Here is a 110911-nt window from a genome sequence, read left to right as displayed (position 1 = left end):
GCGGATCACCAGCTGGCCACGCGCCACCGCGGCGCGTGCACAGGGCTCGGGCAGGAAACCGAAGCCCACGCCTTCGCACTGCAGCTTCAATTTACTGGCCATGTCCGGCACCGTCAGCATCTCCTGCCCCATCAACAGGCCCACCGTGCGCGGCAGCAGCCTGCGCGCGGAATCGGAAACGGCGATCGCACAGTGCTCGGCCAGCTGTTCGCGACCGAGCACGCCGGGCACCGCGGCCAACGGATGCTCGGGTGCCACCGCGAACACGAACGCCACCGTGCCCAGCGGCTCCACCACGTAACCGCCGCCACTGGGTCCCTCGCCCGGCGCACCGACCAGCAGGTCGGCACGCCGGTCCAGCAGGGCCTCCCAGGTGCCGGACAGCGCCTCGCCGATCAGTCGCAACCGGGTCGGCGCCTCGGCTCGTCGAAATGCGGCGATATCCGGCCCAAGCAGCCAGGTCGGGAACACCGAATCCACCGCCAGGGTCAGTTCGGTCTCCCAACCCGACGCCACCCGGCGCACCCGCAGCTCCAGCTCGCGGGCCGCGCGCAGCAGGTGCCGGCCTTCGTCCAGCAGCGCGCGCCCGGCCTCGGTCGGCTCGGCGCGCGGGCCAACGCGGTCGAACAGCTGGACGCCCAGATCCTCCTCCAGCTTGGCCACGGTATAGGAAATCGTCGAGGGCACCTTGTGCAGGGCCTTGCCGGCGCCGGCAAAGGAGCCACGGCGGTCGATGGCATCCAGGATCTGCAGGGCATCGAGGCTGAGCTTTAGCATTCGAATTTTTCGATGATGACTGTCAAAACTATCCGTTTTTCAAACCCCGGGCGCAAGCGGATACTTCTCTCCAACGGGGAAACACAGCGGTAACCGACCACCCCGCCCCATCGAAACCATCGAACAAGGAGATTCCATCATGCTGCAGATCCGCAAGAGCGCTACCCGTGGCCTGGCCGAGCATGGCTGGCTGTCCTCGCGCCATACCTTCTCCTTCGCCAACTACTACGACCCCCGTTACGTCAGCTTCGGCCCGTTGCGGGTGATCAACGAAGACAAGGTGATCGGCGGCCAGGGCTTCGGCACCCACGGCCACAGCAACATGGAAATCATCTCCTACGTGCTGGGCGGTGCACTGGAACACAAGGACTCGATGGGCACCGGTTCGGTGCTGCGCTACGGCGACGTGCAGCGCATGAGCGCCGGCAGCGGCGTCACCCACAGCGAGTTCAACCACTCCGCCGACGAGACCGTGCATTTCCTGCAGATCTGGATCTTCCCGGACAGCGAGAACATCACCCCGTCGTACGAGGAGACCCACTTCTCGCCGGACAGCAAGCGTGGACAACTGCGACTGATCGCTTCGCCTGACGGTGCCGACGGCTCGCTGCGCATCCACCAGGACGCGCGCATCTTCGCCACCATCCTCGATGGCGGCCAGAAGCTGCACCATTCGCTCGGCAACGGGCGTGGCGCCTATGTGCAGGTGGCGCGTGGCCAGCTGCAGGTCAACGGCATCACCCTGGAAGCCGGTGATGCGCTGCAGGTCAGCGACGAAGCCCAGCTGACCCTGGAAAACGGCAACGACGCTGAAGTGCTGGTGTTCGACCTGCCGCTGTAAACACGCCCTGTCCTGAAGACGTGGCCCGGCGATGCGGAAAGGCATCGCCGGGCCCGCTGCGCATGGGCCGCAATCGTATTCGGCCTTCGGTGACCCGAATGCCCCTTGCCCGACACGACTGGAAACGCTTTCATGGCAGCGTTTATCCGGACCCGCCCTCGCATGACGCCTTCATCCCCGCGTGCCCAGCAGCACGCCACCCGTGCCGCCTTCTTCATTCCTGGATTCGCTACCGCCGCGTGGGCGCCGATGGTGCCTTACGCCAAGGCCAAGGCCGGGCTGTCCGGCGCCAGCCTCGGCGCCGTGCTGCTGTGCCTCGGGCTCGGCTCGCTGCTGGCGATGCCGCTGGCAGGTGCACTGACGGGGCGGCTGGGTTGCCGCCGGGTGATGGTGATCACCTGCGCGATGATGCTGTGCGCCCTGCCCTTGCTGGTGCTTGCACCCTCGCCGGTGTCGCTGGGCGCGGCGCTGTTCGTGTTCGGTGCCGGCGTCGGTGCACTGGATTGTGCGATGAACATGCAGGCGGTGGCGGTCGAGCGCGATGCCGGGCGCGCGATGATGTCCGGCTTCCACGCCTTCTACAGCATCGGTGGATTCGTCGGTGCTGGCTGCATGACCGGGCTGCTGATCCTCGGCACGCCGCTGTGGCTGGCCGCGCTGCTTTCGGTGGTGGCACTGCTGCTGGTTGCGGTGCTGTCGGCGCCGCACTGGCGTCCGCAACGCATCCTGCACGAAGGACCTCTGCTGGCGCTGCCGCACGGCGTGGTGCTGTTCATCGGCGTACTGGCCTTCGTGGTGTTCCTCGCCGAGGGCTCGATGCTGGACTGGAGCGCCGTGTTCCTGGCCGAAGTGCGGCAGGTGCCGCGTGACCAGGCCGGGGCCGGCTTCGCGTTGTTCACCCTGGCGATGACGGCAATGCGCCTGTTCGGTGACGGCATCGTCGAGCACCTCGGCCGCACCTGCACCTTGGTCTTCGGCGGTATCACGGCCGCGGCGGGCTTCACCCTGGCCACGCTGGTGCCCTCGTTTCCGGTGGCGCTGGCCGGCTACGTACTGGTCGGGCTGGGCTGCGCCAACATCGTGCCGGCGCTGTTCTCGATGGCAGGCCAGCAGCGGGTGATGCCGGAAAGCATCGCCATCACTGCAGTGACCACACTGGGTTATGCCGGCATCCTCGCTGGCCCGGCGGCGATCGGCGCAGTGGCACATGCGACCAGCCTCGGCTTTGCCTTCCTGTGCGTCGCCATACTGCTGCTGGGGGTAGCCGCCTCCGCCCGCTCACTGGCACGACGCGTGACCTGACAGAAAAAGGGGACGGAGGGGATTAAGTCGCATCTGCCCCGAGTGTGCTGCAAACGACTTAATCCCCTCCGTCCCCTTTTTTCAGCCGTGTGCCAGCCATTCGGCCTGGGCCGGCAGCTGTGGGGCTGGGCACGCGCTCTGCGGGTGGTGCTCGTCGCGCGCCATCCAGTCATCGACCACGCCGGCCAGCAGGTCCAGCCGCAGCGGCAGGGTAATGTGGTCTTCGCCGCGCATCTCGATGTAGTGCGCGCGCGGGTTGGCCAGGGCGAGCTGCCGGCCCTGGCTGACCGGAATATGCTGGTCACCCTGCCCGTGCAGCAGCAGCACGCAGGCGCGGGTATCGGCCAGCGCACGCGCGACGTCGACGCGGTCCAGATCGACGTCGATGCGGCGGCTGGCGGCGGCGATCACCTGGTTGATGTCCTGGCCCCCATAGCGCCAGCGTGCGTACGACGCCATCGCCTGCGCCTTCAGGCCCTCCGGCTGCAGTCCCATCAGGTGCGGGATCATCGTGCGGATCGCCGCACCGGCATTGGCGAACGATTCCATCGCCACCACGCCGGCCACCTGGTCACCCAGCTTGTCGGCGGTGAACACCGCCGTGGCCGCACCATAGGACACACCGAACAGGTACAGCGGGCCGGTCACTTCGCCGCGCGCGCGCAGCTCGCCGATGACATCGACGACGTCATCCGATTCATAGGTGCCATAGCCGGACGGACCTGCACCGGACTGGCCATGGTTGCGCAGGTCGAGCGTGACCACGCGGTAGCCGGACTCGGCCAGCTGCAGCGACCATGGCAGCATCGAATCACCGTTCATCATCCACCCATGCAGCAGCACCACGGTGCCGCGTGGCGCCTGCGCGCGGAACGGCTGCGGCACGGCCAGACTCAGGCCGGTATCAAGAGGAAGGCCGTTCTCATGACGCTGCGGAAGGTAGTGGTACCGCGCGCCGTAGTCGCCGGGGTCGAACACGCGCCAGAAGATCGGCACGCCATCGCGACCCGCTGCGAAGCCATGGCGGTTGGGCAGCCCGGCAATGGCCGCGGCGATGCGCGGGCGATCGAGCAGGGTCGACACGCCGCCCGGTGCGATCAGCCGGTCGGCAAGCGAGGTGGACGAGGCGTTGATCGAGGATGAGCATGCAGCCAGCCACAGGCCGGCGCACGCCAGCAACAACAGCAGCAGGCGCTTCATGGGCAATCGGGAAAGGATGCGACAGCGTGGCAGGTTAACGACGCGGGCGTGGGCCATCTATCGCGCGTGGATGACGGCTTGATGACAATGCGGGATCGATTCAGGTTGTCACAATGGCGCGATCGACCTCGACATTGATCCGGATCAATGAATACGCCGGCATGCTTGCCCACAGTGCCCCCATGCGCACCTCGTTCAAGCTCGCCATTGCCCTGGCCGCCACGCTGGCCGCCGCCTATGGCATCGCCCGCAGCACGCCCTACTGGTTCGCACCTCGGCAGGCCGCGCAGGTCGACATCCACGACCCGGCGCTGATCGCACAGGGGCAGTACCTGTCGCGCGCCGCCGACTGTGCGGCCTGCCACACTGCGCCGGGCGGCAAGCCGTTCGCCGGTGGCCTCGGCATGCAGACGCCGATGGGAACGATCTACTCGACCAACATCACCCCCGATCCGGAAACCGGCATCGGCGCCTACGACTACGCCGACTTTGAACGCGCGGTACGTCGCGGCATCCGTCACGATGGCCAGCCGTTGTACCCGGCAATGCCGTACGCCTCCTATGTGATTGCCCGCGACGCCGAGATCAAGGCGCTGTACGCCTATTTCATGGGCTCGGTGCAGCCGGTGAAGCAGGACAACGCCGACAGCACGATTCCATGGCCAGCCAACATGCGCTGGCCTCTGGCATGGTGGCAACTGCTGTTCGCACGCCCACGCAGCTTCAGCCCTGATCCGTCGCTGGACGCCGGCCAGCAGCGTGGTGCCGAACTGGTGGAAGGCCTGGCGCATTGCGGTGCCTGCCACACGCCACGCGGGCTGGCGTTCCAGGAAAAGGCGATGGCCGATGATGGCAGCCGCCAGTTCCTGTCCGGTTCGGTGCTGGAAGGCTGGTACGCGAAGAACCTGCGCAGCGAATCGACCGGCCTGGCCAGCTGGCGCGAGGGTGAGATCGTGGACTTCCTGCGCACCGGGCGCACCGATCGATCGGCGGCCTTCGGTGGCATGGCCGACGTGGTCGAGCACAGCACGCAGTACCTGTCCGACGCGGACCTGCTGGCGATGGCCCGCTACCTGAAGCAGCTGCCCGCCCGCGAAGGACGCAGCGCACAGTGGTCGCCCGGTACCGACACCACCACCGCCGCACTGCGCAGCGGTGACTACCGCGTGGCCGGTTCGCTGGCCTATGCCGAGCACTGCCAGGCCTGCCACCGCGCCGACGGCCGCGGCATGCCGCGCGTCTATCCGGCCCTGGCCGGCAACTCGATCGTGTTCGCCGACGATCCCAGCTCGCTGGTGCAGGTGACCCTGATCGGCGGCCGCACACCACATACCCCGCACGACCGCATGGCCTTCACCATGCCAGGCTTCGAGCAGCTGCCGAACGCGCAGCTGGCACAGATCCTGACCTTCATCCGCAGCAGCTGGGGCAATCAGGCCAGCGCAGTGAGCGAGGTCGACGTGGCGCGCATGCGCCGGGTGGTGCGCGACAAGCCGGTGCACTACGTTCCGCAGGAGGCCGCACAATGAAGCGTTCGCGCACGCGTTCCCGCCTGCTGATCGGCAGTGCGATCACCCTGGTGCTGCTGGCCGGCGCCGGTACCCTCGCTTACCGTCATCTGTACCCGGATCTGGATGCCGCCGTGACCGGCACGATCGATATCCTCGATGCACAGGTCAAGGTGGTCGGCGCCTACCATGCGCCCAGCGCCGAAGAAATCGCCGGGCTCGGCAATGCCGAGTCGGTGATGCTCGGCCGCCGCCTCCTCAACGAAACCGCACGACTGCTGCCGGACAACGTCGGCAACGATCTGAACTGCAATTCGTGCCACATGGCCGAGGGCAAGCGTCCCTTCGGCAACCACTACTTCAACACCGGTGGCGGCGCCTATCCGCGTTACATGCCGCGGCCTGGCAAGGTGATCGGCCTGACCGAACGCATCAATGGCTGCCTGCAGCGTTCGATGAACGGCAGGCCGCTGCCGAAAGATTCGCCGCAGATGCGCGCGATGCTCGACTACATGGCGTGGCTGAGCAGCCCTGTGCCAGCGGGTGCAAAGGTGGCTGCCCCCAGTGAGGGGCCCATCGACAGCACGCTGACCCCGGATCCGAACCGTGGCCAGGCACTGTACGCCGTACAGTGTGCCGCCTGCCACGGCGACAACGGCGAAGGCCGGCGCGACGCCAGTGGTGACATCGCCTTCCCGCCGCTGTGGGGCGACCACAGTTTCAACATCGGCGCCGGCATGGCGCGCCTGTACAAGGCGGCCGGTTTCGTCAAGCACAACATGCCACCGGCAGTGACCCGTGAACCGCCACTGGGCCAGCAGGTGATGCCCGACCAGGATGCGGTGGACATCGCCAGCTATTTCATCAACCAGCCACGGCCGGACTTCGCCAACAAGGGCAAGGACTGGCCGCGCGATCCGAAACCCAAGGACGCGCGTTACTGATGCAGGCGGCAGCTGCCGGCCGTCGCACAACACGATTCCTGCATCGCCGCGTCATGCCGATGTCATTGGCGCTACCGACACTCCGGGACTTCCCTCTTCTGAAGGTCCGGTCTCGATGCGAACGTCTGCGCGCTTTCCCCGTATCTCGCTGCTTGCCCTGCTGATCGCTCCCGCACTGGACGCCCTGGCCGAAGCACCGCAGGGCGGGACGGCCGAAGCGCGCAGCAGCGATGCCCGCACCCTCGACCAGGTGCAGGTGATCGGCCAGGCCACCAGCTACGCCAAGACGTCGGTGCGCGCGGAAACGCTGAACCGGCAGACCGTGATGAGCAGCGTCAACGATGCACTCAACGAGGTGCCCGGCGTGGTGGTCAGCGAAGCCGATGCCACCGGCTCGTCGGTGTGGGGAACGCAGATCAGCATGCGTGGCTTCGTCACCAACCGCGACACACAGCAGATCGGCACTACCATCGACGGCCTGCCCAACGGCGGTTCGGGTTACGGCGGCGGCTCGCTGGCCAACCGCTACATCGACACCCTCGACCTGGAAACGGTGGAAGTCAGCCAGGGCACCGCCGATATCTCCTCGCGCTCGAACGAGGCCCTGGGCGGCACCCTCAACTTCCTCACCAGCGATCCGCTGCAGGACAGCCGCCTGCGCTTCGTGGTCGGCGCCGGTGACAACGAGGCGCGCAAGTACTACGTGCGCTATGACACCGGCCTGCTCGGCGGCCACACCCGCGCCTGGGTCAGTGCCTCGTCGGCGCGCGTGCATGACTGGATCGATGGCAGCGGCAAGACCAGCAATGACCACATCGCCGGCAAGTTCATCACCGAACTGGATCGCTGGACCCTGACCGGCTACCTGTCCTACAACGATGCGGACGAGCCGGAATACACCAGCGTCTCACCGAAGGGCTTCGCGACCAATCCGGATCGCGACAACCTGGTCGGTACCCTCACCGGCATTCCCTACCTGGACCAGAACTACCGTTCCGGCTCGCGTGCGCTGCGCGAGAACACCTTCGGCTACCTGCGCGCCGCCTTCGATGGCGGCAACGGTTTCAAGGCCTCGATGGCCGCCTACGGGCACCGCATGCAGGGCCGCGGTGACTGGCTGCCGCCGTACCTGGCGCAGGTCAGCGATGACGGAGCCGGTCGCCCGGAGTCGGAATACACCGGCGGCAAGACGGTGTACGGCGGCAGCAACCGCGGCCAGATCTTCTTCGTCAATCCCGATGGCAGTGCCGCCCAGCGCCTGGCCAGCTGCACTCCGCGTCTGGGCTTCACCGCCGAGTACGATCCAAACTGCTACGCCGGCAACGTGCTGGGCGCGCAGTCGTATCGCCACACCCACTACGACAACGACCGCATGGGCGTGACGGCCGACGTCGAGTGGCGCCGGACCTTCGGCGCAGTCGACAACACCATCCGTGGCGGCCTGTGGGTGGAGAAGCTGGACCGTTCGGCACGCCGCGACTGGCACCGCCTGCTCAACGTCGGCCAGGACATCGCCTTCGACCACCAGCCGTACTGGGTGCAGTTCGAGGACAAGTACAAGGTCGACGAACAGATGTACTACGTCGAGGACGTGGCGCGGTTCGGGCCGTTCAGCGCACGCCTGGGCGTGAAGCAGTTCTTCGTCGACCAGTCGCGCCGCCGCGTGATCGGTGCCAGCGAGCACGTCACATCCGATTCCAGGTCCGACCCGCTGCTGTCCACCGGCTTGACCTGGGCGCCGGGCGTGCAAGGCATGGAGCTGTTCGCCGGCTTCTCGCAGAACTTCGCCGCGATTCCTTCCGGCGTGCTCGGCGAGACCGACCCGCAGCGCTTCCGCAATGTCGAGCCGGAGACCGCCGACAACATTGAAGTGGGCATGCGCATCAGCCGCTGGCCGCTGACCGCCTCGGTCACGCTGTACAACATCAAGTTCGACAACCGCATCGTCTACCTGCCGGCCGGCTTCGTCAGCGGCATTGACTACCTGGGCGAGACCGACGGTGTGTACGAGAACTTCGGCGGCGTGGAAAGCAACGGCCTGGAAGCGGCGTTCGGCTATGGCTGGGACAACGGCTGGCGCCTCAACGCCGCCTATACCTACAACCGCTCCAAGTACCTGGGCAGTGGCGATGCCGCGCGTGATACCCAGCTGGGCATCGTCGACGGCGCCAAGGTGATCGGCCAACCCGAACAGACCCTCGTCCTGTCGGCGGACTGGCAGGGCGAGAACTGGAACTTCGGCCTGTCGGGCCGTTACCTGGGCACGCGCTATCTCGACGCCGCCAACGTCAACAAGCTGCCGTCGGCCACCGTGTTCAACGCCAACATCGGCTTCGACCTGCAGGGGCTGTCGCCGCGCCTGAAGGGCATGGGTGCCAACCTGGTGGTGAGCAACCTCACCGATAAGCGGTATCTTGCAGGGGTGGACGGGCGCGACAACGCCTTCATCGGCGCTCCGCGCACCGTCGGCATCTCTTTCCGCGTGGACCTGTGAGTGAGCCCGTGACCGATATCGGCCGACGCCGGTTGTTGCAGGCCGGCGTTGCCGGCGGCCTTTCTCCGCTGCTGCCCAGCATCGCCCGGGCCGCAGCGATCGCCCCCGCCGCGCAGGCGCGCAGCCTGGAAGACCTGCAGCACATCGTGGTGTTCATGCAGGAGAACCGTTCGTTCGACCACTACTTCGGCACGCTGCCGGGCGTACGTGGCTTCGGTGATCGGTTCGTCGCCCCGGCCGCCGCGCTGCAAGCAGGTGGCCGCGTCCGCAGCCTGTGGCTGCAGCCCGATGCCAGCGGCAAGCGCGCGATCGCGCCGTTCCCGCTGGATACCGCCGCGCACTTCGGCTACATGCGCGTGGAAGGCACGCCGCATACCTGGCCCGATGCGCAGCGCGCCTGGGACCAGGGTCGCATGGGGCAATGGCCGAAGGCCAAGCAGAACCACTCGATGGGCTACTTCCAGCGCAGCGACCTGCCGTTCCAGTTCGCGCTGGCCGATGCCTTCACGATCTGCGATGCCTACCACTGCGCAATGCAGGCCGGGACCAACCCGAACCGGGTGTTCCTGTGGACCGGCCACAATGATGCGCATGCGCGCGCCGGCGGCCCGGTGATCGCCAACTCGCACGACAATTTTCCTGAACAGGGTGGGCACCCGGTGTCGTACCGCTGGACCAGCTATGTCGAGCGTCTGCACAGGGCCGGTGTTTCCTGGCAGATCTACCAGGACATGGCCGACAACTTCACCGACAACCCGCTGGCGGGCTTCGAGGCCTTCCGCCAGGCCCACCGCGCGGCGCCAGGGCATGACCCGCAGCTGCGCGCGCGCGGCGTCAGCACGCGGGGCCTGGCGCAGCTGCGCCAGGACGTCATTGACGGGCGCCTGCCGCAGGTCAGCTTCATCATCGCCGACGCGGCCGGCAGCGAACATCCTGGTCCTTCCAGCCCGGCACAGGGCGCGGCCTATACCGCACGCGTGCTGGATGCGCTGACCGCCGATCCGGAAGTGTGGAGCCGCACCGCCCTGCTGCTGATGTTCGATGAGAACGATGGCTTCTTCGACCACATGCCGCCACCTGCCCCGCCTTCGCCGGTTGACGGTGGCTGGGCAGGTGCGTCCTCGGTCAGCACCGAAGGCGAGTACCACCGTCACCCGGCACCGGGTGACGAGAAGTACGATCTCGCCGAACTGCGTGGTCGCCCGTACGGTCTGGGACCGCGCGTGCCCCTGTACGTGATCTCGCCGTGGAGTCGCGGTGGCTGGGTCGATTCGCAGGTGTACGACCACACCTCGGTCATTCGGCTGATCGAACGCCGCTTTGGTGTGCCCGCACCGGACATCTCGCCGTGGCGCCGCGCAGTCTGCGGCGACCTCAGCAATGCGTTCGACTTTGCCCAGCGCGATACCCGCCCGTTCGTCCGTGGCCTGCCCGACGTGAGCGCGGTTGCCGCACGCGCCGCTGCCTTGCCGGGGCGCACCGTGCCCACGCTGCCAGAGGGGCTGAAGCCAGCGAAACAGGAAAGCGGTGTACGCCCGGCGCGCGCCCTACCCTATCGACCGCACGCATCGATTGCCGCAGTCGATGCCACGGGTGTGGATCTCACGCTGTCCTGCGAAGGCGCGGCGGCAGTGCTGCATGTCTACGATCGGCTGCGCCTGGATGCGGTACCACGCCGCTACACGCTGCTGCCAGGTGCGCCGCTGCGCGCGCGCTGGCCGCTGGACGCCCAGGGCCGCTATGACCTGTGGCTGCTTGGCCCGAACGGCTTCCACCGCCACTTCCAGGGTGCGGCCAAGGCTCCCGCCGTGCAGGCTTCGATCGAGCGCGCGGACGGCCAGCTGCGGCTGCACCTGCGCAATCTGGGTGACAGTGCACAGCAGGTGCGCGTGCATGGCGGCGCCTATGCAGGACACATGCCCGAACAGACATTGGCGCTGCCCGCGCATGCGCAGACTTCATTGGCGTGGGATGCAACGCCTACCGCCGGCTGGTATGACCTGCGCGCCAGCGCGGGTGGGAGTGTGCTGCGTTTGGCCGGCCGCGCCGAGGATGGTCGCCCCGGCACCAGTGACCCGGCGATGGGCACCGAGCCGCTTCGGTTCGAGCACGATTGAAGAATCCCTGTAGAGCCGAGCCCATGCTCGGCTGCTTTCGCCCCGGTCGCATTGCCCCGAAAAAAGCAGCCGAGCGTGGGCTCGGCTCTACAGCGCAGACCGGTAGACTCAGGCCTCCTGCAGCCCCGGCCGGCCATGCTCCACCGCATAGCGCTTCCAGCTCTGCAGCGCGCCATTGGGCTGCATCACGGTATCCAGCGTCTTCATGTCGCCGATCCACGCATCGCGGGTGACATCACACAGCACGTAGCCACGCTTGTCGGTAGTCGCCTTCAGATAGGGGCTGTGCGCAAGCTGGTTCCTGGCATACGCGTCCACGCCCTGGCCGTCAGCACCGGAAGTGATCGAGGTGGCGAGGAACTCGCTGGAGACCACGCCCGAGTCACGGTGGTCCTGCACCAGATCGCTGGCGTAGTGGCGATGCGCGTCGCCGCAGGCGGTCACCACGTTGCCGAAGCCCATCTTCTGGATGTGATCGAGCAGGCGCCGGCGGCTGTCCAGATAGCCCGACCACTGGTCGTCGGACGACTGCACTACCCCGTCCTTCTCGCGCATGTAATTGCCCAGCGCCACCTGGTGGGCGATGGTATGCCAGCGCGGCGCCGCATCGGCCAGGCCGTCGAACAGCCAGCGCTCCTGCTTCGCCCCCACAATGCTGCGCTCCGGCGATTCCACCTCCTCGCGCAGCGCCATGTTCACCTGCTTGCTGCGGTACTGGCGGGTGTCGAGCAGGTGCAGGTCCATCAGCGTGCCGTAGCGTGCGCGCCGGTACATCTGCATGCGGCCGTCGCGCGGGAACGCCGAACGGCGCAGCGGCATGTTCTCGTAGTAGGCCTGGAACGCCTGCGCGCGGCGCAGCAGGAACACTTCGCTGGGCGTATCGTCCTGGTCTTCGGCGCCGGCCCAGTTGTTGTCCACTTCGTGGTCATCGAAGGTGACGAACCACGGTGCCGACGCATGGGCGGCCTGCAGGTCGGCATCGCTCTTGTACTGGGCGTACCGGCGGCGGTAATCGTCCAGCGTATAGATCTGCGGGCCGACGTGGTTGCGCAGGTTGGTGAACGGCTGGCCGTTCATCTTCCGCAGGCCCGGCTGGCTTTCGCCTTCGTAGATGTAGTCACCGTAGTGGAAGACGAAATCGAGCGGTTCCTCGGCGATGCGTCGCCACGCGGTGTAGTGGCCTTCTTCGTAGTGCTGGCAACCGGCCACCACGAAGCGCACGCGATCCACCGCTGCCGTGGCTGCCGGCAGCGTGCGCGTACAACCCACTGCGCTGGCGTGGCCGCCTACGGTGAAGCGGTACCAGTAGGGCCGTCCGGGCGCCAGCCCGTCCAGCTCCACGTGCACCGCGTGGCCGAGTTCGGGATGCGCCATTGCCGAACCCTGGCGTACCACCCTGCGCATGCCTTCGTCTGCTGCCAGCTGCCACTCGACCACCATCGGCCGGGCCGGAATGCCACCGCCGAACACCAGCGGCTCGGTCGCCAGCCGTGTCCACAGCACCATGCCATCGGCCGAGGGATCACCCGAGGCCACGCCCAGGGTGAAGGGCGTGCTGGCAAAGCGCGGCGAGGCCAGCAGGTTGCGTGGGTTCAGTGCAGTGGCGTCGGACTGCGCGGCCAGTGCGCACGCCGTGCCCATCCAGGCGCCGGCAGCAGACAGGCCGGCCAAGGCCAGGAATCGCCTGCGATTGATCGTATCCACGGCGCTGCCCTCAGTTGTAGATGATGTGGAAGTAGAAGAAGCGGCCGTAGTCGTCGATCTCGGTTCGGAAACGCCCGTTCGGACCGGTGCTGTAGGTTGGCTGGGTGTTGAACAGGTTCTTGGCCTCGTACTTCAGGGTCACGTGCTTGCCGACCTTGTGGCTGAATGCCATGTTGAACGTCATGTATGGGTCGTAGTACGAATCCAGCCATTCGGTGTCACCGAAGTCGACCAGCATCCGGCTGCGGTAGGTTCCGGACAGGCGCAGCTGCGCGCTCCTCCACGGCATGCGCCAGATCACCGAACCATTGAGCGACCAGTCCGGCTGGTACAGCAGGCGATCCAGGCGGCGCGCGGTGCCATCGCTGATGCGGTAGTGGGTCTGGCCTTCCAGACGCGTCGCGTTGAAGTACATGTCGAAGCGCTGGCGGCCCCACTGCAGATTGCGATTGGCGACCGCGAACTCGATGCCACGCAGCGTGGACTCATCGGTGTTCATCGGCTGGGTGACCCGGTAGCGGGTGTCCCCCACGTTCTCGAACGTGGTCAGGGTGTAGATATCGTCCTTGATCACCTTGTCGAACAGCGCCACCGAGATCAGGCCGTTGTTGCCGCTGAAGTACAGGTCCCACGCCAGGTCGATGTTGGTGGAACGGCGCGGCTGCAGGTTGGCGTTGCCCTGCTTGATGGTGCAGAAGCCCCTGCCCTCCTCGTCATCGCCACAGCTGGTGCTGGTGGCCTGGGCGATGTTGCTCGGCGTCGGCCGGCCCAGCGTACGGCTGGCAGAGAAGCGCAGGCGCTGGTCCTCGCTCAGCTTGAACGTCGCATTCAACGAAGGCAGCAGGTTGTTGTAGCCGCCGCTCGTGTTGCGGAAGGCGGAGGTATACGTAGTGCCCCCATCATCGCTGAACGGGCTGTAGGCATCGAAGCGGGTGTGGTCGTAGCGCAGGCCACCGATCAGCAGCAGCCGGTCCCAGGCGTAGTGCGCGGATACATAGGCATTGGCGATGTTCTCCACGTACTTGTAGTCGCTGGTGAAGTTGGCATTCGGATACGCCGCATTGTTGTTGCCCAGCTTCGGCAGCAGTTCCTCGTTCCACTTGCGGTTGTCGATCAGCGGGAAGCCCGGCACGCTGCCCAGCAGCGTCGAACCCGGATACAGGTAATCGTTGAGCGTGGCACTACTCTTGAAGTAGTCGAAGTCGATGTCCTGCCAGATCTTCAGGTGGCGGTACTCGGCGCCGGTGGCCAGGCCGAAGCCACGCGCATCGGCGTCGATGTTGTAGCTGAAGTCCGCGCGCAGGTTGTCGATGCTCTCCTTGGCATCGCGCGGGGAGACATAGGCCTGCGCCGGATTGAGCTTGAACGCGGAGCTGGTCAGCAGGCTGGAATCAGAAACCGCTACCGCGTTTGGGAACCCGTGGCTGTCATTCTCGTAGTCGACGAACAGATTGCTTGGGTAGGCGCGCACTCCCCAGTAGACCTGGTTGTTGTGGAAGGTCTCTTCGGTGTGGCCACCACGCAGGGTCAGGCGCGAACGGTCGCCGATGTCCCAGTTGAAGCTGGCGATGGCGCCACGGTTGCTGCGGTCCCAGCGGTCGTGGCGGTTCTTGATGTAGATGCTGTTGATCTGGGTGGTACCGCTGTCCTCGGTCTGGTTGCGGATCGGAAACCTGGCGTTGCCATACAGATCCGTCTTGTTCATCGTCGAGTTCTCGTAGAACCGGTACGAGTACAGCAGCAGCGATGCGTAGAACGGATCATCCGAGGGCTTCCACTCAAGCTTGGCGGAGCCACCGAAGTTGGTGATGAAGTTGGTGTAGGTGCCGGTACTGAAGTTGCCAGGCGCACGCAGGCCGTTCCAGCCCTTGGCCTCGTCCGGACCCGTGGTGCCGTCGGTGAGGTATTTTCCAGCGTCGTTGTAGTAGTAGTTCGACTCCACCCAGCGCTTGACGCTGTTGCGTGAACGCTGCTCATAGCGTGCCACCGCAACGATGCCGAATCCCTGGTCGGCGCCGAACTGGTTGGAGAACACCATCTTGGCGCTCTTGCCGAAATGGCCCAGGGTCTCGTGGTTGCCGCCAGCGCTGCGCTCGACGTTGGTTTCGGCAGTGGAATAGATGCCTGCCACATCGGCAAAGACGTACTTGCCCGACCGGTCGAAGGCACTGCGGCTGATGATGTCGATCACACCGCCGATCGCATCCGGTGCCTGCTCCGCGCTGAAGCTCTTGTAGATGTCGGTGCGGGTGCCGATGTCGCTGGGAATCAGCTGCAGGTTGTTCATGCGCTCTCCGGAGCCACTGCCACCCACGCTGGCAATCGCGATGCCATCGATGGTGGTGTAGTTGAGGTTGGCCTGCACGCCGCGTACCGTCACATAGCGTGGCTCACCGGCATCCTCCACCGCACTCAGGCCTGGAGCGGCCATCAGGCTCTCGGCCAGGGTCTCGTCGCCGTAGCTGTCCATCTCGTCGTAGACCACCGAATCCTTGATCAGCGGCGACAACTTCTTCTGGTCAATGACCTCATGTGCGGCAATCACCTTCACCGTGCCCAGGGTCGGCGCCAGCACCGCCCCGGCCTCGCGCGGCATCGGCGCGGCTGGCTTCGGCGCATTGCGTGCGGGTGCCGGATCGATGGCGATGACATTGCCATCCACCACGGTGTAGCCCAGACCGGTACCCGCCAGCAGTGCATCCAGCGCCTGCTTGACGGTGGCGCCACGCGGCACAGCCCCGGCCATGTGCGCTTCACCGCTGCCCGAGTACAGGAACTGCACGCCGGAACCGCGCGACAACTGCTCAAGTGCACGTGCCAGCGGTTGCGCCGGGATCGCCGCCGACACGCGGGCTTCAAGGCCATCGGCAGCGGCCGCGGCCGCCATTGGCACGCTGCAGGGAGACAGGGCGAGGATGATCGACAGGTAGAGCGTGTTGCGCATCACGGGTCCTTGGAAGAGAAAAGGCTGCGGGGTCGCCGCGTGACTTGGCAGCGGCTTCTTCCAAGTAAGAGCCCGCTTCCACCGAAGTGGAGAACACGGATTCGATGAATTTTTTCTGACAGCCCACGACCACGCAGGCGTCAGCGACTGCCAACCCGCACTGTGTCGCCTTCGCGCCTCACCACGAAGCGTGGGTCGCGTTCGAGGAAGGCCTGCAGCGCACCGATGCGATGCGCATCCAGGCTGCCGGACAACCGTGCCGATGCCGCGCCTTCGTCCAGCACGCGCACCTGCACCAGGTTGTGCCGGTTGAACGCAGCTGCTACCTCGTCCAGCCGCTCATCGAGGAAGGACACCTTGCGCTGCTGCCAATCCAGCAGCATCGACAGCGGCATGTCCACTGCCTCGACGGCATGGCTTCGCGCATCGACCTGCACCACCCGGCCCTGCTCCAACTGGGCCAGGCGGCGGGCACCCGCTCCCTGGCTCCAGACCTCGACCTCGCCGGAGACCACGCCGATGCGCGTGCTCTGCAGCCGTCGCGATACATCGAATACCGTGCCGATATCCCGGATCTCCAGGCCGTTCACTTCCACCTCGAACGGACGGCGGTCGCGGGCGATGTCGAACGTGGCCTCCCCCTGCAGCAGTTCCACCCTCCGGCTGAACCAGCCCATGCGTACCCGCAGTCGGCTGTCCGCGTTGAGCCGCACCTGGGTCTGGTCGGGCAGCACCAGGTCGCGGAGTTCACCATGCCCGGCACTGTGGAGCTGCTGGGTGGGCATCACCTGCGAAACCAGGCCCACGCCGATCAGGGCAACACAGGCCGCGGCAGCGGCCGTCCACCAGCGCACGCGACCGGGACGCAACACAGCGCGGGGCGGCGCCTGCGCACGACCGAACAGCGGCACCACCTTGGCGGCAACCTGCCGCGGTGGCACCAGCGCCTCGTCAGCCAATGGCGATTGCAGCGCTTCGCCCACCTGCCGGTGCAACGCGAGCGCGCGCATGTAGGCGCGAACATGCTCGGGCGAGCGCTTCATCCAGTCCAGGAACGCGACACGCCCGGCCTTGTCCAGCACCCCCTCGCGATTGCACAGGAACCAGTGCTCCGCCTCACGTGCGACCTCGTCGTCAGGCCTGCGTGATGGATACCGGTTCATGTGAGCTCCCTGGCGCCCAGCGCCTTCCTGCAGGCGTCCAGCCCCTTGCCGATATGCTTGCGCACCATGTGCACCGATACCTGCAGCTGCTGGCTGATTCCCGGGCAGTCCAGCCCGTCGCGGTAGTGCAGCTCCATCACCCGGCGCGTGGTCGCCGGCAGTCGTGCGATGGTGCTGCGGATATCGTTCCAGCGCTGCGCACGCTCGAATTCACCTTCGATGTCTTCTTCGCTTTTCAGCACTTCGGCCAGCAGGTCGACGTCTTCCAGAGGCGGCAGCGACGACCGCGCGCGCGCATGCTCGCGCGCCAGGTTGGCCGCCACGGTGAACAGGTAGGCTTCGGGATTGTCGACCGCGTCGGCATCCTCGCCGGTGCTGCGCAGCAGCCGCAGGTAGACCTCCTGCGCCAGGTCTTCGGCATCTTCGCTGGCTGAACCGCGGCGCAGGAAGAAGCCACGCAGCAGCCGGCGCCGCAGTTCGTAGCTCTTCTCCCAGATCCTCACGCTGTTCACGGCCGGCCAACCACCCCGAGGCTGGAAAGCCCAGCAGGGTGACGGCCATTGATGACAGGGGCGTTGCAGCAGACGAACGTACCAGGCATTCCCCGCCCGGCACATCGGCGCATGATACGGCGTGCCACGCCAAGCCTTGCTTGCCAGAGACCCAAGCCGGGCCCGCCTATCGAAGGCGCGAGGCCGGACCTACGCTTGCCTCCTCGGTGGCCGCCACGGCCGCCCTTCGCGTCACGGCTTTGCCGTTGCGACCCCGCTCCAGTGCTGTGCGCCCTGCCGGTGTTGTCGCCCAGGCAGAGCCGGCGCCCTCTGGAGACAGTCATGAACCAATCCCTGATCCCCTTCGATACCGATCCGCTGGAAACCCAGGAGTGGCGTGAATCGCTGCAGGCGGTGACGCAGGCCGGTGGCCGGCCACGCGCGCACTACCTGATCGACCAGCTGAGCGAGCTGGACGCCCAGCAGCACGGCGACCTGCATACCCGCGCATGGACGGCCTACGTCAATACCATCCCGCCCGAACGCCAGCCGGCCTATCCGGGCGACCTGGCCATCGAGCGCCGCCTGAACGCGATGATCCGCTGGAACGCGATGGTGATGGTGCTGCGTGCCGGCAAGCACTCCAACGTCGGCGGCCACATCGCCACCTACCAGTCGGCAGCGGTGCTGTACGACGTGGGCTTCGACCACTTCTTCCGTGGCCGCACCGACACCTTCGACGGCGACATGATCTACATCCAGGGCCACTCCGCGCCGGGCATCTACGGCCGCGCCTACGTGGAGGGCCGCATCGATCAGGAACGGATGGACAACTTCCGCCGCGAAGCCGGTCGCGAAGGCCTGTCCTCGTATCCACACCCACGCCTGATGCCGGAGTTCTGGCAGTTCCCGACCGTGTCGATGGGGTTGGGCCCGCTGACCGCGGCCTACCAGGCGCGCTACATGCGTTACCTGGAATACCGTGGACTGAAAGAACACCAGGGCCGCAAGGTCTGGGCCTTCCTCGGCGACGGCGAGATGGACCAGCCCGAATCGCTGGCGGCGATTTCGCTGGCCGGCCGCGAACGGCTGGACAACATCGTGTTCGTGGTCAACTGCAACCTGCAGCGCCTGGACGGTCCGGTGCGCGGCAACGCCAAGGTCATCCAGGAACTGGAAGGCACCTTCCGCGCAGCCGGCTGGAACGTGATCAAGCTGATCTGGGGCAGTGGCTGGGACGACCTGCTGGCCCGCGACCACAGCGGCCTGCTGCGCCAGCGCATGATGGAATGCGTGGACGGCGACTACCAGACCTTCAAGTCGCAGAGCGGCGCCTACGTGCGCGAGCATTTCTTCGGCCGTTACCCCGAGCTGCTGGAGCTGGTCGCGCACATGAGCGACGACGAAATCTGGGCCCTGGCACGTGGTGGCCACGATCCGCAGAAGGTGTACGCCGCCTACCAGCAGGCGGTGAACACCCGCGGCCGGCCGACGGTGATCCTGGCCAAGACGGTCAAGGGCTTCGGCATGGGCGAAGCCGGTGAAGGCCAGAACATCAACCACCAGCTGAAGAAGATGAGCGCCGACGCGGTGCGCGCCTTCCGTGACCGCTTCAAGCTGCCGGTCAGCGACGAGCAGCTGGAGGAGATGCCCTATCTGCGCCCGGAACCGGGCAGCGCCGAGGCCGCCTACTTCGCCGAGCGCCGCCGCATCCAGGGTGGGCAGCTGCCGGCGCGCCTGGCCAAGGTCGATCCGCTGCCGCTGCCGCCGCTGTCGATCTTCAACACCCAGCTGCAGGGCAGCGGCGATCGCGGCCAGTCCACCACCATGGGCTTCGTACGCATCCTCACCAGCCTGCTGAAGGACCCGGAACTGGGCAAGCTGGTGATTCCGATCGTGCCCGATGAATCGCGCACCTTCGGCATGGAAGGCCTGTTCCGCCAGATCGGCATCCACTCCTACCTGGGCCAGCTGTACACCCCGCAGGACGCCGGCCAGCTGAGCTATTACAAGGAAGCCAAGGACGGCCAGATCCTGCAGGAAGGCATCAATGAATCCGGTGCGATCTGTTCGTGGATCGCCGCCGGCACCGCCTACAGCAACCACGGCCTGGCGACGATTCCGTTCTACATCTTCTATTCGATGTTCGGCCTGCAGCGCGTCGGTGACCTGGCCTGGGCCGCTGCCGATGCGCGGACCCGCGGCTTCCTGCTCGGTGCCACCTCCGGCCGCACCACGCTGATGGGCGAAGGCCTTCAGCACGATGACGGCCACAGCCACGTGCTGTCGTCGGTGATTCCGAGCTGCTTGTCCTACGACCCGACCTACAACTACGAGCTGGCGGTGATCATCCATGACGGCCTGCGCCGCATGTATGTCGACCAGGAAGACATCTACTACTACATCACCGTACTCAACGAGAACTACCCGCAGCCGGCACTGCCCGAAGGCGCCGAGGCCGGCATCCTGAAGGGCCTCTACCTGCTGCATCCGGCAGCCGCCGACAACGCCTTGCAGCCACGCGTGCAGCTGATGGGCAGCGGCTCGATCCTGCGCGAGGTGGAAGCCGCAGCAGAACTGCTGCAGCAGGACTTCGGCATCGCCAGCGATGTGTGGAGCGCGACCAGCCTGACCGAACTGCGCCGCGACGGGCTGTCCGCCGAGCGCTGGAACCTGCTGCATCCGGCCGAAAAACCGCGCGTGCCCTACGTGCAGCAGTGCCTGCAGGGCCATGAAGGCCCGGTGGTGGTGGCCACCGACTACATGAAGATCGTCGGCGACCAGATCCGTCCCTTCATCAACGACCGCCGCTTCATCGCACTCGGTACCGATGGCTTCGGCCGTTCCGACACGCGTGAGTCGCTGCGCACGTTCTTCGAAGTGGATCGCCACTTCATCGTACTGGCGGCCCTGAAGTCGCTGGCCGACGAAGGCCGCATCGAGCGCTCGCGGATGCAGGAGGCGATCGACAAGTACGGCATCGACACCGGCAAGCGCGATCCGGCCGCCGCCGTGTAAGGCCGTTGCATTCACCACGCCTGCCCTGCGGGCGTGGTGAATGCAGCATCGCTACGGCATGCGCTTGAACAGGTTGGTCTGCAGGATCGGCGTACCGTCATGACCGTAGAACGCCTTGGTCTCGGTCATCGTTGCCTGGTCATCGGCGACGGTGTAGATACGGGTGGAGGCCGGCGTGCCGTGGTCCACCAGCTGCATCACCAGCGTGTTCGGCGCCGGCAGTTTCAGGTTGGCCTTGTCCGCGCCATAGGTGCCGGACAAAGGGCCCGGCGTACCGTCCAGCGCCAGCGTGCCGTCGGATTTCATGGTCTTGCCGTCGTGCAGGACGATGTCCACGTGCGAGCTCCAGCGGCCACCACCGGCATCCTTGAACTCGAGCACCACGTGCTTCGGGCGCTGCGCTTCGGGTAGCGCAGACGTGGCGATATCCAGCGACCAGCGCCCCAGCAGTGGGGAAGGCGAAGTCTCCACTGCCAGCGCCGGAACGGCGGGGAGTGAAAGCGCAGACAACAACACAGCGGACAACAGCTTCATACGTTGCTCCGTTCCAGTGAAGAAGATTCTGCGTGACGCGTTGTGGGGCGCAGCGCCTCGGATCGTGCCCGGCATCGTCGCCCGGCACAAGCAGGGCGCTGAACACGCGGCAACCTCATTCGCGCCCCCCGCGATTTCGGTCTGGCGGCAAGGTCTCATCCGTCCTTGCCGATACAAATAGTTACGTTATAACATTTCACTCCGCCTTCACGAGTCCTGCCATGCGTCGCCACCTGCTTGCTGCTGCCATCCTGCTCGCCGTCCACACCGCCCAGGCCGCGGACGAGCCCACCCTCCCCACCCTCCAGGTCCAGGCCTCGCAACCCTCGCGCATCGACAGCCGGGTCACCGTCGACAATCCGCAGGCGCAGAACCGCACCCTCGGCGGCCTGCTCGAGCGCGTCTCCGGTGTGCAGAGCACCGCCTTCGGGCCGAACGCGGGCGCCCCGGTCATCCGCAGCCTCACCGGCAACCGCGTGCAGATCCTGCAGGACGGCCAGTCGATTCTGGGCATGAACGCGATCAGCGGCGACATCAACATCCCGTTCGATCCGCTGTTCGTGCGCAGCGTCACCGTCAACAAGTCCTCGGACACGGTGCGCTATGGCGGCAATGCGATCGGCGGCAGTGTTGAGATCGATTCGGGCCTGATCCCGCGCAGCATGGAAGACAAGGACCAGTCGATGGAACTGGTCCTGCGCAAGGGCTTCAATGCCGCCGACGCGCAGGGCTTCCGCATGAACTTCAACAACCGGCGCAACCTCTCGACCAACCTGCAGGTCTCCCGTCAGCGCATCTCGCACTACGACATCCCGGGCAACAGCAAGGCCGCCGTCTGCAACACCCGCCTGTTCCCGCCGACCGGCGGCGTCAACTCGGCGCTGGCCGACAGCTGCCAGAAGGAAGCACGCGTACAGCAGATCTACAACAAGGCCTCGCAGCCGTACATCGACCAGTTCATGACCGAAAATCCGGACTGGGCCGATGGTGACTTCTCGTTCTACACCAACCATCCGACCTCGGTCTGGCAGCGCCGCACCTACATCAATCCGGCCAACCCGGCCTACGTGCCCGGCACGCCGTCGTACGTGCAGAAGCAGATCAACAACGATGTCACGCCCGACTACCATCACCGGCTGGGCAACAGCTACGCACGCAACTCGCAGGTGGCCTTCGGGTCGACGCTGTTCTTCGACCGCGGCTACGTGGGTGTCAGTATCGATGCCAAGGACAGCGAATACGGCGTACCGGGCTTCTCGATGCAGAACCTGGCGTTCGGTTCCAATTATGCCGATGGCCTGCCGGTGGGCGTGGTGATCAAACAGGAACGCTACGCACTGGAAGCCCTGCTGCGCGATCCGCTGCCGTGGTTCCAGCGCGCGGAGCTGCGTGCATCGAAGCTGGACAACACTTCGGGCGAGCGCCTGGGCAGCACCCGGGCCAATGACTACGACTTCGAGAGCAGCCAGGCCGAGCTCCTGCTCAGTCACCTGCAGCTCGGGCCGCTCAGCGGCCTGCTCGGCTTCAGCCACCAGTCGCGGGAGGTCACCGGCAGCGGTTCACTGCGCTACCTGCCCGACGTCGACACTCGCAGCAACGCGGTGTTCCTGAAAGAGACACTGGACGTCGGCTGGGCCACCTTCGATGCGGGTGTGCGCCACGAGCGCGTCGACCACGAGCTGCAGCCCAGCCGCTTCAGGACCGCGCGCAATGCCGCCAACACGAAACTGGATGATCGCGACTACCGGCTCAACAGCTACAGCCTCGGATCGTATGTCGAGCTCGGTCCGTTGTTCGCCGCCAAGGTGCGCTACTCGTCCTCGCAGCGCGCACCGGAGATCAACGAGCTGTATGCCAGCAACGCACACTATTCGGTGATGACCCAGGAAGAAGGCAACCAGAACCTCAAGCCTGAGCACGCGAAGAACCTGGAGCTGACCGGCCTGTTCCACATCGGCGGTTTCGAGCTGTCGGCCACCGCTTACCGGATGAAGTACGAGAACTATCTGTACCTGGGTCACTCCGGCGTGCAGACGGCCAACCGCCTGCCGCTGAAGTACTGGAAGCAGACCGACACCACGGTGAAGGGCTTCGAGATCGATGCCTCGCAGGCATTGGACCTGGGCCGCTACGGCACGTTGAACGTGTCCGCCTTCGCCGACCTGGTGAAGAACAAGGCCGATAGCCCCGATTCATTGCGCGCCCACAACGATGGCGAGTACCTGCCGAACATGCCGACCAACCGCTACGGTGCCAGCCTGCAGTGGCAGCGCGAAGGCTGGAAGGCGCAGCTGTCGAGCACCTACTACGGCACGCAGAAGTACCTCGGCCGCAACGTCAGCGAGGAAATCCCGCTGGATGCGTTCAACCTGGTCGACCTGCAGGTCAGCCGCGAACTGCCGGTGCGCAACAGCTACATCGCCGGCATGGAAGTGTTCGTCAACGGCAGCAACCTGCTGAATCAAGAAGCGCGTCCACACAACTCGCCGCTGAAATACATCGCGCCGTTGCCGGGGCGTGGTTTCCAGGTGGGTGTGACGCTAAAGCTCTGAGGAGAGCCTGATTCGGTCGCCATCCAGCGATCAATGATCGCTGGATGGCACGCCGGGACCCTGCGTCCGCGCAAAGAAATACGCCTGCAGATCGAGGATCTGCACGCGCTTCTTTGTATCTGGCGGAGTGAGAGGGATTCGAACCCTCGATAGAGCTTTTGACCCTATACTCCCTTAGCAGGGGAGCCCCTTCGGCCACTCGGGCATCACTCCGGGGTGTTCTCCGCGTCTGGTGCGTTGCACCTCAGCGGGGCGTGAATCATAACGTTAATCGAGTGCGAAGGTAAAGCGTTATTCGGCAGAATTTTCGCTACCGGTGCCACCGGCTTCATCACCACGCTGGATGCGCTGATAGATCTCTTCGCGATGCACAGCGACGTCCTTCGGCGCAGTGATGCCGATACGCACCTGGTTACCCTTGACGCCAAGCACGGTGACGCTCACCGAGTCACCGATCATCAGGGTTTCGCCGACGCGGCGAGTCAGGATCAACATTTTTGTAAGTCTCCATGGAACCGTGTGGAAGGGTATCCCCCACCGGCTTGACGCTCCGTCAAGAAGCGCTACCACGACAAAGGGAAAAGATTCGCAATGGTACCGTCAGCCGTCCCGCTCCTACAAGGAGGGGGACGGCCAGGTTCATCACAGGCGGGGGCTGACCCATTCGACGACTGCAGCCAGCGCAGTGGCAAGGGCGGGCCCGTCCTCGCCACCACCCTGGGCGAGGTCCGGGCGTCCGCCGCCCTTGCCCCCGATCTGACCGGCGATATGGGACAACAGTTCCCCGGCCTTGACCTTGCCCATTGCGCTGCCGTTCACGCCTGCGACCAGGGCCGCCTTGCCATCCTGGGCGCCGGCCAGCACGATGACCGCGTCGCCCAGCTGCTGCTTCAGGCGGTCCACGGCGTCACGCAGGGCCTTGGCGTCGAAGCCCTCCAGGCGGGCAGCCAGTACCTTCACGCCAGCAACCTCGACGGCCTGGCCGGACAGGTCGGCCGTGGCACCGGCGGCGACCTTGGCCTTCACGGCTTCCAGTTCACGCTCCAGCTGCTTCTGGCGCTGGCCAAGGGCTCGGATCTTCTCGACCACGTCGGTGGCGCTGCCGCCGAGCAGTTCGGCGGCCTCGGCCAGGCGGGCCTCTTCGGCGTCCACGTAATCCAGGGCGCCCTGGCCGGTAACGGCCTCGATGCGGCGCACGCCCGCAGAGACGCCGCCCTCGGAGGTGATCTTGAACAGGCCGATGTCGCCGGTACGGTTGACGTGGGTACCACCGCACAGCTCGGTGGAGTAGTCCCCCATCTTCAGCACGCGCACGTGCTCGCCGTACTTCTCGCCGAACAGGGCCATCGCGCCGAAATCCAGCGCCTCCTGCATGCCCATGGTGTGCACTTCGGCGGCGTTGTTGGCCCGCACCTGCTGGTTGACCTTGCGCTCGATCACGGCAAGCTCTTCCGCGCTGATCGGCTGGAAGTGCGAGAAGTCGAAACGCAGGCGGTCCGGAGCGACCAGCGAGCCCTTCTGCTGCACGTGGGTGCCCAGCACTTCGCGCAGGGCGGCGTGCAGCAGGTGGGTGGCCGAGTGGTTGAGGATGGTGGCGCCACGGCGCTCGCCATCGACCTGGCCGGAGAGCACGTCGCCGACCTTCAGGCGGCCTTCGGACAGGGTGCCGACATGGCCATGGAACTGGCCGGCGAACTTCTGGGTGTCGTCCACCGCCAGGCGCACGCCGTTGCCGGTCAGCACGCCGGTATCACCGACCTGGCCGCCGGACTCGGCGTAGAACGGGGTCTGGTTGGTGATGACGATGACTGCGTCACCGGCATCGGCCGACTGCACCGGACGGCCGTCCTTGAGCAGGGCCAGCACGCTCAGGCCGTCAGCCTGCAGGCGGTCGTAGCCCAGGAACAGGGTCGGGCTCAGCGTTGCCACCAGCTCGGCAGGCAGGGTCACGCCGCCGCCGAACTTGCCGGCTGCCCGTGCGGTTTCGCGCTGCTGTTCCATCGCGGCATCGAAGCCGGCGATGTCGACGGTCAGGTCGCGCTCGCGGGCAATGTCCTGGGTCAGGTCGAGCGGGAAGCCATAAGTGTCGTACAGGCGGAACGCGTCAACGCCCGGGATCACGCCATTGCTGGCCTTGCCGGCCACGTCCTCGAAGATCTTCATGCCGGCGTCGAGGGTTTCGGCGAAACGCTCTTCCTCGGCCTGCAGCGCACGGGTGACGGTGTCCACCGCCGCCGGCAGTTCCGGATAGGCCTCGCCCATCTGCTCGACCAGCGTCGGCACCAGCTTGCTGAAGAACGGCTGGCGCACGCCCAGCATCCAGCCATGGCGCAGGGCGCGGCGGATGATACGGCGCAGCACGTAACCCCGGCCTTCGTTGGAGGGCAGCACGCCGTCGACGATCAGGAACGAGCAGGCGCGGATGTGGTCGGCAATCACGCGCAGTGACTTGTTCTCCAGGTCGGCGGTGCCGGTCAGCTCGGAGGCCTTGCGGATCAGCGCCTGGAACAGGTCAATCTCGTAGTTGGTGTGCACGTGCTGCAGGATCGCAGCCAGGCGCTCCAGGCCCATGCCGGTATCCACGCAAGGCGCCGGCAGCGGCACCAGGGTGCCGTCGGGCTGGCGGTCGAACTGCATGAACACCAGGTTCCAGATTTCGATGAAACGGTCGCCGTCTTCATCCGGCGAACCTGGGGGGCCACCGGCGATATGGTCACCGTGGTCGTAGAAGATCTCGGTGCACGGGCCGCACGGGCCGGTGTCGGCCATCTGCCAGAAGTTGTCCGAGGCGAACGGTGCGCCCTTGTTGTCGCCGATGCGCACGATGCGCTCTTCCGGCACGCCGACCATGTCGCGCCACAGCGCATAGGCTTCGTCGTCGGTCTGGTAGACGGTGACCAGCAGGCGTTCGGCCGGCAGCTTCCATACCTGGGTCAGCAGCTCCCAGGCCCAGGCAATCGCGTCCTTCTTGAAGTAGTCGCCGAACGACCAGTTGCCGAGCATTTCGAAGAAGGTGTGGTGGCGTGCGGTGTAGCCGACCTGGTCGAGATCGTTGTGCTTGCCGCCCGCGCGCAGGCAGCGCTGCACGTCGGCCGCGCGCACGTAGCTACGCTTCTCCGCGCCGAGGAACACGTCCTTGAACTGCACCATGCCGGAGTTGGTAAACAGCAGGGTCGGATCATTGCCCGGCACCAGCGGCGCCGAGGGCACGATGGTGTGGCCTTTGCCCTTGAAGAATTCAAGGAAGTCGCTGCGGATCTGGGATGTCGTGAATTTGGCGGATGCGTTCATTGGGGGCTGGCAGTCTGCGGGCCGGCGGACCCGGACCACCGGCCGTGTTGGCCAGGGTCGCGAGGGACCGCCGAAAACCTAAAGGGTATCAGGCCCGGCGCCGCCAGTCTCAGTCATCCGGGTCGTAGCGGGTCGCACGGCGGATGCTGTCGCCGTCGAAGCCCCGTCGGGCCAGCAGATCGGCGGCCTTGCGCCGCTGCGTCAGATCCTGCGGACCGGCCTCGCCAAAGCGCCGGCGGACCAGATCACGGGCATTTTCCTGCCAGTCGCCATCGTAACTGTCCATCGCCGCGGCAATCGCGGCACTGTCCAGGCCATGGGTGCCCAGCTCGGCACGGACATGGATCGGGCCATAACCCGTATTGGCGCGCATCCGCACCAGGTTCTCGGCAAAACGGGTGTCGTCCTGCCAGCCCGCCTCGGTCAGCCTGGCGACAGCGGCCTGCGCGGCTTCGTCTTCGATGCCACGGGCGGTCAGCTTGCGGGTGAGTTCCTTGCGCGAGTGTTCGCGGCGGACCAACAGGCCCAGCGCCCGTTGCACGGGGGTCTGCTCACGCGGCCGGCGCTTGCGGCCGGTCGGAATGTCTTCGGCGTCGGACATCGGTGCTCCAAGGGTGGCGCCGTCCTTGGCGCCCTGCCCATCCCTGGGCGATTCGAACCTGCGGGACAGGGCGACGTCACTGACGGCGCCGCCCTGCCCCACAGCAAGCCTTACTCGTCGTCGCCTTCGTCGTCGCCTTCCTCGCGGGCCGCTTCGGCCGGCTGGAATTTCTCACGCAGCTCGGCCTCGAGCTTGGCGGCGACGGTCGGGTTGTCGCGCAGGTAGCCACGGGCATTGTCCTTGCCCTGGCCAATGCGCTCATCACCGTAGCTGTACCAGGCGCCGGCCTTCTCGACCAGCTTGGCATCCACGCCCATGTCGATCAGTTCGCCCTCGCGGCTGATGCCTTCGCCGTACAGGATCTCGGTGATGACCTGCTTGAACGGAGGCGCCAGCTTGTTCTTGACGACCTTGATCTTGGTCTGGTTGCCGATGATCTCATCGCCCTTCTTGATCGCACCGATACGGCGGATGTCCAGCCGGACCGAGGCATAGAACTTGAGCGCGTTGCCGCCGGTGGTGGTTTCCGGGCTCTGGCCCGGCATCATCACGCCGATCTTCATGCGCAGCTGGTTGATGAAGATCACCAGGGTGTTGGAACGCTTGATGTTGCCGGTCAACTTGCGCAGCGCCTGGCTCATCAGGCGGGCCTGCAGACCCGGCAGCTGGTCACCCATTTCGCCTTCGATTTCGGCCTTCGGGGTCAGCGCGGCGACCGAGTCGACCACCAGGATGTCGACCGAGCCCGAACGGACCAGCATGTCGGCGATTTCCAGCGCCTGCTCACCGGTATCCGGCTGCGACAGCAGCAGGTCGTCCACGTTCACGCCCAGCTTGGCGGCGTAGATCGGGTCCAGCGCGTGCTCGGCATCGATGAAGGCCGCAGTGCCGCCCATCTTCTGGCATTCGGCGATGGCCTGCAGGGTCAGGGTGGTCTTGCCCGAGGATTCCGGCCCGTAGATCTCAACGACACGGCCCTTCGGCAGACCGCCAATGCCCAGTGCGATGTCGAGCATCAGCGAACCGGTCGGGATGGCTTCGACGGGCTCGACCACGCGGTCGCCCATGCGCATCACCGAGCCCTTGCCGAACTGCTTCTCGATCTGGCCCAGAGCAGCAGCCAAGGCGCGCTTCTTGTTCTCGTCCATCGTATTGGTCCTTGCAGAGGTCATGTCGTTGGGGGTGCTGTCTTTGGGGGTCTTCTTTGCCATGGGTTCACTTTAAGTCGGACGTATCGCACAGGCTGAGATTCTGCCTGGCGCTCTGAAAAGAATTATCGGACATCCGTACCAACCTCAGTGGAACCAGAGAATCGCCACAAAAGACCGCGGGGTAATGCGCTATGGAGCGGGTCAACGATTGGGCCGAAGCAGGCCGCAATAGAGGCCTTCGATCGCAAAATCCTGGTCCGGCAGCACCTCGATCGGCTTGTAATCGGGATTGCGCGGCAGCAGGCGGATGCGGTCCTTGGCGATCTTCAGCAGCTTGACGGTGATCTCGTCATCGATTCGGGCCACCACGATCTGCCCGGAATGTGCGTCGCGGGTGCGGTGTACGCCGATCAGGTCGCCGTCGAAGATGCCCTCGTCGATCATCGAGTCGCCCTGCACCTTCAGCAGGTAGTCCGGCGCTGGCGAGAAGAACACCCGGTCCAGCACCACGAAATCGTCAGAGCCGATGTCGGCACCGATCGGCAGGCCGGCGGCGACCCGGCCCAGCACCGGCAAGCGCAGCACGCTGTCCGGAAGGCCCGGCTCGGCCAGCTTTTCGACCGGCGGTGCCTGCACCAGGCGGATGCCGCGAGCCTGGCCCGGAATGCGACGGATCGCACCAGCCTGCTCCAGGGCTTCCAGGTGGTACTGGGCCGCGCGCACGCCCTTGAAGCCGAACGCACGTGCGATTTCAGTCTGCGAGGGCGGCGCGCCTTCACTCTCGATACGCTCGGCGATCAACTGCAGGATCGCCTGCTGGGTGTCGGTCAGGTCCATGGTTAGTAGTATTACTACTAACGCACACAACTGCAAGTGCCGGGTACGACAAACAGGTGATGGGGATCTGTAGTGCCGAGCCATGCTCGGCAGTTGGGCGAATGGCCGGGCGGCAACGGCAGAAGCAGCCGACCAGCGGTCGGCCCTACAGGAATCGCGCAGCGATTCCGCGGTTCCCGCGGGGAACCGCTGCTGCAAGCACGCTATGTGTGCTTGCCGCTCTTCCAGATCGAGAACAGGATCCACACGCCACAGAAGCCGGCGCCGATGAAACCGCACACCCCCAGCGCCAGCAGCCAGCGACTGGAGACCCCGCCAACGCTGTGCATGACGATCGAGGACCCGATGATCAGCGCGGCAGTGACGATACCCATCACCAGCCGGTTCGCTGCCCGATTCACCTGTTCGCCGAAGCCCTGCAGCGCAGTGGTTTCCACCTTCAGCTGGAGGCGGCCGCGGCGTGCGGCCTGGACCAGCTTGCGCAGGTCGCGCGGCAATTCCCCGGCGAAGTCGACCAGCCCCAGCAGGCTGCGCCGGCCACGCTTGAGCAGCGCCCTGGGCGCATAGCGCTGCAGCACCACACGCTCCAGGAACGGGCGTGCGGCACTGGCCATGTCGAAATCCGGGTCCAGCTGGCGGCCCATGCCTTCCAGGGTCAGGAAGGCCTTGATCATCAGCGCCAGATCGGCCGGCAGGGTCAGGCTGTAGCTGCGCAGCAGCTGGGTAATGTCACCCAGCATCAGGCCGATGCGCAGGTCCTTCAGCGGCACGCCGCGATACTGGTCGACGAACTGGCTGATGTCGTGCTGCAGGCGGTTCTCGTCCACTTCCACGCCGCCGGCCCAGTCCAGCAGCACATCGGCCACGCCCTGCGGGTCCTGCTCGACCAGCCCGTGCAGCAGCTGCGCGACCTGGAAGCGGCGCACTTCGGACAACGCGCCGACCATGCCGAAGTCAATCACGCCGATGCGGCCGTCACGCAGGTAGAGGATGTTGCCGGGGTGCGGGTCGGCGTGGAAGCAGCCGTCCTCCAGCACCATCTTGAGCACGATGTCGGCACCGCGCCGGGCCAGTTCACGCCGGTCCAGGCCCGCCGCATCGACGCCGGCCAGGTCACGCCCGGGAATGCCGTCGACGAAGTCCTGGACGTTCAGGCTTTCGCAGGTCCACTGCCAGTGCACGCTGGGGATCAGGATGTCGTCACGACCACTGAAGTTGCGCGCGATGCGCTCGGCGTTGCGGCATTCGGCGGCGAAATCCAGCTCGCGGCGCAGCGACACGGTGAACTGCTGCACGACCTCGGCTGGACGATAGCGGCGCAGGTCCGGCAGCCGCGCCTCGACGATTTCGGCCAGGCGCGCCAGCAACCGCAGGTCGGCCTCGACCACGTCGCGGATACCGGGGCGCCGCACCTTCAGCACCACCTCGCGGCCGTCATGCAGGCGCGCGCGATGGGCCTGCGCCAGCGAGGCGGCGGCCATCGGGATTTCATCGAGGAAGGCGAACACGTCTGCAGGCGAGGCGCCCAGGTCGGCCTCCAGCTGCCCGCGGATCTCGGCGTACGGCAGGGCCGGCACCGCGTTCTGCAGTTCGGACAGCTCGGCAATCCACTCCGGCGGCAACAGGTCGACGCGCGTTGCCAGCACCTGGCCAAGCTTGACGAAGGTCGGGCCGAGATCCTGCATCGCGCTGCGCACGCGCACCGGCGCGGTCATCCGCAGCAGTTCCTGGCGATCCTCGTTCCAGTGCAGGAGGCGCCCAGCGCGCTCCAGCGTGGTGGCCAGGCCGATGCGCCGCACCACGTCACCGAAACCATAGCGGATCAGGACAACCGCAATTTCCTGCAGTCGGCCCAGGTCACGGACCGTGCCCAGCGTTTCCCACATCATGCGTGCTCCGGACGATTACCGGAGCAGCATGTCACAGCTGGGCGTCGATGCCGCGCAATGCCGCCGCCACGGTTTGCCGGCGGATGGCTTCGCGGTCGCCCTCGAACTGGAACAGCTCGGCGCGGGCGTAGCCGCCACGCCGCTTCCAGCCGATCCAGACGCTGCCGACCGGCTTGCCGGGGCTGCCACCGCCCGGACCGGCGATGCCGGTCACTGCCACCGCGATGCCGGCACCCGAGTTGACCAGCGCGCCGGAAACCATTTCCAGCACGGTTTCGCGGCTGACTGCGCCAAACTGCTCCAGCGTCTGTGCGCGCACGCCGAGCAGGCGCTGCTTGGCTTCGTAGCTGTAGACCACCATGCCGCAGTCGAAGAATGCCGACGAACCTGCGATGTCGGTCATGCACTTTGCAATCCAGCCGCCACTGCAGCTTTCAGCGGTCACCAGCTGCAGCGAGGCCTGCTGCAGGCGCTGCCCGAGCGCGGCGGACTGGGCATTGAGATCGGCGTCGGTGGGGATGGACATCGGCATGACGGTGGGGTGAAGAACCCCGTTGTACCGCAGATGACAGGCGGATGTCGCGCCCCTCCGGCACGGTTGCGTTGCCGGCCAGCGGCCGGCACTACCCGGCATCGGCCGCTACCTCACCACTCCGGCAGTTTTTCCGGCAGCAGCGCGCGGATCGGGGCGCCATCGGCACTGGCGGCCAGCTTTTCGGCTTCGGCGATCGGCAGGTCGACCTGCAGCAGCCAACCGTCCTCATCGGCCTGCTCGCTACGGATCACTTCCAGCTGGTGCAGGCGCGCGCGCAGGCGGCCCGCATCCGGCGGCAGGCGCAGTTCGCCGGTGACGTGCTGCAGTCCCAGGCGCTTGCCCAGCACCGCCTGCAGCAGGTCCAAGCCCTGCCCGTCACGCGCGGAAATCCACACCCGCTCGCGACGCGACTCGTCCGGGATACCGTCCTGGCCATCGTGGCGCACGTCGGCGCCTTCAATGCGGTCGATCTTGTTGAACACCAGCAACTGCGGCAGATCACCGGCACCGACTGCGGTCAGCACCTCGTCGACCTGGGCGATGCGCTCCTCGCGGTGCGGATCGGCGGCGTCGACCACATGCAGCAGGAAGTCGGCCTCGCGCGCCTCGGACAGGGTCGAGCGGAACGCCGCGACCAGATCATGCGGCAGATCGCGGACGAAGCCGACGGTATCGGCCAGCACTACGTTGCCGCCCGGAACCGCGATGCGGCGCACGGTCGGATCCAGCGTTGCGAACAGCTGGTCGGCGGCATAGGCCTCAGCGCCGGTCATGGCGTTGAACAGGGTCGACTTGCCGGCGTTGGTGTAGCCCACCAGGGCCACGCGCGGCAGCTCACTGCGCACACGCGCACGGCGCATCTGGGTACGCTGCACTTCGACCTTTTCCAGGCGCTTCTGCAGCTGCTCCACCCGCTTCTGCAGCAGGCGGCGGTCGGTTTCCAGCTGGGTTTCACCCGGGCCGCGCAGGCCGATCGAACCGCCGCGCTGGCGCTCCAGGTGGGTCCATCCGCGCACCAGCCGCGTGGCCAGATGCCGCAGCTGTGCCAGTTCGACCTGCAGCTTGCCTTCGTGGCTGTGCGCACGCTGGGCGAAGATGTCCAGGATCAGGCCGGTGCGGTCGATCACCCGGCGCTCGAGGAAACGTTCCAGGTTGCGCTCCTGGCCCGGGCTCAACGCATGGTTGACCAGGATCAGGTCGGCACCGCTGGCGTCGGCCGCAGCCTTGATCTCGTCCAGCTTGCCGCTGCCGATCAGGGTCGACGGATTCGGACGGTGCAGGCGCGCAGTGATCGTCGCGGCGATGCTGGCCCCGGCCGAGCGGGCCAGATCACCGAATTCTTCCAGCACATCGTCTTCCAGCTTGCCGAAATGGGGCTGGATCAACAGGGCGTGTTCGCCCTTTTTCGAGCGGTCAAACATTCACCGCTCCGGTATTACTCGTCTGCTTCATCACCTGCCTGACCACCTTCACCCGACTGCACGTACCCACCGCCCGGACCCACCTTCACGTTGCGTGCCGGAACGACGGTGGAAATGGCGTGCTTGTAGACCATCTGACTGACCGTGTTGCGCAGCAGGACCACGAACTGGTCGAACGACTCGATCGTGCCCTGCAGCTTGATGCCGTTCACCAGGTACACCGAAACCGGCACGCGTTCGCGCCGCAGTGCGTTCAAGAAAGGATCCTGCAGCGATTGCCCCTTGGACATTGCACACTCCTGATTATTGTTCTTATTGGGTTGCCGACGGTTGCCGCGGCCCCCGAGCCGCCCGCCGACCGATGGATGTTACACGGCTGGCGGGGATTCAGCGTGCGACGAAGGTCGACACCGCGCCGGCCAGGCGCTCGTGGTCGATATGGGGGTCGAACCAGCGCGCATCAAGCTCGCCGCGCAGCCAGGTCAGTTGGCGCTTGGCCAGCTGCCGGGTGGCGAAGATCGCCTTGTCACGGAAACGGACGGCATCCCCCTCCCCGTCCAGATACTCCCAGGCCTGGCGATAGCCGACCGCGCGCACGGCCGGCAGGTCCAGGGGCGCCGCCACGGCGGCCATTTCCGGCATCGCGCGCAATGCTCGCACCTCGTCGAGAAAGCCCTGCCCCAGCATGGCATCGAAGCGCGCCTCGATGCGCTGGTGCAGAACCGCCCGGTCGCGTGGGGCCAGGATCAGCTTGAGGGTGCGCACCGGCAATGGCGCCACACCCGGCCGGCGCTGCCATTCAGTAATGGGGATACCGGTCAGGCGATAGACCTCCAGCGCCCGCTGGATGCGTTGCGGGTCGGTGGCATGGATGCGTGCGGCGGCGGCCGGGTCGACCTTGGCCAGCTCGGCGTGCAGTGCCGCCCAGCCACGCTCGGCCGCCTCGGCGCTGAGCGCTTCGCGCATTGCCGGCTCGGCCTCCGGCATCGGCGACAGGCCCTGCAGCAGCGCCCGGAAGTACAGGCCAGTGCCACCGGCGAGGATCGGCGTCCTGCCACGCGCCACGATGTCGGCCACGACCCGCCCGGCATCGGCGGCGAACTCGGCCGCCGAGTAGGTCTGCCAGGGATCGCGCAGGTCCAGCAGATGGTGCGGCGCCTGCGCGCGCTCCGTCGTATCGGGCTTGGCCGAACCGATGTCCAGGTGGCGGTATACCAGCGCCGAGTCGACGCTGACGATTTCCCCACCCAGCTGCCGTGCCAGGGCGATCGCAGTGGCGGTCTTGCCACTGGCGGTCGGCCCCATCACGGCGATCGCCAGTGGCCGCCGATCGATAGCCATCAGTCTTCGTCCGGCCAGCGGATCGTCGGCGCAGCGTCGGCGCGCGGCGTCGGTACGGCTTCCACCGCCTGCCAGATCTTCAGCGCATCAACGGTGGCCGCCACGTCATGCACGCGCACGATGCGCGCGCCACGCTGGACTGCGATCAGGTGCGCGGCCACCGAGGCCGCTACCCGCTCGGACGGCGTATCGCGACCGGTCAGTTCACCGAGACTGCGCTTGCGCGAGAGGCCGGCCAGCATCGGCACGCCCAGTTCCAGGAAGCGCTCCGAACGCGCCAGCAGGGTCATGTTGTGGCCGGTGGTCTTGCCGAAGCCGAAACCGAGGTCGATCAGCAGGTTCTTCTTCGCGATGCCTGCCATCTCGGCAGCGAACAGGCGCTGCACCAGGAAGCCGTGCACCTCGGCGACCACATCGTCGTAGTGCGGATCGGCCTGCATGTGGCCCGGTTCGCCCTGCATGTGCATCAGCACTACCGGCACGCCGGTTTCCGCGGCGGCGTCCAGCGCCCCCTCCTGACGCAGGCCGAAGATGTCGTTGATCATGCCGGCGCCAGCGGCCACGGCCGCACGCATCACTTCCGGCTTGAAGGTGTCGATACTGATCGGCACGTGGGTCCGGACCGCCAGCTGCTCGATCACCGGAATCACCCGGCCCAGCTCCTCCTCGACCGATACCGGCGTGGCGCCCGGGCGGGTCGATTCGCCGCCGATATCGAGAAGGTCCGCGCCCTCCTCGACCAGCTTCAGCCCATGAGCGACTGCGGCCTCGGTGGTGTCGTGCGCGCCACCATCGGAAAACGAGTCCGGGGTGACGTTGACGATGCCCATGACCCGGGCACGGTCGAGGCGCAGGATGCGGCCGGCGCAATCGAGCTGGGGCGAGGTATCGAACATGGGCAATCCTGCAGGGACAACGGCGGGTAGTTTAGTTCGGCAGGGCGGCGCCCTGCACCCGCAGAGGCCAGAGCTACAGCAACAGCCGGAGCAACAGCGGGTTCACTGAAGAATGGCGGGATGGGTCCGGTTGCGGGGGCCGCTGCAAGTACGTCCATGTAAGCTCGGTCGCCGCATCCATGCGGCTCACGCCCCCGCAACCGGACCCACCCCGCCTTCGACAGATTTCCGCGATCTGTTGGAACGAATATCGGGGTCAGATCCGTTTTCCGGAGGAAAACGGATCTGACCCCATATTGATTTCGATATCTGACAGAGATTCATCCACGCATGGCGTGAATCCACCGTGCCGACCAAGGTCGACACCTACCGACAGCGGCCGGAATCTGTCAGAGGTGGGGCGGTGTCGGACTGCGGGGTGTCAGCCGCATGGATGCGGCTGCCAAGCCTACAGGGACGTACTTGCGGCGTCCCCGCACTCCGACACCGCCCCGCCACCCCACGGAATGTTGCTGTTGCTGTTGCTGCTGAGGTTGCCGGCCAGCGGCCGGCACTGCCACGGGTGCAGGGCACAGCCCTGCCGATACCCCTCAACGGCGCCTGCGCCTGCGGTCCACGTACAGGGTCCTGGCGATGCTCAGCACGATGCCGACACCAATACCCACCACGCAGCCCAGCAGCAGATTGTCGGCTCCCAGGCCCACACCCACGCCGACCACGGTGGCGATGACCATTTCGGCGGTGTGGGAAATCGGTTCGGGCTTCGGGGCGGACATGCGGGCTCCAGCGTCAGATCGGTTCTTCGGAATGGGCCGGTAGCCCGGAAACGACGAAGCCGGGTTGCCCCGGCCTCGTCTGGTGTCACGCGCAGCGGGCCGTCAGTGCGATTCGGCCGGGCCTGCGATCGGCGGCAGCGGGCGGGCGTCGCCGCCCTTGTCGTTGCCGCCATCCTTGTTCGACTTGCTCCAGCCGGCCGGCGGCGGCGGATCGCGGCCTTCCATGATGGCGTCGATCTGCGGCGCGTCGATCGTCTCGTACTGCAGCAGCAACTGGGACATCGCGTGCAGCTTGTCCAGGTTGGCCGTCATCAACTCGGTGGTGCGCGCGTAGGCTTCGTCGAGGATCTTGCGCACTTCCTCATCGATGCGACGCGCGGTGTCGTTGGACACGCTCTTGTGCTGGGTGACCGAACGGCCCAGGAACACCTCGTCATCCTCTTCGCCATAGGCGATCGGGCCGAGCTGGTCGGACAGGCCCCACTTGGTGACCATGTTGCGGGCCATCTTGGTGGCGCGTTCGATGTCGTTGGAAGCGCCCGTGGTGACCTTGTCGGCACCGAAGATCAGCTCCTCGGCCACACGGCCACCGTACAGCGAGCACAGCTGCGACTTGATCGCCACGCGGTTCATCGAGTACTTGTCGCCTTCCGGCAGGTACATCGTCACGCCCAGCGCACGGCCGCGCGGGATGATCGTGACCTTGTAGACCGGGTCGTGCTCGGGCACCAGGCGGCCGACGATGGCGTGGCCGGCTTCGTGGTAGGCGGTCAGGGTCTTCTCTTCTTCGCTCATGGCCATCGAGCGGCGCTCGGCACCCATCAGGATCTTGTCGCGGGCACGGTCGAAGTGGTCCATGCGGACTTCCTTCTCGTTGCCACGCGCGGCGAACAGGGCCGCCTCGTTGCAGAGGTTGGCCAGGTCCGCACCGGAGAAGCCCGGGGTACCCCGCGCGATCACCATCGGCTCGACGTCGTCAGCCAGCGGCAGCTTGCGCATGTGGACCTTCAGGATGTGCTCGCGGCCCTTCACGTCCGGCAGGCCGACCACGACCTGGCGGTCGAAACGGCCCGGACGCAGCAGCGCAGGGTCCAGCACGTCGGGGCGGTTGGTCGCGGCGATCACGATCACGCCTTCGCCACCTTCGAAGCCATCCATTTCGACCAGCAGCTGGTTCAGGGTCTGCTCGCGCTCGTCATGACCGCCGCCCAGGCCGGCGCCACGGTGGCGACCGACGGCGTCGATTTCGTCGATGAAGATGATGCACGGGGCGTGCTTCTTGGCCTGCTCGAACATGTCACGCACGCGACTGGCGCCGACGCCGACGAACATTTCCACGAAGTCCGAACCGGAGATCGAGAAGAACGGCACCTTGGCTTCGCCGGCGATGGCCTTCGCCAGCAGCGTCTTGCCGGTACCCGGCGGGCCCACCATCAGCACACCGCGCGGAATCTTGCCACCGAGCTTGGTGAACTTGGACGGGTCGCGCAGGAAGTCGACCAGCTCGCCCACTTCTTCCTTGGCCTCGTCGCAGCCGGCGACGTCGGCGAAGGTGACCTTGATCTGGTCTTCGCCCTGCAGCTTGGCGCGCGACTTGCCGAAGGACATCGCGCCCTTGGCACCGCCGCCACCGCCCTGCATCTGGCGCATGATGAACAACCAGAAGCCGATGATCAGGATGACCGGCAGGAAATTCATCAGGATCGCGCCCAGGGAGATGCCGCTGGACGGCTCCTCCTGCACGATCTCCACGTTCTTGGTGCGCAGCACGTTGATCAGGTCGCGATCGAACGGTGCGGTGATGGTGGATGTCTGCCCGCCGCGGGTGGTGTAGGTCAGCTGGCTGGTGCCGCCGCGCATGTCGCCGCCGAAGGCGACCTTCTGCACGTTGCCGCTGTCCACCTGGTCCAGGAACTGCGAGTACGACGCACCCTGCGCGCCGGCTCCGGAGGACTTCGGCGAGAAGCTCTGGAAGACCACCATCAGCACGACGGCGACGACCACCCATAGCAGGAGGTTCTTGGTCAAGTCGTTCATCCTCATTGGCTCCGGTGTTCCTCTCAGTGCTGGCGTTGCGTGGGGGTCGAACTTGCGTACATTGCGAGCTTACTTCATGTGGGCGCGTTTTCCCTGACCCAAGGCATATACCTCGGGAGAGCGCTTTCGCGAGGCTTCCGGCTTGCGGATGGAGACCTTGTCGTACCGGCGGCGCATGTCGCGCACGTAGTCGTCAAAGCCCTCGCCCTGGAACAGCTTGATCAGGAACGCCCCACCGGTCTTCAGGTGGTTGTCGGCAAAATCCAGGGCCAGCTCCGCCAGGTGCATCATCCGCGGCTGGTCGACCGCGCCCACACCACTCTTATTGGGGGCCATGTCCGACAGCACAAGGTCTACCGGCTGATCCCCGAGCATGGCTTCAAACTGCGATAGGACGGCTTCTTCCCTGAAGTCACCATGAAGGAACTCCACGCCGGCCAGTGGCGGCATGTCCAGGATGTCCAGGGCCAGCACGCGGCCGGTGTCGCCGATCTGTCTCCGAACCTGCTGAGACCAGCCACCCGGCGCCGCGCCGAGGTCGACCACTACCATGTGGGGTTTCAGCAACCGGTCACGTTCCAGCAGCTCTTCGAGCTTGTAGGCGGCGCGCGAGCGCATGCCTTCGGCCTGCGCCTTCTTCACGAAGGGGTCGGAGAAGTGTTCCTTGAGCCAGCGCTGGCTGCTTTTGCTGCGGGTAGCCATTGAAAATAGGGGCTGATGGGGTCCTCATGATACCCTGATCGCCCCATTCAACCGTGTTTTCCTGCATGTCCATCGCCCTGACCGCTTCCCAGACCCGTTTCCTGCGCGGCCAAGCCCACGACCTGAAGGCCCTGCTGCAGACCGGCGGCAAGGGTGTGACCCCGGCCTTCATCGCTGAGCTGAACGAAGTGCTGGAGCGCCACGAACTGGTCAAGGTGAAGGTCGCTGCCGAGGATCGCGACGCCCGTGACGTGATGATCGGCGAGATCGTCGAAGCCACCGAAAGCGCGCTGGTGCAGCGTATCGGCCACGTCGCCGTGCTGTACCGCCCGAGCAGGGAACAGCGCCAGATCGTGCTGCCGCGCGGCTGATCGCCCTACCGTCATGCAGCTGAACCACGAACCGCCGGATTACGCCTATAGCCTCCGTGCCGCCGATGGCCGCTCGGCCAAGGTGAATGACCAGGCGCTGGGCAGCAGTTTCTTCCTGACCCCGGACCAGCTGGTCACGCAATGGCCGGTGGTGAGCGCCGCTGCGCTGCAGCTGGCTGACCTGGAGCCGATCCTGGCGCTGAACCCGGCGCTGATCGTGCTCGGCACGGGTGAACGTCAGGTGTTCCCGCCGGCGGTGGTGATGGCCGCCTGCCTGTCACGCGGCATCGGCCTGGAAGTGATGAACAATCCAGCGGCCGCACGCACCTTCAACATCCTGGCCGGCGAAGGCCGCAAGGTCGCGGCTGCTTTCATTCTGGAAGGCTGAGGTGGCGCCGCCGGGCATGGCCCGGGGCTCCCCTGGATCACACATATTCTGCAGCGCCCGAGCCCATGCTCGGGCGTCGTCGTTTGCCAGCGAAAAGCAGCCGAGCATGACTCGGCTCTACAGGTCAGGAACGCCAGGCATGGCCCGGCGCTCCCTGTTCCAACCGCGTCAACGTGCCGGCAGGTACTGCTGCGGATCGACCGGCTTGCCGTTGTAGCGAATCTCGAAGTGGACCATGTCGCGGTTCGCACCGGTGCGGCCCATTTCGGCGATCTGCTCGCCAGCCTTCACGCTCTGCCCTTCATTGACCAGGCGCTTGCGGTTGTGGCCATAGGCGGACAGCCACTGGTCGCTGTGCTTGATGATGATCAGTTCGCCGTAGCCGACCAGGCCGGCACCGGAGTACACCACCACACCGTTGGCGGTTGCCTTGACCGGCTGGCCGCTGGTGCCGGCGATGTCCACGCCCTGCTTGGTCGCGTCACCGGCCACGTAGCGGCCGACGATTGCGCCATCGGCCGGCCAGCGCCAGGCGATGTTGCTCTTCACCGGCCCGACCGGCGCCGGGGCCGGCGCGGTGCTGCCGCCACTGCTGCCAGCCGAACGCGGCGGGGTGACCACCGTGGTCGGCGCACGGCCGCTGGTGGCCCCCTGCGGATACAGGCGGATCACCTGGCCGGGATAGATGGTCGACGGGTTGTCCAGACGATTCCAGGCAATCAGGTCGGCCGGGGTGATGTCATGGATGCGGGCCAGCGCATAGATGGTGTCGCCCTTGCGCACCACCACGGTCTGCCCGGGCTTGGGTACCGAGGTCTTCGGCGTGGCCACGCCGCCGGCGTTGCCGCCGCCCGGGCGGACCACGGTGGCGGTACCGCAGGCGGCCAGTGTGGAAACCAGCAACGCCAGCGCGCCGATGCGCACTCCCTTGCTCAGACGATCAGGATTCATGCGAACTTCGACCTCCATACAAGCCAGGCGATCAGCACCACCACCAGCACGGTGGCGATCCAGCCCAGCGGTTCAATCCAGCGACGCAGCGCCGCTTCGGCACGCGCACCACCGATACGGATGACCGCGGCCAGCACGAACACGCGCTTGCCACGACCGATCAACATGCTCAACAGGTACTGCGGCATCGGTACGCCGACGATACCCGATGCCCACGTGAAGACCTTCATCGGGATCGGCATGAAGCCGCCCAGCACCAGGAAGGTGAACACCGCCCACGGCGATTCGGCCATCTTCGCCTGCACGGTGGTGATGCCCTGCTCAATCGCCGGAAGCATGCCCAGCGCCTCGAACACCGGCTTGATCGCCTCGAAAGCGTAATGACCCAGCGCGTAACCAACCAGCGCGCCGACCATCGAGCCAGCCAGGCTGAGGGTGGCGAACCACCAGCCACGCTTGGGCTGGGCCACGCACATCGGTGCCAGCATCACTTCCGGCATCACCGGGAAGATGATCGCTTCAAAGAAACTCAATACCGTCAGGTAGGTCGGCGCGCGTTCGTGCGCTGCCCACTTCATCGCCCGCTCGTACAGCGGCCCGAAAATCTTCATGCAACCCTGCTCCGTGGATTAGTCGAGCATGCCAGACAGCAGCGGCACGAACGTGACCGGCGCCAGCACGCGCTGTTCGATGCCGCCATCGGGCTTGCGGTCCAGCTGCACCAGCGACTGTCCGCCCGGGCCACCCACCGGCGCCACCAGGCGCCCTCCTTCAGCCAGCTGCCCGACCAGTTCATCGACCAGTGCAGGCGCGGCAGCGGTGACCACGATGGCATCGAACGGACCGTGCTCGGCCCATCCGGCACGACCGTCGTCATGCTTGGTGCGGATGTTCATGCCCAGTGCGCGGAAGCGCTTGCGTGCCTGCCGCAACAGGTCACCGATACGCTCCACGGTGTAGACCTCCAGGCCCAGCGCGCCCAGGATGGCGGCCTGGTAGCCCGAGCCGGTGCCGACTTCCAGCACGCGCTTCGGCGCGACCTGGAGCACTGCCTCGGTCATCCGGGCGACCACCCAGGGCTGCGAGATGGTCTGGCCATGGCCGATCGGCAGCGCGGTGTCCTCATAGGCACGCGAGGCCAGTGCTTCATCGATGAACAGATGCCGCGGCACTACCCGGATTGCGTTCAAGGTGGACTCGTCGACGATGCCCGCTTCGCGCAGGCGATCGACCAGACGGTCACGCACGCGCTGCGAGGTCATGCCGATGCCGACAGCTTCCGGCTGCAGTCGCAGGCGTGGACTCATGCCGGCCGGTCCAGCGCGGCGCTGAGGCCGCCCACCCAGCTGGCCACTTTCTCCAGCGCCTGGTAGCGGGTCAGGTCCACCTGGATCGGCGTGATCGAGATGTGGCCGGTGCGCACCGCGTGGAAGTCGGTGCCCGGGCCGGAGTCCTGCTCACGGCCGGCCGGGCCGATCCAGTACACGTCGTTGCCGCGCGGATCCTTCTGCGCGATGCAGCCTTCGGCACGATGGCGGTTGCCGAGGCGGGTGACCTCGAAGCCCTTGACCTCGCTCCACGGCAGATCCGGCACGTTGACGTTGAGGATGGTGTCGGCAGGCAGCGGATCGGCCTTGAGCCGGGCGACGATCTCCACCGCGGCCCGCGCGGCAGTGTCGAAGTGCTTCGGATCGTGGTTGCGGGTAACCAGCGAGACCGCCACGGCCGGCAGGCCGAGGAAGCGACCTTCCATTGCCGCCGAGACAGTGCCGGAATAGATCACGTCGTCACCGAGGTTGGCGGCGTTGTTGATGCCTGACACGACGATGTCCGGCTCGAATTCAAGCAGGCCGGTCAGCGCCAGGTGCACGCAGTCGGTCGGCGTGCCAGCCACCGAGACGGTGTAATGGTCGATGCGCTTGAGCCGGATCGGCAGGTCCAGGGTCAGCGAGTTGCTGGCACCGGAGCGATCGCGGTCAGGCGCGACCACCGTGACTTCGTGTCCGGCCTCGCGCAGGACCGAAGCAAGCATCCGGATGCCTGCGGCGTCGACACCATCGTCATTACTGACCAGGATTCGCATCTTCGATTTAACCGCTTGATTTTCCAAGAATTCGATTCCGTCACCGTGCAGTGTGGGCGGGACCGTCGTACTCCCCTGCGGAAGCCGTCGACCCTGCAAGGGCATCGTCTATTGTGCCGCATGCGAGCCGCCGGTCCTACCCTGCCGGCGGTCACGACCGACATCGAACCGTCATAGGCAGACCCGCGCCGGCGGTTTACCCTGTGCGCATGTCGCCCCCTGAAGACGAAGATCCCGCCGCACTGTTCCGTGCGGCCATCGGTGAAGTGACGCCGCTGCGCAAGGATGCCGAACCGGCGCCTGCTGCGCCCCGGCCGAAGCCGCGCGCACGCATGGCCGAACGCGACGAGGCCGACGCCGCGGGCGAGTTTGCGCGGCTGCTGCGCGACAGTACGCCGCTGGAAGCGGGCGACGTGGCCAGCTATCGCCGCGACAACCTGCCACCGCGCCTGTTCCAGCGCCTCAAGCGCGGCCAGTATTCGGTACAGGACGAGCTGGACCTGCACGGTGCCACCGCCGCGCAGGCCGAAGCCCTGCTGCGCCAGTTCCTGCTGGAAGCGCATGCCCATGAGTATGGGTGCGTGCGCATCATCCATGGGAAGGGACTGCAGTCCGACGGCGGCGCGCCGGTGCTGAAGAACCTGGTTGACCGCCTGCTGCGGCTGCGCAACGACGTGCTGGCGTTCCATTCGGCGCCGACCGGCCAAGGCGGGACCGGCGCGGTACTGGTGCTGCTGGCACGGCGCTGAAATAAGGGACGGAGGGAATTAAGTCGTTTGTGCCACAAACGACTTAATTCCCTCCGTCCCCTTTTTCTGTCAGGCCTGCGAGGCGTCTTCGAGGGGGCCGAGTTCGTGCAGCACGGCGGTGGCGTAGCAGCCTGGCGGCAACGCGAACGACAGTTCCAGCACGTCGTCGGCCAGCCACTGGTGCTGCAGCAGCGCGGGACGCAGGCGCAACGCGCGGCGCTCCTGCTTCAGGCGCGCGTCTTCCAGGCCAGCGCGCAGCGCCTTCGACTCCTCGTCGTCCAGCGCGGCCAGTTCCAGCTCGCGTGCCGCATCGGCGCTGCGCAGCTCGCCTTCACCCCACAGCGGTGCGCTGGGATGGATGTCGAACCGCGCGAGGCGCTCGGCCAGCACGTCGGTGTACGGCTCCGGGCCGAACACGCTGCGACTGCCGTCCAGCATCCACACCTCGCCGTCCAGTGGCTGATCCCAGTTACCCTGCTCCACGCGCGCGGCCAGCACGCGGTTGAACAGCGCCGAACGGGCTGCAGAGAGCAGCAGCGAACGCTGGTCCTTGCGCATGCGGCGGCCACCGAACATCGCCAATGCCGCAGGCACATTGCCGCCGTCGCGGCCGAAGCGCTGCTCGCCAAACCAGTTCGGCAGGCCGCGCCCGGCGATCTGCTGCAGGCGCTCGCTGATCGCCGCAGCGTCGCCCTGCACCTCGCGCAGCACCAGCCTGAAGCGGTTGCCGGCCAGTGCACCACGCTGCAGCTTGCGGTTGTGCCAGGTCGCTTCGAGCACTTCGATCTCGTCACTGGCCAGCTCGGCCAGGTCCGGCGCAATGCGCTTGGGCAGGTGCACGCTGAAACGCTGGGTGGTGACCGCGTGGCGGTCTTTCATGCCGGCGTAACTCACCGCCATTTCCGGCAGGCCCGCCCACTTGGCCAGCAGCTTGGCCACATGCACGGTGTTGGCGCCACGCTTGCGGATGTGCAGCAACAGGTGCTCGCCTTCACCGGTGGCCTCGAAGGCCGGCAGTTCATCCACCTGGAAATCGTCTGGCGTGGTGCGGATGCGCGCCGTCAACAGCGGCGCACCAAATGCCAACGGCAGCGGGATCATGCCGCCACCAGCAACACGACCGCCTGCGCGGCGATGCCTTCACCGCGGCCGGTGAAGCCCAGCTTCTCCGAGGTGGTGGCCTTGACGCTGACCGCGTCCAGCGGCAGCTGCAGCAACCCACCAATGCGCTCACGCATCGCCAGCGCATGCGGGCCAACCTTCGGCCGCTCGCAGATCACGGTGATGTCGGTGTTGCCAACGCGCCAGCCACGCTCGCGCAGCAGGCTGTCGCAATGGCGCACGAAATCGCTGCTGTCGGCGCCCTTCCAGCGATCATCGCTCGGCGGGAAATGCTGGCCGATATCGCCCAGCGCCAGCGCCCCGAGCATCGCATCGCACAAGGCGTGCAGGATCACGTCGCCGTCGCTGTGCGCCAGCACGCCGCAGCTGTGCGGCACGTTCACCCCGCCAAGCATGATGTGATCGCCTTCGCCGAAGGCATGGACGTCGTAGCCCTGGCCGATGCGGACGGGCGGGAACGGTGCGGTGCTCATGGATGCAACCCTTGCAACAGGGCCACGCGGACGGTCAGCCGGCGCGGCGGGAAAGTACGAATTCGAACCGGTCCAGATCGGCCGGGGTGGTGACCTTGAAGTTGTCCTCGCTGCCTTCCACCAGCAGCGGGCGCTGGCCCTGGCGCTCCATGGCCATGGCCTCGTCGGTGACTTCGACCCCGGCGGCAGCGGCGTCGGACAGCGCGCGGCTGAGCTGGTGGCGGCGGAACAGCTGCGGTGTCAGTGCACGCCACAGCCGCTCGCGCGGTTCAGTGCCATCGATGCCACCGTCGTCGCCCGCGCGCTTGAGGGTGTCGCGCACCGGTGCGGCCAGGATCGCCCCGACCGGATCGGTACGACCGACTTCAAGCAGGCGGCCGAGATCGGCCGGCGACAGGTTCGGCCGCGCGGCATCGTGGACCAGTACGAACTCATCAGCGCGCACCGTCTCCGGCAGCGCCTGCAGCCCGGCCAGCACCGAAGCGGCACGGGTCGCGCCACCGATGCAGGTCAGCACCGGCTTGCCCGCCCACTCGTTCCAGCCGGGCCAGTCGGCGTCGTCCTGGCCAATCACCACCATCGCCCCGGCCACGGCCGGGTGCGCCAGCAGCGCGTCCAGGGTATGGGCAAGCAGGATCTGTCCCCCTGCCTGCAAGTATTGCTTGGGCAACGGCGCGCCGAAGCGGGTGCCACGGCCCGCAGCCGGAACCACGACCCAGATGGCCGCACTCATGGCACGTCCGCCGGGTGGTCGCCAACCTGCGCACTGACACCTGCCGCAGGCTGCGCCGGGTGCACCGGCGCATCCTCGACCACACGATAGAACTTCTCGCCGGGCTTGATCATGCCCAGCTCGCTGCGTGCGCGCTCCTCGATGGCGGACTGGCCTTCCTTGAGGTCCTTCACTTCGGCAGCGAGCGCATCGTTGCGCTGCTGCAGACCCTCATTGTCCCGCTCCTGGTTGGCGACCTGGGCTTCGAGCATCATCACTTCGCCCGAATTGCCCGGACCGAACCAGAAGCGATACTGCAGCCAGCCCAGCAACAGGGCCAGCACCAGCAGCATCCAGCGCCAGTCGCGCATCGGCTCAGCGCTTCAGCGAAACGAACGCGTCACGACCGGCGTAACGCGCGCCGGCGCCGAGGGCTTCCTCGATGCGCAGCAGCTGGTTGTACTTGGCCACGCGATCGCTGCGGCACAGCGAGCCGGTCTTGATCTGGGTGGCGGTGGTGGCCACCGCGATATCGGCGATGGTGGTGTCTTCGGTTTCACCCGAGCGGTGCGAGACCACGGCGGCATAACCGGCGCGGTCGGCCATGGCGATCGCTTCCAGGGTTTCGCTGAGGGTGCCGATCTGGTTGACCTTGATCAGGATCGCGTTGGCGGTGCCCGAGTCGATGCCTTCCTGGAAGATCTTCGGGTTGGTCACGAACAGGTCGTCGCCGACCAGCTGCACCTTCTTGCCGATGCGGTCGGTCAGCAGCTTCCAACCCGCCCAGTCGTTCTCGGCCAGGCCGTCTTCAATCGTGATGATCGGGTACTGCGCGGCCCAGTCGGCGAGGAAGTCGACGAACTGCTCGGAGGTCAGGCGCTTGTTCTCGCCGACCAGGTTGTACTTGCCGTTCTCGAAGAACTCACTGGAGGCCACGTCCAGGCCCAGCAGCACGTCCTCACCGGCGGTGTAGCCAGCCTTGCCGATGGCTTCGAGGATGGTATCCAGCGCTTCGACGTTGCTGCGGAAGTCCGGCGCGAAGCCGCCTTCGTCGCCCACCGCCGTGCTCAGGCCATGGCCCTTCAGCACCGACTTCAGCGAATGGAAGATTTCGGTACCAGCGCGCAGTGCTTCGGAGAACGAGGTGAAGCCCACCGGCAGCACCATGAACTCCTGGAAGTCGACGTTGTTGTCGGCGTGCGCGCCGCCATTGATGATGTTCATCATCGGCACCGGCAGCGACGGCGCCACGCCGGTCTTGGCAGCCAGGTACTGCCACAGCGCCTGCTTGTTCGATGCGGCGGCGGCGTGCGCAGCGGCCATCGAAACACCCAGCAGCGCGTTGGCACCCAGGCGGCCCTTGTTCTCGGTGCCGTCAAGGTCGATCAGGCGACGGTCGAGGCCGGCCTGGTCGGTGGCCTCGAAGCCCTTCAGCGCGGCGGCAATCGTGGTGTTGACGTTGTCGACGGCCTTGCGCACGCCCTTGCCCAGGTAACGGGTCTTGTCGCCGTCACGCAGCTCGACCGCTTCCTTGGTGCCGGTCGAGGCACCGGAGGGAACCGCGGCGCGACCGAACGAACCGTCCTCCAGGATGACTTCGGCTTCCAGCGTGGGGTTGCCACGGCTGTCGAGGATTTCACGGGCGTGGATGCTGCGGATCGTACTCATGGTCGGGCCGGTTACCTGTCTGGAGAGGGGGCGACAAAACGAATGCCGCGTGATTATCCCCGGCTGCCCGCCACTTGCCAAATGGCGTGGCCAGCATCAGCCCCAGCTGGACCCGATCACGATAAGGACCAGCGAGACCAGCATCACCAGAGCCGGCGGTGAAGGCCAGCACGCCCACCACCAGGGCCATCCAGGTCAACGCGGACAGCGCCAGCGCGATCAGGCCCCAGGGCCAGCCGCGCGCCGATGGGGTCGCATTCATCAAAGCCATCCGTAGAACAGGGTGCCGATCCACAGAGAAAGCAGGATGATCGCCAGCCCTGCCGGCACCTTGCCACGGTTCAATCGCCAGGCCAGCACAGCCGAAGCGACGCATCCTGCACTGGCCAGCAGCTCTCCGACCACAAGCGCAATGAAATACGCCCGAAGATCGAGCGCGCTGCTGCCATCACCCGGTGGCCGCACCGACGCAGCACCGATCAGCACCAGCCCGAACATGCCCGCGGTGAACACCACGGACAGCCCCAGCGCGATCAGGCCCCACGGCCATTGTCTCCAGTGCCGGCGGTGACGCTGGGTTTCCAGCGCCACCCACGGGTCACGACTCACGCGAAGCGCGAAAAGCCGTGCTTCTTGGTCACCGCGTCGAGTTCCATCAGAGTCTCGAGCAGGGCCTCCATCTGGTCCAGCGGCCACGCATTGGGACCATCGGACAGGGCCTTTGACGGATCCGGATGGGTCTCGGCGAACAGGCCGGAGATGCCCACCGCCACCGCGGCACGGGCCAGCACCGGCACGTGCTCGCGCTGGCCGCCGGAGCTGGTGCCCTGCCCGCCCGGCAACTGCACCGAGTGGGTGGCGTCGAACACCACCGGGCAACCGGTCTCGCGCATCACCGCCAGCGAGCGCATGTCGCTGACCAGGTTGTTGTAGCCGAAGCTGGCACCGCGCTCGCAGACCATGATCTGCTCGTTGCCGGTGGCCTTGGCCTTCTCCACGACCGGCTTCATGTCCCACGGCGCCAGGAACTGGCCCTTCTTGATGTTGACCGGCTTGCCGGCCGAGCACACCTTGCGGATGAAGTCGGTCTGGCGGACCAGGAACGCCGGGGTCTGCAGCACATCCACCACCGAGGCCACTTCGTCCATCGGGGTGTACTCGTGGACGTCGGTCAGCACCGGCACGCCGATCTGCTTCCTGACCTCGGCCAGGACCTTCAGGCCCTCTTCCATGCCCGGGCCGCGGAAGGCGGTACCCGAGGTGCGGTTGGCCTTGTCGAAGCTGGACTTGAAGATGAAGTTGACGCCGAGCTTGTCGGTGATCTCCTTCAGCTTGCCGGCGGTATCGAGCTGCAGCTGCATCGACTCGATCACGCAGGGGCCGGCGATCAGGAACAGGGGCTGGTCCAGCCCGACCTCGAATCCACACAGTTTCATGGCGTTTCCTTGTTGTCCGCGGCACCGGCCGGGCCGGTGCGCTGGGGGTTGAAGCGTGCAAGATGGGGGCCGGCGGCCCCCATCACAAGTCAGGCGCGGGCTTCCTGCAGCAGCTTGCCACCGGCCTTGCGCTCGCGCGCGGCACGGATGAAACCGATGAACAGCGGATGGCCGTCGCGCGGGGTGGACAGGAATTCCGGGTGCGCCTGGCAGGCCAGGAACCACGGGTGGGCATCGCGCGGCAGCTCGACCACTTCCACCAGGGTGTCGTCCATCGACTTGCCGGCGATCACCAGGCCCGCATCTTCCAGCTGGGTGCGGTAGCGGTTGTTGAACTCGTAGCGGTGGCGGTGGCGCTCGGCGACCACGTCCTTGCCGTACAGCTCGCGGGCCAGCGTGCCCGGCTTCAGGCGCTGCTCCTGCAGGCCCAGGCGCATGGTGCCGCCGAGGTCGCTCTTGTCGTCACGCTTCTCGACATCACCGCTGGCGGTGCGCCATTCGGTGATCAGGCCGATCACCGGGTTCGGCGACTGGCGATCGTTCTCGGTGCTGTTGGCACCTTCCAGGCCGACCACGTTGCGCGCGTAATCGACCACTGCCGCCTGCATGCCGTAGCAGATGCCGAAGTACGGCACCTGCTGCTCGCGGGCGAACTTCGAGGTCAGCACCTTGCCTTCAAAGCCGCGGTCACCGAAGCCACCCGGTACCAGGATGCCGTCGACATCGGCCAGTGCAGCCATGTCGGTGCCTTCCAGGTCCTGTGCTTCCAGCCACTTCAGGTTGACCTTGGTGCGCTGGCGCAGGCCGCCGTGCTTCAGTGCTTCGCCGACCGACTTGTAGGCATCCTGGTGATCGACGTACTTGCCGACCACGGCGATGGTCACTTCATCCAGCGGGTGCAGGGTCGCGTCGACCGCGTCTTCCCACATCGAAAGATCGACCGGACCGGCCTTGTCGGCCAGCTTCAGCTGGTTGACCACGATTTCGTCCAGGCCCTGTGCATGCAGGCCCGACGGAATGCGGTACAGCACGTCGACGTCCGGCACGCTGATCACCGCGCGCTCGGAGACGTTGGTGAACTGGGCGATCTTGCGGCGCTCCGAATCCGGCACCGCCTGCTCGGAGCGGCACAGCAGCACGTCCGGCTGGATGCCGATCGAGCGCAGCTCCTTCACCGAGTGCTGGGTCGGCTTGGTCTTCAGCTCACCGGCGGCGCCGATGTACGGCACCAGGGTGAGGTGCATGAACAGCGCCTTCTCCGGGCCACGTTCGGTGCGCACCTGGCGGATCGCCTCCAGGAACGGCAGCGACTCGATGTCGCCGACGGTGCCGCCGATCTCGACCAGTGCCACGTCGTAGCCTTCGGTGGCTTCGTCGATGCAGCGACGGATCTCGTCGGTGATGTGCGGAATGACCTGCACGGTCGCGCCCAGGTAGTCGCCGCGGCGCTCCTTGCGGATCACGTTCTCGTAGATGCGGCCGGTGGTGACCGAGTTCTTGCGGCTGAGGCGGGTGCGCACGAAGCGCTCGTAGTGGCCCAGGTCGAGGTCGGTCTCCGCGCCGTCGTCGGTGACATAGACCTCACCGTGCTGGAACGGGCTCATGGTGCCCGGATCGACGTTGATGTACGGATCGAGCTTCATCATCGTGACCTTCAGGCCACGGGCTTCGAGAATGGCGGCCAGCGACGCAGCGGCAATGCCTTTGCCGAGCGAGGACACCACGCCGCCGGTTACGAAAATCAAGGGAGTCATGGCTGCAAGCATCCTGTCTGGAAATGGAAAACGGCAGCACCACGCGCACCCGGAGGGCGGGCATGGTGCTCAGAGGGGGTTTTCCGGTTCGCTGTGGCAGCGAGGGAGGTGCGGATCCGTGCGGCAGCAGGCGCCGGACGGGAACCATCGTGCGAGGTCGGGGCGACCGTGCCGGTCAAATCGACCGTCACCTGCGACCCGCCATGCTGGAAGCCACGCTTGGCCGCTCCAGCCCATTCGCAAAGGGTGGACACGCACTTACTCCCGGAAAGCCATAGTTTACAGATTGATGGCCGCCAACCCAAGGGGCAGACGCCACGTTCCTAAAAAGAAACGCCCCGCTGAGCGGGGCGTTCCGGAGCGCAACCCTTGTCGCAAGGGCGCCTGGCAGGCTGCGGGATCAGCGCTTCTTGCGCGCTTCCTCTTCCTCTTCCTGCTGCGGGGCCGGCTGGCCCTGCGCCTTCATCTGGGCATTGGCCTGGGCCCGACGCTTGGCCTTGGCATCGGCCTCGGCCTGCGCCTTGTCGGCCTGGTCACCCTGCTGCGGGGCCGGCTGGCCGGCGTTCTGCGCCACCACCAGCGGTACTGCAACGGCGGCAGCGGCCAGGATCGCAATGGTCAGCAACTTCTTCATGAGGTCCTCCTCGCGGTATGGCTTGGACGTTCAGACCCAACGGGGCCGCCGGCGTTCAGATTCCAGCGGCTGCCATTTTACCCCCTCTGCGTCGCCGAGACTGAACCGCAGGCGTGCAAAATCCCGTGCCAGACCCCACACTTGCCCGTCGCTCCAAGCTTTCGAAGACAGATGAACGCCCGCTATAACGCCGCCGATATTGAAGTCCTGTCCGGCCTTGACCCGGTCAAGCGCCGTCCCGGCATGTATACCGACACCGCGCGCCCGAATCACCTGGCGCAGGAAGTGATCGACAACTCGGTGGACGAGGCCCTCGCCGGCCACGCCCGTTCGATCGAGATCACCCTGTACAAGGACGGCAGCGTGGAGGTCAGCGATGACGGCCGCGGCATGCCAGTGGACATTCATCCGGAGGAGAAGATCCCGGGCGTCGAGCTGATCCTCACGCGGCTGCACGCAGGCGGCAAGTTCAGCAACAACAACTACACCTTCTCCGGCGGCCTGCACGGCGTCGGCGTCAGCGTGGTCAATGCGCTGTCGACCCTGGTGGAGGTGCACATCAAGCGCGACGGTGCCGAACACCGGATCACCTTCCGCAACGGCGACCGTGCCACGCCGCTGGAAGTGGTCGGCAGCGTCGGCAAGAAGAACACCGGTACCCGCGTGCGCTTCTGGCCGGACCCGAAGTACTTCGATACGCCGAAATTCGCGGTGCGCGCGCTGAAGCACCTGCTGCGCGCCAAGGCAGTGCTGTGCCCGGGCCTGACCGTGAAGCTGACCGATGAAGCCACCGGTGAAGTCGATACCTGGTACTACGAGGACGGCCTGCGCGATTACCTGAAGCTGGAGCTGGGCGATCGCGAGATGCTGCCGGCCGAGCTGTTCGTCGGCAGCCTGAAGAAAGACACCGAGATCGTGGACTGGGCCGTGGCCTGGCTGCCGGAAGGCGAGCTGGTGCAGGAAAGCTATGTCAACCTGATCCCCACCGCCCAGCACGGCACCCACGTCAACGGCCTGCGTACCGGCCTGACCGAGGCGCTGCGCGAGTTCTGCGACTTCCGCAACCTGCTGCCGCGTGGCGTCAAGCTGGCCCCGGAAGACGTGTGGGACCGCGTGTCGTTCGTGCTGTCGCTGAAGATGACCGACCCGCAGTTCAGCGGCCAGACCAAGGAACGCCTGTCCTCCCGCCAGGCCGCCGGCTTCATCGAAGGCGCCGCCCATGATGCCTTCAGCCTGCTGCTCAACCAGAACGTGGAGCTGGGCGAGAAGATCGCGCAGATCGCCATCGAGCGCGCCAGCGCGCGCCTGAAGACCGAAAAGCTGGTCGTCCGCAAGAAGGTCACCCAGGGCCCGGCCCTGCCCGGCAAGCTGGCCGACTGCATCAGCCAGGATCTGTCGCGTACCGAGCTGTTCCTGGTGGAAGGTGATTCGGCAGGCGGCAGCGCCAAGCAGGCCCGCGACAAGGATTTCCAGGCGATCATGCCGCTGCGCGGCAAGATCCTGAACACCTGGGAAGTCTCGTCCAACAGCGTGCTGGCCTCGGAGGAAGTACACAACCTGGCCATCGCCATCGGCTGCGATCCCGGCAAGGACGACATCAGCGGCCTGCGCTACGGCAAGGTGATCATCCTGGCCGACGCCGACTCCGACGGCCTGCACATCGCAACGCTGCTGACCGCGTTGTTCCTGAAGCACTTCCCGGCACTGGTCGATGCCGGCCATGTGTTCGTGGCGATGCCGCCGCTGTTCCGCATCGACGTGGGCAAGCAGGTGTTCTATGCCCTGGACGAGGAAGAAAAGCGCTCGATGCTGGACAAGATCGAGCGCGAGAAGATCAAGGGCGCCATCAACGTCACCCGCTTCAAGGGCCTGGGCGAGATGAACCCGCCGCAGCTGCGCGAGTCGACCATCCACCCGGATACGCGCCGCCTGGTCCAGCTGACCGTGGACGATGGCGAGCAGACCCGCTCGCTGATGGACATGCTGCTGGCCAAGAAGCGCGCGTCCGACCGCAAGGGCTGGCTGGAGTCGAAGGGCGACCTGGCTTCGCTGGAAGTCTGATCCCTCGCAGGGTCGGATCCGTTTCCCGCCGGGAAAGGGATCCGACCCATCCGCCCCGGGCATTCCGCCCCCATCGGCAAACCCGGCGGCGCCATAATGCGCGTCCATCCGCGTGGACCACCGTATTGGCCAGCCACTCGCTGCTGTTCCCCGACCTGCCGCTGCACAGTGCACGGCTGGTCCTGAGCCCGATCCGCCGTGACGACGCCGCCGCGCTGTTCACGCTGCAGTCCGATCCCGATGTGATGCGCTGGTGGAATCATCCGGCCTGGACGCGACAGGCCGAGGCGCGCGAGCAGATCGACGATGATCTCGCAGCCCATGCCATCGGTACCCAGCTGAAGCTGGCCGTGCGCGAATCACTGGAAGGTCCACTGCTGGGCATCTGCGTGGTGTTTGCAGTGGACCGCACTGCAGCCCGCGCCGAGATCGGCTACCTGCTGGCACCGGACCGCCAGGGCCAGGGCTACATGCACGAGGCCCTGCAGCAGGTACTGGCCTACCTGTTCGGCACCCTCCACCTGCATCGCGTGGAAGCCGAGATCGACCCGCGCAACGCACCCTCCGCGCATGTGCTCGAACGCCTGGGCTTCCGCCGCGAGGGAGTGCTGCGCCAGCGCTGGCGCATCCAGGGGGAACTGGCCGACTCGGCCGTCTACGGCCTGCTTGCCGATGACAAAGCGGCAACCGCCCTGTCCGCTTGACCCAAGCTGGCCAATAGCGGCCGCAACGCCCGGCCATGCCTTTGGACACATACGGCTTGGGCCGCCACCGGCCTAGCATCGGAATCCCCTTCCGCTGCCCACCCGGTGCCATGAAGTCCCTGTTGCACACTGCCGCGCTCTGCGTCGGCCTGCTCATCGCCCCAGCCAGCGTGCTGGCCGCGCCTGATGCCGACGCCAAGCCCGATCCGAAAGACGACAAGACCGAGGCACCTGCGTTGCCCGCAGACGCCTCGGCCCGCCAGAGCATGCGCCTGGCCGGCCGCACCCTGGACTACACCGCCACCGTCGGCACCCTGCCGGTACGCGATGCCAGGGGCAAGGTCATCGCCGACGTGGTGTTCACCGCCTACACGATGCCGGGCAAGGACCGGCCGGTGACCTTCGCGCTCAATGGCGGCCCCGGGGCATCGTCGGTCTACCTCAACATGGGCGCGATCGGGCCCAAGGTGGTGACCTTCGGCTCCGAGGGTGACAGCGCGTCGGCGCCGGCCACGCTGCACGACAACCCCGGCACCTGGCTGGACTTCACCGATCTGGTGTTCATCGATCCGGTCGGCACCGGCTTCAGCCGCGCTCGCATCGGCGACGATGAAGCGAAGAAAGCGCTGTACAACCCCAGCGCCGACATCGAATACCTGTCACGCTCGATCTACGACTGGCTGCTGCGCAACCAGCGCATGGCGTCGCGCAAGTACCTGACCGGCGAGAGCTACGGCGGCTACCGCGGCCCGCGCATCACCCACTACCTGCAGACCCGGCTGGGTGTTGCGATGAACGGCCTGGTGCTGGTCTCGCCGTACCTGAGCCCGACCCTGGAAGACAACGCCGATGTTTCGCCGATGGCGTGGATGCAGACCCTGCCGTCGATCGCCGCCGCGCACCTGGAGCGCCAGGGCAAGCTGACCGATGCAGCCATGCGCGAAGTAGTGGAATACACCCGTGGCGACTACGCCACCGCATTGATGAAGGGCCGCAGCGATCCGCAGGCGACCGAGGCGATGCTGCGCCGGGTGACCGAACTGACCGGACTGGACCCGCAGTTCGTGCGCCGTGCCGGTGGCCGGCTGGAAACCCAGGCCTACCTGCGGGAAGTGTTCCGCGACAAGGGCACGCTGGGCAGCCGTTACGATTCCAACGTGACCGCGTTCGATCCATTCCCGAACGATCCGGAGCAGCGCGCCAACGATCCGCTGCTGGACAGCATCATCGCGCCGACGACCACGGCGATGGTCGACTTCGTGACGCGCGTGGTCGGCTGGAAGGTGGACGCGCGGTACCAGGCGCTGAACTACGACGTGAACCGGCTGTGGGACCGCAATGGCGAGCTGCGCGATGGCGCGGTGACCCAGCTGCGCCAGGCCGTGGCGATCGACCCGCACCTGCAGGTGCTGATCGTGCATGGCTGGAACGACCTGTCGTGCCCGTTCATGGGTTCGATCCTGACCGTGGACCAGATGCCGACGATGGGCAGCAATCCGGACCGGGTGCAGGTGCGCAGTTATCCGGGCGGGCACATGTTCTACAGCCGGGCCGACAGCCAGGCGGCGTTCCGCAGGGATGTGCAGGCCCTGTTCCAACGGAATTGAGGGGTTCGGCCGGGCCTGCGGCCCGGCACCCGCTGACTGCAACGGCAAGATCAACGGCAAAAGCGGGCTTCCTGAGGGCTGGCGAGGTGGGGTGGATAGGCAGGACGCGCCGTAAACCCGTCCATGGGGGCTCGATGGCGCCATCCATGGCGCCAACGGTCCTGCCTATCCACCCCACCCCGCCTTCGACAGGTTCCTGCTGCTGTTGGTGGGTGTCGACCTTGGTCGACACACTGGATACAGAAGAATGATCTGCCATGGAAAAAAGCCCGCCGGAATCCGGCGGGCTTTTTCGATTGTCGGGGTCAGATCCCTTTCCTCAGGGGAAGGGCTCTGACCCCAGGGCTGCGGGCATCAGGTCCAGCCGAACAGCTCGAACAGCTTCAGGATCAGGTACGCACAGCCGCCTGCGGCCGGAATGGTCAGGATCCAGGCCCAGACGATGCGCTCGATCACGCCGAACTTCAGCGAACGCGGGTTCTTGGCGAAGCCGACGCCCATGATCGCGGTGGAGATGCTGTGCGTGGTCGAGACCGGCATGCCGAAGTGGGCCGCCAGGGTCAGGATGGTGGCCGAGCTGGTCTCCGCAGCGAAGCCGTGGATCGGGTGCAACTTGACCATCTTGTGGCCCAGGGTCTTGATGATCTTCCAGCCACCCGAAGCGGTACCGGCCGCCATCACCACCGCGCAGGTCAGCACGATCCACATGGCGATGCCGTCACCGGCGTGCGCGTCCGGGTGCATGAAGGCCAGCCAGGACGGCAGATCGTTCAGTGCGCCGGTGGCTTCGGCACCAATCAGGGTCATCGCGATGATGCCCATGGTCTTCTGCGCGTCGTTGTGGCCGTGGGCGAAGCCCATGTAGGCCGCCGAGGCGATCTGCGCCTTGCCGAAGAAGGCATTGACGATGCGCGGACGGGCCAGGCGGCCGATGGCGCCACCGACCTTGGCCAGGCCGGCGATCAGCGCCCACAGCAGCACCATCACCACGATGCCGAGCAGGAAGCCGGCGATCGGCGAGGTGATCATCGGCACGAACACCTTCCACAGCAGGCCCTTGTTCTGCGCCCAGCTGCCCAGGCGCTCCGACCAGATCAGCGCGTCCCAGTTGTTGTGGGCCGCGGCCAGGCCGGCACCGCAGAGACCACCGATCAGGGCGTGCGAGGACGAGGACGGCAGGCCCTTCCACCAGGTGATCAGGTTCCAGATGATGCCGCCCAGCAGGGCGCACAGGATCACCTGCGGAGTGACCTCGACCACGTTGGTGTTGAGCAGGCCCGAGGCGATGGTCAGCGCCACCGCAGTGCCGGTCAGCGCACCGATGAGGTTCATGAAGGCGGCCAGCATCACCGCCCAGCCGGGCGAGAGCACCTTGGTCGCCACTACGGTGGCAATGGAGTTGGCAGTGTCGTGGAAGCCGTTGATGAACTCGAAGACGAGCGCGGCCAGGATCACCACCAGGACAAGGGTCAACATGCGGCGGCGTCCGTCAGCTGTTCTTCAACACGATCTGGTACGCCACCACGCCGGCCTCGCGGCAACGGTCGATGGCCTTTTCCAGGATCTCGAAGAATTCCTTCAGCAGGAACATCTGCAGGTTGTCCAGGCGACCGGAGTAGATGTCGCGGTACAACTCGAGCATCAGGCGATCGGCCTCGTTCTCCAGCGAACGCAGCTTCTCGTTCAGCGCGGTCATCCGGTCCAGGTTCATGTGGCGCAGGTCGGCCACCATCTCCACCACTACGCCGGCGGCCTGTTCCAGCATCGCCGCGCGCGGCGCGAAGTCGATGTGCTCCAGGTGGGTCGTGGCCAGCGAATAGCGATCGGCGAACTTCTCGATCTGCTTCGGAATCTTGTACAGGGCCGAACCCAGCGCTTCGATGTCTTCGCGCTCGATCGGGGTCATGAAGCTGTCCACCAGCGCCTGGCTGATCTTGTCCGAGGCCGCGCGTTCGCGCAGGCGGGCCAGCTTGAAGGCGTCCAGCGCGGGCTGGCGGTCGGCCTCGCGCAGCATGGAATGCAGCGCCTTGGCGGCATCGGAAGCCGCGACGGCAGCCTCATCGAGCAGGGTGTAGAACTGTTTGCCGGAACCGAAAATGGTCTGCAGAGAGAACATTGAGAAACCTGTCAGCCGTCGCGGGAAGGACGGCACCAGAGCGAATTATGACGGCTAGATGACCATCACGGGTATCCCCGCACCCTTTCCGGGCTCTTGGAGCCCCAACCTGAACAGGCGGTTGCCACCCTGCCACGCCCCTTTGCTAAGATGCCAGCGCGCCTTCGGGCGCACCTTATGGACGACGACCCTAATCCCCCTGCGCCGCGCCGGACCCCGTTCCTGAGCGCCAGCCGCCATCGCAAGCACCCGCCCTCCCTGCCACCAACCGGGGACGACGCCCGTGTTTGAAATGATCCTGATTGTCTTCGCGCTTGTTCTGCTGAACGGCTTCTTCGCCATGTCCGAGATGTCGGTCATGACCTCGCGCAAGAGCCGCCTGAAGCAGATGGCCGCCACCTCCAAGCGCGCCGCCAAGGCGCTGGAGCTTTCGGAGAAGCCGGAGAGCTTCCTGTCCACCGTGCAGATCGGCATCACCGTGATCGGCGTGCTGACCGGCTACCTCGGTGGTGATGCGATCGGCGACGCGATCGCCGGCTGGCTGCAGGGCCTGATGCCCGGCTTTGCGTACGCGCGCGAGGTGGGCACCGCCCTGGCGGTCTCGCTGATCACCTTCATCACGCTGATCTTCGGCGAACTGGTGCCCAAGCGTCTGGCCTTGACCCGCTCCGAGGCCATTGCCGGCCTGGTCGCGATGCCGATGAGCTGGCTGGCCAGGCTGGCCCTGCCCTTCGTCTGGCTCCTGTCCAAGACCACCCAGCTGGTACTGAAGGTGCTGGGCCTGGGCAAGGACGAGGCCGCGCAGGTGACTGAAGAAGAGATCCGGATGCTGGTGGCCGAGAGCCACGAAGCTGGCGTGATCGACGCCCACGAGCGCGACATGATGAACCGCGTCATGCGCCTGGGCGACCGCACCGCCGACAGCCTGATGACCCCGCGCAACCGGATTGCCTGGCTCGACACCCAGGCCGGGCTGGAGCGCAATCTGGACATCATGGCCGAGCACGAGTTCTCGCGGTACCCGGTGTACCGCGATAACGACATGGACGTGGTCGGCGTGCTGGAGCTGAAATCGCTGGCCACGCGCATGGCGCGCGGCGACAACGCGCTGTTCCAGACCCTGCGCGAACCGCTGTACGTCTCCGAATCGACCCACGCGATGAAGCTGCTGGAGATCTTCCGCGAGGAACAGCAGTCGATGGCGCTGGTGGTGGACGAGTACGGCGAGATCCAGGGCCTGGTGACCATCAGCGACCTGATGGGCGCGGTGGTCGGCCGCCTGCAGGCAGTGGAAAATGCCGACGAGGATGCGCTGGTGGTGACCCGCGAGGACGGCTCGCTGCTGGTGGACGGCTCGCTGCCGATCGAAGACCTGCGCGAGCTGATCGGCAGCAACGAGCTGCCCGATGCCGAAGATGGCGACTACTACACGCTGGCCGGCATGTGCATCCACTACTTCGGCCGCATCCCGCACGCAGGCGAGTACTTCGACTGGGCCGGCTGGCGCTTCGAGGTGGTCGACCTGGACGGTGCGCGGGTGGACAAGCTGCTGCTGCGCACGTTGTCCGACGAGCAGGCCGATGAGCTCACCGCCTGAGGCCGGCCAGGGCCAGGGTGCGGAGCGCCCGACCTACCGCAACGAGGGCATCCGCACCCTGCTGGAGATGTTCGCCTCGGGCGATCCCGCCGAGCACATGCCACTCGGCCAGATCCTCAGCAACCTGCAGCAGAGCGCGTTCGGCGTGTTCCTGTTCGTGGCGATCCTGCCCTCGTTCATCCCGATCCCGGGCATGGGGGGGGCGGTCAGCGGCCCACTGGTGGTCCTGATCGGCCTGCAGATGCTGTGTTGCCTGCGCCGGCCCTGGCTACCCGGTTTCATTGCCCGACGCGGGCCGAAGCGCGGCACCATGCACCGCTTCCTGGACCGTATCGATCGCCCGTTGCGGCGGCTGGACAGGATGCTGAAGCCTCGCCTGCCGCAGTTGCTGACACCGCTGCCCGCGCACGCCTTCAGCGGCCTGCTGCTGGTGCTGCTGGGCATCCTGCTGTCGTTGCCGATTCCGTTCACCAACTTCCTGTTCGGCTTCCAGCTGCTGCTGTTCTCGCTGGCGCTGCTGGAGCGCGATGGTGCATTGATGCTGTTCAACTGGATCGCAGCACTGGTGGCGATCGCGTTCTTCGGCTTCAGTTCTGGGCAGCTGGTGGGCTATACAGTGGAGCTGTTCCAGCGCTGGTTCTGAAGCGGCATCCGGTAGAGCCGGCCGCTGGCCGGCTGCCACGCTTCCAGGGTTGCCGGCCAGCGGCCGGCACTACCCGCATCCGCTAGATCCACGCCACGCGTGGATGCGGCAATCACCGAAGGTCGACGAATCCGTTGTCCGCCAGCGGTGCCGGATCATCCTGCACCGCCGACAGCACGAAGCTCAACGCCTTGCCCAGCAAGGTGCCCGGGCCGTCCCAGTATTCGGCGCTATCGGCGCGCACATGGATCAGGCGAAGGTTGGGGTCCTCCTTGCCGGCGGGGAAGAACAGCTTCATCGCCGGCGACCACAGCTCTTCGATCTTCGCGCGATCATCGACAACCCGCGCCCGCCCCGCCACAGACACATAGGTGTTCTTCGATGGCGAGGCATAGGCCACATTGACGCGCGGGTCGAGCGCGATCTCGGCCACCTTCGGGCTGTCGGCGGTGATCACGAACCACAGGTCACCGTCGAAGGCGACCTGCTGGGTGGCCAACGGCCGGCTGTAGAGTCGCCCGTCGACGCCGGTAGTGGTGAACATCGCCACCTCCACGTCCTTGATCAGTTCAGCCAGCTGGGCAATGTGTTCGGCACGGGTCTCGGCCATGGTGGGAACTCCAGAAGTGGGAGCTCCCATCAGACGCGGATCGGCCGCAACGGGCCGTGACGCGATTGTTCAGCCCGCGTGGCGGCCATGCCAGGCGTTCATCGCCAGCTCGAAGGAACGCAGGCGCGCACGGTGGTCATACAGGTTGGCAGTGAGCATCAGCTCGTCAGGCTTGTGCCGCTCAACGAAAGCGGCGATGCCCTCGGCCACCTGCTGCGGATCGCCCAGTACGGTGCAGGCCAGGGCCCGTTCCACGCCGAGCTTTTCGTGCGGCTCCCAGAAGGACTCGATGTCGTCGATCGGCGGCGGGATTTTGCCGGGCCGGCCGCGGCGCAGGTTGACGAAACTCTGCTGTTGGCTGGTGAACAGGCGACGCGACTCGGCTTCGCTGTCGCTGGCAACAACGTTCAGGGCCAGCATCGCGTGCGGCTGCTTCAACGTGGCCGAGGGGCGGAATTCGCGGCGGTACACCGCCAGCGCTTCGTCCATCACGTCCGGCGCGAAGTGCGAGGCGAATGCATATGGCAGCCCCATCGAGGCAGCCATGCGTGCGCCGAACTGGCTCGAACCGAGGATCCAGGTCGGCACTCGCAGGCCGCCCCCCGGAACGGCCTGCACCGCCTGTCCAGGCTGGACCGGCTCGAAGTAGTGCAGCAGCTCGCGCACGTCCTGCGGGAACTGGTCGGCACTGTCGAAATAGCGGCGCAGTGCACGTGCGGTCGGCTGATCGGTACCCGGCGCACGGCCCAGGCCAAGGTCGATGCGGTCCGGATACAGCGAGGCCAGCGTTCCGAACTGCTCGGCCACCTGCAGCGGGGCATGATTGGGCAGCATGATGCCGCCCGCGCCGACACGGATGCGCCGGGTGCCACCGGCAACATGGCCGATCAGCACGGCGGTGGCGGCACTGGCGATGCCGGGCATGTTGTGGTGTTCGGCCAGCCAGTAGCGGCGGTAGCCCAGTGCATCGGCGTGCTGGGCCAGTTCCAGCATGTTGGCGAAGGCGGCGGTGGTGTCACTGCCCTCGCAGACCGGGGCCAGGTCAAGGATCGACAACGGGATCATCAGGCGCTTTTCCGTCACAGGATCACCTCTGCATGGGGGCGGCCGGGCGCAGCGGCCAGTGACGGTGGCGGGATGCTGATTCCCGTAGGGCGGGTTCAGGACCCGCTGCGCTTGGTCCGGTAGAGCCGGCCGCTGGCCGGCGGGCAACGTGCCCTGGCAGCCGGCCAGCGGCCGGCTCTACCGGGCAAGCGTCAGAACGCGCTGGGGCGCGGTTCGGGCAGCGGCTGGTCGACCATCGGCTTCAGCTCGGCATCCAGCGCCACGCGCTCATCGAACACGAAGCAGCGGCCTTCGTAGCCTTCGCCGCCCACCTCCTCGAAGTAGCCGAGGATGCCGCCATCGAGCTGCAGGACATTGTCCATGCCGTCATTGACCATCCACAGCGCGGCCTTCTCGCAGCGGATGCCGCCGGTGCAGAAACTGACCACGGTGCTGTCCCGCAGCGCATCGCGATGCGGCGCCAGCGCCTCGGGCAGGTCGGTGAACTTGCGGATGGGCAACACCAGCGCATCCTTGAAGGTGCCGTACTCCACTTCCTGCAGATTTCGCGTATCGAGCATCACCACCGGCTTGCCGGCATCGTCATGCCCCTGCCGAAGCCAGCGCTGCACGGTGGCAGGATCGACCGACGGTGCACGCGGATAGCCCAGCGGCTGGCCGTCATCGCGGCGGAAGCTGATGATCTCGTCCTTGACCTTGGCCTTCAGCCGCGCGAACGGCTGGTGCTCGCTCAGGCTGGTCTTGACCCGCATGTCGGCGAAACGCGCATCGGCATGCAGCGCTGCATAGAAGCCCTCGACGGCCTCCGGGGCACCCGCCAGGAACAGGTTCAGCCCCTCGCCCGCCACCAGGATCGTGCCCCGCAGCTCCGCCGCCTCGGCGCGCGCCAGCAACTGGTCGCACAGGGCCTGGGGGGCGTCGATGACGGCGAAATGGTAGGCAGCGGTATTGGCGATCATGCCGCCATTTTAGCGCCTCCCGCCCGCACAGACAGATTCAGGGTTCAGTGCCCTCTGCGCAGCAGAGGGATCCGACCCCAAGCCCGGCAGACACCCGGAATCTGTCAGGGGTGGGGCGGTGTGGGCAGGCGGGGGCGCAGAGCACCATGGATGGCGCTCTACGAGGCACGCAGGAGCAGCTTTTGCCGTCCCCCGCCTGCCCACACCGCCCCACCCTCCCACTGAAGCCCGGCTTTTGACGTTGCCGTTGCGTCTGCGGGTGCGGGGTGCAACCCGGCCAGAAGCCCCCTTTACCCCCGCAACAACACGAACGGCAGCAGCACCAGCGCCGCCGCACCGGCCATCGCCAGCAGCACCAGCACCACGAACAGCGGCCGCCGCCGGAACAGGCTGCCGAACGTCTCCGCCGTGCCCTCGCGCAACGCCTGCTCACGCTGGGCACGGATGCGCGGCCCGCGTTCGGCCTGGTATTCCGCCATCAGCGCCTTCGCACGCGGATGATCAGCGTCGTCGCGCAGCCACAGGCCACCATTGGAAATGCCCCACGGGCTGGGTTCGGTGCGATACCAGGCGATGCCGTGCTGGTCGAGCAGCGTGCAGACATCGGCATATTCGTCGTCGCCGACATTGCGCAGATTGAGCAGGAGTTTTGCCATGGCGCCATGATACCCGGCGCCGATGCGCTACCCTTGCCGCCCTCGCCCCGCGCCCTTCTGGAGACGCCCGATGCGCCGCCTGCTGCTTCCCCTGCTGCTGTCCCTCGCCGCCGCTGGCTGCTCGACCGAGCCATCCGGCCCGCCGCCCGGCGGCACGCTGACCACCTTCGAGCGGATCGATACCGTGCCCGGCACCGGCGCCGAAGCCATCGCCGGCAGCAAGGTCACGGTGCACTACACCGGCTGGATCTACGACAACCGTACCGAGACCAGGCACGGCAAGACCTTTGACAGCTCCTTCAAGCACGGCGAGCCGTTCACCTTCGCGCTCGGCGCCGGCCAGGTCATCCGCGGCTGGGATGAGGGCGTGGCCGGCATGAAGGTCGGCGGCAAGCGCACGCTGATGATTCCGCCGGACTACGGCTACGGGGACCGCAAGGTCGGCCCGATTCCAGCGGGCTCGTCGCTGGTGTTCGACGTCGAGCTGCTCGATGTCAAACCGTAATGCCGCCATGCCCCGTCGGGTCGTCGTCATTGGCGGCGGCCCGGCCGGCCTGTTCGCCGCCGAACGCCTGCGTGCCGCTGGGCTGGAGGTCGACCTGTACGAGGCCAAGGGGTCGCCTGGCCGCAAGTTCCTGATCGCCGGCAAGGGCGGCCTCAACCTCACCCATTCCGATCCGCGGCCGTTGTTCGACAGCCGCTACCGCGAGCAGGCCGCTGTGGTCGGCAGCTGGCTGGACGGCTTCGACGCACAGGCACTGCGTGACTGGGCCGCTGGCCTGGGCGTGGAAACCTATGTGGGCAGCTCCGGCCGCGTGTTCCCGGTCGACCGCAAGGCGGCGCCGCTGCTGCGCGGCTGGGTGCGCCGATTGAAGGAACAGGGCGTGCGCCTGCACGCCAACCACCGTTGGATCGGCTGGAGCGACGACGGCGCCCTGCGCTTTGCCACCGATGCGGGCGAAGTCGATGTCCGCGCCAATGCCACCGTGCTGGCGATGGGCGGCGGCAGCTGGCCGCAGCTGGGCAGTGATGGCGCCTGGGTCGTGCCACTGCGGGCGCGTGGCGTGGACATCGCGCCGCTGCAGTCGGCCAACTGTGGCTTCGACGTGGACTGGACGCCGTTCTTTGCCCAGCGCAATGCCGGCGCACCATTGAAGCCGGTGGTCGCGCACTGGATCGACCTAGCGGGACAACCGCGGTCACTGCAGGGCGAGTGCGTGGCCAGCGAATATGGCATTGAAGGCAGTCTGGTCTACGCGTTGGCCGCCGACCTGCGCGAGACCATCAACCGCGATGGCCACGCAATGCTGTGGCTGGACCTGGTGCCCGGTCGCGACGAGGCACGCCTGCTGGCCGACCTGTCACGTCCCCGCAAGGGCCGAAGCTTCGGCGAGCACCTGCGCCGCCAGGCGGGTCTGGATGCGGTGAAGGCCGCACTCGTGTTCGAGATTCTTGGCAGGGAGGCCGGCAACGACCTGCCAGCTGTGGCCGCCACGCTCAAGCGCCTGCCGCTGCGCCTGCTGCGCCCCAGGCCGATGGCCGAGGTGATCAGCACCGCCGGTGGCGTGCGCCTGGATGCGCTGGATGACGGCCTGATGCTGCGGGCCGTTGCTGGCGTATTCTGCGCCGGTGAAATGCTGGACTGGGAAGCCCCCACCGGCGGCTACCTGCTGACGGCGTGCTATGCCAGTGGCCTGCGCGCCGCCGAGGGCGTGATCGGGTGGCTGGCCGGGCGGTGACGCCTGCCGTGTAGCGTCGAGCCCATGCTCGACGGCACATCACCACGGCCTGCGCATGCTCACCGAGGCCAGCGCCACACCGCTGGGATGCGCATAGGCTTCCTCACGCACGCTGACAAAGCCCTGCCGTTGATAGAACGGCACGGCATTGAGCGACGCCGACAGCACCACTTCGCGCTCATGATCGGCCATCGCCAACAGGCGCTGCATCAGCGCCTGGCCAATGCCCTGGCCGCCATGATCCGGATCTACGAACAACGCATCGACTTCATTGGCATCGGCATCAAACACGCCGAAGCCAAGCAGACCACCCTGCCCGTCCTCGGCCACCACGCAACCGCCCTGCCCCAGCAACCGCGCATACTGCGACGGTGGCGGCGAGGCCGACCACGGTGCAATGACCTCGGGAGGGTAATGGCTGCTGCAGGTTTCGCGCACACAGCGCGTGCGCAACGCCCACAGCGTGGCGACATCGTCGATGGTACCGGTCCTGAACTGCATGGCGCCTCCTTGTAGCGCCGAGCCCATGCTCGGCTCGGCTGTTCTTTGTTCCGACCTCGCAATGAGAGAAGCAGCCGAGCATGGGCTCGGCTCTACAAGGTCACGCTACCGCGACTTGCTGGCGCGCAGAGCCTGGATCTTCGGCGGCGGCTGGAACGAGTCGCTGCGCGCATCGGCCCAGAATGCATGGAACACCGCATGGTCGGGCACCGTGTGCAGCAGCTCGCCCGGTTCCAGGTAGCGGTAAAGCGACGCCAGCGAACGGATTTCCACCGGCGACACGCGACGCAGGATGTGCTCCGGCCCCAGCTCGGCAGGATCGTTCAGGCCCGCCGCGCACAACAGTTCCTTCAAGGCATGCAGCGTGTGCTCGTGATAGCTGTACACACGGGTGGCCTTGTCCGGTGCATCCAGATGCTTCCAGCGCGCCGGGTCCTGGGTCGCGATGCCGGTCGGGCACTTGTCGGTGTGGCAGCTCAACGACTGGATGCAGCCCAGCGCGAACATGAAGCCTCGGCCGGCATTGCACCAGTCGGCGCCCAGCGCGATGGTGCGCGCGATGTCGAACGCACTGGTGATCTTGCCAGCGGCACCGATGCGGATGCGCTCGCGCAGATCCAGGCCGACCAGGGTGTTGTGCACCAGCAGCAGTGCTTCATGCATCGGTACGCCGACATGATCGACGAATTCAGCCGGTGCCGCGCCGGTGCCTCCCTCGGCTCCATCGACCACGATGAAGTCCGGCAGCAGCCCGGTTTCCTGCATCGCCTTGGCGATGCCGAACCATTCCCAGGGGTGGCCGATGGCCAGCTTGAAACCGACCGGCTTGCCACCGGACAGCTCGCGCAGCCGGGCCACGAACTGCAACAGTTCGACCGGCGTCGAGAATGCCGAGTGACGCGACGGCGATACGCAGTCCACGCCCATCGGAACACCACGGGTCACCGATATTTCGGCGGTCACCTTTGGTGCCGGCAGCACGCCGCCGTGGCCCGGCTTGGCACCCTGCGACAGCTTGATCTCGATCATCTTGACCTGGTCGTGGGTAGCGTTGGCGACGAAGCGCTCTTCGCTGAAACCACCCTTCTCGTCACGGCAGCCGAAGTAGCCCGATCCGATTTCCCAGACCAGATCGCCGCCCATCTCGCGGTGGTAGGGCGAAATCGAACCTTCGCCGGTGTCGTGGTAGAAGCCACCGCGCCGCGCACCTTCGTTCAATGCGCGGATCGCGTTGGCCGAGAGCGAACCGAAGCTCATCGCCGAGATGTTGAACACGCTGGCCGAATAGGGCTTGGCGCAGTTCGGGCCAATCAGGACGCGGAAATCATGCTTGGCAATGGAGGTGGGAGCCAGCGAATGGTTGATCCACTCGTAATCCACCGCATAGGTACTGCGCAGGGTACCGAACGGCACCGTGTCCATTTCGTTCTTTGCACGCTGGTAGATCAGCGCACGCTGCTGGCGCGAGAACGGCACGTCCTCCAGGTCGCTCTGCACGAAGTACTGGCGGATTTCCGGGCCGATGGATTCCAGGCCATAGCGGAAATGCGCCATCACCGGATAGTTGCGGCGCAGCGTGCTGCGCTTCTGCAGCAGATCCCAGGTCCCCAGCGCCACCATCGCGGCAGTCAGGCCGACGCCCCAGTACCAGGCCGGCCAGATCGTGGCCAACCACAGGCAGATGGGAAACATCAGGATGGCGAGCAGGTAGACGATATACCGGTGCATGGCGTTCCTTGGTTGCAACTGCCTGCGAGTCTACCGCGCCGGCCATCACCGGCGTTTACAGGCGACCGTCAACCACGTTGCGCGGCCAGGCCGATTTCACGTCGTAGACGATGCCGCCGGGCGCCAGCAGCGCCTGGATTGCGGCGTCATCCATGGCTTTGAATCGGGCATGGGCCACCGCCAGAACTACGGCGTCGTAACTCCCCGCCACCGGCTCGGCCAGCCAGTGCACGCCCGCGTCGGCCAAGGCCGCCGGGCCGACCCACGGGTCGCTGACCTCCACCTGTGCGCCGCCATCACGCAGGCGCTGCGCCAGTTCCAGCGCACGGCTGTTGCGCAGGTCCGGACAATCCTCCTTGAAGGTCACGCCCAGCACCAGGATACGCGACTGCGCAGGTGCGCGGCCGCGTTCGGCCAGCATTGCCAGCACACGCGACGCCACATGCTCACCGACGCGGTTGTTGACCTGCCGCGCGGTGTGGATCAGGTCCGGGTGGTAACCCACGCTCTCTGACTTGTGCAGCAGGTAGTACGGGTCCACGCCGATGCAGTGGCCGCCGACCAGGCCCGGCCGGAATGGCAGGAAGTTCCATTTGCTGCCGGCCGCGTCGAGCACATCCTGGGTGTCGATGCCGAGCCGGTCGAAGATCAACGCCAGCTCATTGACCAGCGCGATGTTGACGTCACGCTGGATGTTCTCCACCACCTTGGCCGCTTCGGCCACACGCATCGACGGCGCCGGGAAGGTACCGGCGGCGATGATGCGCTGGTACAGGCCATCAATCACCGCAGCCACTTCCGGTGTCGACCCCGAGGTGATCTTGCGGATATCGGCCAGGCGCCGCTGGCGGTCGCCGGGGCTGACCCGCTCCGGGCTGTAACCACAGTAGAAGTCTTCGTTGAAGCGCAGCCCGGAAAGCTGCTCCAGCAGCGGCACGCAGACCTCTTCGGTGGTGCCGGGGTACACCGTGGATTCGTAGATCACCAGGTCACCCGCACGCAGGTGGCTGGCGATCAGCCGCGTCGCCGAACGCAGCGGCTCCAGATCGGGCTGCTCATAGGCGTCGATCGGGGTCGGCACGGTAACGATGTAGACATTGCAGGCATCGAGCAATGCCGGATCGCTGCCGTACTGCAACTGCTGTGCACTGGCCAGCTCATCGGCCTCCATTTCCAGCGTATGGTCCTGGCCGTCGCGGAGCTCGGCGATGCGATCAGCATCGATGTCGAAGCCCAGCGTCGGCCAGTGCCGACCGAAGGCCACCGCCAGCGGCAGGCCCACGTAGCCCAGCCCGATCACCGCGAAGCGCGGCGAAGCTGCTGCCGCAAGCGGCGCGCTCAACGCCGCATCCCATGCAACGGCTGAAATCGCATGCGTACTGCCATGAGCATGGCCGACCTACTCATTCGCTTTGCCACTCCGGGAAGATCCATGCCAGAAAGGCTACAGCCTAACGGCCCGGGTGCCCGGCCGCCAAGGAGGGTCAGGAGCCCAGTGCGACTGCGGCCGGCTCCAATTCACCATCGGCGCCGGTCCAGGCCTGCAGCAGGCGCTCGAAGCCACCGCTGCCCAGCACGAAGCCCGGCCATGAGGCGTCGACGATCTGTACCAGCAGGTCCGCATCAATGCGCCGGGTCCCCATCGACCAGCGCGGGAATGCCCGCTGCGCCACCGGCGCGCGGCACAGCACCTTCAGGTGTCCATGGCTGCGCGCATTGGCGATGCGCTGGTACACCGAATCGATGCCATCCTCCGGGCCTTCCAGGTACTGCAGGAAACGGCTGCCATCGAACATCAGCACACCCGTGACACCGGCTACTCGGTTGAATGCCGTGGCATCGGCCAGCAGGCGGTCAAGATCGGTTGTCTGCAGGTCGGCGCGGGCCTCGCTGGCATAGGCAATCGCGTGCAGCGACATCGGGTGGCTCCCCCCCTGGGAACGATGCTTTGGACTATGACATGAATGGGAGCGACAGTTAAGCACACCGCCGCTCCACTGCAATCCGGTCGGGATGCCGCAGCTGGGCTACAATCGGCGCCGCGCTGCAGGCCCGGATGGCGAAACTGGTAGACGCATCGGACTTAAAATCCGCCGGGGGCAACCCCATGCCGGTTCGATTCCGGCTCCGGGCACCATCGCACTTTTCACGACGAACGTCAGATCGCACGCGAGTAGCGCGGCTGCTCGCAGGCGGCACGCAGGTACGGGTCGAAGCACATCGCCAGCAGCCGCAGCAACGGCCGTCCAGGCTCGCTGGCGCGCACTACACCGTCACGGTACTCGGCCAGGCCATCTTCCTGCAGCCGCTGCACCGAACGCAGGTCTTCGGCGAAGTACTGCTCGAAATCCACGCCATGGCGCTGGCCCAGCACCGCACCATCCACTTCGCCCTGGCACATCAGCTGCTGGATCAGTTCTGCGCGCAGCTGGTCGTCGGCGCTGAGCGCCACGCCGCGCCACACCGGCAACTGCCCCTGGTCCACGGCATCCTCCCACGAAGGCAGGTCGCGCGGATTCTGGCTGTAGGTGGCACCGATGTGGCTGATCGCACTCACGCCCAGGCCAAGCAGATCGGTATCGGCGTGGGTGGTATAGCCCATGAAATTGCGATGCAGCTGCCCGGCGCGCTGCGCACGTGACAGATCTTCTTCCGGCAATGCGAAGTGATCCATGCCGATGTACTGGTAGCCGGCCGCAGAGAGCTTCTCCACCGCCAGGCCCAGCAGCGCCAGCTTGTCTTCCGGCGAGGGCAAGCGGCGTTCGTCGATCTGCTTCTGTGCGCGGAACAGATGCGGCAGGTGTGCGTAGCCGTACACCGCCAGGCGATCCGGGCGCAATGCCAGCACCCGTTCCAGGGTGCGGCCAAACCCTTCCAGGCTCTGTCCCGGCAGCCCATAGATCAGGTCGACGTTGACCGAACGCATGCCGCTGTCGCGGCAGGCCTGCAGGATGTCCAGCGTCTGCTGCACGCCCTGCACGCGGTTGATCGCTTCCTGTACCTGTGGGTCGAAATCCTGCACGCCCAGGCTGGCGCGGTTGAAGCCCAGCCGCGCCAGCATGGCGACATCGCGGGTATCGATGAAGCGCGGGTCGAGTTCGATCGAGAAATCACGCTGCGGCGAATCGCTGAAATCAAAGCGCCGGCGCAGTCCTTCCACCAGCGTGGTCATCGCCTCGGCCTCGAGGAAGTTCGGCGTGCCCCCGCCCAGGTGCAGCTGGATGACCTCACGGCCGTCCTCGAACTGCGGCGCCAGCAGGTCGGCCTCGGCCAGCACGCGCGCGACGTAGCTGTGGCCACGGCCGCGGTCGCGGGTGATCACCCGGTTGCAGCCGCAGTAGAAGCAGGGGCTGGAGCAGAACGGCACATGCACGTACAGCGACAGCGCGCGGGCCAGCTGGTTGCTGTCGGCGATTGCCTGGCGCAGTGCCGGCGCATCGAAGCCATCGTGGAAATGAGGCGCGGTCGGATACGAGGTGTAGCGCGGCCCCGGCCGGTCATGCCGGCGCAGCAGGTCGGGGTCGAAGGTCCAGGCAAGACCGCCGGCGGCGGGAGAGAACGTGTCCATGCCGCCAGCATCGCGCCGGGCGGACCCGACCGCCTTGACCCAGATCAATCGCGGGCGGGGATTCCCAGCACCGGCAGGCCGACCTGCGGCCAGCGCAGCATCTGGTAGCGCTTCCAGAAAGTGTCACCGATGCGCGCGGCGACGTCGTTGGCCAGCGCCTGCATGGGCGGGTTGCCGCACTCGGCGGTGGTGATCCGGAACAGCACCAGCCAGCGGTCGAACAGGTCCTTGTCCAACTCGATGGCCATGTGCTTGGACATAGGCGAGCCCTTGAAGCGGCGCGTGCCGCGCAGCATTGCCGACCAGAAATCGACCAGCTGCGCCAGGTGTTCCGGCCAGTCGTGGACGTGTGCCTCGAACACAGGCCCCAACCGCTCTTCCTCGCGCACGCGCGCATAGAAGTCGTGGACCAGGCGGGTTACTTCCTGCTCAGTACACAACGCGGGCGAGGCGACGGGCAGGACAGGCGGGGCTATTGCGTTCATCGGGGCACCCAAAGCTTGCCGGCAGTGTGCCGTAGCCGGCCGGCACCGCCGTTGATCCAGATCAATGTCGGCGCAGTCCGCTGCACCTAGTCTGGCATTCCTGCAGGAAGCATGCCCTGCGGATGCTGCGCCAGCCTCGGCGGAGTATACGCGCCGCCCTCATTCCGATCCGGGACAGCATGAACAGACCCTCTCCCAGCCACCGCCAGCAGCTGATCCACCACTGGGGCGCCATCCTCTGGCCCAGCTTCATCGCTGCAGGCCTGGCCAGCGTGGTGTTCTTCGCCTTTGTCGACCCGCTGCGTCTGCAGGCGATCAGCTTTCCGGGTACGGCGATCAGCCGCGAACTGGGCTATACGGCAGGATTCTTCATGTTCTGGTCGGTGACCGCACTGTCCAGCGCGGTCACCTGGTACCTGCAGCGACCGATGCCAAGCGACGACGACGACGAGCTGCCGCTGGGATGAGTACGCCCTGCACCGGAATCCCACGCCGCTGGCATTGGCGCGGCACGCTCAGCATGCTCTTGCTGGCCCTGTTCTATGCCCTGCCATGGCTGCGCTGGAATGGGCGGCAGGCCCTGCTGCTGGACATCAACGCGCGGCGCTTTGACCTGTTTGGCTGGACATTGTGGCCCGGCGATGTCGGCGTGCTGATCGGGTTGCTGGCGGTGCTGGCGGTGGGCCTGGCGCTGCTCACCCACCTCGCCGGCCGCATCTGGTGCGGCCACGCCTGCCCGCAGACGCTATGGCGCCGTGCCTTCGACTGGATTGCGCGCGCCATGGCCCGGGCCTTGCCAGCACCCGCCGTGCGCCCTGCCACCCAGGTGGCATGGGGGCTGCTGTCGCTGTGGACCGGCATGACGTTCGTCGGTCTGTTCAGCCCGATCGAAGAATTGGTGGCCGCCGCGCCGCATGCCGGCTGGAGCGGCTGGGAAACGTTCTGGGTGCTGTTCTATGCCGCCGCCACTTGGGGCAATGCTGGTTTCCTGCGCGAGCAGGTGTGCCGTTCGCTGTGCCCGTTCGCGCGCCTGCAGCCGCTGCTGACCGATCCGCATACACCACGCATGTTGTACGACGCGCGCCGCGGCGAACCGCGCGGCATGCGTCCGCCGGGGCTGGGGGGCGTGCTCGGACGCGGCCGTGGCCTGCTCGATCCGACCACCGCACAGGACTACGTGTTCCGCGCTGCACATCCGCTGCTGGCCGGACCGATGCCCACCTTCAGCGCCGACCGCCTGGGCGACTGCACCGATTGCGCTGCCTGTGTCAGCGCCTGCCCGATGCAACTGGATATCCGCCAGGGACCTCAGGCCGATTGCCTGGCCTGCGGCGCCTGCCTGGAAGCCTGCTCGCGGCAGCAGCACCAGGCCGGTTTCGGCCCGGGGCTGGTGCGCTACTGCAGTCCGCAGGCCATGGCCGGGCAACCGCGGCAATGGTGGCGACCACGGACCCTGGCACTGCTGTCGATGCTGCTGGCGCTGTTGGCCTGCGGCGCCTGGCGCCTGCTTTGAATCAACGGATCAACGCGGCCCGTTGGCGTGCGGCGGCACCAGCTGCGCACGTCGGACGATGCCCAGCTGCTCGATGATCAGCGCCATTTCATTGGTGACTTCGGTACGCTCGGTCCCCTGCGGGACCAGGCGGTCCAGCACCTGCTGGTAGGTATCCCAGAACGCCGGACCGCATCCGTGTTTGTGATAACTGGCTTCCAGTTCGCGGCGTACCCGTTCAGCCAAGCCATGCATGCCGTATTCCATACGACCTCCGTTGGACTTGTTCTGCATCGTTGACGGTCTACCGACTCACTTGCGAGCTACTGAAAGACTCCCGGGCTTCACGTCCGGTTGATCCCAATTAGTCATAGATTTCACGACAGGTCAATTACATGCCGCGACTTTCGTGATTGAAATTATTAATCGTTCACGAAACCACATACGGGGAGACGGGGTACCCGGATGGGTCGGACCCGACACACTGCCCCGATTTCCCCGGCTCCGCTTTGGTAGGCGCCATCGATGGGCCAGCCCCGTTCCATCGAAGTTTCCAATATTGCTAAGCATACTTAGCAAATGCTGTTTAGAGTGCTATATGCGACAAACGGCGGCGCAGTTGAGGCTTATTCGCCCTGCGTAGCCTCAGTTGCCGGGAACAGGTTGGGATAGCGCTGATGCAGGATGTATTGGCGTAACGCAGGAATCGGGAAATCCTTGGGCCATTGCGACACTGCAGATCGGCTTATGCCAAAGAAGCGCGCCAGTTCGGCATCGGTCCGGAAACCCAGCCGGGTGCGCACCTGCCCCTTGCTCCAGAATTCGGTCACGGTCGGTCCTTCTGTTAACCAGACTTATTCTTGGAACAAGGGATCTTTGCGATCCACGCGTTAAGCTGGCTTGCATAGATGAATACTCTCGGCCAACGACTCGCCATTGCCATGAAGAAAGCCGGGCACCCTCGCCCGGCCGATCTGGCCCGCGCCGCCGATTCGACGACGGCAACCATCAGCAACTGGCTCAACGACCATGTCAGCCCCGCCCATGTGAAGGCCGAACAGCTGTTCCGCATCGCCGATGCGGCCAAGCTGGACGCGCGTGAACTGCTGTATGGCGTGAGCGGGCTTGGCGTCGGTGAGCGGGGCAATACCTATATCCCCAGCCAGGCCCATCTGGATGTCTGGCAGGACGCCTACGAACTGGTCAGCCATCTGGTGGAAGAGAAGGGCCTGGAGATCGACCATCGCCGCCACGCGGCCCTGGACCTGCTGGCCTTCGAACTGCTGATGGACGGCTTCAGCCGCAACAAGGTCATCCGGGTGCTGACGACCTCGATGACGTGAATGCACTACCACTGGTAGCATGGTCGCCGATGGGGATGGGGCTCCCCCGATAACCGCCTGAAAGGGCTGATGGCTCCTGCCAGGACGAACCGGCGTTCGTCGATGGCAGGCCGTGCCTGCCCTCGGCGTTCGCCATCGAATCAGCGAACCCGTACCCGAGGCACGTGATGCACGCATTGAACAACTACTTGCTGGTCTTCATCGGCGGCGGGCTCGGCGCCTGCCTTCGCCATGCCTGCAACCTGATCGGTGCGCGGGTATCAGTCGGCAGCCCGTGGCCATGGTCGACCTTCCTGATCAACATCAGCGGCGCACTGCTGATGGGCGTGCTGGTCGAAGCCTTCGCCCTGCGCAATGGCGCCTCGCCGCAGCTGCGCCTGCTGCTGGCCACCGGCGTTCTCGGTGGCTACACCACGTTCTCCACCTATGCGCTGGAAATCGGTGTGCTGCTGCAGCGCGGCCAGCACGGCCTGGCAGCGTTGTACGCCGGCGGTTCGGTGGCACTGGGCCTGGTCGGCCTGTTCGGCGGCATGAAACTGGCCCGGCTGCTGCTGGGCTGAGGCTCAGGCCGCGCCGGCGCGGGCCTGCCCACGCCACTCGCGCGGCGACTGCCCGGTGTGCGCCTTGAATGCACGCGACAGCGCGGCTTCGCTGCCGTACCCCACATCGTCGGCAATCCGCTTGAGCGGTCTGCCCTGGCGCAGTGCCTGCTGCGCCAGGCCCACCCGCCAACCCTGCAGGTATTGACCGGGCGTGGTCCCCATCGCCTCACGGAAACTGGCAGCAAACACGCTGCGTGACATGCCGGCCACCTCGGCCAGGTCTTCCAGAGTCCAGGACTGTGCGGGCGCTTCATGCATCGCCACCAGCGCCAGCCGCAGCCGCGGATGGCCCAGCCCGGCAAACAGGCCACCACGCATTTCACCCCCTTCCATCAGCTGGCGCAGCACCTGGATCATCACCACCTCGAACAGCCGGTTGACCATCGCCGCACGCCCGCAGCGCTGCTCGAAGGCTTCCTCGAACAGCAGCTCCAGCGCTGCGTTGCCGCCGTACAGATCGGCCAGCGGCAGGCAGATGAAATCGGGCAACGCCGCGCTGATCGGGTTGAGCCGCCCGCCCTCGAAATGCAGGTTGGCGCAGGCCATGTCGGCGCCGTGCTGCGGATCGGTGCTGAACCGATGCGGCATCGGGCGCGGGTACAGCAGCAGGCTCGGCACCTCGACCTGGACGGTCTGCTGGCCATGGCTGACCTGCAGCGGGCCACGTCGCACCAGGTGCAGCTGCCCGGCGTCATCCTCGCCCGCCAGCGAGTTGATGCCGCACAGCGCGCCGGCATGGAACACCGAGGCGGTGACCGCAAAGCGTTCAAGCAGAATGGCGAGCCGGTCGACCATGACGGGACCCTGGGTAAAGTAAAAAGAGATCAAGGCTACACATCGTATCGGAATCCTCACGTATCGGACGTGATCGACTCGGGCAGCGGCCCCCCTCCCCCCAGCCCGTCCTTCCTGCGGCAGTGCAGCGCGCGCAGGCTGCTGGCGGGGCCTAAGCTGACGCCATTCCCGGATGGAATGCCCGTGATGTGTCGCTTGCTACGATGTGCCCTCACCCTCACCCTGCTATTCCCAGCGACACAGGTGATGGCCGCACCCGCTGCATCACCGCGCACGTTCAGTGGCGAACTGCAGAGGGCCCCGTGGCGCCTGGACGTTCCGGCTGACTGGAACGGTGACCTGGTGATGCTGGCGCACGGCTACGAGCCGGTAGGCGTGCCACGTGCTACGCCGATGGCCGCCAATGACGGCACCGCGCCACTGCTGGCTGCAGGCTACGCCGTCGCGCAGAGCGCCTATGGCAGCCAGGGCTGGGCGGTGGCCGATGCGATCACCGACATGGAACGCCTGCGCCGGCATGCAGTGGCTGAACTCAAGCATGTGCGCCATGTCTGGATGCTGGGATTTTCGATGGGCGGCGCCGTGACCCTCGCCAGCCTCGAGCGGTTCCCGCAACACTACGCCGGCGGTGTGTCGCTATGCGGCGCCAATCTCAGTGGCGAACAGATCGCGAGTGATCTGCTGACCACGCTGGTCGCTTTCGATTACTTCTTTGCCGGGGCCGAAGGCCTGCCGGGTGCGGGACTGCTCTCACGCGAAGCGGCGGCGCTGCCACAGGGCGAACTGTACCAAGGCATCTCCAATGCGCTGCAACGCAGCCCGTCACATGCCGCGTTGCTGGCACAGCGGCTGCAGGTGTCCGCTGATGCACTGGCCGGCACGATCAGCCTGCATGCACTGGTCCTGCACGAGCTGGCCACGCGCAGTGGCGGCATGCCGGTGGGCAACAGAGGTGTGGCTTACAGCGGCTTCGGTGACGACATGGTGTTCAATGCCGGCGTGCAACGTGTCGATGCCGTGCCTGCCGCGCAGGCCGCTGTCCGCAGGGAGCTGGCATTGAGCGGTGCGTTGAGGCGACCGCTGGTGATCCAGTTCAACAACAACGACCCGACGATCGTGCCGCGCATGCAGACGGTGTATCCGCGGACGGCCGCACGGGCCGGCGCCCGTCCGCTGCCACAGGTGCTGCCGCCCGTTGGCGAAGGCCATTGTGGCTTCTCCGGCGCGCAGATCATCGAGGCGTTGAAGGCCGCGCAGCGTTGAGCAATCGCGGCCCGCGCGCAGCTCAGCCGCCCAGCGTGCCCATCGTGAAGGTATAGCCCGAGCTCATCAGGAACTCGCGCATGCGCATTTCCGCGCGCCGTGGTGAGGCCAGGTTGGCTGGCGCATACAGGGCATACACCAGGCCCGACCCTTCGATATGCTCGCGGCGCACCCCGCAGCGGGCGGTTTCCGAGGCGATGACCCATCCGTCCTTAAGCCGATCCGGGCCAATGGATTGCCCGTTCTTCAAGCGGAAGGTCAACCAGCGCACATCTGCCGTGACTTTGCTCATTTCCGTTTCGCTCCGTGGCTGGAGCGAAGCGTGATGTCCTTGCTCGCCATTGCGGCTCCCTGAGACGTGGAACTCGACCATAGCGCCTTTCCATGTCGTGGCCGGCTGAGACTGGCGACCGGGGCGTGGCGAACTGCTGCAGGTGATGCAGCGCGGCCTCGGAACTGGCGACGGCAGAGAGCGCCCTGCCGGCGCAGTTCACAGGAACTGAATCCGCCTTATGCGGTGTGGGCGATGCTTTGGTTCAGGGCGTGCAGCGCATCGGCCAGCGCCTGGATTTCGGCACGCAGGGCCAGCCGCTGCAACCACCGCCCGGGGATTCCGCGCGCACCATGGAATGCGCCCGCCAGCTGCCCCGCGATGGCGGCCGTGGTGTCGGCGTCCTCGCCAAGATTGGCCGCCTCGAGTACGACGGCTTCAAAGGTGTCGTGGCGATCAAAGCACCAGAGTGCAGCTTCCAGACTGTCGACAACATAGCCATTGCCACGGATCTGCTCACGCGCGGCACCGCGGTAGCCGCCCGCCGCGATCTGCTGCAGCCGCGCGCTCTCGACGGGGACATTGCTGAGATCCAGCACCGCGTCACGGGTGCCACCTGCCAACGCCCGCTCCAGCGCGACCGCCAGCAAGCGGCACGCCTCCAGGCACTCCTGCGCAGCGTGCGTCGTTCGCGAACTCAGCGCGGCCATGGCCTGCAGGTCGGTGGTCCCGGCGTAGCGCAATGCCACCGGCGCCAAACGCATGATCGAGCCATTGCCAGCGCTGCGCGGGTCGTCACTACCCGCCAGCGGATGGCCATCCTGCAGGAACCGGTCGATCGCAGCCCGCGTTGCCATACCGATATCGAAGCACTCGCCGGTCGCACTCCAGTACCCATGCCGGTACCAGTTGGCGTAGCGGTTCATCTGATCGTGCACATCGAAGGTGTCACAACGCACCAGGCTCTCGGCCAGGCACATCGCCATGGAGGTATCGTCGGTCCATTGCCCAGGCTGCAGCTGGAACGGCCCACCACCCACCATGTCGGTGATCGGGGTGAAGCTGCCACGAGGCTTGAACTCCAGCGTGGTACCAACGGCATCGCCGCACGCGAGGCCGAGCAAGGCGCCGTGGAAGTGATCAATCTGGTTCATCGGACCAGTGTAGCGCCACCGCATCCGCCATGAGTGACTGCCAGGCCGCGCAACGATCGCGCGAGCGGGGAATCGATCGCAGCCAAACAAAAAGCCCTGACCGGAGTCAGGGCTTTTCAATTGGAGGCCTCAAGCGGAATCGAACCGCTGTAAACGGATTTGCAATCCGAGAACAGTTCTTAATTTTCAATTACTTGACATTGAGCGACACCCAATCTGTCTCCCGATTTCATCGCGTATCAGTCGAATCCAACGATAGTAGATAACGAAAATTTGGGGATTCGAAACCAACTTGCCAGCTGTTGATCGCTTCCATCCAAGGCCTCGCCTCCACTGCTGCCCGACGGCAAGCTGGGCACCTTCACCATCATCACCGGCGACAGCAGCAGCGTCTCAGCCGACATCCACGACCGCACGCCCGTCTGGCTGCAGGCCAGCCAAGATCGATGAGTGGATGGCAGCCAGCCCCGCCGACGCCTTGGCGGTGCTGCTGACCCGCGAGCCGCCGGCGAGGGAGGCTTACCGGGCCAGTCGCGCGCTGAACACCCCGCAGAACAACCGCAAGGACCTGCTGGTGCAACTCGAGCGACGCAGGGCGTAGCCCGACTCAACTCTTTCGCACGGCGCGGCTCAAGCGCTACGTTTGAGCTGCCTACTGCCTACCGCTTCGAAGTTGATCGACCTTATACGATGCGAATCGCGCTTTAGAAGCGCGGACTTCGAAATGCTACCATCCAGACGTCACTTCATAGGGATGTAAAGCATGGGTGGTTTCAGCATCTGGCATTGGATCATCCTACTGGCGGTCATCCTGATTCCAGTAGGCATCATTGCGGTAGTGCTCAGCATCCTGCGTCGCCGCAAGAAGTGAGCCGTCATTCACGAGCACAAATAGGGAGGGGCCGCGACTGCGACCCCTCCTTCTGTAGATGGTGATCTACCACTCCATCAACGGATCATGTATTCAACAGCGCAAACCTTAGCGACGCCGGCGCCGCTACAGGTAATCGCTTTGACAGTACCCGTTGAAGACGGACCAGACGCTGACATGGTTGCACCGAGGCCTTGGAGATGGGTGACCATACGCGCGAGATTCTCGCCGCCGTAATCGGTCCAAGTACCATTGACCTGCTGAATATCGGTCGGAATCAACTGCCCTGCAGCGGTTCGCTCACTACCGACTTCGGACTGTCCGTTCTGATGTTCGAGGTTAACGATAACAACAACCGAGGAGCCGTCCTTAAACACGACCTTCATAATGATGCGCGCCTGGTCGCGCAGACCTGTGTAGTTCGTAACGTGCTGGAGCAGGTCGGCCATTGCCGTGAAAACGTCGGTTCCGACTACTTTGGAAATAACATCCGTGCTCCCCGTCGCAGTTTCGACCATTGCACGGAGGTTGTAGTCCGATACGTACTCGTAGGCCGTCATCCCACTCGCGCTCGGATTGAGGCCAAGGGTCGCTATAGGCACGATGAACGTGGGGCGCAGTGTGCCACCACCAACGACCTGCACGCGATGAGCGCGATTCACCTCTTCAACTGCGCCCGCCGGTGGCGTCTGCCGCATAACCACAGGTCCGGCGGATCTCGGCTCAATACCGCCACCGCCACCGCCACCGCCACCGCCACCAGAGCTTGTACCAACGTAGTACTGCTGAATCTGATTGTCAGTGACATTGAATATCAGGTGAGTCCCGGGCCCCAGGCGAACGGCCTCAGCGCGATAGTCACCATCAATTCGACAGGTTTCGCATCGTACAGCGGCAGCATTCACATCGGCGACAAGGACGCCAACCCCAACGAATCCAAGCATCCCAGCAAGAGCGTACTTCAACAGCATTGTCTCTCTCCATGTTAGACCAATCAGCTATCGAGGCTTCGGTCTCTCGAAAGCCCAATCGATACTATCCGAATCGCGCCGAAAGAAAGAATGGCCGCTAATCCCGCCGCTATCGCGAGGGCGCCATGGCCACAGCCAATTCCGGGTGCTGAGATCAACCGTGTTGCGGCGTGACCCACCCCGAAAAACCGGGCCAGCGTAAAGTAGAGACTTCGCCCCGCATGGGCCCCTTGGATCACGGGGAATCAGGCGATGAAGAAATCCTGTTTTACCGAGGAGCAGATTGCCTACGCGCTCAAGCAGGTCGAGCTCGGGGTGGCGGTCGGTGAGGTGTGCCGCAAGCTGGGCATTGCGGAGGCGACGTTCTACGTGTGGCGCAGGAAGTGCGGCGGGTTGGGTCCGCCCGAACTCAAGCGGCCGCGGTTGCTGGAGGAGGAAAACAGCAAGCTCAAGCAGTTCGTGGCCAGCCTCAGCCTAAACAAAGCACGCTGCAGGATGTGGTCACAAAAAAGCTCTGAGGCCTGCCCAGAAGCGTGCCTGAGTGGAGCTGCTGCAGGAGCGATTTGGCAGCAGTGAGCGGCGTGCGCTGCAGATCGTGTCGATGTCGCGCTCGGCATTTTCCTACACGCCCAAGGCGCGAGACGGTAGTGCTATCCGTCGGCGGTGCATGAGATTACTCAGACGCGGATTCACTAGGGCTGTGAGCGCGTGCACGTGATACTGCGCCGGGAGGGTTGGCGGGATAACCACAAGCGTGTGCATCGCGTCTACAAGGAAGAAGGCCTGTCTTTACGGCACTGCCGGCCGCGCCGCAGCCGGAGCAGTCGTCGCCACTTACCTCGGCCGGCGCACCGATAGCATCCGACGGCGCGCTACCGTCATGGAACCAAGCGCCAGACCGGGCGGGGCAGCAGCAGCCGCGCCAGCTTGATCGTGCACTACCAGTAGTCACACCGGCGTCGCTTGGTTGCCATCCCCTCTCAAACTCACGTAAACGCACTTGGCACGTTGTCAGCGCAAGCTTGCCACCTGAAAACGGGTGGAAGGCCAATGATATCCAGGCGCAAATCAAGGAATTCTGGCTGCGCCGCCGAACGCCAGGCAAAGAAAAAGCCCTGATAAATCAGGGCTTTATTTGGAGGCCTCAAGCGGAATCGAACCGCTGTAAACGGATTTGCAATCCGGTGCATAGCCACTCTGCCATGAGGCCAACGTACTGCGCGCCAGGAACGTAGCCCTGACAAGACAAAACCCCAAGATGGGGCCTGTCGGAACATGGAGCGGGAAACGAGACTCGAACTCGCGACCTCAACCTTGGCAAGGTTGCGCTCTACCAACTGAGCTATTCCCGCGTAAGCCGACATGCTACCAGAAATCCGGAAAACACACCAGCGATTTCACCTTTCTGACTGCGCGTAAAGGCTTGTGGCCCAACGTGCCCCGCCTTGCAGGGCGGGAGAAAAACAAGGCCCCTACCGGGGCCCTGTAGAATCTGGAGCGGGAAACGAGACTCGAACTCGCGACCTCAACCTTGGCAAGGTTGCGCTCTACCAACTGAGCTATTCCCGCAGATTCCGTTCGACCTGCGTCGAAGGAGCGCTATTGTGTCCAAATTCCTTCACGCCGTCAACAGTCTTCACATCATGCGGTCACCGGCGTCCGCACTGGGTTACGCTGCCCTGCCCAAGCACGGACACCGCCGATGCCGAGACGCTACGTCCGCCTGTTCTGGTTGCTGGTCGCGCTGACCTGGTTGGCGCTGATCACCGCACTGGTCAATGCTGGCTTCACTCCGGACTACTGGCTGCTGCATCGCCTGGAAGGCGCCCAGCTGCCCTATCCGACCAGCACCGTCATCGTGTTCGCATTGCTGGGCACGGTTGAACTGGTGGTGGCGGCGCTGATCGTGCGCCCGTGGAAACTCAAACGCCTGTGGCTGCGCCTGCTGATCGCCTTCGACCTGCTGCTGGTGTGGTCGATACCGTGGATGCTGTCGGCGATGCACCAGCCGCCGGTACAAGGCATGCACCTGCTGTGGTTGCTGCTGCTGGACGTGGGCCTGCTGCTGGCGCTGTGCGGGGTGTCGGCGGTGAGCGCATGGCGGGCGTTCATAAGCTCACCGCATGGCTGCCGCCGGGAGAAGACGCGCAGAGATGGCCTACGCATTTCAGAATAGTTGCATGGACCCGCAGCGGACCGGCGAAGGACAGTACCTGACCCGAGGCCCACAGCGCTGGCAGTACTTTCACTGCCGCTGCTCTGCATATGCCTCTGCCAAACCGGGATAAATCATGCAGCAGTCGAGCCAGCACGCATCACAGCTCCCCGACGACGCGGATCCGCTTGACGCAGCGTTGCCAGCAATGGCTGGAGACCGCCCGATTACGCCCTTGGAACTTGCCACGCGACTTTCCGCAGCCTGCCCCTTTCAGGTCGTCCGATACGCCGACATCAAGGGCGAGGTACCGCAGGACTCAACATACGCACCAGAGCACTACGTCTGGGCTGATCCCGATGAGTTGGTTCTCTTGGTTGATGGCGACCTGAAGCTCGACACGCTGGACCTGGACGACCCGCTGGCCCCGTGGCGGGAAGAAGATCTTGGTGCGTACATCCGTTTCATCTTGGTTCGCGGCAATGCAGAGATAGCACGCCAAGTTCACAGCCTTGAAACCGACGGCGCATGCGGATTGCTTGTCTCGGGTGACCTGACGACAGCCAATGCCATCGTCGGCGGACAGGAAATCCGCGTAGGCGGCAACCTACTGGTCCGCGAGCTGTTCTGGGGCGACTACAACCACGGCGAACTGCACGTGGTCGGGAACACCCAGGCAGCGCTTCTCATTCAGACCGACTACTCCATGCAATTCGATGGCTCGGTTCACTGCATTCGCAGGATGGACGACGAAGCCATCATTGACGACGGAATTGAGCAGATCATCGAACCCGATTGCCTGTTACGCGAATCCGAGGGTCCGGACAGCTTCTGGTCATTGGACGCGGGAGCCATGCTGCAAAGGCTCACTGCCATGAAGAGCGTCATCCGTGCGGAGGGTCTGTCAGCGCGAGACCCGATGCTATGCACAATGAACCTGTTTGGCGATGCCACTGTCAGTGCAGAAAGCCTGCTACGCATTTGTGGAGAAGACATGCTTCCCATGGATACCCGGACCTATGAATTCCACCGCAGCGGCATCTCACTTCTAGCAAGTGCTAGCACCGCCGACGCCGACGCCCGCGTATACACCGTGCAGATGGAAGATCCTTCGAAGAATATCGCTGCACGCCTCGTAATGTGGCGCACCGATGCAACCGCCAGCACCACGGCCTCTTACATAGGAGGTGCTGGATCTGGCTGGAGCCTACTGAAATACATCTGCAGCGATGCTGGACAGGATCAGCGCGAATGGGACGAGGTTGAGTCACATGACATCCAGCCACCCTTCATCGCACTCATCCTCTGCGGGTGGCGATTTCTTGAGGAAGGCGCATCGAACCGAAAGAGGACTGCGGAGACAATTTCAGCGGTCGAGATACGCGGTCTACTGGCGCTTCCGATCTGTCAGCCATACGACGACTATGGCGATGGTGACCGTTGCGGATTGTGGGTGGGTCACTGTCATGCGGCGTTTCGCCAAGAGAAACGCGGGCCCGGCGGCGAAGGGCCCATGCTCCGACTTTCACGGGAACTCCAACAGACCGACGGTAGCAGCGTCACCGAAAGCTACTACTACGTTGAGACCTGCATGGATGAACGGGAGCGCGTTCACATTCGTTACAAGGCAGACCTGCGCACTGAAGACTCGCCGGTTCAGATAGATCCTGTCGGAGGGGAGGCGCTGGCCGACGCACTACAACTTTTCAAGCGTGGCGCAAGGGAAATGCGCGGCACAAATTCAGGCCTACTGAAAGGAAAAACACCCTACTTCGCAAAAGATCATGCGTTCGCGGTGAACTTCTGGAAGCAGCAGGGATACCTGCCCGAGTAGATGCCAAAGTTCTTTCAGAAACCGACGGCAGTCCAGGCCTTCTGGCTATCCGCATCCGTTGTATGGCTGCTGCTGGCCTTCGCACTCATCCATGCCGGCTTCAAGCCAGACTACTGGCAACTGTGTCACATCGAGCCCGGGACACTGCCTTACCCCACGGATTCAGTCTTCACCTTCGCGTTGATCATTCTGGTGGAGATTGTTGTCCTGGGCCTGATCGTGCAGCCATGGCGGTTTCACCGCCTGTGGCTGCGGATGTTTGTCTGCGCCTTCCCCTGGCTGGGCTGGACAGTACTTTGGGGCGTGACCGCCATGCACCAATCACCCGTGCGCGATGTGCATTTGAACTGGGTGCTCGCCGTTGCCGCTTTTCTTGTTGTGGCACTACTGGTCGTGGTCCCGGCCTCCGCCTGCCCGCACCTACGCCGCTGGCTCAACGGCTGACCGGAACTACTTCCGGAACTCCACCCGCACGTGCTGGCCGAAGCGTGCCTTGGCCTCGCCGTCGAACTCCAGCACGCACTCCACCACCTTGGCCACGCCGCGCCCTGCGTCTTCAGGCAGGCGTGCCTGCGCGAACACCGGGCTGATGCGTACCACGCGTGCAGGCGGCAACGTGCCCGTGTTCTCCGCACCATCACTGTCCGGCACGACAGTAGCCTTCATGCCCACCTGCACGGCATCGGCGTAGGCGGCGCTGAGTTCGGCGCGCACCTGCAGCGGGCGCGCCGGCAACAACGAGATCGCCGGCTTGCCGGCCTGCACGAAGGCGCCGACGCCCGGCACCTGGCCGACCACGGTGCCGGCTTCCGGCGCGCTCAACGACATCTGCTGCAGTCTCAGCTTCGCGTGCTCCAGCTTGTGCTGCGCCATGTCGACCTGCGCACCGGCCACGTCGACATCGGCACGCACAGCAGCCAACTGCTGTTTTGCCGCATCGGCCTGCTGGTTCGAGGACACACCTTCACTGGCGCCCGTGGACAGACGGGTGGCGTTGCGCTCCAGTTCGCGCAGCTGCGCCTGGCTGCCCTTCAGGCGGTCATTGGCCAAGGCCAGATCGGCGGTGGCCATCGCCACCTCCTGCTGCAGCAGGGCACCATCCAGCGACAGCAACAGCTGCCCCTTCTTCACCGTGGCGCCTTCCTTCACCGGCGCTGCAGTGATCGAGCCATCCACCGGCGGTGCCAGTGCGATCAGGCCACCTTCGACGTCAATGATGCCCCGTGCCACGGCGACCTTGCCGGCGGCGGCAGTACCCGCCTTGCCTGAGGGTGCCGATGCGACGGTGGGCGCTTCCCTGGAACAGGCGCCGAGCAGCAGTGCCGCGAACAGGGCCAGGCTGAGGGGAAGCAGATGCGACGTCTTGGTCATGGGGCGGACTCTACGGTTTCGTTCTGGCGGCGGTCATCACGGACCATGCCGTCTTCCATGGCGATCACCCGATCGGCATGCCGGATCAGGCGCGGATCGTGGCTCACGCACAGCACAGTCGCGCCATGCGCCCGCGCGTAGCGATGCAGGATGTCGATCACGCGCTGACCGTTCTCGGCGTCCAGCGCGCTGGTGGGTTCGTCGGCGAAGATCAGCGTTGGCGACTTGGCGAAGGCACGCGCCACCGCCACGCGCTGTTTCTCGCCACCGGACAGCTGCGCCGGGCGCATGTGGCTGCGGTGGCTGAGGCCGACTTCTTCCAGCGCCCTGCGGGCCAGCGGCTCGCTTTCGCGATTGCGCATGCCGCGGTAGCCCAGTGGCAGCTGCACCTGCTCCAACGCAGTCAGTGCCGGGAACAGGTTGAAGCCCTGGAACACGAAGCCGACATGGTGCAGGCGGAAACGCTCCACTTCACTGCGGGTCATGTGGCCCACGTCCTGGCCCAGCGCGTGCACGCGACCGCCATCGGGTGCGGACAGGCCGGACAGCAGCGACAGCAGCGTGCTCTTGCCGCAGCCGGACGGGCCGGATACCAGGGTCAGCTCGCCGGGATAGATGTCCAGCGACAGGCCACGCAGCACCGGCACCTGCACATCACCGGACATGAAGCCTTTTTCCAATGCTTCGGCCTGCAGGGTCGGGGCGATGGCGCGTGTGGAAGTCATCGGCCGGTCCTCAACGCAGCAGCAACGATGGATCGGAGCGGACGACACTGCGCACCGCCATGATGCTGGAGAGCATGGCCATCACCGCGACCAGCGCCACGCAGCCGAGGATCACCATCGGCGTCAGCTGCACCGGCACGCGCTGGGTCTGCGCGATCAACAGCACCAACGTGCTGAACGCCGCCGCCAGCAGCATGCCCACGCCACCGATCAGCAATGCCTGCTCGAACACCACCCGTGCCAGCGCATAGCGGCCTGCACCGAGTGCATTGAGCGTGGCGTACTCGCGTACCGAGCCGGCCACCACCGAGGCGAACGACTGGTTGGTGATCACCGCACCGACGAAGCAGACGATGACGGCCATGAACAACACGGCGATCCCTGCGCCGGTATCGAACAGCCAATACTGCTGCGAACGGCTGGCGAACGCCGGCGCGGTCCAGAACTCGACCGGTGTGGCCTGGCCCATCGACGCGGCCAGGCGGTCACGCACGCGGTCGGCCAGGTCCGGCGAGCGCAAGCCCGCCACGAAATAGGTGCTTCCCTCGTGTGGGTCGGTGCCGGCGATGGCGCGCGCGGTGTCCAGCGAGGCCAGCACGTTGACACCACCAAGGCCCCGCAGGCCCGGTTGTGCAGCGACCACGCGCACCGCCTTGCCATTGATCCAGGCACGGTTGTTCTGCAGGTCCACGCCCAGCGTATCCAGATCAGCGCTGTCGACGATCACCGCACCCGGCTCGCGCAGCTGCGCGCGCAGGTTCGCCGGGAGGATGCGCGCGAACATCATCGCGTCGTCTCGGGTGGAGATGCCGGACAGGTACACCGACACGTTGCCGGTGCCCTGCGCGCCGGACCGCCATTCGCCGTCGACCCACTCGTAGGGTTCGACGCGGGTGACATCCGGGTCCATGCGCAGGTGGCTTTCCACATCGGCGCTGATCGCATGGCCGTAGTTGACGCTCTGGGTGCCGGGGAAACCGGCCCAGAGATCGGCCGAGGATGCCTTCACGTAGATCGCAGCGGTACCGAAGATGCCCAGCACCAGTGCGGCCTGCACGATCAACAGTACACCGGCGAAACACATCGCCAGCACCACCGGCAGGAACCGGCGCCACTCATAGGCCAGGGTCTTGCGGGCGAGTGCGATCATTGCGATCCACCCTCGCCCTCGGCAGGCAGCGGGGCGCCACCGAGGGCGCGGTACAGCGACGCAAAGGCCAGCACGCGCGCGCCCTGCGCAGCGATCAGGTCGGCCTGCGAGGCGAGTGCGGCGCGTTGCGTGTCGAGTCCGTCGAACTCGCTGGACAGACCCAGCTGCAGCTGCCGCGCCTGGCGCTTGACCTGCTGCCCGGCGGCATCGTTGGCCGCGCGCAGCGACTGGATGCTGCTGTCCTGCCGCGCCAGGCTGCCCAGCGCGCCTTCCACTTCGCTCACGCCTTCCAGCACCGCCTTGCGGTAACCCAGCAATGCGGCATCCAGCTGCTTTTCATCGGCATGGAAGCGCGCGCGACGCTGGCCCCAGTCCCACAGCGGAATATCGATGTACGGGCCGATCGACGGGCTCGAATCGGAATTGGAGCGGGCGTTCTGGGTGAGGTTGTACGCGTACAGGATGGAGCCGCCAAGGCTGACCCGTGGATACATCGCTGCGCGCGCCGAACCCTTGCTGGCCGCTGCCTGCATCACCTCTGATTCGGCCAGCAGGATCTGCGGGCGGTGGCGCAGCAGATCCGCAGGGACCTGCTGCAGTGAGAATGCACCGAGCTTCGGCGGCGCGCGGTATGCGCGCCAGGCGGGATCCGGCCCGTCACGCCCCAGCAGCAGCGCCAGCGCGCGGGCCGCGTTGTCCGCATTTTCGAGGGCCTGCGCCGTCGCTGCTCGGGTCGCCGCCTGGCGCGCACGCAGGCGTTCCAGCTCGCCCGGCTCATCCAGGCGCAGCCGCTGACGGACCAGCGCCAGCTGTTCGCCGCGGTCGTCCACGGCCTGTTGTCGGGCCAGCAGATCCTGCTGGGCCTGGGCCACGGTCAGGTCCAGATAACTGCGCACTACGTCGGCAATCACCGCCACCTGTGCGGCATTGCGCAGCGCCTCGGCATTGCCGGCGGAGGCCTGCGCGCTCAACTGCGCGCTCTCGGCGGCACCGAACAGGCCCAGGTCCCAGATCGCTTCGATACCGGCATGGAAATAAGTGTCGACCGCGGCGGCGTCCTGTACCTGCTTGGCGCTGGCGGTGATTTCCGGCAGAAAGCGCGCGTTGGAGGCGCCGGCGACGATGCGCACCGCCTGCAGGCGCAACGTGGCCTGCTGCAGATCAAGGTTGCCGGCGATGGCCTGGTCGACCAGGCCGTCCAGCGCCGGGTCGGCCAGCACCTTCCACCACTGCCTGGCATCCACCGCTACGCCCTGGCCCTGCGGCACCTGGGTCCAGGTGCTCGGTGTGCGATCAGGCAGGTCCGGAGCCGGCACCGACATGCAACCTGCCAGCGCCAGGCTGGTCAGCAGCGCGCCCGGGCGCAGCACTGCCTGCAGGGAGAGTCCGCGCCCGGTCCTGGGCACTGCCACTGAAGTGATACGCCTGACCACCAGCCCGCCAACGTGTAGAAGGAGCATGAAGGCTACCGTGCGATTGTGGAGCGAACATGGAGAATTGGTCCGAAAACGGTCACCACACGCGTGCGGTTCAGGCAACGCCGACCCAGTCTTTCACTGCGCTTTCAACGCGTTCCCGGGACAGAACACTGGATGCTTTTCACGGCGCATTGCACATTGGGACGTCTCCCCGGCTCGACGTGCCACACGCGTGAACATCCTCGCCGCTGGCAGCCAATCGCTTCGATCACGGCGGTGGCTGTCGGTGCATCGTGGTCGCGCTGACCACTCCGCGGGCCTCGGACGCTCGCTGGCGACCCATGGGCGCATCCGGTCCGACAAACGAAAGACGCCCCCTTCCGGGAGCGTTTTTCTTGAATCTGGAGCGGGAAACGAGACTCGAACTCGCGACCTCAACCTTGGCAAGGTTGCGCTCTACCAACTGAGCTATTCCCGCAGATTTCGTTCGACCTGCGTCGAAGGAGCGCTATTGTGTCGATATCGCTGCACGGCGTCAACAGGAATTTTCGCCTGCATTGTGGGGAGGCGTTCAGGCCCCCAGGACCGATACCTCAGGTTCGCAGGCCACGGCGGTGGAAGTAGACCTGCTCGGCGATGCGCCGCGTGGCCGCCGTGTGCAGCAGTGCGTTGAGCGGCCAGTCGGCCTGCAGATGGTCCATCGCCCAGCGCAGCAGGCGCTTGCCATGGAATGCCGGCGCCACCTGTCGCGCCACCCGTTCCGCTTCCGGCCCTTGCCCACGCAGATGGCGGGCAATCGCCTCGCCGACCGCCCAGCCGTGCCGCCACGAAGAGTGGATGCCCCCGGCGGACAGCGGCGAGACGATGCCTGCCGCGTCGCCGGTCAGGATCACGCGTTGGCCGGTGAACGGCCCATCCGGCCGGCCGCACGGGACCAAGCCGGCGCGGGTGGCCGAGGGACGCGCCGAAGGCGGAATGCCGACCACATCGCGCACGTGGTCGAGGAAGCCATCGATATCCGGCGGCCGTACCTGTTGCGGGTCATGACGCAGCGCCAATCCCACCTGCAGCCCGGTCGGATTCTGCGCGACCCAGCCGATGTAGCCCGGTGCGTAGCGCTTGCTGACGAAGCAATGCAGTGCATCGCCCTGCGACACCTGCAGGCCGGCGAACTCACGCTCGACGCCGTAGAGGTTGTCACGCACCTGGCCAAGCCCGGTGCGTTGTGCCACGCGTGAGCGTGCGCCGTCAGCGCCGACCAGATAGGCGCACCGCCCTGCCCCTTCGACCTGCCAGCCGTCACCGCAGCGACGAGCGTCGGTGAAGGACTGCTGCAGGCGCAGGTCCACGCCATTCGCGCGCAGTTCGCTGGCCAGCCAGCGCATCAGGTTCGGCGTATCGGTGGTGAGGAAGTAATAGCCCGGCGCGGCCAGCAACACGCTGCGCAGGTTCGGCGTATACAGGCGCACGTTGGCAACGCGCTGCACGAGGTGCTCGGGCATGCGCCCCAGCCAGGTCTGCTCCATCGCCTCTTTCACCACGATGCCGGTGGTGTGCAGGCGCTCGCCGGGGTCGGCCTTGCGTTCCAGCACGCAGACGCGCAGACCGTACTGCGCGGCGGCCAAGGCGCAGGCGGCACCAGCGAAACTGGCGCCGACGATGACCACATCGTGGTCGTAGGCGGAAGGAGTTTGGGGCATTTCGGCATCGCCGTGGAGAGTCGGAGATGCAGCTTCGCTAGCGCGGATGGTAGGGCGATGGGGTGTGGGTGAAGTGCGGATGAAGCCATCTCCTCCGATCAGCCAGCAATTCAGAAAACTTGTATGGACTGAGTCAGGACGACCGTCGATATTTCACGGCCAGTGAACCACCAAGCCAGTCTTGGGCATTGCCAATCAAACCGGTACCCGTCACATGAGAACGGCAAGCTGCAGGTGAGCATTTGCAGAAGCGAACGTTGTCAATCGGCCGGCGGGGAACTGAGCACTCCACGCAACGTCTTCTCCCAATGGACATCGGGGACGAGCGACCAGCCCGGATCAGAATATTCGAGAACGCACATGGATCACTTTGACCATCTTGGTTACTACTACGGCGAAGAAGAAATCCAGCACCTTCTGATGGAGCTAGGCATAGTCGATGTTCCCGTGTTGGAATCCGAATGGACGGATGCCTACCTGTCGAATGAGTCACTAGGTATCGAGCTGACCCTCTCGGATTCTGAGTCTTTGGTCTCCCCTGCCCGCGACTATCCGACCAATGCGCTGGTGTTATCCAACTTCCGCTACTACGGACGGCAGATTGGGGACTTTTCCATTTACCAAGGTGCCTTGCCCCGCGACCTCACGTTCGGCCAAGGCAGGGACGAAATCCTGTCAATGTTTGGCGAACCAGAATGGAAGAACCCGGAAAACAGCCGCATGCGCTGGATATGCGGCAACTATCGAATCCATATGACATTCGACAAGCACGGAAAACTGGCGATCGTCTCCGGAGGGTTGCCGTTCTAGGCCCTCTTCCTGCAATGCACCTAGCCTCGCAAGCAGATGGTGATGCCCACCACATCAGGCCACTCCCAGACTCTGCTCGAAATCACCTCGGGGCACGTTGACGGCCCATAACGAAAAACGCCCCCTTGCGGGAGCGTTCTTCTTGAATCTGGAGCGGGAAACGAGACTCGAACTCGCGACCTCAACCTTGGCAAGGTTGCGCTCTACCAACTGAGCTATTCCCGCTTGGGAGGCGAAATTTTACCTGTTCCAAGGATGGCGTCAAGCGCTTTTTCTCAGGGTCTGCGAGGCACCTTGCATTGCGTATCCACGCATGGCGTGGATCTACCACGGCATCCCCGCAAACTGATGGATCCGCACCATCCGTGGACGCAGCATTTCCAGTAGATCCACGCCATGCGTGGATAGCGCATCGATGGGGTCAGAGCCCTTTCCTTCGGAAAGGGATCCGACCCCGGGGCTCACACCCCGGGGCTCAGTTGCCCAGCTTCTTCTGCCGCGCACGCTCGCGCGCCGCGCGCTCGTCATCGCGCAGGCTCGGCCAGGCGGCGTGCAGGTACTGCAGGCCCGACCACAGGGTCAGCACGGCGGCAATGGCCAGGGTCCAGTCGCCGATGCGGAACACCGGCCAGCCCATCCAGATGTCTTCCACCGGCACGTTCGGGGCCACCGAATACAGCAGGCACAGCAGCGCGACCATCTGCGCGGTGGTCTTGACCTTGCCGATCATCGCCACGCGCACCTTGGCGCGCTGGCCCAGCTCGGCCATCCATTCGCGCAGCGCCGACACTGCGATCTCGCGGCCGACGATCACCGCCGCCCAGAACGCCATCCACGGCGTCGGATGGCCCTGCACGATCAGGAACAGCGCCACTGCCACCATCAGCTTGTCCGCGACCGGATCGAGGAACGCGCCGAAGGCCGACTCCAGCTGGTAACGGCGTGCAATCCAGCCATCGAGCCAGTCGGTGATCGCGGCCAGGCCGAAGATCGCCGCCGAAGCGAAGTTGGTCCAGGTGTAGGGCAGGTAGAACACCAGCACCAGCACCGGGATCATCACGATCCGCAACAACGTCAGCCAGGTGGGCAGGGTCAACTTCATGCTTGCGTGCTTCTCTCTCTACTCGGCCGCATCAGGCGTGGCCAACCCGTGCAGGTTAGCGTAGATACGTGCCGCGAGGGCGTCATTGATGCCTTCCACCTTGGCGATTTCCGCTTCGCCAGCGGCTTTCAGGCCTACGAGGCCACCAAAATGCTTGAGCAGGCTGGCGCGGCGGCGCGGCCCGATGCCGGGGATATCCTCCAGCTTGCTGGTCATCCGTGCCTTCTGGCGGCGCCCACGGTGGCCGGTGATGGCGAAGCGGTGCGCCTCGTCGCGAACCTGCTGGATGAACTGCAGCGCCGGGTTGGCCGCGCCCGGGCGCAGCTCGCGGCCATCGGGCATCACCAGCGCTTCGTGGCCGGCGCGGCGCTCCACGCCCTTGGCCACGCCCACCAGCAGCACGCCTTCCACGCCCAGGTCGGCCAGTGCGGCCTGCGCCTGCGCCAGCTGCCCTGCGCCGCCGTCGATCAGCAGCACGTCCGGCAGCACGCCCTGCTCTTCCACCGCACGGCGGAAGCGGCGGTCGATGGCCTGGCGCATGGCGGCGTAGTCATCGCCCGGCTCGATGCCGCTGATGTTGAAGCGGCGATACTGCGCGCGCACCGGACCGGCGGCGTCGAACACCACGCACGAGGCCACGGTGGCCTCGCCCAGGGTGTGACTGATGTCGAAACATTCGACCCGCTTGACCGGCTCGGCCAGGCCCAGCATTTCGCGCAGTGCGTCGCTGCGCGCCTGCTGCGCGTTGCGGCTGTTGAGTTCGGTGGCCAGGGTCAGCTGCGCGTTGCGGCTGGCCAGTTCCACGTAGCCGGCTCGCTCGCCGCGCACGTTCCACTTCAGCTGCACCTTGCGCTCGGCCGAGGCCGACAGCGCGGCAACCAGCAGGTCGGCATCGGGAATCTCGCGGTCCAGCAGGATCTCGCGCGGCGGCTCGAATTCGATGTAGTACTGCGAGACGAACGCGGCCAGCACTTCCTCCGGGCTTTCCTCGCCGTTGGTGCGCGGGAAGAACGGGCGGGTGCCGAGGTTGCGGCCATCGCGGAACGCCAGCAGCAGCACGCAGGCCTGCGACCCCTGCATGGCCACCGCCAGCACGTCCAGGTCCGCGGCGCGACCGTCCACGTACTGGCGGGTCTGCATGCTGCGCAGCGAGGAAATCAGATCGCGCAGGCGCGCGGCCTGCTCGAACTCCAGCGCCTCGCTGGCGGCCTGCATCTGCTCGCCCAGCTCGCGGGTGAGCTCGTCGCTCTTGCCTTCAAGGAACAGAGCGGCGCGGCGTACCGACTCGGCGTACTCCGCTGCCGGCACCAGCTCCACGCACGGCGCGCTGCAGCGCCCGATCTGGTACTGCAGGCACGGCCGCGAGCGGTTGCGGAACACGCTGTCTTCGCAGCTGCGCAGCTTGAACAGCTTGTGCATCAGGTTCAGCGTTTCGCGCACTGCGGTCACGCCCGGATACGGCCCGAAATAGCGACCGGGAATGGCGCGGGGTCCACGATGCAGTGCGATGCGCGGCCAGTCCTCGCGGGTCAGCAGCACGTGCGGGTAGGTCTTGTCGTCGCGCAGCGAGACGTTGTAGCGCGGCGATAGAGATTTGATCAGCTGGTTCTCCAGCAGCAACGCCTCGGCTTCCGAGCGCGTGACGGTCACGTCCATGCGCGCGATCTGCGAGATCATCGACATGATCCGCGCGTTCTTCGGGCTGCCGTTGAAGTAGCTGCCGACGCGATTGCGCAGTGCGCGGGCCTTGCCCACATACAGCAGGGTGTCGTCGGCGGCGTACATGCGGTACACGCCGGGCGCGGTGCTGAGCTGGGCCGCGAAGGCCTTGCCGTCGAAGGCCGGGGCGGGAACGTCGGTCATTCGCTGATCGGGACTTCGCTGAGCACGCCGCTGTCGGGGTCGAAGCGCAGCACGGCGTGGGCGTCGGTCTCGGCAATCCACACCGCACCTGCGCCCACCGCCAGTCCAGCCGGGCCATGCAGGCGGCGCGGCAGCGGCTGGGTGGTCAGTTCACCGCCGCCCAGGCGCAGCGTGCGCAGGCGACCGTTGCCGGTATCGGCGATCCACAGCAGCGGGGCGTCCGCGCCCAGCGCGATGGCCTGCGGGAACTGCAGGCTGGCTTGGGTGCGGGGACCGTCTTCACTGCCGAAGCGCCAGGGCCCCTGCCCGACCAGGGTCTGCACCAGGTCGCCACGCAGCTGAAGCGCGCGGATCGAGGAACCCAGTGCATCGGCCACATACAGCACCTGCTGCACCACGGCCAGCGCGGTGGGCTGGGCGAAGGCCGCCAGATGGCCACTGCCATCACGCTCGTCAATGGAACCACTGCCGGCGCGCCATTGCAGGGTGCGCTGGCCCAGGTGGTAGCTCCAGATGCGGTTGTCGCCGGCCATCGCGATGTGCAGCTGGTTGTCGGCAATGGCCAGGCCGACCGGATGGTCCAGCGAAACCTGCCGCGCTTGCGCGACCGGCCCTTCCACCGGCGCACCGGGTCGCCCGTTGCCACACAGGGTGTCGACGATGCCAGTCAGCAGGTTGATACGGCGCACCGCGTGGTTGCCGGTGTCGGCGACGTACAGCGAATCGCGCTCCAGTACCAGCGCCTGCGGGCGGTGGAATGCCGCTTCGGCGAGGTTGCCGTCCATGAAATCGGCGGTGCCGAGGCCGAACTGACGCAGGATGCGGCCGCCATGGCTGCATTCGAGAATGCGGTGATGGCCGCTGTCGGCGATGTACAGGCGTTCGGTGCTGACCGCCAGCCCCTGCGGGAAGCGCAGGGCCTGGCGCGGTTCCGGATGCAGTTCGCTGCCGCCACGCGGCGGCGCCGAAGGTGCGCCCTGGCACAGCGCGTTCAAGGCGCGCTCCAGTTCACCGGGCGCGCCCTGCCCGACCAGCCGTTGCTGTTCGCGGCCCTGCGCGTCCAGCAGCACCATGGTCGGCCAGGCGGTGACGCCGAAGCGGCGCCAACCATCCCAGTCGGCATCGAGCAGCACGGGCATGCTCAGGCCCTGACGGCGCAGCAGCTTCAGTGCGGCCGTGGCATCGCGTTCGAAATCAAAACGCGGCACCTGCAGCACCAGCGGCTGCAGCTTGCCGGGATGGCGCGACAGCCATTGGCCGAACTCGGCCAGGCGTTGCGCACTCCAGGCGGAGGCCGCATTGACGAACAGCAGCGCGACCGGCCGGCCGCGCAGTTCGGTCAGGGTGCAGGGGGTGGCATTGAGCCAGGTGGCGAATTCGGGCAGGTCCGGGACGGGCTGGACGTTCATGACCTGATTATGCCGGAGTCGGCGTCATGCAACAGTCGTGCCACCGCACGTTTTGCAGCATCGTCGACCAGCGACCAGACCTGTTCAAAATGATCGCTGCCGCCGGTGTAGGGATCAGGGATGGCTACCCGCCCCTGCCCGCCCGACCAGGGCAGGTACAGCGCCAGGCGTTCACGCTGGGCCGCCGATGCCAGGCGACCGGCATCACGCAGGTTGGCCTCGTCGGCACACAGGATCCAGTCGAAACGTTCGAAATCCGCGGCCTGCAGCTGACGTGCGCGCAGGTCGCCGATGTCCACGCCGTGCCCGGCCGCGCAGGCGATCGCGCGGCGGTCCGGCGGCTCGCCCACGTGCCAGTCGCCCGTGCCGGCCGAATCGACCTGCACCCGCCCGGCCAGCGGCGAGGCATCCAGGCGTGCGCGCAGCGCCCCTTCGGCCATCGGCGAACGGCAGATGTTGCCGAGGCAGACGACCAGCAACTTCATCGCGCGGCCATCGCCTGCAGCAACGCCTCGGCGCGCTCCAGGTCCTCGGGGGTGTCGATGCCGGGTGGGAACGGCTCCGGCGAGATCGCCACGCTGATCGGGAAGCCCGCTTCCAGCACGCGCAGCTGTTCCAGCGATTCGACCTGCTCCAGCTGGCCCGGCGGCATCGCCGCGAACCGCTGCAGGAAGCCGGCGCGGTAGCCGTAGATGCCGATGTGGCGCAGCCAGTGGTGGCCGTCCGGCAGCGTGTCGCGGCTGCGTGCGAAGCCGTCGCGGTGCCAGGCGATCGGCGCACGGCTGAAGTACATCGCCTCGTTGCGCACGTTGCGCACCAGCTTCACGACGTTCGGGTCGAACAGGGTGTGCGCGTCCTCGACGGTCGTGGCGAGAGTCGACATCGGCGCAGTGCCAGCGACCAGCGCATCTGCCACCGCGCGGATGCCGGTCGCCGGTGCGAACGGTTCGTCGCCCTGCAGGTTGACCACCACCGTGTCATCGGCCCAGCCGGCAATGCGTGCGCACTCGGCCAGGCGATCGGTACCCGAGGCATGCGTGGTCGCGGTCATCGCCACCTTCACCTCGGCCAACCCGGACAGCGCATCGGAAATGCGTTGGTCGTCGGTCGCCACCCAGACCTCGCGGGCACCGGCCTGCAGCGCGCGGCGCGCCACATGCAGCACCAGCGGCTCACCGCCCAGCGGGCGCAACGGCTTGCTCGGCAGCCGCGAGGCGGCAAAGCGGGCCGGAATGGCGACGACGAATTCGGTCATGCGGGCGGTTCTCGGCAGGCTCGTTACAACGGGAATGCGGCCAGCGGCGCGTAAATGCAAGCGCCGCCGCGCCAATCAGTTCGGTCGCAGCTTGTCCAGGCGATCGGTCAGCGCCACCCAGAACGCGGCGGGCAACTCGGCGCGCAGCGGAACCGCGTAGTGCCAGTCGTTGCCGAACGCCCGGCATTTCACCGCATCCTTTTCGGTCATCAGTACCGGCAACTGGCTGCCGAAGGACAGGTCCTGCGGCTGGTAGGCCTGGTGGTCGGCAAACGCATGCGGCACCACGCCGATCCCGCGCGCGCGCAGCATGTCGAAGAAACGCTGTGGATGGGCGATGCCGGCCACCGCGTGCACGCGCTGGCCCTTGAAGTACGCCAGCGGGCGCGCGCGGCCACCGGCCAGCGGCTGCGCACTGTCGATGTGCAGGGCCATCGGCCATTGGCCGAAGCCACAGGCCTGTGCCGCGGTCTCCTCATCGGCCTGGCCGAGATTGACCACGCGGAAATCGCACTCGCTGGCGCGGCTCACCGGCTCGCGCAACGGCCCGGCCGGAATCATCCGGCCATTGCCATAGCGACGCTGGGCATCGACCACTTCGATCTCGATGTCGCGCGCCAGCCGGTAGTGCTGCAAACCGTCGTCGCAGACGATCACATCGCAGCCGGCCTCGATCAGCGCCTTGCCGGCAGCAACCCGATCACTGTCCACGCGCACTGGCACGCCGGTCTTCCAGGCGATCAGCACCGGCTCGTCACCGCCCTTGGCGGTTGGCGTGTCGGCCCGCACCCACAGCGGCTTGTCGGCGTCTTCGCGACCATAGCCGCGGCTGGCCACGCCCGGCTTCCAGCCGGCCGCACGCAGGCGTTCGACCAGCGCAATGGTCAGCGGCGTCTTGCCGGTACCGCCGGCCGTGATATTGCCGACCACGATGACCGGCACCGGCAGCGAATGGCGCTTGCGCCAGCCACGGCGATATGCGCGCCGGCGCAGCGCGGTGACACCTGCGTACAGCGGCGCCAGCAGGCGCATCGCCCACGGAACCGGGGTACCGTCGTACCAGTACGGCGGGGTCTGGGTGCCCTTGCCGGCCATCAGTCCTGCCTTTCGCGGAACTGCATGCTGTGCAGATGCTGGTACAGGCCGCCCAGTTCGAGCAGCTCCTTGTGCGTGCCGCGTTCAACGATGCGGCCATGATCCATGACCAGTACCTGGTCGGCATGCTCGATGGTCGACAGCCGGTGCGCGATGACCAGCGTGGTGCGTTCGGGCATCAGGCGCTGCAGGGCGTCCTGCACCAGGCGCTCGGATTCGTTGTCCAGCGCCGCAGTGGCTTCGTCGAGGATCAGGATCGGGGCGTCGCGCAGGATCGCGCGGGCAATGGCCAGGCGCTGGCGCTGGCCACCGGACAGCAGCGCGCCGTTCTCGCCCACCGGGGTCTGCAGCTGCTGCGGCATGCGTGCGATGAACTCCCACGCGTTGGCGGCTTCGGCCGCCGCGCGGATCTGCTCGTCGGTCGCTTCCATGCCATAGGCGATGTTGGCGGCGATCGTATCATCGAACAGCATGACCTTCTGCCCGACCATTGCCACCTGCCGGCGCAGGTCGGCCAGCGGGTAGTCGTCCAGTGCCACGCCGTCGAGGGTGATGACACCGCCGCTGGGCTCGTAGAAGCGTGGCACCAGCCGGATCAGGCTGGTCTTGCCACTGCCGGAACGGCCGACAATGGCCGTCACCGTGCCTGGCCTGGCAACGAAGCTGATGTCGTCCAGGGCGATGCCGCTGTCCTCGCGGTAACGCAGCATGACGTGGTCGAACGCCAGTTCGCCCCGCACGCGCTGCACGCGTCGCTGCCCCTGGTCGCGCTCCACTGGCATGTCGAGAATGCCGAACAGGCGCTCGGCAGCAGAGACACCGCGCGAAATCGAGGTCTGTACGCTGGTCAGGCGGCGCAGTGAGGGGATGATGGCCATCATCGATGTCATCAGGCCCATGAACTGGCCGGCATTGAGCCGGCCGGCCAGGGCTTCGCGGGTCGACACCCAGACGATCACCGCCAGCGCCAGTGCAGCCAGGAACTGCACCACGCTGGAGGCGGCGGCGCGGGTGACCTCGACCTTCATGTTCAGCGCCAGCATGCGGTTGGCCAGGCGCGAGTAGCGCGAGATCTCATGCTGCTGGGTGCCGTGCACCTTCACTTCCTGCTGCGCCGCCAAGGACTGCTCGGCAGTCTGCGCCATCGTGCCCATGCCGTCCTGGATGCCACGGCTGATGCGGCGGTAGCGTTTGCCCACGTAGGACACGATGCCACCGATCAGCGGCACCACCAGCAACATCGCCAGGGTGACCTTGACACTCATCTGCAGCATCACCGCCAGCATCGCGACGATGGTGAGGGTATCGGCCACCACGGTCTTCAGCGCGTCGGCGCTGGCCTGGGTGACCTGCTCGGTATCGAAGTTCAGGCGGCTGACCATCACCGGCGTCGCTTCCGTATCGAAGTGCGACGACGGCAGGTGCAGGTACTTCTGCAGCACCTGCTCACGCAGGTCGCGGACCACGCTGCGACCAGTCTTGGCCAGCGTGTAGTCACTGACCCAGGTGGCCACGCTGCGCATCAGGAACAGGCCGAGGATGGTCAGCGGCAGCACCACGGCCGCGCGCGGCTGCGGATCGACGAAACCCTCGTTGACCAGCGGCTCCATCAGCTTGGTGAAGTGGTAGCCGGCCAGGGCTTCAACCACCATGGCGATGACCGCGCCCACCATGAACACCCAGTAGGTGCGGGTGTAGCCCAGCAGACGTTTGTAGATCGGCCACACCGGCGCGTGATGGGAACTCATGGACGCACCTCTGGCGCAGTTGCAATGGCGATACGACGGAAACCGAGCTGACCGAGCGCGTCCTGCGCAGTCACCACGGCCTGGTAGGGGGTGCGTGCGTCGGCGCGCAGCAGCACGGGCTGGCTGCGGTCGCTGCCGGCGACCGATGCGATGGTCTGCTTGACCGACTCGACATCGCTGCGCAGCACTTCCTGGTCATTGATGAAATAGCGGCCTTCGGCGTTGATCAGCACGCTGAGCGAGCGCGGCGGCTCGTTGCTGGGCTGCTGGCTGGCGGTCGGCAGCTGCACCTGCAGCGTCGAGCGCGCATCGAAGGTGGTGGTGACCACGAAGAAGATGATCAGCACCAGGATGACGTCGATCAGCGGGACCAGATCGATATGCGGTTCATCCTGTGAGCGGTCATTGCCGATACGCATCGATCAGGCCTTCGCCGCAGCGGCGTTGGCCGGTCGCGCCGGCGCGGCCGGGTTCATCACCCCGGGGCGACCGTCGAGCGTGTCCAGCAGGGCACTGGCTTCCTGCTCCATTTCCACCACGTAGCCGTGGATGCGGCCCTTGAAGTAGCGATGGAACATCAGTGCCGGAATGGCCACGATCATGCCCGTGGCGGTGCACACCAGCGCCTTGCCGATGCCGCCGGCCAGCTGGTTCACGTCGCCCACGCCATGGTCGAGGATGCCCAGGAACATCTGGATCATGCCGATCACCGTGCCCAGCAGGCCCAGCAGCGGGCCGGCCGAGGCGATGGTGCCCAGCGCGTTGAGGAAGCGCTCCATGCGGTGCACCAGGTGGCGCCCGGTGTCCTCGATCCGCTCACGGATCTGGTCGCGCGGGCGGTTGCGCGCTTCCAGCGCAGCGGCCAGCAGCGCGCCCAGCGGCGAGTTGGCGCGCAGGGTCTGCAGGTGCGCCGGGTCAAGCTTGCCGCGTGCGGCCCAGTTGCGCACTTCCTGGCCAAGCCCGGGCGGCAGCACTTCCGTTCGCCGCAGGGACCAGAAACGCTCCAGGATGATCGCCAAAGCCAGTACGCCCAACAGCAGCAGCGGCACCATTGGCCAGCCACCGGCCTTGACCAGTTCCCACACGTTTCAACCCTCCGGCCCAACGGCCGCTTGTTCGTTCGGCGATAGGATAGCAGCCGACCGCGCCCGCCCAGCGGCATCCCACCACCGGGATGCGTGGATACGCTGTTCACGCAGCTGCAGCCCTTGTGCACCAAGCCATACGCGGATCGCGCCGGAGTCGGCCGTGGCCAGCACTTCCGCCCCCTGCGCCTGCCAGCGTTGGAGCACGTCCTGGCGTGGATGGCCGAAACGGTTGCGGTGGCCGGCCGAAACCACCGCCAACCGTGGCGCCACGGCGGCCACCCACGGCGCGCTGGAGCTGCCGCCGCTGCCATGGTGCGGCACCAGCACCACATCCGCCTTCAACGCCGCCGGAGACGCCCGCAGCAGCGCCTGTTCGGCCGGACGGCCGATGTCCCCGGGCAACAACACCCCACCATGCGCGCTGGCCACGCGCAGCACGCAGCTGTCCTCGTTTTCAGCCCGCTGGCTGCCGGCATCCGGGTGCAGCACCTGGAAGTCGACGCCGTCCCAGCGCCAGCGCAGGCCGCGCTGGCAGCGCCCGGCCCCGGCAATCGTGCTGCCCGGCGGCGCCAACAGGGGCAGCTCCGGTAACTGAAGGCGCAGGCGCGGCAGGTTGCCGGCATGATCGAGATCGTCGTGACTGATCAGCACGCGGTCGGGCCGTGCCTGCCCCAGCGCCCGCAATGACGGAACCAGGACCCGCTCGCTGCCCTCCCCCCCGATCGGCGGTCCCACGTCGTACCAGAGCGCATGCCGCGCGGTACGCAGCAATACCGCCGTGCCCTGCCCGACGTCGTGCACCAGCAGCTCCAGCTCTCCCTCGGCCGGCCGCTCGCGCAACGGCCACAGCAGCGGCAGGCACAGCAGGAGGCCAGCCAGCCCGCCCCCGGCACCGCGTGGCAGCAGCCACCAGAACACGCCCAACAGCGCCGCCGGCACTGCCCAGGCCGGTGCCTCGGCCAACCACCACATCGCCTGTGGATGCGCCGCCAGTGGCTGCAGGGCCTGCCAGCTGATTTCGAACAACCACGCCGCTGCGCGCCACGCCCAGCATCCGGCGCCGTCATGCAGCACCTGCAGGGCGGTGCCCAGCAGCGACAATGGCACCACCAGCAATGTCCACCACGGGATGACCGGCAGGTTCACCAGCGGCCCCAGCCAGGCGGTGCCACCGAACAAGCCGATGCCCAGCGGCAACAGGCCGACGCTGGCCACCCCTTGTGCGGCCAGGAACCCGCGCAGGTTGGCGACCACGCCTCGCGGACGTCCCTGCGGCAGGCACCAGACCAGCCACAGGACGCCGCCGAAGCTGAGCCAGAAGCCCGCGGACAGCACTGACAGGGGCGCCGGCAGCAGCAGCGCCAGCGCCGCCAGTGCAAGCCCCTGCACGGGACCCAGTGGGCGCCGCCCGCTACGCGCCAGCGCCACCAGCCCGATCATCAGTGCGGTGCGCACGGTCGGCAATTCACCGCCGGCCAGCACCGCATAGCCCGCTGCGGACAGGGCCGCGGCGCAGGCCGCCGCCTGGGGGCGTGGCCAATGCCGGCCCAGCAGCGGGCACAGCCACCACAGCCCTCGGCACAGCAACGCCCCCAGCCCCGCCACCACCCCGACATGGAACCCGGAAATGGCCACCAGATGGGTCAGGCCCAGCGCCCGCAACTGGTCCCAATCGGCGTCGGACAGGCCACGCGTATCGCCCAGGGCGAGCGCCTGCACGAAGCGCGCAGCTGGATGGGCCACCTGCGCGGCGATGGCGGCGCTGGTGCGTTCACGCCATGCCGGCAGGCCATGTGCGGCCTGAAGCTCACGCGCGCTGGCCGGCGCCCGCACCGTGCCGTTGCCGGACACGCCGCGCAGCAGCGCATGGCGTTCACCGTCGAAACCACCGGGATTGATCCGCGAACGCGGCGCCCGCACGCGCAGGGCCAGATGCCACTGCGCGCCGGCCAGGACCCGATGGCGCCCACGCCCGGCGTCGGTGCCATCAACGGCACGCCAGGCGTTATTCCAGATGACCTGCAGGCGCTTGCCGCGCAGCGATGGCAGTTCGCTGCTCTCGCTGACCTGCAGCAGGAAGCGGGTGTGCGCGGCCCCATGGTCCGGCAGATCGATGACCCGTCCACTGACCACCACATCCCGTGCTGGCTGGCCTGGCGGCAGCTGTTCCTGCATTGCCCAGTGCCCGTGCATCGCCGTCCATCCGGCGCCCAGCAGTACGACCGCGGGCAGGCGCCCCCGCCAACGCAGGCCCCACCCTGCCATGCCAAGCACGATCATCACCATGCAGCCCCACAGCGGCGGCAGCTGTGGCAGCTGCACGCAGGCCAGCGCCCCCAGTGTCAGCGCCGCAGCGGCGCCACTGCCCAGCAAGGGAGACGGGGAACGCTCGACAGCCATGGGTCCAGCCTGCCGCTACCGGCGGCAGGTTGCCTATCGGGACTTGCCCCGCAAACGCGTCAGCGCCGGACGCTGCCGCGATGGAAATTGACCCGGAAGCTTGCGCCGCCTCCCGCAGCCTCACCGACACTGACCGAGCCACCGTGGTGCTGCACGATCTCCTTCACCAGATGCAGGCCCAGGCCACTGCCGCTGCCCGCCGCGCGCAGGCGATGGAACGGCTCGAAGATCGCCTCGCGGTCGCCCACTGGAATGCCCGCGCCCTGATCGCTGACTTCCAGCAAGCCACGCGTATCCAACCGCACGCAGATGGTGCCACGGCCACCACCATGCACGATCGCGTTGTGCACCAGGTTGGCAATCACCCGCCCCAGCGCCAGACTGTCGCCGTGGATCCACACCGGCGATTCCGGCGCGTCCACTTCGAATCCATAGCCGGCGCCCACCACCAACGGCGCCAGGTCCGCGGCGGCCTCACGCACCAGCAGAGCCAGGTCCAGCCGCTGCAATGCGCCGACATTGCGGTCAAGGCGCTGCAGATCGAGCAGGTGCTCGGCAACATTGCCCAGCCGCGCCACGTCGGTCAGCAACTGCGATTTCAGCTCACCCTGTGGCAGCTGCGCCAGGCGCGCCTGCACCACGGCGATCGGCACGCGCAGCTCGTGCGCCGCGTCGGCGAGGAACTTGTCGCGCGCGGCGTAGCCCTGCTGCACCTTGTCGATGGCATCGTTGAACGCTTCCACCAGCGGCGCCACTTCCGTGGACACCAGCCGCGCATCCAGCCGCGCACCGGGCTGGCCGATGTCCAGTTCCTTGGCCTGCTGCGCAGAACGGCGCACACCGCGCATGGCACGGTGGATCACGGTCGGCATCACCAGCAGGGTGACCACGATCAATGGCAGGAAGAACCACAGGCCGATCAGGCGCAGCACCATCAGCGCGCCATCCAGCAGCCCGCCCTTGGGCGCGCCACCGACCATCACGGTGATGCGGCGCCCGTCCTCGTTGCGGATCATCACCCGCGCCACGTCCAGGTAGGGGGGTACCAGCGAGCCCAGTTCCGTGGCGCCCACGGTCGGCAGCCGCGCCAGCATCGGCGCGTGGATCGCTGGGATGGTGCCGCGCTCGAGCCACATGCCCTTGTCATCCACCGCGGCGAACCAGAGATTTCCCCCGGCGTTGGCATCGAGCTTGTCCCAGCGCGCCTGGTCCAGCACCAGGCGGCCGCCTTCGCTGTGCACCGCCTTGGCCACCGCCTCGGCAACGAACATGTCCATGCCCCAGGAGTCCTTGTCACCCCAGGTCAGGATCAACGCGACTACCGCGAACAGTACGGTGAAGGCCTGCGCCAGGAACAGGCGCCAAGCCAGGCCAAGGGTGATCGAACGGATCGGACGGGCCATCTCAGGCCTCCGCCAGCAGGTAGCCGACGCCGCGGATCACGTGGATCTCCACCCCCGCCCCGGCCTGCTGCAGCGCTTTGCGCAGCTTGGAGATATGCGCATCGAGCGCATTGGACTGGATCTCATCATCGAACCCGTACACTGCAGCCTCCAGGGCACTGCGGGTAACCGTGCGGCCCTGCCGCATCGCCAACGCCTGCAGCACCAGCACCTGCCGACGTGGCAATGCCAGGGGCTGGCCCTCCACCTGTGCCTGCAGCGATTCGAAATCGAACTCGAGCCGCCCCAGCCGCAGGCTCGGCGTCACCATCGCCGAAGGCCTGCGCGATACGGCGCGGATGCGTGCCATCAGTTCCTCGATCGCCACCGGCTTGACCAGATAGTCATCGGCACCGACGTCCAGGCCTTCGACCTTGTCCGACAGCGTGCCCTTGGCGGTCAGCATGATCACCGCCAGATTCGGCCGCAGCGCACGCGCCGACGCGACGAATCCAGCACCATCACCATCGGGCAGCTGGCGGTCGAGCAGCAGCAGCTGGTGCACCGGTTCGCGCAATGCGAGCGCGGCCTCGGCCAGGCTGCCGACCACGTCGGCGACCACGCCCTGCCGCTCCAGGCCCGATTGCAGGGCGCGGGACAGATCAGGATCGTCTTCGACCAGGAGGATGCGCATCAGGAACTCGTCTACCGGAAACGCTGCCGATCATAGTGCCTGGGGCCATGGTTTTGCGCCCATGCATGCCAGCGGTTGCAGGCGCAATGTTCTGACAATGTTGCCCCTTCAGCATGCGCAGCCATCACCCGCAACGTGGCCGAACGATGCTGTCGCTGCCCCTGACAAGGACCCCCATGGCCTCCGTCTCCCACACCGCAGACGCCCACGCGATCCTGCGTGCACCGGACCTGGACAGCGCAGAACGCGCCTATCTGGGACTGATGCCCGACCTTGAACATGTGAATGCACTGGCCCGCCGTGCAGTGGGCCTGTCACGCGTTGCCGACGCGGCACACGGCTATGCGTTGTCGATGACCCTGGTCGGACTGCGCCTGCAGGAGCTGGAGATGGGCGAGCCAACGGCCAGGGAACACCGCCAGGCCACCCTGCGCAGCCTGCGCCAGGCCTTCAGCGCCTGACGGCACGCGCACAGGCACTGCCGCCGCACCGGCGGCAGCGGGAGTCATCGGGTCAGCAGGACCCGCAACCCGGCAGGCCCGGCGCGGCAGCGTCATTCAGCGCAGCGTGGTCCACGCCAGCAGCGCGCTAAGGATTGCGACCCAGATCACTGCCTTGAACGTGCCTTCCAGCATGTTGCCGCCGAACAGGTGTTCCAGGAGCGGATTGGGCCTGGACACCGGGACGTGATCACCCATGCGGCAGTTCCTTGCAGTAATGGCGCAGTTGCGCAGCAGCGCCGAGTCTACGCCTGCGCAGCCCGGATTCATCGCCATCTGCCTGCCTTTGGCGGCCCAATCCCCGCCTTCGTCGCAGGCCGGCTGCGGTGCCCGGCCGACCATGCCAGCCTGCACGCACTTTCCCGCTGGAGCACCGTGCCATGCCGATGCTTGCCCTGATCCTGCTGTTCTCCAGCCTGTTCGGCGACGGCTGCGGGCCCACCGAGGATGCCCTGCGCAGCCAGATCCTGCGCACCGAGGATCGGCAGGCCATGCATGAAGTGCAGCCCCTTCAGCTCTATCACCTGCGCCAGGACCGCGTGCTGCGGCTGGGCAGCCAGCAATCGCCAGACGACACTGGCGCCAGCCCTCATCCTGCGCTGGCCCGGGTAGGTGTGGCGCAGCTGTGGGAACGCGTCGACGGCCAGTGGCGCATCCAGCGTTCGATCAGCATTACCCACTGATTTCATGCCACTGAACCGGCACGGATGCAGCTTCGCGGGAACGCCAGGCTCCCCGGAACGAAAAAAGCCGGCCCCGGGGCCGGCTTTCATCGTTTCCACCACTTCACCGGCAACGCCGGGAGCAGGTGGTGGGCGGTACAGGGTTCGAACCTGTGACCCCTACCATGTCAAGGTAGTGCTCTACCGCTGAGCTAACCGCCCATCGTGTTCTTGCCGCCCGAAGGCTGGCCTTGTTACGTAAAAACCCGGCGCCAGGGCCGGGCTTTGCATTTCACGACAGCCCTCTTCCGAGAACTTCGTGGTGGGCGGTACAGGGTTCGAACCTGTGACCCCTACCATGTCAAGGTAGTGCTCTACCGCTGAGCTAACCGCCCGTTTTGCTTCTGCATTTCCGCGATTGCGTCGGTGCAGGCCGCGTATATTACGGATGCGGGCCGTGAAGCGCAACACTTTTGTGAAGATGATGCTGCACTGCCACGTTCAGCCCAGGCTGGCTTCCTTCAGCTGCCGGATCTGGTCACGCACCCGTGCGGCATCCTCGAATTCCAGGTCCTTGGCGTGCTGGTACATCTGCTGTTCCAGCGCCTTGAGACGGGTCGCCAGCTGCGCCGGAGACAGCGAACGATAGTCGGCCGCTTCTTCGGCCACACCCGCCCGGCCCTTGCCCTTACCCTTCTTGGCTTCCTTCTCGGCGGCATCCGAACGCGCGCCTTCGAGGACATCGACGATCGGGCGCGCCACCGAGCGCGGCACTATGCCATGTTCTTCGTTGTACTCGACCTGCTTGGCACGGCGCCGGTCGGTCTCATCGATCGCCGCCTGCATCGAGCGGGTGATCTTGTCGGCGTACAGGATCGCCTTGCCGCGCACGTTGCGTGCGGCGCGGCCGATGGTCTGGATCAGCGAGCCGGTGGAGCGCAGGAAGCCTTCCTTGTCGGCATCGAGGATCGCCACCAGCGATACCTCGGGCATGTCCAGGCCTTCGCGCAGCAGGTTGATGCCGACCAGCACGTCGAACTTGCCCAGGCGCAGGTCGCGGATGATCTCCACGCGCTCGACCGTATCCACGTCCGAGTGCAGGTAGCGCACGCGGATACCGTGTTCGGTGAGGTACTCGGTGAGGTTTTCAGCCATGCGCTTGGTCAGCGTGGTGACCAGCACGCGGTCGCCCGCCTTGATGCGCGCGTTGGCCTCGCTCATCAGGTCGTCGACCTGGGTACCGACCGGCCGGATCTCCACCACCGGGTCGATCAGGCCGGTCGGGCGCACCACCAGTTCGGTGATCTCGTCACCGGCTTCACGCAGTTCATAGGGCCCGGGCGTGGCCGACACGTAGATGCTGCGCGGGCAGCGCTCCTCCCATTCCTCGAAGCGCAGCGGGCGGTTGTCCAGCGCCGACGGCAGGCGGAAACCGAACTCAACCAGGGTTTCCTTGCGCGAGCGGTCACCCTTGAACATGGCGCCGATCTGCGGAATGGTCACATGCGATTCGTCGATCACCAGCAGCGCATCCGGCGGCAGGTAGTCGAACAGGGTCGGTGGCGGCTCGCCGGCATTCTTGCCGGTCAGGTGCCGGGAGTAGTTCTCGATGCCGTTGCAGTAACCGACCTCGGCCATCATCTCCAGGTCGAACTGGGTGCGCTGGGCCAGGCGCTGTGCCTCCACCAGCTTGTTCTGTGCGTACAGCTGCTCCAGCCGCTCCTTCAGCTCCACCTTGATCGTCTCGATCGCCGCCAGCACCCGCTCGCGCGTGGTCGCATAGTGCGTCTTCGGGTAGACCGTGAAGCGCTGCATGTTGCGCAGCGTCTCGCCGGTCAGCGGGTCGAACAGGGTGATCTTCTCGACCTCGCCATCGAACAGTTCGAGGCGCAGTGCTTCGCTGTCCGACTCGGCCGGGAACACGTCGATCACTTCGCCGCGCACGCGGAAGGTACCGCGCTGCAGCTCGTACTCATTGCGCGTGTACTGCAGCTGGGTCAGGTGGTTGATCAGGTCGCGCTGGTCGATGCGCTCGCCCTTGGACAGGATCAGGCGCAGCGACAGATAGTCTTCCGGCGCGCCCAGGCCATAGATCGCCGACACCGTCGCCACCACGATCGCGTCCGGGCGCGACAGCAGGGTCTTGGTCGCAGCCAGCCGCATCTGCTCGATGTGTTCGTTGATCGAACTGTCCTTCTCGATGAAGGTGTCCGACGACGGCACGTAGGCTTCGGGCTGGTAGTAGTCGTAATAGCTGACGAAATACTCCACCGCGTTGTGCGGGAAGAACGCCTTGAATTCGCCATACAGCTGCGCCGCCAGCGTCTTGTTCGGCGCCATGATCAGCGTCGGCTTCTGAATGTTCTGGATGACGTTGGCGATGGTGTAGGTCTTGCCCGAGCCGGTCACGCCCAGCAGGGTCTGCTTGGCGATGCCGGCCTCGAAGTTGCTGGTCAGCTTCGCGATGGCATCGGGCTGGTCGCCCGCCGGCGAATACGGCGAGACAAGTTCAAAACTGTCGCTCATGGTGTTGCCAGTTCCCGGGAAGGGTGAGTATACGGGGCGAGGAGTGACGGCCGGCTGAGGGGCTGCCGGGCAGGACGCTACGGGGTTTCCCGATGGCGGCCGCACAGCCGGGCGCGGAGGCTGGATGCATGCGCCCTCCCCGCTCTTCCGGTTGCGCCGCGTCGCGCGGCATGCACCTGATCGAAATCCTGGTCGTCACGGCGGTACTGGCCGTGCTGCTGGCCGCCGGCTGGCCCTCGCTGCAGGCGCTGCTGCTGCACCAGCGCGCGGAAGCCACCCGGTTCAGCCTGCAGGCCGCCCTGGCAACGGCACGCAGCCAGGCCATCATGCGTCGCGAACTGATCGGCCTCTGCGCCAGCGCGGACGGCCAGCGCTGCGGGGACGACTGGAGCCAGGGCTGGATTGCCTACCGGGCCGCAGGCGCGTGGCAGCCCCCATCCACGGCCGATGCCATTGTCCTGCATCAGGGCGGCCGCCCGGATGTCACGATCAGTGCGGCCAGCAGCAGCGGGCGACCGCAACTCTATTTCCAGCCGGATGGCCGCAGCCCCGGCAGCAACCTGACACTGCAAATCTGCGTGCGGGGACGCGAGCACGCGCGGGTCATCGTCAGCAACAGTGGGCGGGCGCGTTCGTCCACCCTGCGGGCCGGGCAAGCCTGCTGAACGTTGCCCTGCGCCCTCAAGCAGACAACAAAAAAGGCTTGCGGAAGTCCACAAGCCTTTGATGTGTAGCATCTGGCGCCCGAAGTTGGACTCGAACCAACGACCCCCTGATTAACAGTCAAGTGCTCTAACCGGCTGAGCTATTCGGGCGGGGAGGCGCATTGTAATCACGTCGAACAGGGAGTGCAACACTCCCGTTCACATGCTTGCGTCGTCTGTTTCCAGCAGTGTCACCAGCACTCGGACAGCGTGGTCTTGGCGGTCTTCACGTTGGCCTGGTTGAGCGTCAAGTTTCCACACTTGTCCTTCGCCTGCGCGTTGACCGCGGTGGCGGTGAAGGTGAATGTCGACTGCGCGGTCTGCATGGACAAAGTGTAGGCCGCCGTGCCGCCCTCGCGCGGGGAGTTGATCGAATCGGCATTGCCCGGGAACTTGAAACCGACATAGGTGTTGTTGACCGTATGGAAGCGCTCGGCCAACTGTGCATATTCGACCAGGTCGGCCTTGGCCTGGGCCCGGCGCGACTTGCGCACATGTTCGCTGTAGCTCGGGTACGCGATCGCGGCGAGGATTGCCACGACCGCGACCACAATCATCAGCTCGATCAGGGTGAAACCGCGGGCCAGACGACCCGCCGCGAAAGATTGGCGCATTGCACGGGCTCCTGCTGCCGGGGAAGAATGGACGCCGGTCACTGGATCTGCCTCCAGGACTGACGGCCGCAGGGGTACGGCAGGTACATCGGATCAGCACCGGCCACCGAGATCTGCATCAGGCACGCCTCGCCGGGCGGCTGCGGCGGCGGGTTGCCGGGAGTGCTGTCCGGCGGCGCCAGGCGCGGCACCACCGACGTCGTCACATCCCTCACCGGCGCGTTGCCGCCCGTGTTGAGAGCAACGCCGGCCGTACCCGCCCCCGGCGATCGGCCGTCGGGGGCTCCGAAGCGCACCTGCGACATCGCGGCCTGGCCGGTGCTGGCCTGCAGGCCGAGCAACCAGTTCGCACCGTCCACCGAGCAACCCTGAGCGTCGGACGGAATATAGGTCGGGAAGAACACCACGCCGGACACGATCCTCGGATTACCGACCGCACGCTCCTTGTTGGCCAGCACCACGGTCCAGCCGCGGCTGACCGTAGGCACGGTCCCGCCA

General features: G+C 66.2%; 105 protein-coding genes, 10 tRNA genes, 1 pseudogene and 1 riboswitch (2 of these 117 running past the window's edge). Of the genes and pseudogenes, 33 read left to right on the top strand and 83 right to left on the bottom strand.

Annotated elements, in window-relative coordinates; translation table 11 throughout:
• Positions 1 to 777: the 5' portion of a LysR family transcriptional regulator gene (locus AC5P66_RS03185; RefSeq protein ID WP_099495516.1), read on the bottom strand. The gene continues 144 nt to the left of window position 1, outside the view; the window shows 777 of its 921 coding nt (coding positions 1-777); its start codon is at positions 775 to 777; its stop codon lies beyond the left edge, outside the window.
• Between the two features lie 139 nt (positions 778 to 916).
• On the opposite strand from AC5P66_RS03185, the gene AC5P66_RS03180 reads away from it, so the two are divergent.
• Together AC5P66_RS03180 and AC5P66_RS03175 are read left to right on the top strand one after the other, a co-directional pair.
• Entirely contained in the window at positions 917 to 1618 is a 702-nt protein-coding gene (locus tag AC5P66_RS03180) for a pirin family protein (protein ID WP_099495517.1), read from the top strand.
• Between the two features lie 162 nt (positions 1619 to 1780).
• Positions 1781 to 2920: an MFS transporter gene (locus AC5P66_RS03175; RefSeq protein ID WP_495216083.1), complete on the top strand. Its 1140-nt coding sequence runs from the start codon at positions 1781 to 1783 to the stop codon at positions 2918 to 2920.
• A gap of 81 nt (positions 2921 to 3001) precedes the next feature.
• Here AC5P66_RS03175 and AC5P66_RS03170 read toward each other — a convergent pair whose 3' ends face one another.
• Entirely contained in the window at positions 3002 to 4120 is a 1119-nt protein-coding gene (locus AC5P66_RS03170; protein WP_099495519.1) for an alpha/beta hydrolase, read from the bottom strand.
• Between the two features lie 182 nt (positions 4121 to 4302).
• Between AC5P66_RS03170 and AC5P66_RS03165 the strand changes: the two genes are divergently transcribed.
• From AC5P66_RS03165 to AC5P66_RS03150, 4 genes are all read left to right on the top strand, one after another.
• A complete protein-coding gene (locus AC5P66_RS03165; RefSeq protein ID WP_049439055.1) occupies positions 4303 to 5649 on the top strand; it encodes a c-type cytochrome in 1347 nt (448 codons plus the stop codon).
• Positions 5646 to 6572 (top strand): c-type cytochrome, encoded by a 927-nt coding sequence (locus AC5P66_RS03160; RefSeq protein WP_049414029.1) that lies wholly within the window; start codon positions 5646 to 5648, stop codon positions 6570 to 6572. Before AC5P66_RS03165 ends, AC5P66_RS03160 begins: the two co-directional genes overlap by 4 nt.
• Before the next feature lie 115 nt (positions 6573 to 6687).
• Positions 6688 to 9066: a TonB-dependent receptor domain-containing protein gene (locus AC5P66_RS03155; protein WP_495216082.1), complete on the top strand. Its 2379-nt coding sequence runs from the start codon at positions 6688 to 6690 to the stop codon at positions 9064 to 9066.
• An 8-nt stretch (positions 9067 to 9074) separates the two neighbouring features.
• Positions 9075 to 11183: a phosphocholine-specific phospholipase C gene (locus AC5P66_RS03150; protein WP_263467502.1), complete on the top strand. Its 2109-nt coding sequence runs from the start codon at positions 9075 to 9077 to the stop codon at positions 11181 to 11183.
• 108 nt (positions 11184 to 11291) lie between these two features.
• Here AC5P66_RS03150 and AC5P66_RS03145 read toward each other — a convergent pair whose 3' ends face one another.
• The 4 genes from AC5P66_RS03145 to AC5P66_RS03130 all read right to left on the bottom strand — a co-directional run bounded on the left by AC5P66_RS03145 (position 11292) and on the right by AC5P66_RS03130 (position 17506).
• The gene (locus AC5P66_RS03145) at positions 11292 to 12887 is read right to left on the bottom strand and encodes an alkaline phosphatase D family protein (RefSeq protein ID WP_099495522.1); all 1596 of its coding nucleotides are present in this window, start codon (positions 12885 to 12887) and stop codon (positions 11292 to 11294) included.
• Between the two features lie 10 nt (positions 12888 to 12897).
• Complete coding sequence (locus tag AC5P66_RS03140) at positions 12898 to 15831, bottom strand: TonB-dependent receptor (RefSeq protein WP_495216081.1); 2934 nt, start codon at positions 15829 to 15831, stop codon at positions 12898 to 12900.
• 140 nt (positions 15832 to 15971) lie between these two features.
• Complete coding sequence (locus AC5P66_RS03135) at positions 15972 to 16994, bottom strand: FecR family protein (protein WP_263467500.1); 1023 nt, start codon at positions 16992 to 16994, stop codon at positions 15972 to 15974.
• Positions 16991 to 17506 (bottom strand): RNA polymerase sigma factor, encoded by a 516-nt coding sequence (locus AC5P66_RS03130; RefSeq protein ID WP_049412859.1) that lies wholly within the window; start codon positions 17504 to 17506, stop codon positions 16991 to 16993. The genes AC5P66_RS03135 and AC5P66_RS03130 overlap by 4 nt, the downstream gene beginning before the upstream one ends.
• A 321-nt stretch (positions 17507 to 17827) precedes the next feature.
• Between AC5P66_RS03130 and aceE the strand changes: the two genes are divergently transcribed.
• A complete protein-coding gene (gene aceE, locus AC5P66_RS03125) occupies positions 17828 to 20503 on the top strand; it encodes a pyruvate dehydrogenase (acetyl-transferring), homodimeric type (protein WP_111096401.1) in 2676 nt (891 codons plus the stop codon).
• Positions 20504 to 20554: 51 nt separating this feature from the next.
• Here aceE and AC5P66_RS03120 read toward each other — a convergent pair whose 3' ends face one another.
• Entirely contained in the window at positions 20555 to 21037 is a 483-nt protein-coding gene (locus AC5P66_RS03120; protein WP_049412863.1) for a hypothetical protein, read from the bottom strand.
• A 221-nt stretch (positions 21038 to 21258) separates the two neighbouring features.
• On the opposite strand from AC5P66_RS03120, the gene AC5P66_RS03115 reads away from it, so the two are divergent.
• A complete protein-coding gene (locus AC5P66_RS03115) occupies positions 21259 to 23589 on the top strand; it encodes a TonB-dependent receptor (RefSeq protein WP_263467499.1) in 2331 nt (776 codons plus the stop codon).
• Between the two features lie 120 nt (positions 23590 to 23709).
• Here AC5P66_RS03115 and AC5P66_RS03110 read toward each other — a convergent pair.
• The 15 genes from AC5P66_RS03110 to rlmE form a co-directional block, all read right to left on the bottom strand.
• Positions 23710 to 23802, bottom strand: a tRNA-Ser gene (locus AC5P66_RS03110).
• 78 nt (positions 23803 to 23880) lie between these two features.
• Positions 23881 to 24084 carry a carbon storage regulator CsrA gene (gene csrA / locus AC5P66_RS03105; protein ID WP_004152909.1) on the bottom strand — a complete coding sequence of 68 codons (204 nt, stop codon included), beginning with the start codon at positions 24082 to 24084 and terminating at the stop codon, positions 23881 to 23883.
• Positions 24085 to 24231: 147 nt separating this feature from the next.
• Positions 24232 to 26880 carry an alanine--tRNA ligase gene (gene alaS, locus AC5P66_RS03100; RefSeq protein ID WP_263467498.1) on the bottom strand — a complete coding sequence of 883 codons (2649 nt, stop codon included), beginning with the start codon at positions 26878 to 26880 and terminating at the stop codon, positions 24232 to 24234.
• Positions 26881 to 26989: 109 nt separating this feature from the next.
• Entirely contained in the window at positions 26990 to 27481 is a 492-nt protein-coding gene (recX, locus tag AC5P66_RS03095; protein ID WP_049412869.1) for a recombination regulator RecX, read from the bottom strand.
• A 110-nt stretch (positions 27482 to 27591) separates the two neighbouring features.
• Entirely contained in the window at positions 27592 to 28629 is a 1038-nt protein-coding gene (recA, locus tag AC5P66_RS03090) for a recombinase RecA (RefSeq protein WP_049412870.1), read from the bottom strand.
• A gap of 204 nt (positions 28630 to 28833) precedes the next feature.
• A complete protein-coding gene (lexA, locus tag AC5P66_RS03085) occupies positions 28834 to 29469 on the bottom strand; it encodes a transcriptional repressor LexA (protein ID WP_005412936.1) in 636 nt (211 codons plus the stop codon).
• 203 nt (positions 29470 to 29672) lie between these two features.
• Positions 29673 to 31355, bottom strand: coding sequence for a 2-polyprenylphenol 6-hydroxylase (gene ubiB / locus AC5P66_RS03080; RefSeq protein WP_111097231.1), 1683 nt, complete (start codon positions 31353 to 31355; stop codon positions 29673 to 29675).
• A 34-nt stretch (positions 31356 to 31389) separates the two neighbouring features.
• The gene (locus AC5P66_RS03075) at positions 31390 to 31884 is read right to left on the bottom strand and encodes a CinA family protein (RefSeq protein ID WP_049412881.1); all 495 of its coding nucleotides are present in this window, start codon (positions 31882 to 31884) and stop codon (positions 31390 to 31392) included.
• A gap of 119 nt (positions 31885 to 32003) precedes the next feature.
• Positions 32004 to 33314, bottom strand: a complete 1311-nt coding sequence (hflX, locus tag AC5P66_RS03070) for a ribosome rescue GTPase HflX (protein ID WP_111097230.1) — start codon at positions 33312 to 33314, stop codon at positions 32004 to 32006.
• Positions 33315 to 33328: 14 nt separating this feature from the next.
• Complete coding sequence (hfq, locus tag AC5P66_RS03065; protein WP_004152891.1) at positions 33329 to 33604, bottom strand: RNA chaperone Hfq; 276 nt, start codon at positions 33602 to 33604, stop codon at positions 33329 to 33331.
• Between the two features lie 97 nt (positions 33605 to 33701).
• Entirely contained in the window at positions 33702 to 34655 is a 954-nt protein-coding gene (miaA, locus tag AC5P66_RS03060) for a tRNA (adenosine(37)-N6)-dimethylallyltransferase MiaA (RefSeq protein WP_049439900.1), read from the bottom strand.
• The gene (gene folP / locus AC5P66_RS03055) at positions 34655 to 35551 is read right to left on the bottom strand and encodes a dihydropteroate synthase (RefSeq protein WP_049412877.1); all 897 of its coding nucleotides are present in this window, start codon (positions 35549 to 35551) and stop codon (positions 34655 to 34657) included. Before folP ends, miaA begins: the two co-directional genes overlap by 1 nt.
• 590 nt (positions 35552 to 36141) lie before the next feature.
• The gene (locus tag AC5P66_RS03050; protein ID WP_049412782.1) at positions 36142 to 36327 is read right to left on the bottom strand and encodes a hypothetical protein; all 186 of its coding nucleotides are present in this window, start codon (positions 36325 to 36327) and stop codon (positions 36142 to 36144) included.
• 102 nt (positions 36328 to 36429) lie between these two features.
• A complete protein-coding gene (gene ftsH, locus AC5P66_RS03045; RefSeq protein ID WP_005416038.1) occupies positions 36430 to 38364 on the bottom strand; it encodes an ATP-dependent zinc metalloprotease FtsH in 1935 nt (644 codons plus the stop codon).
• A gap of 69 nt (positions 38365 to 38433) precedes the next feature.
• Complete coding sequence (rlmE, locus tag AC5P66_RS03040) at positions 38434 to 39066, bottom strand: 23S rRNA (uridine(2552)-2'-O)-methyltransferase RlmE (protein WP_005409014.1); 633 nt, start codon at positions 39064 to 39066, stop codon at positions 38434 to 38436.
• A gap of 65 nt (positions 39067 to 39131) precedes the next feature.
• Between rlmE and yhbY the strand changes: the two genes are divergently transcribed.
• Together yhbY and AC5P66_RS03030 are read left to right on the top strand one after the other, a co-directional pair.
• Positions 39132 to 39437: a ribosome assembly RNA-binding protein YhbY gene (gene yhbY, locus AC5P66_RS03035; protein ID WP_005416037.1), complete on the top strand. Its 306-nt coding sequence runs from the start codon at positions 39132 to 39134 to the stop codon at positions 39435 to 39437.
• Between the two features lie 13 nt (positions 39438 to 39450).
• The gene (locus AC5P66_RS03030; protein ID WP_049412784.1) at positions 39451 to 39825 is read left to right on the top strand and encodes an Mth938-like domain-containing protein; all 375 of its coding nucleotides are present in this window, start codon (positions 39451 to 39453) and stop codon (positions 39823 to 39825) included.
• Positions 39826 to 39993: 168 nt separating this feature from the next.
• Here the strand turns inward: AC5P66_RS03030 and AC5P66_RS03025 are convergent, their stop codons facing one another.
• The 4 genes from AC5P66_RS03025 to surE are packed head-to-tail and all read right to left on the bottom strand — an operon-like array spanning position 39994 to position 42859.
• On the bottom strand, positions 39994 to 40776 hold the full coding sequence (locus AC5P66_RS03025) for a peptidoglycan DD-metalloendopeptidase family protein (protein WP_049412787.1): 783 nt from the start codon (positions 40774 to 40776) through the stop codon (positions 39994 to 39996).
• On the bottom strand, positions 40773 to 41387 hold the full coding sequence (locus AC5P66_RS03020) for a YqaA family protein (protein ID WP_005416033.1): 615 nt from the start codon (positions 41385 to 41387) through the stop codon (positions 40773 to 40775). Before AC5P66_RS03020 ends, AC5P66_RS03025 begins: the two co-directional genes overlap by 4 nt.
• 18 nt (positions 41388 to 41405) lie before the next feature.
• Positions 41406 to 42083 (bottom strand): protein-L-isoaspartate(D-aspartate) O-methyltransferase, encoded by a 678-nt coding sequence (locus AC5P66_RS03015; protein ID WP_049412789.1) that lies wholly within the window; start codon positions 42081 to 42083, stop codon positions 41406 to 41408.
• A complete protein-coding gene (gene surE, locus AC5P66_RS03010) occupies positions 42080 to 42859 on the bottom strand; it encodes a 5'/3'-nucleotidase SurE (RefSeq protein ID WP_049412791.1) in 780 nt (259 codons plus the stop codon). The genes AC5P66_RS03015 and surE overlap by 4 nt, the downstream gene beginning before the upstream one ends.
• 209 nt (positions 42860 to 43068) lie before the next feature.
• Between surE and AC5P66_RS03005 the strand changes: the two genes are divergently transcribed.
• A complete protein-coding gene (locus AC5P66_RS03005; protein ID WP_099495004.1) occupies positions 43069 to 43608 on the top strand; it encodes a Smr/MutS family protein in 540 nt (179 codons plus the stop codon).
• 69 nt (positions 43609 to 43677) lie between these two features.
• Here AC5P66_RS03005 and truD read toward each other — a convergent pair whose 3' ends face one another.
• From truD to AC5P66_RS02955, 10 genes are all read right to left on the bottom strand, one after another.
• The gene (gene truD / locus AC5P66_RS03000; RefSeq protein ID WP_111097233.1) at positions 43678 to 44709 is read right to left on the bottom strand and encodes a tRNA pseudouridine(13) synthase TruD; all 1032 of its coding nucleotides are present in this window, start codon (positions 44707 to 44709) and stop codon (positions 43678 to 43680) included.
• On the bottom strand, positions 44706 to 45203 hold the full coding sequence (gene ispF / locus AC5P66_RS02995; protein ID WP_005409005.1) for a 2-C-methyl-D-erythritol 2,4-cyclodiphosphate synthase: 498 nt from the start codon (positions 45201 to 45203) through the stop codon (positions 44706 to 44708). The genes truD and ispF overlap by 4 nt, the downstream gene beginning before the upstream one ends.
• Positions 45204 to 45237: 34 nt before the next feature.
• Positions 45238 to 45936: a 2-C-methyl-D-erythritol 4-phosphate cytidylyltransferase gene (gene ispD / locus AC5P66_RS02990; RefSeq protein WP_005409004.1), complete on the bottom strand. Its 699-nt coding sequence runs from the start codon at positions 45934 to 45936 to the stop codon at positions 45238 to 45240.
• Complete coding sequence (gene ftsB, locus AC5P66_RS02985) at positions 45933 to 46286, bottom strand: cell division protein FtsB (protein WP_005412924.1); 354 nt, start codon at positions 46284 to 46286, stop codon at positions 45933 to 45935. Before ftsB ends, ispD begins: the two co-directional genes overlap by 4 nt.
• 4 nt (positions 46287 to 46290) lie before the next feature.
• Complete coding sequence (gene eno / locus AC5P66_RS02980; protein ID WP_049464694.1) at positions 46291 to 47583, bottom strand: phosphopyruvate hydratase; 1293 nt, start codon at positions 47581 to 47583, stop codon at positions 46291 to 46293.
• The gene (locus tag AC5P66_RS02975; RefSeq protein WP_181452416.1) at positions 47552 to 47845 is read right to left on the bottom strand and encodes a hypothetical protein; all 294 of its coding nucleotides are present in this window, start codon (positions 47843 to 47845) and stop codon (positions 47552 to 47554) included. Before AC5P66_RS02975 ends, eno begins: the two co-directional genes overlap by 32 nt.
• A complete protein-coding gene (locus AC5P66_RS02970; RefSeq protein ID WP_049439840.1) occupies positions 47845 to 48192 on the bottom strand; it encodes a hypothetical protein in 348 nt (115 codons plus the stop codon). Before AC5P66_RS02970 ends, AC5P66_RS02975 begins: the two co-directional genes overlap by 1 nt.
• On the bottom strand, positions 48189 to 49019 hold the full coding sequence (kdsA, locus tag AC5P66_RS02965; protein WP_049412800.1) for a 3-deoxy-8-phosphooctulonate synthase: 831 nt from the start codon (positions 49017 to 49019) through the stop codon (positions 48189 to 48191). The genes AC5P66_RS02970 and kdsA overlap by 4 nt, the downstream gene beginning before the upstream one ends.
• Positions 49020 to 49108: 89 nt before the next feature.
• A complete protein-coding gene (gene pyrG, locus AC5P66_RS02960; protein ID WP_049412802.1) occupies positions 49109 to 50773 on the bottom strand; it encodes a CTP synthase in 1665 nt (554 codons plus the stop codon).
• 400 nt (positions 50774 to 51173) lie between these two features.
• Entirely contained in the window at positions 51174 to 51407 is a 234-nt protein-coding gene (locus AC5P66_RS02955; RefSeq protein WP_049435736.1) for a hypothetical protein, read from the bottom strand.
• A 171-nt stretch (positions 51408 to 51578) separates the two neighbouring features.
• Between AC5P66_RS02955 and parE the strand changes: the two genes are divergently transcribed.
• The 3 genes from parE (at position 51579) to AC5P66_RS02940 (ending at position 55779) form a co-directional block, all read left to right on the top strand.
• The gene (parE, locus tag AC5P66_RS02950; protein WP_049416636.1) at positions 51579 to 53468 is read left to right on the top strand and encodes a DNA topoisomerase IV subunit B; all 1890 of its coding nucleotides are present in this window, start codon (positions 51579 to 51581) and stop codon (positions 53466 to 53468) included.
• A gap of 125 nt (positions 53469 to 53593) precedes the next feature.
• Positions 53594 to 54172, top strand: coding sequence for a GNAT family N-acetyltransferase (locus AC5P66_RS02945; protein WP_049416639.1), 579 nt, complete (start codon positions 53594 to 53596; stop codon positions 54170 to 54172).
• A 110-nt stretch (positions 54173 to 54282) separates the two neighbouring features.
• Positions 54283 to 55779, top strand: a complete 1497-nt coding sequence (locus AC5P66_RS02940) for a S10 family peptidase (protein WP_049416641.1) — start codon at positions 54283 to 54285, stop codon at positions 55777 to 55779.
• Between the two features lie 354 nt (positions 55780 to 56133).
• Here AC5P66_RS02940 and AC5P66_RS02935 read toward each other — a convergent pair whose 3' ends face one another.
• Together AC5P66_RS02935 and AC5P66_RS02930 are read right to left on the bottom strand one after the other, a co-directional pair.
• Positions 56134 to 57255: an inorganic phosphate transporter gene (locus AC5P66_RS02935; RefSeq protein WP_019658889.1), complete on the bottom strand. Its 1122-nt coding sequence runs from the start codon at positions 57253 to 57255 to the stop codon at positions 56134 to 56136.
• A 13-nt stretch (positions 57256 to 57268) separates the two neighbouring features.
• Complete coding sequence (locus AC5P66_RS02930) at positions 57269 to 57895, bottom strand: DUF47 domain-containing protein (RefSeq protein WP_004152833.1); 627 nt, start codon at positions 57893 to 57895, stop codon at positions 57269 to 57271.
• 292 nt (positions 57896 to 58187) lie between these two features.
• Between AC5P66_RS02930 and AC5P66_RS02925 the strand changes: the two genes are divergently transcribed.
• Positions 58188 to 59492 (top strand): hemolysin family protein, encoded by a 1305-nt coding sequence (locus tag AC5P66_RS02925; protein ID WP_049410714.1) that lies wholly within the window; start codon positions 58188 to 58190, stop codon positions 59490 to 59492.
• Positions 59476 to 60135, top strand: a complete 660-nt coding sequence (locus AC5P66_RS02920) for an exopolysaccharide biosynthesis protein (protein WP_099495006.1) — start codon at positions 59476 to 59478, stop codon at positions 60133 to 60135. The genes AC5P66_RS02925 and AC5P66_RS02920 overlap by 17 nt, the downstream gene beginning before the upstream one ends.
• Before the next feature lie 112 nt (positions 60136 to 60247).
• On the opposite strand, the gene AC5P66_RS02915 is transcribed toward AC5P66_RS02920, so the two are convergent.
• The 4 genes from AC5P66_RS02915 to AC5P66_RS02900 all read right to left on the bottom strand — a co-directional run bounded on the left by AC5P66_RS02915 (position 60248) and on the right by AC5P66_RS02900 (position 63425).
• Positions 60248 to 60745, bottom strand: coding sequence for a pyridoxamine 5'-phosphate oxidase family protein (locus AC5P66_RS02915; RefSeq protein WP_005416015.1), 498 nt, complete (start codon positions 60743 to 60745; stop codon positions 60248 to 60250).
• A gap of 69 nt (positions 60746 to 60814) precedes the next feature.
• Positions 60815 to 61810: an LLM class flavin-dependent oxidoreductase gene (locus tag AC5P66_RS02910; protein WP_049438818.1), complete on the bottom strand. Its 996-nt coding sequence runs from the start codon at positions 61808 to 61810 to the stop codon at positions 60815 to 60817.
• Positions 61811 to 62001: 191 nt separating this feature from the next.
• Positions 62002 to 62769 carry a sulfurtransferase gene (locus tag AC5P66_RS02905; protein WP_049410727.1) on the bottom strand — a complete coding sequence of 256 codons (768 nt, stop codon included), beginning with the start codon at positions 62767 to 62769 and terminating at the stop codon, positions 62002 to 62004.
• Positions 62770 to 63059: 290 nt separating this feature from the next.
• A complete protein-coding gene (locus AC5P66_RS02900; protein WP_049414256.1) occupies positions 63060 to 63425 on the bottom strand; it encodes a DUF6164 family protein in 366 nt (121 codons plus the stop codon).
• A 70-nt stretch (positions 63426 to 63495) separates the two neighbouring features.
• Here AC5P66_RS02900 and AC5P66_RS02895 point away from each other — a divergent pair, with 70 nt between their 5' ends.
• Together AC5P66_RS02895 and AC5P66_RS02890 are read left to right on the top strand one after the other, a co-directional pair.
• Positions 63496 to 63930 carry an FKBP-type peptidyl-prolyl cis-trans isomerase gene (locus AC5P66_RS02895; protein WP_049414258.1) on the top strand — a complete coding sequence of 145 codons (435 nt, stop codon included), beginning with the start codon at positions 63496 to 63498 and terminating at the stop codon, positions 63928 to 63930.
• Entirely contained in the window at positions 63917 to 65164 is a 1248-nt protein-coding gene (locus AC5P66_RS02890; protein ID WP_049414260.1) for a TIGR03862 family flavoprotein, read from the top strand. The genes AC5P66_RS02895 and AC5P66_RS02890 overlap by 14 nt, the downstream gene beginning before the upstream one ends.
• Before the next feature lie 39 nt (positions 65165 to 65203).
• On the opposite strand, the gene AC5P66_RS02885 is transcribed toward AC5P66_RS02890, so the two are convergent.
• The 4 genes from AC5P66_RS02885 to AC5P66_RS02870 form a co-directional block, all read right to left on the bottom strand.
• Positions 65204 to 65665, bottom strand: coding sequence for a GNAT family N-acetyltransferase (locus AC5P66_RS02885; protein WP_049414262.1), 462 nt, complete (start codon positions 65663 to 65665; stop codon positions 65204 to 65206).
• A 105-nt stretch (positions 65666 to 65770) separates the two neighbouring features.
• Entirely contained in the window at positions 65771 to 67393 is a 1623-nt protein-coding gene (locus tag AC5P66_RS02880) for an FMN-binding glutamate synthase family protein (RefSeq protein ID WP_049414263.1), read from the bottom strand.
• A 55-nt stretch (positions 67394 to 67448) separates the two neighbouring features.
• Entirely contained in the window at positions 67449 to 68735 is a 1287-nt protein-coding gene (locus AC5P66_RS02875; RefSeq protein ID WP_049438824.1) for a nucleotide sugar dehydrogenase, read from the bottom strand.
• A gap of 142 nt (positions 68736 to 68877) precedes the next feature.
• Positions 68878 to 69312, bottom strand: coding sequence for a BLUF domain-containing protein (locus AC5P66_RS02870; RefSeq protein WP_099495007.1), 435 nt, complete (start codon positions 69310 to 69312; stop codon positions 68878 to 68880).
• Between the two features lie 131 nt (positions 69313 to 69443).
• Here AC5P66_RS02870 and AC5P66_RS02865 point away from each other — a divergent pair.
• A tRNA-Leu gene (locus AC5P66_RS02865) sits at positions 69444 to 69530 on the top strand.
• 21 nt (positions 69531 to 69551) lie between these two features.
• On the opposite strand, the gene hemN is transcribed toward AC5P66_RS02865, so the two are convergent.
• Both hemN and AC5P66_RS02855 read right to left on the bottom strand, forming a co-directional pair.
• Positions 69552 to 70961: an oxygen-independent coproporphyrinogen III oxidase gene (gene hemN, locus AC5P66_RS02860; protein ID WP_100477872.1), complete on the bottom strand. Its 1410-nt coding sequence runs from the start codon at positions 70959 to 70961 to the stop codon at positions 69552 to 69554.
• A gap of 44 nt (positions 70962 to 71005) precedes the next feature.
• Positions 71006 to 71446: a group III truncated hemoglobin gene (locus AC5P66_RS02855; RefSeq protein ID WP_099495009.1), complete on the bottom strand. Its 441-nt coding sequence runs from the start codon at positions 71444 to 71446 to the stop codon at positions 71006 to 71008.
• A gap of 179 nt (positions 71447 to 71625) precedes the next feature.
• On the opposite strand from AC5P66_RS02855, the gene AC5P66_RS02850 reads away from it, so the two are divergent.
• Together AC5P66_RS02850 and AC5P66_RS02845 are read left to right on the top strand one after the other, a co-directional pair.
• The gene (locus AC5P66_RS02850; RefSeq protein WP_099488513.1) at positions 71626 to 71913 is read left to right on the top strand and encodes a hypothetical protein; all 288 of its coding nucleotides are present in this window, start codon (positions 71626 to 71628) and stop codon (positions 71911 to 71913) included.
• Positions 71910 to 72959 carry a 4Fe-4S dicluster domain-containing protein gene (locus AC5P66_RS02845; RefSeq protein ID WP_099495010.1) on the top strand — a complete coding sequence of 350 codons (1050 nt, stop codon included), beginning with the start codon at positions 71910 to 71912 and terminating at the stop codon, positions 72957 to 72959. Before AC5P66_RS02850 ends, AC5P66_RS02845 begins: the two co-directional genes overlap by 4 nt.
• 9 nt (positions 72960 to 72968) lie before the next feature.
• Here the strand turns inward: AC5P66_RS02845 and AC5P66_RS02840 are convergent, their stop codons facing one another.
• Both AC5P66_RS02840 and AC5P66_RS02835 read right to left on the bottom strand, forming a co-directional pair.
• Entirely contained in the window at positions 72969 to 73205 is a 237-nt protein-coding gene (locus AC5P66_RS02840) for a hypothetical protein (RefSeq protein WP_005416001.1), read from the bottom strand.
• A 359-nt stretch (positions 73206 to 73564) separates the two neighbouring features.
• Positions 73565 to 73768 (bottom strand): helix-turn-helix domain-containing protein, encoded by a 204-nt coding sequence (locus AC5P66_RS02835; RefSeq protein WP_014646673.1) that lies wholly within the window; start codon positions 73766 to 73768, stop codon positions 73565 to 73567.
• 111 nt (positions 73769 to 73879) lie between these two features.
• Here AC5P66_RS02835 and AC5P66_RS02830 point away from each other — a divergent pair, with 111 nt between their 5' ends.
• Together AC5P66_RS02830 and crcB are read left to right on the top strand one after the other, a co-directional pair.
• The gene (locus tag AC5P66_RS02830; RefSeq protein ID WP_049414274.1) at positions 73880 to 74281 is read left to right on the top strand and encodes a helix-turn-helix transcriptional regulator; all 402 of its coding nucleotides are present in this window, start codon (positions 73880 to 73882) and stop codon (positions 74279 to 74281) included.
• A 22-nt stretch (positions 74282 to 74303) separates the two neighbouring features.
• Positions 74304 to 74367: riboswitch (Fluoride riboswitch) on the top strand.
• A gap of 81 nt (positions 74368 to 74448) precedes the next feature.
• Entirely contained in the window at positions 74449 to 74841 is a 393-nt protein-coding gene (gene crcB / locus AC5P66_RS02825; protein WP_049414276.1) for a fluoride efflux transporter CrcB, read from the top strand.
• A gap of 3 nt (positions 74842 to 74844) precedes the next feature.
• On the opposite strand, the gene AC5P66_RS02820 is transcribed toward crcB, so the two are convergent.
• Positions 74845 to 75678: an AraC family transcriptional regulator gene (locus AC5P66_RS02820; RefSeq protein WP_049414277.1), complete on the bottom strand. Its 834-nt coding sequence runs from the start codon at positions 75676 to 75678 to the stop codon at positions 74845 to 74847.
• Positions 75679 to 75864: 186 nt separating this feature from the next.
• Here AC5P66_RS02820 and AC5P66_RS02815 point away from each other — a divergent pair, with 186 nt between their 5' ends.
• Entirely contained in the window at positions 75865 to 76941 is a 1077-nt protein-coding gene (locus AC5P66_RS02815; RefSeq protein WP_134708894.1) for an alpha/beta hydrolase family protein, read from the top strand.
• A 22-nt stretch (positions 76942 to 76963) separates the two neighbouring features.
• Here the strand turns inward: AC5P66_RS02815 and AC5P66_RS02810 are convergent, their stop codons facing one another.
• Together AC5P66_RS02810 and AC5P66_RS02805 are read right to left on the bottom strand one after the other, a co-directional pair.
• The gene (locus tag AC5P66_RS02810) at positions 76964 to 77233 is read right to left on the bottom strand and encodes a hypothetical protein (RefSeq protein WP_005415995.1); all 270 of its coding nucleotides are present in this window, start codon (positions 77231 to 77233) and stop codon (positions 76964 to 76966) included.
• 218 nt (positions 77234 to 77451) lie between these two features.
• Complete coding sequence (locus tag AC5P66_RS02805) at positions 77452 to 78366, bottom strand: ADP-ribosylglycohydrolase family protein (protein ID WP_099495012.1); 915 nt, start codon at positions 78364 to 78366, stop codon at positions 77452 to 77454.
• Positions 78367 to 78820: 454 nt separating this feature from the next.
• On the opposite strand from AC5P66_RS02805, the gene AC5P66_RS02800 reads away from it, so the two are divergent.
• Positions 78821 to 78967, top strand: coding sequence for a hypothetical protein (locus AC5P66_RS02800; RefSeq protein ID WP_238378423.1), 147 nt, complete (start codon positions 78821 to 78823; stop codon positions 78965 to 78967).
• Positions 78968 to 79314: 347 nt separating this feature from the next.
• Here AC5P66_RS02800 and AC5P66_RS02795 read toward each other — a convergent pair whose 3' ends face one another.
• On the bottom strand, positions 79315 to 80208 hold the full coding sequence (locus AC5P66_RS02795; protein ID WP_495216080.1) for a hypothetical protein: 894 nt from the start codon (positions 80206 to 80208) through the stop codon (positions 79315 to 79317).
• Between the two features lie 252 nt (positions 80209 to 80460).
• Here AC5P66_RS02795 and AC5P66_RS02790 point away from each other — a divergent pair.
• Positions 80461 to 81051: pseudogene (locus tag AC5P66_RS02790) on the top strand (transposase); the annotation flags it as partial.
• 293 nt (positions 81052 to 81344) lie between these two features.
• Here AC5P66_RS02790 and AC5P66_RS02785 read toward each other — a convergent pair.
• From AC5P66_RS02785 to AC5P66_RS02775, 3 genes are all read right to left on the bottom strand, one after another.
• Positions 81345 to 81418, bottom strand: a tRNA-Cys gene (locus AC5P66_RS02785).
• A gap of 66 nt (positions 81419 to 81484) precedes the next feature.
• Positions 81485 to 81560 (bottom strand) — tRNA-Gly (locus tag AC5P66_RS02780).
• 141 nt (positions 81561 to 81701) lie between these two features.
• Positions 81702 to 81777, bottom strand: a tRNA-Gly gene (locus AC5P66_RS02775).
• Between the two features lie 133 nt (positions 81778 to 81910).
• Here AC5P66_RS02775 and AC5P66_RS02770 point away from each other — a divergent pair.
• The 3 genes from AC5P66_RS02770 to AC5P66_RS02760 all read left to right on the top strand — a co-directional run bounded on the left by AC5P66_RS02770 (position 81911) and on the right by AC5P66_RS02760 (position 84641).
• Complete coding sequence (locus AC5P66_RS02770; RefSeq protein ID WP_495216079.1) at positions 81911 to 82384, top strand: hypothetical protein; 474 nt, start codon at positions 81911 to 81913, stop codon at positions 82382 to 82384.
• Between the two features lie 115 nt (positions 82385 to 82499).
• Positions 82500 to 84197, top strand: coding sequence for a hypothetical protein (locus tag AC5P66_RS02765; protein ID WP_495216078.1), 1698 nt, complete (start codon positions 82500 to 82502; stop codon positions 84195 to 84197).
• A complete protein-coding gene (locus AC5P66_RS02760; protein ID WP_099495015.1) occupies positions 84198 to 84641 on the top strand; it encodes a hypothetical protein in 444 nt (147 codons plus the stop codon). It begins immediately after the preceding gene.
• Positions 84642 to 84647: 6 nt separating this feature from the next.
• On the opposite strand, the gene AC5P66_RS02755 is transcribed toward AC5P66_RS02760, so the two are convergent.
• From AC5P66_RS02755 to AC5P66_RS02730, 6 genes are all read right to left on the bottom strand, one after another.
• On the bottom strand, positions 84648 to 85568 hold the full coding sequence (locus AC5P66_RS02755; RefSeq protein ID WP_495216077.1) for an HlyD family secretion protein: 921 nt from the start codon (positions 85566 to 85568) through the stop codon (positions 84648 to 84650).
• Positions 85565 to 86293, bottom strand: a complete 729-nt coding sequence (locus tag AC5P66_RS02750) for an ABC transporter ATP-binding protein (protein WP_049414479.1) — start codon at positions 86291 to 86293, stop codon at positions 85565 to 85567. The genes AC5P66_RS02755 and AC5P66_RS02750 overlap by 4 nt, the downstream gene beginning before the upstream one ends.
• 10 nt (positions 86294 to 86303) lie before the next feature.
• The gene (locus AC5P66_RS02745) at positions 86304 to 87443 is read right to left on the bottom strand and encodes an ABC transporter permease (protein WP_099495017.1); all 1140 of its coding nucleotides are present in this window, start codon (positions 87441 to 87443) and stop codon (positions 86304 to 86306) included.
• The gene (locus AC5P66_RS02740; RefSeq protein WP_495216076.1) at positions 87440 to 88903 is read right to left on the bottom strand and encodes an efflux transporter outer membrane subunit; all 1464 of its coding nucleotides are present in this window, start codon (positions 88901 to 88903) and stop codon (positions 87440 to 87442) included. The genes AC5P66_RS02745 and AC5P66_RS02740 overlap by 4 nt, the downstream gene beginning before the upstream one ends.
• A gap of 360 nt (positions 88904 to 89263) precedes the next feature.
• A tRNA-Gly gene (locus tag AC5P66_RS02735) sits at positions 89264 to 89339 on the bottom strand.
• A 115-nt stretch (positions 89340 to 89454) separates the two neighbouring features.
• Positions 89455 to 90561, bottom strand: a complete 1107-nt coding sequence (locus AC5P66_RS02730; RefSeq protein WP_111096513.1) for an NAD(P)/FAD-dependent oxidoreductase — start codon at positions 90559 to 90561, stop codon at positions 89455 to 89457.
• Between the two features lie 360 nt (positions 90562 to 90921).
• Between AC5P66_RS02730 and AC5P66_RS02725 the strand changes: the two genes are divergently transcribed.
• Positions 90922 to 91371 carry a hypothetical protein gene (locus tag AC5P66_RS02725; RefSeq protein WP_111096512.1) on the top strand — a complete coding sequence of 150 codons (450 nt, stop codon included), beginning with the start codon at positions 90922 to 90924 and terminating at the stop codon, positions 91369 to 91371.
• A 149-nt stretch (positions 91372 to 91520) separates the two neighbouring features.
• Here the strand turns inward: AC5P66_RS02725 and AC5P66_RS02720 are convergent.
• The 13 genes from AC5P66_RS02720 to AC5P66_RS02660 all read right to left on the bottom strand — a co-directional run bounded on the left by AC5P66_RS02720 (position 91521) and on the right by AC5P66_RS02660 (position 105407).
• Positions 91521 to 91596: transfer RNA gene (locus AC5P66_RS02720), tRNA-Gly, on the bottom strand.
• Positions 91597 to 91846: 250 nt separating this feature from the next.
• Positions 91847 to 92473: a CDP-diacylglycerol--glycerol-3-phosphate 3-phosphatidyltransferase gene (pgsA, locus tag AC5P66_RS02715; protein WP_099495020.1), complete on the bottom strand. Its 627-nt coding sequence runs from the start codon at positions 92471 to 92473 to the stop codon at positions 91847 to 91849.
• 18 nt (positions 92474 to 92491) lie between these two features.
• Positions 92492 to 94336 (bottom strand): excinuclease ABC subunit UvrC, encoded by a 1845-nt coding sequence (gene uvrC / locus AC5P66_RS02710; protein ID WP_049413151.1) that lies wholly within the window; start codon positions 94334 to 94336, stop codon positions 92492 to 92494.
• Positions 94333 to 95745, bottom strand: coding sequence for a hypothetical protein (locus AC5P66_RS02705; protein ID WP_099495021.1), 1413 nt, complete (start codon positions 95743 to 95745; stop codon positions 94333 to 94335). Before AC5P66_RS02705 ends, uvrC begins: the two co-directional genes overlap by 4 nt.
• On the bottom strand, positions 95742 to 96230 hold the full coding sequence (locus AC5P66_RS02700; RefSeq protein WP_099495022.1) for a low molecular weight protein-tyrosine-phosphatase: 489 nt from the start codon (positions 96228 to 96230) through the stop codon (positions 95742 to 95744). Before AC5P66_RS02700 ends, AC5P66_RS02705 begins: the two co-directional genes overlap by 4 nt.
• Positions 96227 to 97000, bottom strand: a complete 774-nt coding sequence (gene kdsB / locus AC5P66_RS02695) for a 3-deoxy-manno-octulosonate cytidylyltransferase (protein ID WP_495216075.1) — start codon at positions 96998 to 97000, stop codon at positions 96227 to 96229. The genes AC5P66_RS02700 and kdsB overlap by 4 nt, the downstream gene beginning before the upstream one ends.
• Before the next feature lie 75 nt (positions 97001 to 97075).
• Positions 97076 to 98095, bottom strand: a complete 1020-nt coding sequence (lpxK, locus tag AC5P66_RS02690) for a tetraacyldisaccharide 4'-kinase (protein WP_049435266.1) — start codon at positions 98093 to 98095, stop codon at positions 97076 to 97078.
• Positions 98095 to 99843, bottom strand: coding sequence for a lipid A export permease/ATP-binding protein MsbA (gene msbA / locus AC5P66_RS02685; protein ID WP_049438204.1), 1749 nt, complete (start codon positions 99841 to 99843; stop codon positions 98095 to 98097). The genes lpxK and msbA overlap by 1 nt, the downstream gene beginning before the upstream one ends.
• The gene (locus AC5P66_RS02680; RefSeq protein WP_019658998.1) at positions 99840 to 100262 is read right to left on the bottom strand and encodes an ExbD/TolR family protein; all 423 of its coding nucleotides are present in this window, start codon (positions 100260 to 100262) and stop codon (positions 99840 to 99842) included. The genes msbA and AC5P66_RS02680 overlap by 4 nt, the downstream gene beginning before the upstream one ends.
• Positions 100263 to 100265: 3 nt before the next feature.
• The gene (locus AC5P66_RS02675) at positions 100266 to 100928 is read right to left on the bottom strand and encodes a MotA/TolQ/ExbB proton channel family protein (protein ID WP_049415858.1); all 663 of its coding nucleotides are present in this window, start codon (positions 100926 to 100928) and stop codon (positions 100266 to 100268) included.
• Between the two features lie 3 nt (positions 100929 to 100931).
• Complete coding sequence (locus AC5P66_RS02670; RefSeq protein ID WP_495216074.1) at positions 100932 to 103331, bottom strand: DNA internalization-related competence protein ComEC/Rec2; 2400 nt, start codon at positions 103329 to 103331, stop codon at positions 100932 to 100934.
• Between the two features lie 59 nt (positions 103332 to 103390).
• Entirely contained in the window at positions 103391 to 104734 is a 1344-nt protein-coding gene (locus tag AC5P66_RS02665; protein WP_049415864.1) for a sensor histidine kinase, read from the bottom strand.
• Position 104735: 1 nt separating this feature from the next.
• Complete coding sequence (locus tag AC5P66_RS02660; protein ID WP_049415866.1) at positions 104736 to 105407, bottom strand: response regulator transcription factor; 672 nt, start codon at positions 105405 to 105407, stop codon at positions 104736 to 104738.
• A gap of 176 nt (positions 105408 to 105583) precedes the next feature.
• On the opposite strand from AC5P66_RS02660, the gene AC5P66_RS02655 reads away from it, so the two are divergent.
• A complete protein-coding gene (locus tag AC5P66_RS02655; protein WP_049415868.1) occupies positions 105584 to 105868 on the top strand; it encodes a hypothetical protein in 285 nt (94 codons plus the stop codon).
• Between the two features lie 96 nt (positions 105869 to 105964).
• Here AC5P66_RS02655 and AC5P66_RS02650 read toward each other — a convergent pair whose 3' ends face one another.
• Positions 105965 to 106105, bottom strand: coding sequence for a hypothetical protein (locus AC5P66_RS02650; RefSeq protein WP_167692840.1), 141 nt, complete (start codon positions 106103 to 106105; stop codon positions 105965 to 105967).
• A 182-nt stretch (positions 106106 to 106287) separates the two neighbouring features.
• On the opposite strand from AC5P66_RS02650, the gene AC5P66_RS02645 reads away from it, so the two are divergent.
• The gene (locus tag AC5P66_RS02645; RefSeq protein WP_049415873.1) at positions 106288 to 106590 is read left to right on the top strand and encodes a hypothetical protein; all 303 of its coding nucleotides are present in this window, start codon (positions 106288 to 106290) and stop codon (positions 106588 to 106590) included.
• 126 nt (positions 106591 to 106716) lie between these two features.
• Here the strand turns inward: AC5P66_RS02645 and AC5P66_RS02640 are convergent.
• The 3 genes from AC5P66_RS02640 to uvrB form a co-directional block, all read right to left on the bottom strand.
• Positions 106717 to 106791, bottom strand: a tRNA-Val gene (locus AC5P66_RS02640).
• Between the two features lie 98 nt (positions 106792 to 106889).
• Positions 106890 to 106964: transfer RNA gene (locus AC5P66_RS02635), tRNA-Val, on the bottom strand.
• A gap of 106 nt (positions 106965 to 107070) precedes the next feature.
• On the bottom strand, positions 107071 to 109095 hold the full coding sequence (gene uvrB / locus AC5P66_RS02630) for an excinuclease ABC subunit UvrB (protein WP_049412758.1): 2025 nt from the start codon (positions 109093 to 109095) through the stop codon (positions 107071 to 107073).
• A gap of 92 nt (positions 109096 to 109187) precedes the next feature.
• Between uvrB and AC5P66_RS02625 the strand changes: the two genes are divergently transcribed.
• The gene (locus AC5P66_RS02625; protein ID WP_495216073.1) at positions 109188 to 109760 is read left to right on the top strand and encodes a GspH/FimT family pseudopilin; all 573 of its coding nucleotides are present in this window, start codon (positions 109188 to 109190) and stop codon (positions 109758 to 109760) included.
• A gap of 73 nt (positions 109761 to 109833) precedes the next feature.
• On the opposite strand, the gene AC5P66_RS02620 is transcribed toward AC5P66_RS02625, so the two are convergent.
• The 3 genes from AC5P66_RS02620 to AC5P66_RS02610 form a co-directional block, all read right to left on the bottom strand.
• Positions 109834 to 109910, bottom strand: a tRNA-Asn gene (locus AC5P66_RS02620).
• Between the two features lie 80 nt (positions 109911 to 109990).
• Positions 109991 to 110413, bottom strand: coding sequence for a type IV pilin protein (locus AC5P66_RS02615; protein ID WP_049416370.1), 423 nt, complete (start codon positions 110411 to 110413; stop codon positions 109991 to 109993).
• A gap of 38 nt (positions 110414 to 110451) precedes the next feature.
• Positions 110452 to 110911, bottom strand: partial view of a pilus assembly protein gene (locus AC5P66_RS02610; RefSeq protein WP_495216072.1) — the 3' portion only. It continues 3287 nt past the right edge of the window; the window shows 460 of its 3747 coding nt (coding positions 3288-3747); the start codon falls outside the window, past its right edge; it ends in the stop codon at positions 110452 to 110454.

Source organism: Stenotrophomonas sp. YJH_SMC_122, assembly GCF_059369535.1.
Note: the sequence above shows the minus strand (reverse complement) of the source record. Positions and strands in the feature narration are given on the sequence as shown.

What these genes read in the sequence shown, in the direction of transcription:
- AC5P66_RS02745 (WP_099495017.1), bottom strand. Translation starts at nt 87,443, where the DNA reads ATGATCGCACTCGCCCGCAAGACCCTGGCCTATGAGTGGCGCCGGTTC.
- AC5P66_RS02940 (WP_049416641.1), top strand. Translation starts at nt 54,283, where the DNA reads ATGAAGTCCCTGTTGCACACTGCCGCGCTCTGCGTCGGCCTGCTCATC.
- AC5P66_RS02810 (WP_005415995.1), bottom strand. Translation starts at nt 77,233, where the DNA reads ATGAGCAAAGTCACGGCAGATGTGCGCTGGTTGACCTTCCGCTTGAAG.
- AC5P66_RS02670 (WP_495216074.1), bottom strand. Translation starts at nt 103,331, where the DNA reads ATGGCTGTCGAGCGTTCCCCGTCTCCCTTGCTGGGCAGTGGCGCCGCT.
- folP (WP_049412877.1), bottom strand. Translation starts at nt 35,551, where the DNA reads ATGTTCGATACCTCGCCCCAGCTCGATTGCGCCGGCCGCATCCTGCGC.
- AC5P66_RS02855 (WP_099495009.1), bottom strand. Translation starts at nt 71,446, where the DNA reads ATGAACGCAATAGCCCCGCCTGTCCTGCCCGTCGCCTCGCCCGCGTTG.
- AC5P66_RS03015 (WP_049412789.1), bottom strand. Translation starts at nt 42,083, where the DNA reads ATGAGTCCACGCCTGCGACTGCAGCCGGAAGCTGTCGGCATCGGCATG.
- msbA (WP_049438204.1), bottom strand. Translation starts at nt 99,843, where the DNA reads ATGAGTTCCCATCACGCGCCGGTGTGGCCGATCTACAAACGTCTGCTG.
- alaS (WP_263467498.1), bottom strand. Translation starts at nt 26,880, where the DNA reads ATGAACGCATCCGCCAAATTCACGACATCCCAGATCCGCAGCGACTTC.
- AC5P66_RS02705 (WP_099495021.1), bottom strand. Translation starts at nt 95,745, where the DNA reads ATGAACGTCCAGCCCGTCCCGGACCTGCCCGAATTCGCCACCTGGCTC.
- AC5P66_RS02725 (WP_111096512.1), top strand. Translation starts at nt 90,922, where the DNA reads ATGGATCACTTTGACCATCTTGGTTACTACTACGGCGAAGAAGAAATC.
- AC5P66_RS02805 (WP_099495012.1), bottom strand. Translation starts at nt 78,366, where the DNA reads ATGAACCAGATTGATCACTTCCACGGCGCCTTGCTCGGCCTCGCGTGC.
- AC5P66_RS02730 (WP_111096513.1), bottom strand. Translation starts at nt 90,561, where the DNA reads ATGCCCCAAACTCCTTCCGCCTACGACCACGATGTGGTCATCGTCGGC.
- AC5P66_RS02885 (WP_049414262.1), bottom strand. Translation starts at nt 65,665, where the DNA reads ATGCAGTTCAGGACCGGTACCATCGACGATGTCGCCACGCTGTGGGCG.
- crcB (WP_049414276.1), top strand. Translation starts at nt 74,449, where the DNA reads ATGCACGCATTGAACAACTACTTGCTGGTCTTCATCGGCGGCGGGCTC.
- AC5P66_RS02645 (WP_049415873.1), top strand. Translation starts at nt 106,288, where the DNA reads ATGCCGATGCTTGCCCTGATCCTGCTGTTCTCCAGCCTGTTCGGCGAC.
- AC5P66_RS03155 (WP_495216082.1), top strand. Translation starts at nt 6,688, where the DNA reads ATGCGAACGTCTGCGCGCTTTCCCCGTATCTCGCTGCTTGCCCTGCTG.
- AC5P66_RS03170 (WP_099495519.1), bottom strand. Translation starts at nt 4,120, where the DNA reads ATGAAGCGCCTGCTGCTGTTGTTGCTGGCGTGCGCCGGCCTGTGGCTG.
- uvrC (WP_049413151.1), bottom strand. Translation starts at nt 94,336, where the DNA reads ATGACCGACGTTCCCGCCCCGGCCTTCGACGGCAAGGCCTTCGCGGCC.
- hemN (WP_100477872.1), bottom strand. Translation starts at nt 70,961, where the DNA reads ATGGACACGTTCTCTCCCGCCGCCGGCGGTCTTGCCTGGACCTTCGAC.
- AC5P66_RS02870 (WP_099495007.1), bottom strand. Translation starts at nt 69,312, where the DNA reads ATGTCGCTGCACGCGATTGCCTATGCCAGCGAGGCCCGCGCCGACCTG.
- AC5P66_RS02905 (WP_049410727.1), bottom strand. Translation starts at nt 62,769, where the DNA reads ATGATCGCCAATACCGCTGCCTACCATTTCGCCGTCATCGACGCCCCC.
- AC5P66_RS02660 (WP_049415866.1), bottom strand. Translation starts at nt 105,407, where the DNA reads ATGCGCATCCTCCTGGTCGAAGACGATCCTGATCTGTCCCGCGCCCTG.
- AC5P66_RS02975 (WP_181452416.1), bottom strand. Translation starts at nt 47,845, where the DNA reads ATGAATGCGACCCCATCGGCGCGCGGCTGGCCCTGGGGCCTGATCGCG.
- AC5P66_RS02665 (WP_049415864.1), bottom strand. Translation starts at nt 104,734, where the DNA reads ATGGCCCGTCCGATCCGTTCGATCACCCTTGGCCTGGCTTGGCGCCTG.
- AC5P66_RS02650 (WP_167692840.1), bottom strand. Translation starts at nt 106,105, where the DNA reads ATGGGTGATCACGTCCCGGTGTCCAGGCCCAATCCGCTCCTGGAACAC.
- AC5P66_RS02795 (WP_495216080.1), bottom strand. Translation starts at nt 80,208, where the DNA reads ATGCTGTTGAAGTACGCTCTTGCTGGGATGCTTGGATTCGTTGGGGTT.
- AC5P66_RS02930 (WP_004152833.1), bottom strand. Translation starts at nt 57,895, where the DNA reads ATGTTCTCTCTGCAGACCATTTTCGGTTCCGGCAAACAGTTCTACACC.
- ubiB (WP_111097231.1), bottom strand. Translation starts at nt 31,355, where the DNA reads ATGTGGGAAACGCTGGGCACGGTCCGTGACCTGGGCCGACTGCAGGAA.
- AC5P66_RS03165 (WP_049439055.1), top strand. Translation starts at nt 4,303, where the DNA reads ATGCGCACCTCGTTCAAGCTCGCCATTGCCCTGGCCGCCACGCTGGCC.
- ftsH (WP_005416038.1), bottom strand. Translation starts at nt 38,364, where the DNA reads ATGAACGACTTGACCAAGAACCTCCTGCTATGGGTGGTCGTCGCCGTC.
- yhbY (WP_005416037.1), top strand. Translation starts at nt 39,132, where the DNA reads ATGTCCATCGCCCTGACCGCTTCCCAGACCCGTTTCCTGCGCGGCCAA.
- AC5P66_RS02815 (WP_134708894.1), top strand. Translation starts at nt 75,865, where the DNA reads ATGTGTCGCTTGCTACGATGTGCCCTCACCCTCACCCTGCTATTCCCA.
- AC5P66_RS03140 (WP_495216081.1), bottom strand. Translation starts at nt 15,831, where the DNA reads ATGCGCAACACGCTCTACCTGTCGATCATCCTCGCCCTGTCTCCCTGC.
- AC5P66_RS03020 (WP_005416033.1), bottom strand. Translation starts at nt 41,387, where the DNA reads ATGAAGATTTTCGGGCCGCTGTACGAGCGGGCGATGAAGTGGGCAGCG.
- AC5P66_RS03120 (WP_049412863.1), bottom strand. Translation starts at nt 21,037, where the DNA reads ATGAAGCTGTTGTCCGCTGTGTTGTTGTCTGCGCTTTCACTCCCCGCC.
- AC5P66_RS02755 (WP_495216077.1), bottom strand. Translation starts at nt 85,568, where the DNA reads ATGACCAAGACGTCGCATCTGCTTCCCCTCAGCCTGGCCCTGTTCGCG.
- truD (WP_111097233.1), bottom strand. Translation starts at nt 44,709, where the DNA reads ATGATCCCGCTGCCGTTGGCATTTGGTGCGCCGCTGTTGACGGCGCGC.
- AC5P66_RS02760 (WP_099495015.1), top strand. Translation starts at nt 84,198, where the DNA reads ATGCCAAAGTTCTTTCAGAAACCGACGGCAGTCCAGGCCTTCTGGCTA.
- surE (WP_049412791.1), bottom strand. Translation starts at nt 42,859, where the DNA reads ATGCGAATCCTGGTCAGTAATGACGATGGTGTCGACGCCGCAGGCATC.
- uvrB (WP_049412758.1), bottom strand. Translation starts at nt 109,095, where the DNA reads ATGAGCGACAGTTTTGAACTTGTCTCGCCGTATTCGCCGGCGGGCGAC.
- AC5P66_RS03025 (WP_049412787.1), bottom strand. Translation starts at nt 40,776, where the DNA reads ATGAATCCTGATCGTCTGAGCAAGGGAGTGCGCATCGGCGCGCTGGCG.
- AC5P66_RS02920 (WP_099495006.1), top strand. Translation starts at nt 59,476, where the DNA reads ATGAGCTCACCGCCTGAGGCCGGCCAGGGCCAGGGTGCGGAGCGCCCG.
- ftsB (WP_005412924.1), bottom strand. Translation starts at nt 46,286, where the DNA reads ATGCGCGACTGGCGCTGGATGCTGCTGGTGCTGGCCCTGTTGCTGGGC.
- AC5P66_RS02955 (WP_049435736.1), bottom strand. Translation starts at nt 51,407, where the DNA reads ATGAAGAAGTTGCTGACCATTGCGATCCTGGCCGCTGCCGCCGTTGCA.
- AC5P66_RS02820 (WP_049414277.1), bottom strand. Translation starts at nt 75,678, where the DNA reads ATGGTCGACCGGCTCGCCATTCTGCTTGAACGCTTTGCGGTCACCGCC.
- AC5P66_RS03115 (WP_263467499.1), top strand. Translation starts at nt 21,259, where the DNA reads ATGCGTCGCCACCTGCTTGCTGCTGCCATCCTGCTCGCCGTCCACACC.
- AC5P66_RS02770 (WP_495216079.1), top strand. Translation starts at nt 81,911, where the DNA reads ATGCCGAGACGCTACGTCCGCCTGTTCTGGTTGCTGGTCGCGCTGACC.
- AC5P66_RS02615 (WP_049416370.1), bottom strand. Translation starts at nt 110,413, where the DNA reads ATGCGCCAATCTTTCGCGGCGGGTCGTCTGGCCCGCGGTTTCACCCTG.
- recX (WP_049412869.1), bottom strand. Translation starts at nt 27,481, where the DNA reads ATGTCCGACGCCGAAGACATTCCGACCGGCCGCAAGCGCCGGCCGCGT.
- AC5P66_RS02750 (WP_049414479.1), bottom strand. Translation starts at nt 86,293, where the DNA reads ATGACTTCCACACGCGCCATCGCCCCGACCCTGCAGGCCGAAGCATTG.
- AC5P66_RS02850 (WP_099488513.1), top strand. Translation starts at nt 71,626, where the DNA reads ATGAACAGACCCTCTCCCAGCCACCGCCAGCAGCTGATCCACCACTGG.
- kdsB (WP_495216075.1), bottom strand. Translation starts at nt 97,000, where the DNA reads ATGACCGAATTCGTCGTCGCCATTCCGGCCCGCTTTGCCGCCTCGCGG.
- pgsA (WP_099495020.1), bottom strand. Translation starts at nt 92,473, where the DNA reads ATGAAGTTGACCCTGCCCACCTGGCTGACGTTGTTGCGGATCGTGATG.
- AC5P66_RS02895 (WP_049414258.1), top strand. Translation starts at nt 63,496, where the DNA reads ATGCGCCGCCTGCTGCTTCCCCTGCTGCTGTCCCTCGCCGCCGCTGGC.
- hfq (WP_004152891.1), bottom strand. Translation starts at nt 33,604, where the DNA reads ATGTCCAAGGGGCAATCGCTGCAGGATCCTTTCTTGAACGCACTGCGG.
- AC5P66_RS02765 (WP_495216078.1), top strand. Translation starts at nt 82,500, where the DNA reads ATGCAGCAGTCGAGCCAGCACGCATCACAGCTCCCCGACGACGCGGAT.
- AC5P66_RS03075 (WP_049412881.1), bottom strand. Translation starts at nt 31,884, where the DNA reads ATGTCCATCCCCACCGACGCCGATCTCAATGCCCAGTCCGCCGCGCTC.
- AC5P66_RS02680 (WP_019658998.1), bottom strand. Translation starts at nt 100,262, where the DNA reads ATGCGTATCGGCAATGACCGCTCACAGGATGAACCGCATATCGATCTG.
- AC5P66_RS02935 (WP_019658889.1), bottom strand. Translation starts at nt 57,255, where the DNA reads ATGTTGACCCTTGTCCTGGTGGTGATCCTGGCCGCGCTCGTCTTCGAG.
- AC5P66_RS03180 (WP_099495517.1), top strand. Translation starts at nt 917, where the DNA reads ATGCTGCAGATCCGCAAGAGCGCTACCCGTGGCCTGGCCGAGCATGGC.
- AC5P66_RS03030 (WP_049412784.1), top strand. Translation starts at nt 39,451, where the DNA reads ATGCAGCTGAACCACGAACCGCCGGATTACGCCTATAGCCTCCGTGCC.
- aceE (WP_111096401.1), top strand. Translation starts at nt 17,828, where the DNA reads ATGAACCAATCCCTGATCCCCTTCGATACCGATCCGCTGGAAACCCAG.
- AC5P66_RS03135 (WP_263467500.1), bottom strand. Translation starts at nt 16,994, where the DNA reads ATGAACCGGTATCCATCACGCAGGCCTGACGACGAGGTCGCACGTGAG.
- eno (WP_049464694.1), bottom strand. Translation starts at nt 47,583, where the DNA reads ATGAGTACGATCCGCAGCATCCACGCCCGTGAAATCCTCGACAGCCGT.
- AC5P66_RS02830 (WP_049414274.1), top strand. Translation starts at nt 73,880, where the DNA reads ATGAAGAAAGCCGGGCACCCTCGCCCGGCCGATCTGGCCCGCGCCGCC.
- AC5P66_RS03160 (WP_049414029.1), top strand. Translation starts at nt 5,646, where the DNA reads ATGAAGCGTTCGCGCACGCGTTCCCGCCTGCTGATCGGCAGTGCGATC.
- AC5P66_RS02880 (WP_049414263.1), bottom strand. Translation starts at nt 67,393, where the DNA reads ATGCACCGGTATATCGTCTACCTGCTCGCCATCCTGATGTTTCCCATC.
- AC5P66_RS02740 (WP_495216076.1), bottom strand. Translation starts at nt 88,903, where the DNA reads ATGCTCCTTCTACACGTTGGCGGGCTGGTGGTCAGGCGTATCACTTCA.
- kdsA (WP_049412800.1), bottom strand. Translation starts at nt 49,019, where the DNA reads ATGAAACTGTGTGGATTCGAGGTCGGGCTGGACCAGCCCCTGTTCCTG.
- AC5P66_RS03175 (WP_495216083.1), top strand. Translation starts at nt 1,781, where the DNA reads ATGACGCCTTCATCCCCGCGTGCCCAGCAGCACGCCACCCGTGCCGCC.
- recA (WP_049412870.1), bottom strand. Translation starts at nt 28,629, where the DNA reads ATGGACGAGAACAAGAAGCGCGCCTTGGCTGCTGCTCTGGGCCAGATC.
- AC5P66_RS02840 (WP_005416001.1), bottom strand. Translation starts at nt 73,205, where the DNA reads ATGGAATACGGCATGCATGGCTTGGCTGAACGGGTACGCCGCGAACTG.
- AC5P66_RS02890 (WP_049414260.1), top strand. Translation starts at nt 63,917, where the DNA reads ATGTCAAACCGTAATGCCGCCATGCCCCGTCGGGTCGTCGTCATTGGC.
- lpxK (WP_049435266.1), bottom strand. Translation starts at nt 98,095, where the DNA reads ATGGCCGGCAAGGGCACCCAGACCCCGCCGTACTGGTACGACGGTACC.
- ispF (WP_005409005.1), bottom strand. Translation starts at nt 45,203, where the DNA reads ATGAGCACCGCACCGTTCCCGCCCGTCCGCATCGGCCAGGGCTACGAC.
- AC5P66_RS02900 (WP_049414256.1), bottom strand. Translation starts at nt 63,425, where the DNA reads ATGGCAAAACTCCTGCTCAATCTGCGCAATGTCGGCGACGACGAATAT.
- hflX (WP_111097230.1), bottom strand. Translation starts at nt 33,314, where the DNA reads ATGTTTGACCGCTCGAAAAAGGGCGAACACGCCCTGTTGATCCAGCCC.
- lexA (WP_005412936.1), bottom strand. Translation starts at nt 29,469, where the DNA reads ATGGACCTGACCGACACCCAGCAGGCGATCCTGCAGTTGATCGCCGAG.
- ispD (WP_005409004.1), bottom strand. Translation starts at nt 45,936, where the DNA reads ATGAGTGCGGCCATCTGGGTCGTGGTTCCGGCTGCGGGCCGTGGCACC.
- AC5P66_RS02915 (WP_005416015.1), bottom strand. Translation starts at nt 60,745, where the DNA reads ATGGCCGAGACCCGTGCCGAACACATTGCCCAGCTGGCTGAACTGATC.
- AC5P66_RS02655 (WP_049415868.1), top strand. Translation starts at nt 105,584, where the DNA reads ATGGCCTCCGTCTCCCACACCGCAGACGCCCACGCGATCCTGCGTGCA.
- AC5P66_RS03005 (WP_099495004.1), top strand. Translation starts at nt 43,069, where the DNA reads ATGTCGCCCCCTGAAGACGAAGATCCCGCCGCACTGTTCCGTGCGGCC.
- AC5P66_RS02625 (WP_495216073.1), top strand. Translation starts at nt 109,188, where the DNA reads ATGGCGGCCGCACAGCCGGGCGCGGAGGCTGGATGCATGCGCCCTCCC.
- rlmE (WP_005409014.1), bottom strand. Translation starts at nt 39,066, where the DNA reads ATGGCTACCCGCAGCAAAAGCAGCCAGCGCTGGCTCAAGGAACACTTC.
- AC5P66_RS02925 (WP_049410714.1), top strand. Translation starts at nt 58,188, where the DNA reads ATGATCCTGATTGTCTTCGCGCTTGTTCTGCTGAACGGCTTCTTCGCC.
- AC5P66_RS02910 (WP_049438818.1), bottom strand. Translation starts at nt 61,810, where the DNA reads ATGATCCCGTTGTCGATCCTTGACCTGGCCCCGGTCTGCGAGGGCAGT.
- AC5P66_RS03050 (WP_049412782.1), bottom strand. Translation starts at nt 36,327, where the DNA reads ATGTCCGCCCCGAAGCCCGAACCGATTTCCCACACCGCCGAAATGGTC.
- AC5P66_RS02700 (WP_099495022.1), bottom strand. Translation starts at nt 96,230, where the DNA reads ATGAAGTTGCTGGTCGTCTGCCTCGGCAACATCTGCCGTTCGCCGATG.
- miaA (WP_049439900.1), bottom strand. Translation starts at nt 34,655, where the DNA reads ATGGCTATCGATCGGCGGCCACTGGCGATCGCCGTGATGGGGCCGACC.
- AC5P66_RS02800 (WP_238378423.1), top strand. Translation starts at nt 78,821, where the DNA reads ATGGCAGCCAGCCCCGCCGACGCCTTGGCGGTGCTGCTGACCCGCGAG.
- pyrG (WP_049412802.1), bottom strand. Translation starts at nt 50,773, where the DNA reads ATGACTCCCTTGATTTTCGTAACCGGCGGCGTGGTGTCCTCGCTCGGC.
- AC5P66_RS02845 (WP_099495010.1), top strand. Translation starts at nt 71,910, where the DNA reads ATGAGTACGCCCTGCACCGGAATCCCACGCCGCTGGCATTGGCGCGGC.
- csrA (WP_004152909.1), bottom strand. Translation starts at nt 24,084, where the DNA reads ATGTTGATCCTGACTCGCCGCGTCGGCGAAACCCTGATGATCGGTGAC.
- parE (WP_049416636.1), top strand. Translation starts at nt 51,579, where the DNA reads ATGAACGCCCGCTATAACGCCGCCGATATTGAAGTCCTGTCCGGCCTT.